81 protein-coding genes, 1 other RNA gene and 1 pseudogene (2 of these 83 running past the window's edge) are annotated in these 115343 nt (G+C 58.1%); 59 read left to right on the top strand and 24 right to left on the bottom strand.

The window, feature by feature from the left end; translation table 11 throughout:
* A protein-coding gene (locus OZX64_RS02940) for an FtsQ-type POTRA domain-containing protein (protein ID WP_277173722.1) crosses the window boundary here: on the top strand, positions 1-64 show its final stretch. The gene continues 1325 nt to the left of window position 1, outside the view; the window shows 64 of its 1389 coding nt (coding positions 1326-1389); its start codon lies beyond the left edge, outside the window; the stop codon is at positions 62-64.
* Positions 65-410: 346 nt separating this feature from the next.
* Here OZX64_RS02940 and dtd read toward each other — a convergent pair whose 3' ends face one another.
* A complete protein-coding gene (gene dtd / locus OZX64_RS02945) occupies positions 411-896 on the bottom strand; it encodes a D-aminoacyl-tRNA deacylase (protein WP_277173724.1) in 486 nt (161 codons plus the stop codon).
* 590 nt (positions 897-1486) lie between these two features.
* Here dtd and OZX64_RS02950 point away from each other — a divergent pair.
* The 5 genes from OZX64_RS02950 to OZX64_RS02970 all read left to right on the top strand — a co-directional run bounded on the left by OZX64_RS02950 (position 1487) and on the right by OZX64_RS02970 (position 5595).
* The gene (locus tag OZX64_RS02950) at positions 1487-2497 is read left to right on the top strand and encodes a dihydroxyacetone kinase subunit DhaK (RefSeq protein WP_277173726.1); all 1011 of its coding nucleotides are present in this window, start codon (positions 1487-1489) and stop codon (positions 2495-2497) included.
* Between the two features lie 16 nt (positions 2498-2513).
* The gene (locus OZX64_RS02955; RefSeq protein ID WP_277173728.1) at positions 2514-3137 is read left to right on the top strand and encodes a dihydroxyacetone kinase subunit L; all 624 of its coding nucleotides are present in this window, start codon (positions 2514-2516) and stop codon (positions 3135-3137) included.
* Positions 3138-3458: 321 nt separating this feature from the next.
* Positions 3459-3938 carry a DUF4365 domain-containing protein gene (locus OZX64_RS02960; protein ID WP_277173730.1) on the top strand — a complete coding sequence of 160 codons (480 nt, stop codon included), beginning with the start codon at positions 3459-3461 and terminating at the stop codon, positions 3936-3938.
* Positions 3935-5116 carry a hypothetical protein gene (locus tag OZX64_RS02965; RefSeq protein WP_277173732.1) on the top strand — a complete coding sequence of 394 codons (1182 nt, stop codon included), beginning with the start codon at positions 3935-3937 and terminating at the stop codon, positions 5114-5116. Before OZX64_RS02960 ends, OZX64_RS02965 begins: the two co-directional genes overlap by 4 nt.
* Before the next feature lie 221 nt (positions 5117-5337).
* On the top strand, positions 5338-5595 hold the full coding sequence (locus OZX64_RS02970) for a hypothetical protein (protein WP_277173734.1): 258 nt from the start codon (positions 5338-5340) through the stop codon (positions 5593-5595).
* A 470-nt stretch (positions 5596-6065) separates the two neighbouring features.
* Here OZX64_RS02970 and ssrA read toward each other — a convergent pair.
* The 4 genes from ssrA to OZX64_RS02990 all read right to left on the bottom strand — a co-directional run bounded on the left by ssrA (position 6066) and on the right by OZX64_RS02990 (position 17221).
* Positions 6066-6460, bottom strand: a transfer-messenger RNA (tmRNA) gene (gene ssrA, locus OZX64_RS02975).
* 306 nt (positions 6461-6766) lie between these two features.
* Entirely contained in the window at positions 6767-10867 is a 4101-nt protein-coding gene (locus OZX64_RS02980) for a LamG-like jellyroll fold domain-containing protein (protein ID WP_277173736.1), read from the bottom strand.
* 200 nt (positions 10868-11067) lie between these two features.
* Positions 11068-16665, bottom strand: coding sequence for an endo-alpha-N-acetylgalactosaminidase family protein (locus OZX64_RS02985; protein ID WP_277173738.1), 5598 nt, complete (start codon positions 16663-16665; stop codon positions 11068-11070).
* Positions 16556-17221: a hypothetical protein gene (locus tag OZX64_RS02990; protein WP_277175045.1), complete on the bottom strand. Its 666-nt coding sequence runs from the start codon at positions 17219-17221 to the stop codon at positions 16556-16558. The genes OZX64_RS02985 and OZX64_RS02990 overlap by 110 nt, the downstream gene beginning before the upstream one ends.
* Between OZX64_RS02990 and OZX64_RS02995 the strand changes: the two genes are divergently transcribed.
* From OZX64_RS02995 to OZX64_RS03045, 11 genes are all read left to right on the top strand, one after another.
* Positions 17153-20335: an alpha-mannosidase gene (locus OZX64_RS02995; protein WP_277174953.1), complete on the top strand. Its 3183-nt coding sequence runs from the start codon at positions 17153-17155 to the stop codon at positions 20333-20335. The genes OZX64_RS02990 and OZX64_RS02995 overlap by 69 nt on opposite strands.
* A 112-nt stretch (positions 20336-20447) precedes the next feature.
* Complete coding sequence (locus tag OZX64_RS03000; protein ID WP_277174954.1) at positions 20448-23717, top strand: glycoside hydrolase family 38 C-terminal domain-containing protein; 3270 nt, start codon at positions 20448-20450, stop codon at positions 23715-23717.
* A 249-nt stretch (positions 23718-23966) separates the two neighbouring features.
* On the top strand, positions 23967-25256 hold the full coding sequence (locus tag OZX64_RS03005) for a sugar ABC transporter substrate-binding protein (protein ID WP_277173740.1): 1290 nt from the start codon (positions 23967-23969) through the stop codon (positions 25254-25256).
* A gap of 1 nt (position 25257) precedes the next feature.
* Positions 25258-26250, top strand: coding sequence for a sugar ABC transporter permease (locus OZX64_RS03010; RefSeq protein WP_277173743.1), 993 nt, complete (start codon positions 25258-25260; stop codon positions 26248-26250).
* Entirely contained in the window at positions 26250-27089 is an 840-nt protein-coding gene (locus OZX64_RS03015; protein ID WP_277173745.1) for a carbohydrate ABC transporter permease, read from the top strand. The genes OZX64_RS03010 and OZX64_RS03015 overlap by 1 nt, the downstream gene beginning before the upstream one ends.
* A gap of 7 nt (positions 27090-27096) precedes the next feature.
* Positions 27097-28392 (top strand): glycosyl hydrolase, encoded by a 1296-nt coding sequence (locus tag OZX64_RS03020; protein WP_277174955.1) that lies wholly within the window; start codon positions 27097-27099, stop codon positions 28390-28392.
* A gap of 131 nt (positions 28393-28523) precedes the next feature.
* Positions 28524-30932: a glycoside hydrolase family 3 N-terminal domain-containing protein gene (locus OZX64_RS03025; protein WP_277173747.1), complete on the top strand. Its 2409-nt coding sequence runs from the start codon at positions 28524-28526 to the stop codon at positions 30930-30932.
* Between the two features lie 153 nt (positions 30933-31085).
* On the top strand, positions 31086-34463 hold the full coding sequence (locus OZX64_RS03030) for an Ig-like domain-containing protein (RefSeq protein WP_277173749.1): 3378 nt from the start codon (positions 31086-31088) through the stop codon (positions 34461-34463).
* 172 nt (positions 34464-34635) lie between these two features.
* The gene (locus OZX64_RS03035) at positions 34636-36312 is read left to right on the top strand and encodes a glycosyl hydrolase (RefSeq protein ID WP_277173751.1); all 1677 of its coding nucleotides are present in this window, start codon (positions 34636-34638) and stop codon (positions 36310-36312) included.
* A 278-nt stretch (positions 36313-36590) separates the two neighbouring features.
* Complete coding sequence (locus tag OZX64_RS03040; protein ID WP_277173753.1) at positions 36591-37694, top strand: LacI family DNA-binding transcriptional regulator; 1104 nt, start codon at positions 36591-36593, stop codon at positions 37692-37694.
* A gap of 49 nt (positions 37695-37743) precedes the next feature.
* The gene (locus OZX64_RS03045; protein ID WP_277173755.1) at positions 37744-38574 is read left to right on the top strand and encodes an acyltransferase domain-containing protein; all 831 of its coding nucleotides are present in this window, start codon (positions 37744-37746) and stop codon (positions 38572-38574) included.
* Between the two features lie 140 nt (positions 38575-38714).
* Here the strand turns inward: OZX64_RS03045 and OZX64_RS03050 are convergent, their stop codons facing one another.
* Positions 38715-39947: an AGE family epimerase/isomerase gene (locus OZX64_RS03050; RefSeq protein WP_277173757.1), complete on the bottom strand. Its 1233-nt coding sequence runs from the start codon at positions 39945-39947 to the stop codon at positions 38715-38717.
* A gap of 195 nt (positions 39948-40142) precedes the next feature.
* A complete protein-coding gene (locus tag OZX64_RS03055) occupies positions 40143-41468 on the bottom strand; it encodes a glycoside hydrolase family 125 protein (RefSeq protein ID WP_277173759.1) in 1326 nt (441 codons plus the stop codon).
* A 200-nt stretch (positions 41469-41668) separates the two neighbouring features.
* Between OZX64_RS03055 and OZX64_RS03060 the strand changes: the two genes are divergently transcribed.
* The 5 genes from OZX64_RS03060 (at position 41669) to nagA (ending at position 48600) form a co-directional block, all read left to right on the top strand.
* On the top strand, positions 41669-43663 hold the full coding sequence (locus tag OZX64_RS03060) for a family 20 glycosylhydrolase (RefSeq protein WP_277173761.1): 1995 nt from the start codon (positions 41669-41671) through the stop codon (positions 43661-43663).
* Between the two features lie 158 nt (positions 43664-43821).
* Complete coding sequence (locus OZX64_RS03065; RefSeq protein WP_277173763.1) at positions 43822-45075, top strand: ROK family transcriptional regulator; 1254 nt, start codon at positions 43822-43824, stop codon at positions 45073-45075.
* 11 nt (positions 45076-45086) lie between these two features.
* Entirely contained in the window at positions 45087-46166 is a 1080-nt protein-coding gene (locus OZX64_RS03070) for an ROK family protein (protein ID WP_277173765.1), read from the top strand.
* A 70-nt stretch (positions 46167-46236) separates the two neighbouring features.
* Complete coding sequence (gene nagB, locus OZX64_RS03075; RefSeq protein WP_277173767.1) at positions 46237-47025, top strand: glucosamine-6-phosphate deaminase; 789 nt, start codon at positions 46237-46239, stop codon at positions 47023-47025.
* A 231-nt stretch (positions 47026-47256) separates the two neighbouring features.
* Complete coding sequence (gene nagA / locus OZX64_RS03080) at positions 47257-48600, top strand: N-acetylglucosamine-6-phosphate deacetylase (RefSeq protein WP_277173769.1); 1344 nt, start codon at positions 47257-47259, stop codon at positions 48598-48600.
* 208 nt (positions 48601-48808) lie between these two features.
* Here nagA and OZX64_RS03085 read toward each other — a convergent pair whose 3' ends face one another.
* The 4 genes from OZX64_RS03085 to OZX64_RS03100 form a co-directional block, all read right to left on the bottom strand.
* Complete coding sequence (locus OZX64_RS03085) at positions 48809-49705, bottom strand: carbohydrate kinase (protein ID WP_277173771.1); 897 nt, start codon at positions 49703-49705, stop codon at positions 48809-48811.
* 113 nt (positions 49706-49818) lie between these two features.
* Complete coding sequence (locus OZX64_RS03090) at positions 49819-51102, bottom strand: ROK family transcriptional regulator (protein ID WP_277157440.1); 1284 nt, start codon at positions 51100-51102, stop codon at positions 49819-49821.
* 375 nt (positions 51103-51477) lie between these two features.
* On the bottom strand, positions 51478-51999 hold the full coding sequence (locus OZX64_RS03095) for an NUDIX domain-containing protein (protein WP_277173773.1): 522 nt from the start codon (positions 51997-51999) through the stop codon (positions 51478-51480).
* A gap of 281 nt (positions 52000-52280) precedes the next feature.
* Positions 52281-53879 carry an aminopeptidase P family protein gene (locus OZX64_RS03100; RefSeq protein ID WP_277173775.1) on the bottom strand — a complete coding sequence of 533 codons (1599 nt, stop codon included), beginning with the start codon at positions 53877-53879 and terminating at the stop codon, positions 52281-52283.
* Between the two features lie 313 nt (positions 53880-54192).
* Between OZX64_RS03100 and OZX64_RS03105 the strand changes: the two genes are divergently transcribed.
* From OZX64_RS03105 to OZX64_RS03120, 4 genes are all read left to right on the top strand, one after another.
* Positions 54193-55797, top strand: a complete 1605-nt coding sequence (locus OZX64_RS03105) for a folylpolyglutamate synthase/dihydrofolate synthase family protein (RefSeq protein ID WP_277173777.1) — start codon at positions 54193-54195, stop codon at positions 55795-55797.
* A 296-nt stretch (positions 55798-56093) separates the two neighbouring features.
* Complete coding sequence (locus OZX64_RS03110) at positions 56094-59924, top strand: AAA family ATPase (protein ID WP_277173779.1); 3831 nt, start codon at positions 56094-56096, stop codon at positions 59922-59924.
* Between the two features lie 63 nt (positions 59925-59987).
* On the top strand, positions 59988-62174 hold the full coding sequence (locus tag OZX64_RS03115; protein ID WP_277173781.1) for an AAA family ATPase: 2187 nt from the start codon (positions 59988-59990) through the stop codon (positions 62172-62174).
* 13 nt (positions 62175-62187) lie between these two features.
* Entirely contained in the window at positions 62188-63813 is a 1626-nt protein-coding gene (locus tag OZX64_RS03120; protein ID WP_277173783.1) for an LlaJI family restriction endonuclease, read from the top strand.
* A 131-nt stretch (positions 63814-63944) separates the two neighbouring features.
* Here the strand turns inward: OZX64_RS03120 and OZX64_RS03125 are convergent, their stop codons facing one another.
* The 5 genes from OZX64_RS03125 to OZX64_RS03145 form a co-directional block, all read right to left on the bottom strand.
* Positions 63945-64700: an amino acid racemase gene (locus OZX64_RS03125; protein ID WP_277173785.1), complete on the bottom strand. Its 756-nt coding sequence runs from the start codon at positions 64698-64700 to the stop codon at positions 63945-63947.
* Between the two features lie 208 nt (positions 64701-64908).
* Positions 64909-66210 (bottom strand): ATP-grasp domain-containing protein, encoded by a 1302-nt coding sequence (locus OZX64_RS03130; RefSeq protein WP_277173787.1) that lies wholly within the window; start codon positions 66208-66210, stop codon positions 64909-64911.
* A 152-nt stretch (positions 66211-66362) separates the two neighbouring features.
* Positions 66363-67355 carry a GNAT family N-acetyltransferase gene (locus OZX64_RS03135; protein WP_277173789.1) on the bottom strand — a complete coding sequence of 331 codons (993 nt, stop codon included), beginning with the start codon at positions 67353-67355 and terminating at the stop codon, positions 66363-66365.
* Between the two features lie 113 nt (positions 67356-67468).
* Positions 67469-69040: a UDP-N-acetylmuramoyl-L-alanyl-D-glutamate--2,6-diaminopimelate ligase gene (locus OZX64_RS03140; protein ID WP_277173791.1), complete on the bottom strand. Its 1572-nt coding sequence runs from the start codon at positions 69038-69040 to the stop codon at positions 67469-67471.
* A 165-nt stretch (positions 69041-69205) separates the two neighbouring features.
* Positions 69206-69970 carry an exonuclease domain-containing protein gene (locus OZX64_RS03145; RefSeq protein WP_277173793.1) on the bottom strand — a complete coding sequence of 255 codons (765 nt, stop codon included), beginning with the start codon at positions 69968-69970 and terminating at the stop codon, positions 69206-69208.
* A 314-nt stretch (positions 69971-70284) separates the two neighbouring features.
* On the opposite strand from OZX64_RS03145, the gene OZX64_RS03150 reads away from it, so the two are divergent.
* Positions 70285-70893: a sigma-70 family RNA polymerase sigma factor gene (locus tag OZX64_RS03150; RefSeq protein ID WP_277174956.1), complete on the top strand. Its 609-nt coding sequence runs from the start codon at positions 70285-70287 to the stop codon at positions 70891-70893.
* Positions 70894-70982: 89 nt separating this feature from the next.
* A complete protein-coding gene (locus tag OZX64_RS03155) occupies positions 70983-71276 on the top strand; it encodes a hypothetical protein (RefSeq protein WP_277173796.1) in 294 nt (97 codons plus the stop codon).
* Between the two features lie 802 nt (positions 71277-72078).
* Here the strand turns inward: OZX64_RS03155 and OZX64_RS03160 are convergent.
* The 5 genes from OZX64_RS03160 to OZX64_RS03180 all read right to left on the bottom strand — a co-directional run bounded on the left by OZX64_RS03160 (position 72079) and on the right by OZX64_RS03180 (position 77085).
* Positions 72079-73029, bottom strand: a complete 951-nt coding sequence (locus OZX64_RS03160; RefSeq protein ID WP_277173797.1) for an aldose 1-epimerase family protein — start codon at positions 73027-73029, stop codon at positions 72079-72081.
* 392 nt (positions 73030-73421) lie between these two features.
* Positions 73422-73931, bottom strand: a complete 510-nt coding sequence (ybaK, locus tag OZX64_RS03165; RefSeq protein ID WP_277156110.1) for a Cys-tRNA(Pro) deacylase — start codon at positions 73929-73931, stop codon at positions 73422-73424.
* Positions 73932-74261: 330 nt separating this feature from the next.
* Entirely contained in the window at positions 74262-75317 is a 1056-nt protein-coding gene (gap, locus tag OZX64_RS03170; protein ID WP_277156109.1) for a type I glyceraldehyde-3-phosphate dehydrogenase, read from the bottom strand.
* Positions 75318-75388: 71 nt separating this feature from the next.
* Positions 75389-75760 carry an arsenate reductase family protein gene (locus OZX64_RS03175; RefSeq protein ID WP_348519418.1) on the bottom strand — a complete coding sequence of 124 codons (372 nt, stop codon included), beginning with the start codon at positions 75758-75760 and terminating at the stop codon, positions 75389-75391.
* Between the two features lie 365 nt (positions 75761-76125).
* Positions 76126-77085 (bottom strand): thiamine diphosphokinase, encoded by a 960-nt coding sequence (locus tag OZX64_RS03180; RefSeq protein ID WP_277173801.1) that lies wholly within the window; start codon positions 77083-77085, stop codon positions 76126-76128.
* A 198-nt stretch (positions 77086-77283) separates the two neighbouring features.
* Between OZX64_RS03180 and OZX64_RS03185 the strand changes: the two genes are divergently transcribed.
* Complete coding sequence (locus OZX64_RS03185) at positions 77284-77652, top strand: VOC family protein (RefSeq protein ID WP_277173803.1); 369 nt, start codon at positions 77284-77286, stop codon at positions 77650-77652.
* A gap of 100 nt (positions 77653-77752) precedes the next feature.
* A complete protein-coding gene (locus OZX64_RS03190) occupies positions 77753-78268 on the top strand; it encodes a GNAT family N-acetyltransferase (RefSeq protein ID WP_277173804.1) in 516 nt (171 codons plus the stop codon).
* A 70-nt stretch (positions 78269-78338) separates the two neighbouring features.
* Here OZX64_RS03190 and OZX64_RS03195 read toward each other — a convergent pair whose 3' ends face one another.
* Positions 78339-79403 carry a 2,3-butanediol dehydrogenase gene (locus OZX64_RS03195; protein ID WP_277173805.1) on the bottom strand — a complete coding sequence of 355 codons (1065 nt, stop codon included), beginning with the start codon at positions 79401-79403 and terminating at the stop codon, positions 78339-78341.
* Between the two features lie 330 nt (positions 79404-79733).
* On the opposite strand from OZX64_RS03195, the pseudogene infC reads away from it, so the two are divergent.
* From infC to OZX64_RS03290, 19 genes and pseudogenes are all read left to right on the top strand, one after another.
* Positions 79734-80396 (top strand): annotated as a pseudogene (gene infC / locus OZX64_RS03200) (translation initiation factor IF-3); the annotation flags it as partial.
* Between the two features lie 306 nt (positions 80397-80702).
* Positions 80703-80897: a 50S ribosomal protein L35 gene (rpmI, locus tag OZX64_RS03205; RefSeq protein ID WP_277147283.1), complete on the top strand. Its 195-nt coding sequence runs from the start codon at positions 80703-80705 to the stop codon at positions 80895-80897.
* A 54-nt stretch (positions 80898-80951) separates the two neighbouring features.
* Positions 80952-81335 carry a 50S ribosomal protein L20 gene (gene rplT / locus OZX64_RS03210; protein ID WP_277173808.1) on the top strand — a complete coding sequence of 128 codons (384 nt, stop codon included), beginning with the start codon at positions 80952-80954 and terminating at the stop codon, positions 81333-81335.
* A 106-nt stretch (positions 81336-81441) separates the two neighbouring features.
* Positions 81442-82551 carry a class C sortase gene (locus OZX64_RS03215; RefSeq protein WP_277173810.1) on the top strand — a complete coding sequence of 370 codons (1110 nt, stop codon included), beginning with the start codon at positions 81442-81444 and terminating at the stop codon, positions 82549-82551.
* Between the two features lie 203 nt (positions 82552-82754).
* Positions 82755-85391: a hypothetical protein gene (locus OZX64_RS03220; protein ID WP_277173812.1), complete on the top strand. Its 2637-nt coding sequence runs from the start codon at positions 82755-82757 to the stop codon at positions 85389-85391.
* 163 nt (positions 85392-85554) lie between these two features.
* Positions 85555-87579 (top strand): isopeptide-forming domain-containing fimbrial protein, encoded by a 2025-nt coding sequence (locus OZX64_RS03225; protein WP_277173814.1) that lies wholly within the window; start codon positions 85555-85557, stop codon positions 87577-87579.
* 102 nt (positions 87580-87681) lie between these two features.
* Complete coding sequence (xerD, locus tag OZX64_RS03230) at positions 87682-88602, top strand: site-specific tyrosine recombinase XerD (RefSeq protein ID WP_277173815.1); 921 nt, start codon at positions 87682-87684, stop codon at positions 88600-88602.
* A gap of 663 nt (positions 88603-89265) precedes the next feature.
* Entirely contained in the window at positions 89266-90105 is an 840-nt protein-coding gene (locus tag OZX64_RS03235) for an AAA family ATPase (RefSeq protein ID WP_277157438.1), read from the top strand.
* A 120-nt stretch (positions 90106-90225) separates the two neighbouring features.
* Complete coding sequence (locus OZX64_RS03240; protein ID WP_277174957.1) at positions 90226-91077, top strand: segregation/condensation protein A; 852 nt, start codon at positions 90226-90228, stop codon at positions 91075-91077.
* A 173-nt stretch (positions 91078-91250) separates the two neighbouring features.
* Positions 91251-91919: an SMC-Scp complex subunit ScpB gene (scpB, locus tag OZX64_RS03245; RefSeq protein ID WP_277174959.1), complete on the top strand. Its 669-nt coding sequence runs from the start codon at positions 91251-91253 to the stop codon at positions 91917-91919.
* Between the two features lie 169 nt (positions 91920-92088).
* Positions 92089-93363, top strand: a complete 1275-nt coding sequence (gene nadA, locus OZX64_RS03250) for a quinolinate synthase NadA (RefSeq protein WP_277173818.1) — start codon at positions 92089-92091, stop codon at positions 93361-93363.
* A 182-nt stretch (positions 93364-93545) separates the two neighbouring features.
* Entirely contained in the window at positions 93546-95219 is a 1674-nt protein-coding gene (gene nadB, locus OZX64_RS03255; protein ID WP_277173820.1) for an L-aspartate oxidase, read from the top strand.
* A gap of 73 nt (positions 95220-95292) precedes the next feature.
* Complete coding sequence (gene nadC / locus OZX64_RS03260; protein WP_277174960.1) at positions 95293-96210, top strand: carboxylating nicotinate-nucleotide diphosphorylase; 918 nt, start codon at positions 95293-95295, stop codon at positions 96208-96210.
* Between the two features lie 201 nt (positions 96211-96411).
* Positions 96412-97680: a cysteine desulfurase family protein gene (locus OZX64_RS03265; protein ID WP_277174961.1), complete on the top strand. Its 1269-nt coding sequence runs from the start codon at positions 96412-96414 to the stop codon at positions 97678-97680.
* Positions 97681-97834: 154 nt separating this feature from the next.
* A complete protein-coding gene (locus OZX64_RS03270; protein ID WP_277156101.1) occupies positions 97835-98662 on the top strand; it encodes an NUDIX hydrolase in 828 nt (275 codons plus the stop codon).
* A 220-nt stretch (positions 98663-98882) separates the two neighbouring features.
* Positions 98883-100811, top strand: coding sequence for a translational GTPase TypA (gene typA, locus OZX64_RS03275; RefSeq protein WP_277156100.1), 1929 nt, complete (start codon positions 98883-98885; stop codon positions 100809-100811).
* 259 nt (positions 100812-101070) lie between these two features.
* A complete protein-coding gene (locus tag OZX64_RS03280) occupies positions 101071-101595 on the top strand; it encodes an alcohol dehydrogenase (RefSeq protein WP_277173822.1) in 525 nt (174 codons plus the stop codon).
* Positions 101592-102635: a prephenate dehydratase domain-containing protein gene (locus OZX64_RS03285; RefSeq protein WP_277173824.1), complete on the top strand. Its 1044-nt coding sequence runs from the start codon at positions 101592-101594 to the stop codon at positions 102633-102635. Before OZX64_RS03280 ends, OZX64_RS03285 begins: the two co-directional genes overlap by 4 nt.
* Positions 102629-103654 carry a prephenate dehydrogenase/arogenate dehydrogenase family protein gene (locus OZX64_RS03290; RefSeq protein ID WP_277173826.1) on the top strand — a complete coding sequence of 342 codons (1026 nt, stop codon included), beginning with the start codon at positions 102629-102631 and terminating at the stop codon, positions 103652-103654. Before OZX64_RS03285 ends, OZX64_RS03290 begins: the two co-directional genes overlap by 7 nt.
* A gap of 2 nt (positions 103655-103656) precedes the next feature.
* On the opposite strand, the gene OZX64_RS03295 is transcribed toward OZX64_RS03290, so the two are convergent.
* Positions 103657-103923, bottom strand: a complete 267-nt coding sequence (locus tag OZX64_RS03295) for a DUF6725 family protein (RefSeq protein ID WP_277173828.1) — start codon at positions 103921-103923, stop codon at positions 103657-103659.
* A gap of 155 nt (positions 103924-104078) precedes the next feature.
* On the opposite strand from OZX64_RS03295, the gene OZX64_RS03300 reads away from it, so the two are divergent.
* The 8 genes from OZX64_RS03300 to OZX64_RS03335 all read left to right on the top strand — a co-directional run bounded on the left by OZX64_RS03300 (position 104079) and on the right by OZX64_RS03335 (position 113896).
* Positions 104079-104237: a hypothetical protein gene (locus OZX64_RS03300; RefSeq protein WP_277156095.1), complete on the top strand. Its 159-nt coding sequence runs from the start codon at positions 104079-104081 to the stop codon at positions 104235-104237.
* Positions 104206-104760, top strand: coding sequence for a hypothetical protein (locus tag OZX64_RS03305; protein WP_277173831.1), 555 nt, complete (start codon positions 104206-104208; stop codon positions 104758-104760). Before OZX64_RS03300 ends, OZX64_RS03305 begins: the two co-directional genes overlap by 32 nt.
* A 50-nt stretch (positions 104761-104810) precedes the next feature.
* Positions 104811-105911, top strand: coding sequence for a tyrosine recombinase XerC (locus OZX64_RS03310; RefSeq protein ID WP_277173833.1), 1101 nt, complete (start codon positions 104811-104813; stop codon positions 105909-105911).
* Positions 105912-106105: 194 nt separating this feature from the next.
* Entirely contained in the window at positions 106106-107749 is a 1644-nt protein-coding gene (locus OZX64_RS03315) for an ABC transporter substrate-binding protein (protein ID WP_277173835.1), read from the top strand.
* A 348-nt stretch (positions 107750-108097) separates the two neighbouring features.
* Complete coding sequence (locus OZX64_RS03320) at positions 108098-109729, top strand: ABC transporter substrate-binding protein (RefSeq protein WP_277173837.1); 1632 nt, start codon at positions 108098-108100, stop codon at positions 109727-109729.
* 204 nt (positions 109730-109933) lie between these two features.
* Positions 109934-110860 (top strand): ABC transporter permease, encoded by a 927-nt coding sequence (locus tag OZX64_RS03325; RefSeq protein ID WP_277156090.1) that lies wholly within the window; start codon positions 109934-109936, stop codon positions 110858-110860.
* Positions 110861-110877: 17 nt separating this feature from the next.
* Entirely contained in the window at positions 110878-111855 is a 978-nt protein-coding gene (locus OZX64_RS03330) for an ABC transporter permease (protein WP_277173839.1), read from the top strand.
* Positions 111856-111871: 16 nt separating this feature from the next.
* Positions 111872-113896, top strand: coding sequence for an ABC transporter ATP-binding protein (locus OZX64_RS03335; RefSeq protein WP_277173841.1), 2025 nt, complete (start codon positions 111872-111874; stop codon positions 113894-113896).
* Between the two features lie 29 nt (positions 113897-113925).
* Here OZX64_RS03335 and OZX64_RS03340 read toward each other — a convergent pair whose 3' ends face one another.
* Positions 113926-114054, bottom strand: a complete 129-nt coding sequence (locus OZX64_RS03340) for a hypothetical protein (RefSeq protein WP_277156087.1) — start codon at positions 114052-114054, stop codon at positions 113926-113928.
* On the opposite strand from OZX64_RS03340, the gene OZX64_RS03345 reads away from it, so the two are divergent.
* Together OZX64_RS03345 and OZX64_RS03350 are read left to right on the top strand one after the other, a co-directional pair.
* Positions 114047-114913: an exodeoxyribonuclease III gene (locus OZX64_RS03345; protein ID WP_277173843.1), complete on the top strand. Its 867-nt coding sequence runs from the start codon at positions 114047-114049 to the stop codon at positions 114911-114913. The genes OZX64_RS03340 and OZX64_RS03345 overlap by 8 nt on opposite strands.
* Positions 114914-115136: 223 nt before the next feature.
* Positions 115137-115343, top strand: partial view of a DUF3710 domain-containing protein gene (locus OZX64_RS03350; RefSeq protein WP_277173845.1) — the beginning only. 657 nt of this gene lie beyond the right edge of the window; only the first 207 of its 864 coding nucleotides appear in the window; the start codon lies at positions 115137-115139; its stop codon lies beyond the right edge, outside the window.

Here is a 115343-nt window from a genome sequence, read left to right on the forward strand (position 1 = left end):
GAGCAAAATCGGCGACAAGCATCAGGTCGACGTTTCGGCCCCGTTGCGCCCGATTATCAAATAACCTTGCAAGTGGCACGTCTGGCGTGTGGCGGGCGTCCAACTGAGATGCAAATCAACGAGGCGCCGATATGAGTGCTGCTTCGGTTTTGTGATTAGCTCTGCATATTTGTTGCCGTTGCAGAGAAAATCACAGTTTATAGCCAGTTTTCGTGATTTTCTCTGTATCTTCAGCCGGCGTACAGAGAAAATCACGGTTTGCGAACGGATTGTGGATTCCGCATGTATCGTCGCATGGTGTTTTGTCGGTGTGTCTTGGATATGACATCATCGTTCGGCTGTCATCCATAGCCATGGTGGAGACCTGGTTTATTGCCGTTTCGCACAGGTTTGCCATCGGAAACTCACGTTCAGTGCTTGGCCATGAGCTCGTCGGTGTCGAAGAGGATGGTCACGGGGCCGTCGTTGGTGAGTGCCACGCGCATATGCGAGCCGAAGCGGCCGACCTTTACGCTGATGCCCTCGGCGCGTAACGCATCATTGAAGTCAAGCCAGATGCGCTCGGCGTGTTCCGGTTTGCCGGCCGTGATGAAGCTCGGCCGATTGCCGTGCCGTACGTCGCCGAAGAGCGTGAACTGCGAAACCGACAGGATCTCGCCGCCTACCTGGCCGAGCGAAAGGTTCATCTTCCCGTTTTCGTCTTCGAACACGCGCAATCTGCTGATTTTATGGGCGAGCCAGTCGACCTGTTCCTGCCCGTCGCCGTCGCTGACACCGACCAGCAGCACAAAACCCACGCCGATATGCTGCGGTTCGAACGATTCATCGACTTCGCCGGTCGCTTCGTCGATGACATCGATATTGGCTTTGCTGACTTTCTGCAACACGATTCTCATAGCTACCAAGTGTAGTGTGGCCGGGAACATCATGGAATCAGGCGAAGCAGCGATAGCGTGAGATGGGTGCTGCGAGATGAGGTTGGCGCATCTGTTTTCAGGCATGGCCGGATTGAGGTCTTTGTATTGCTTTCGAGTCGATTTCGGATGAAATCTGACGTGGGTATGCGCCTCAAGCAATGCTTTACGTGCGTTACCATTGCGCATTCGTCTCAAAAAAACATGAGAACGCCTGAAGATTGACATTTCAAGGGGTTCGAACGAAATGAGTGGTGGTTTTCGGCCGCGGAAACCTTTCTCTCCTGAGACCGTCTTTGCGGCGGCAGAATCTTCCGGTTGACCCCGCCTGTCGCGCATCGAATGTTTTATGATGGTTGTAAGAAGGGTTCCGACCATGGTGGTGATTTTATGCGGACAATGGGTGTTCATAAAAACTGGTTTGGTCATCATCAAAGGTCGGCTTTGCGGGGATCTGCATGCAGATTTCGTCTGTCGCCAACAGCGCTGTCGGTTTCATCATCATGTTCCGATCGTGTTGTTTGATGGGCGCTTTGCTGTTTTAGGAATTTGACATAAGGAAGGGTCAAACCATGAAGAAGATTATCAACAAACCTGAGGACTACGTCAAAGAGACGCTCGAGGGACTGTATATCGCCCACCCGGATCTGGTCACCTACACTGGCGACGATGTCCATTGTCTGGTGACGGCGAACAAGAAGGAAGGGAAGGTCGGCCTTGCGACGGGCGGCGGCTCGGGGCACCTGCCGCTGTTCCTCGGCTATGTCGGTAAGGGAATGCTCGACGGCTGCTCGGTCGGCGACGTCTTCCAAAGCCCGAGTCCGGACCAGATGCTGGCCGTGACCAAGTACATCGATTCCGGGGCCGGCGTGCTCTACATATACGGCAACTACAACGGTGACATCTTCAATTTCGACATGGCGGCCGATCAGGCTGATTTCGAAGAGAACATTCATGTCGAATCGCTGGTCGGATGCGATGATGTGGCGTCGCCCGCCCCGACTTCCCCTGACCAGCCGAATACGCGTCGCGGGGTCGCCGGCATCTTCTTCGTGTTCAAATGCGCGGGTGCGGCCGCGGACAAGATGCTGAATCTGGACGAGGTCAAGCGGATCGCCACCAAGGCGGCCGACAACGTTCGCACCATGGGCGTGGCACTGTCCTCGCTGACGGTGCCGCGCGTGGGCAAACCAAGCTTCGAGATCGCCGACGACGAGATGGAGATCGGCATGGGCATCCACGGCGAGCCCGGCATCCGTCGTGGCAAGCTTGAACCCGCCGATGCGATCGTCACCGAGATTCTCGACAAGGTCGTCGCCGATTTGCCGTACCGGTCCGGCGACGAGGTGGCTGTGCTGGTCAATGGCTTGGGGGCGACGCCTCTTGACGAGCAGTACATCGTCACCCGCAAGATCGACGCGTATCTCAAGGACAAGGGCATTTCGCCGTATCGCTACTATGTCGGCAATTATGCGACGGCCATCGACATGGCGGGCGTCTCCATCTCGCTGCTGAAATTGGATGACGAGCTCAAGGGCTACCTTGACGCTCCTGCGCAGACCCCGTTCTTTGTCCAGCTTTGAAATAGGAAGGGAAGCAATGACAAGTAAAAGTATGGTTATCGAATTCCTGCATCAGGCCTCCGAGATCATGGTCGAAAACAAGGACTATCTGATTTCGATTGATTCCATCGTCGGCGATGCCGACTTGGGGCTGACGATGTCCGACGGATTCACGGCTGCGTACGACGCGGTCAAGGATTCCGATCAGGAGGATCTGGGCAAGTTGCTGTATGCCGCCGGCAAGGCCATGAGCATCAAGGTGCCTTCCACCATGGGCACGCTGATGGCCTCGGGACTCATGCAGGCTGCCAGAGCGCTTCGCGGAAAGACCGAATTCAGCGATGACGATTGGGTCTCGTTGTTTGAGGCCTATGAGCAGGGTGTCCAAAAACTGGGCAAGGCGAAAATCGGGGAGAAGACGTTCTTGGATGGTTTCGATCCCGGTGTCAAGGCCTTGAAGGATGCCGTGGCGGCCGGCAAGAGTCTGAAGGAAGCGGCGGCAACGGCTGCCGTCGCCGCAGAGAACGGCTTCAAGTCCACTGTCGGCATGCTTGCCATCCACGGCAGGGCGGCGATCCGTGGTGAGGAGTCGAGAAAGCTCGAGGACCCCGGTGCCAAAGTGGCGTCGCTGATCTTCCAGGCCTTCGACAAGGCCATGTAGGAATCCAAGCAATTGTTTCCGTGATTGACTAAAAAATATGTCGTCAGGGCGAGCCCTGACGACATTGTGTTTGTGGAGATGCCAGAAATTGATTGCAAAGACAGAAACCTCACTGATTGTAATAGTTTTCGTCTATTGCTTTCGCAAGCAACGTATGAAACGCTGTATATGAAGAGCACTTCAAGACACTTCAAACATGCCTAAATCATGAAACTCGTCACTCTTCTATGTATCATTATAACCATGACTAGACTCGAAGACGCGATAAGCCGTACGGGTCTTCCGCTGCACCGGGGATCTTTCAGGCGTAGACCAAATCTTATGGAACAGTATCAGCTCGCCCATGTTCGAGCGATTGTTGCAGCGGCTGGGTGCCATGTTCTCAGCTATGACTTTGATGAGGGTATCGATTTGGTTCTGCGCAGACTTGTAAACGGTGTGAAAGACGCAGAACTTGATGTCCAGCTGAAAGCAGTTTCCCATGGGAAATGCTGGAACGCTGAACATAATTTGATTCATGCTAAACTAAGCAAACTGCGGTATGACAATTCAATCATCGCCGGACCAAATTCGTCTGAGCGGCGCATCGTGGTAATCATGGATGTTCCCGACAACGTTGATGATTGGATAAAACTGGCTGATGAAGGTACTCTGCTGTCCAATAATTATTGGATGACCTGTGAAGGATTGCCGGAGCGCAACGAAGAGACGATAACGATAAGCGCGCCTGTGGAACACGTGTTCGACGACGCGGCGTTGTGCGAGATAATGGAGAAAGTCAAGGGAGGGATGCCGTTATGAACGATAGTCATATTCTGTTTGAGCATGTCCTTACCAAACTCGGATGGACAAGTGAACCGTCATTCAATGGAAAGTCAAGATATTGGAGGCCATCGGGAAGTGACGAATGGAGTGAGAACTCTATCGTCGTACCGATTGACGATCGGGCTCCTGACTACGACTATATGCTGCAACGTGCAGAAAAGAAGTGTCTGGCCCTGTATGGGGATTCCTTTAAGGCGAATCTGGAATACGAGCGTTATATTCAGAGCATGGAACTTGACCCGCTCAATGTACATGCTGAGACGGATTTGCAAAGCGGTTTCATCAATTGGAAGTCGGGACTCAACGCCTTCAACGCATTAAATGATGTGCTGCGCGCAGGAGCGAAAAGCGCGTTCGAATCCAAAAGGATCTTCAATGGTGCCGGACATGTGGTTGCGGACTCGATCATGGACGAGTCGTACATGGGCCAGACAAGGATGGGCAGCTATGAACTTACTGCCCTCATTCCAGCTCACCATGACTACGCCGCCACCACCACAAAGGACCCCAAGAAAAAGGTCGAAACCATCAAAGGACGGACGATAACTAACAAGATCGCTTCCTCCCTTGAAGCAATCAACTATGGAATTGGAGAAACTTTGAAAAGTCATGATTCTGATTCTGAAAAAAGCCTGGAGGTCTTTGACGACCCCGATATGATTAAACATGGGGTCTCCTATGAAATGGTATCAGCGCTTGCCGGTTTCGATGCGCGCCGTACACAGTTATCCATCAACGAGTTCACGGATGATGTCCCGACTCCGTTTACCATTGAGCTCGATTACAAGAAGATTCAAGTACTCAGACGCGCCAGAGAACATCTTGAGTTGCCTCCAAAACCGGAGGTTCAAACGTTGACAGGCGAGGTTACAGAACTCAGAAATTCTGGAAAATTGCTCCAACACGAAGCCAAGCTTTCAGCTCCAGTAGAAGGTGGAAAAGTCCTGACATTTCTTGTGCACATGGATTCTGGTCAGTACGAAACAGCCATAAAGGCCCACGACAGGCACATGATGCTGCGTGTCAGGGGACTTATAGAGTTCAGGCCGAGAGGAAGTCAAATCAATAATCCTGAGCTTGTGGAAATGACTCAGATTAGAGTCCCGAGTTTTGGCCAGGCAAAGATGGTTCAGGGTGAACTGTTGGATGTCTAATGAACTTTCGGGAAAATGAGTTATTGTTGCCTCTATTCTCTGCTCAATCCTAGCTTGCTTGAATCGGATGTGCTCGAAAAGCATTTAAGGTTGAAAACTGGAGATTGTGGGCTAACTAAACGCCTCACCTCTATGGTACAGCGAAAGGCCGAGGGCGGAAAACGTGGAGGAAGGAGCAAAGGCGACATAGAATAGCATTAACTGGAACGAAGGAGGCGTATATGGCCACAGTGACCATTAACTTGCCTGTCGATGATGAGCAATACCATCTTGCCGATCAGAAGGCAAGGGACAACGGCAGCACGCTGGTCAATGACCTCAATAGGTACATTGAAGTTATGGCTGCAGAGAAAAGTATGGGGGCATTGACACCAGAGCAGTCGGACTGGCTGTCTCGGCATCCTCTGCCCGGTGATGTGGTATGCTACACGTCCGAAGAGACCAGAAAGCTGTTCAACTCTATTCTCGCGGAGGAATGACATGTTGGAAATCTATTATTCCGATGTCTTTCTGACGGACCTGCGGAGGTTGAAAAGACATGATAGTGCATGTGTCGTGGAATTGCGCGAGCTTATAGCGAATGATCTGCAAGTAAATGGACAGGTTCCGGAGGATTACCAACCTCATGTCCTCGACAACGCCGGAGGGCTGTACAACGGGTGCGTTGAATTCCATCTGCATGATAACGTACTTGTGCTCTATGCGCCTGTCAATCCAAGACATTCGGTTACCATGCGTCGCATCTGTACCCATAAGGAACTTGCGACTGGCCGCTTCCATAGGGAATGGCCCGTAAAGGAATAAGCTATTTGGTATAGATTTGTCCTGCACGATGTTGAACTGTGCGGGACAAACTTATACCGGTTTATGACCCACGATTTTATAAATCGTTTAAAACCCGAAACCGCAACGAAAAACGCCACCCAAGTTGCCTTGGATGGCGTTGTATCAGTGGAGATGCGGGGAATTGAACCCCGGTCCGATGGCCGAACCCTCAGTCTTCTACGTGCGTAGTCCGCTGGCCTTTTGGCAGTTTTTCTGCCCCCATCCGTGTCGCGGACAATGGATGGCGAGCATATCTACAGTTAAAGTCCCCGAGTCACCCTGTGGTTCAATGGCTCAAGCAAGTCCTCTAATGACGCCCAACATCCTCCCGAAGACGAGAAGGAGTGGACGGAGCAGCAGCTCACTGGTTAATCCTGGCGCTTGGCTCAGGCAGCGAGTGCGAACTCAGTGCGGTTAGATTTAGCACTTGTTGTTTCGTGGAGGTCATCTCGAGTGGACTCCACATTCTCGGCACGCTTCCCTGCGACGAACAGGTCACCGTCGAAACCGATCATCCCCATTCTTGAATTATCAAGCCCCGGTTTGCGCCGGAATATTCTATGATACCGTGCCGCTATGACGATTGGCACGATAGCTACTCAAAGCGTAATCCACCATGGCGGATGCGATGATGTTCGGATTGCAAGACGTCATGCGGTGAAACGCAATAACGGGGATTAACAGGGGATTAACAGGGATTAACGGGGGGATTAACGGAAATCCGGAAGGCGCAGGCGCGAACCGGAAGGCCGCTGTCTTGATGCGTTCCAACGGAGCGTCGCAGGTCACAACCTGAAAGGCGCTCCGTTCGAACACATGGCAGGGTCAGTGCTGCCGCTTCCGCTCCAGCATGGCCAATGCCGTTCCGAGGACGAGCAGGATCATGCCGGTAAGCAGCGGCATGACGATGGGGGCTCCGGTGGATGCCAATCCATGTCTCGTCTTACCCGTCGTTGTGCTGTTTGCCGTGCCATTGGGCCGCGAGCCGTTGACCAGGGGTGTGTTCCCACCCGTGGTCGCGCCCGGCAACGACGGTTTCGCGGGCAACGACGGCTTCTGAATCGGCAGCCTCTCCAGCCTCTGTTGCGCGTCCGAAAGCTTTCGCGCGGCGTTGTCGGCCGCAGCCTGATCGGCGTTTACGTCGTTGAAAACGGCAATGGCGTCCTGCAACGCCTGACGCAACACGGCAAAACTCTGAGGGGTGTAGCGCGAACCATCGAGTTTTCGCGCCTGCTCGATCAAGGCGCTCAGACGGGTCTTATCTCCTTTGACGACCAGACCGGCCACGGCCTTTTGCAGGGAATCCGCAGCCTGTTGTACCTCCTGCTGTGTGGCGCCGGAGTCATCCAGAACCTTCTCGGCGCTGACCAAAGCCGAACGGAAAAGATCGGTGCTGGCCGGAGTGTAGGGGCTCAGATCGATGGCTTGTGCCTGTTGAACAGCATCGCGCAACGCGGCTTTGTCGGTGTTGGGCGAATAGACGAAGATTAATGTCTGGTCATCGTCCGTATACGTGCCGTCAAAGCGCTGTGCGCAGCTGTAGCCGTCGATTGCTGGAGCGGCGAACGAGTATGGTGTGCCCACGTCTCCGGTCTTGTTCTCGTCGGCCTTGAGCTGGTTGCCCTGCTTGTCCTGGTATTTGAGTGTGACGCTACCTTGTGCCATTACGGCAGGATGCATTTCCGCAGCGGCCACATAGCCTTTGGCCGAACGCGTGACCGTCGTTCCGTAGGTCGACAACGGCACCACCCGCACATTGCTGACGGTCTGTGTCGGTATCGGCATCCAGCTTTCCTTCATCCCGGTTTTCAATGTTCCTGTGGCCGCGGTTTGGTAGGTTGTGCCGTTGTCGTGGCTCACTTCGATGCGGTAGCCAAGCATGGTGCCCTCCGAAGTGTCATACCACCCTGTGTGTGGTCCCGTCTCGAAATAACCTCCCAAATAGGGCAGATAGGTGACGCCGCTGATCTTCGTCGGTTTCGAGAAGGCAAAATCGACCCACGCCTGGCTGACATCATCAAGGTCCTGGGACTTCCAATTGCTTTGGCGCTCGCCGTCGTCGATGTATTCCAGCCTCCCGTTGCGGTTGCCCGGGTCATAGGCATCATCGTGGGAGCAGGCGGTCGCGATATATCCGGAAGGGGAGATGGCTTTGACGCGATAGCTCGGATCGGTGTCGCCGAGGTCGAAATCGTATTTGCCTTCGTTGACCCACTGATTGGTGATGTAGTTGCGCATGCGGATGTGGACATGGCTGCCGCTGACCGAAACCTCATAGGCGTTGCCGTCGACCAGTTCACTGCCGTAATCGGTGTTGGCGAAGCTTGGCATGTCGACGATATGGCCGAACGGCGTGTTATAGGTGTCTACGAGGTCCTGCCCGTTATGCACATGGCCGGTGAAGAACACCGCCTGCGGGTATTTCGACAGGATCTGCTTGAGCTTGGCTTCGTTCACCCCGTTTTCGCTACCCCCCAAGTCGTCTTCCAAGAGATGGTCGGCGGTGCCGGAGAAAGTCTGATGGGCGACGAGGAAGATCGGTTTGTTCGCCTTGGCGTCGATGGCCATGGTCTTTTCGACCCAATTCAGCTGCTTCTGCGAGATGTAGGCTTGGTCTTTCAAGTCCTTCTCCGTGTTGATGACCAGGAAATGATAACCCTTGACCCATTGGTCGAAATAGAGCTGGTGCTGGCTCGCCGCGTCGAATCCGGTTTGCGAATTGATCATGTACTTGCCGTTGTTCTTGAGATATCGGTCGAACACGGGGGTGGTGCCGCCGGGTGCGGTCGTCGGGTCCTGCAGCCCGTGCAATGGGTTGCTGACGCTGCCTTGCCAACGTACGTCATGATTGCCCAATGCGAGGATGGGCACCTTGCTGCCGTGTTCGTCGTCCACCGCCTTGTAGAAATCCTTTTCCTGTTGCTCGCTGCCGCTGTCACCGTTGTCCCCGGCGGAGACCAGAGCCTGGGAATCGGGATTGAGCACGTTCATATCGCCAAGCGCCGTCCGCAGATTGGCAAGACTGGCAGCATCGGAAATATGGGGATCGGAGATGACATCGAAGGTGAAATCTGCGGGAGGCGTCGGGTCGAGATAGTTTTCTTCGGCCAACTGAAGGTCGCGCAGCCGGCGTTGCAGCACCGCGTTGTCGTGTTGCGGGGATTGTGCGGCGGCGATGAGTTTCTGCATCTGTTCGCGCTTTGCGTCGCTCGCTTCGGGGTGGGCGGCCATCAGGGCTTGCGCCTGTGCCGTCTCGTTGAGCAGTTTCCCGGGAAGGTATTGCTGGCTGATCTCGTCGGCGGTGAGCGTATGGTGCGTCAGGCGGACCTCGTCGATGTCGGCATCGTTGACGCTGTTGGCGTTGTTCGAATCGGCGCCGATGACGAGGTTTCCGGCATCGGCGGACACGTCTTTGAGCGCTTGAAGGCTTTTGCTTGAACGCAGCGTGCCGTCGACATAGACGTCCAGAGAGCCGGCACGGGCGAAGTTCGCGGCGATATGATGCCATTGCCCGTCAATGACCCCGCCTATCCTGCTGCTTTCCACGCGCGTTGAGCCATCGGCCAGGTTCACGCGGATGTCTTTGGCGAAGGCTCCGATGACAAAGCCCTTGTTCGTGCCGGAATTGTAGTTCTTGTTGCCGATGATCGCCGCTCCGTTGTTGCCGCCGTTCGATGAACGGTACCAAAGGGAAACGGAAAAGTCGTTTTTGCCCAGACGTGTGCTGTTGCACGACGGCAATGCCACGGACTGGTCGGCCTGGGAGCTGGTGCTGCCCTTGGTGTTGTGCAGGTGGATGGCCTTGGCGTTGATTCCCGGCACGAATTGCGGTGATCCGGTAGGCGAGCCTGTGCAGTGGTTCGTTCCCGAGTCGGAGTAATCGCCGTCGAAGGGCATGTAGAGTTCCGTGCTTGAGATTTTGGAGAAGAGGTCGTTGACGGCTTGTCTGGCGGTGTTGACGGCGTCGACATCCGAGGAGGCGGCCAGCGCGTTTTCGTCGTCGATGGCCTGTTGGATTTCATCGGCCTGAGTCTGGCTGATGATGCCGGAGGCCTTCGCATCGGCCAGACGAGCGGTGTTCGCTGTCCGGTCGTAGGCGACGATTGCGGATATATATTGCCGGGCGGCACCGTCGGGTGAGACGAGACCTTTGTACAAGGTGAGGTTGTCGATGGCGGAATCGGCAAGTCCGTAGGCCCCGTTGCTGTCGGCGCCGAGGGTGAGTGCTCCGGCGTCTGCGGATTTTCCGTTGAGCGGCGAAAGGTCGGAGGAGGTCTTCAGCTTTCCGTCCATATAGACGCTCAGCTTGCCGTTCCTCTGGTAGTCGGCCACATAGTGATGCCATTGCCCGTCGATGGCTCCCGAGATTCGCCCTGGTTCCACGCGGGTCCCGTCGGCGGCCATGTTGACACGCACGGTATCGGCGAAACTTCCTAATACGAATCCGTCATTGCTGCCGGAGCCATAGTCCTTGTTGCCGAAAATCGAGGCTCCGTTGTTGTCGCCCTTTGCGGTCTTGTACCACAGCGAGACCGCGAAATCATCGGTGCCCAGATGGATGTCGTCGCCATCGGTGAAACGCAGATATTGCGTTGCGGGGGAGGAGCTGCTGTCATTGCTGTTGTGTATGCGCAGCGCCTTGCCGGAGATGCCGTCTACATATTCCGCATTCTGCTTGGCGATGCCGTTATGGCCGTTGCCGCTTTGGTCTTCCAATGTATTGTCGAAATTGAATTGCATCAGGGGCTGGGGCTCGGTTTCGCCGGCGTAGGCGTGTCCGGTGGCGACGTTCGTGGATAGGCATAATCCGCAACAGGCGATCAATGCGGTCAGCGTGCCGGCGAGGCGTTGTGGTCTGTTTCTTTTTCCTGGCGAGTCTGCGTATGCCTTTGGGGTGGGGAAAGTGAATGATGTTGTAGGTTTCATAGTGCTTCTTTGCTGGGTTGTTCTTCACTGAACATTGTTTGATAACGATGAGAATCATCGTATTTTATTACTTCGGGAGACGGGAAACCAAAGCGCCGCAGCGATCGATGAGGATTGGCTGCGGCGCTTGGATGGAGCCCTCGGTAATTATTCGTGGCCTCGTTATGGTAGGCGGCGGCTAATTGCCGAGGGGACCGGAATCACCGTTGGCGCAGCCGGCGACGACTTGTCCACGACAGGCAGATGCCTGCGGCCAGCACTGACAGAGCGGTCAACACCATCGTGGTGACGATGCTGCCGGTATCGGCGAGTGGTGCCGACACGGGACGTTTGCCGTGGTGCTTGCCATTGCCGTTTGGCGTCGGACGAAGCACCGGATTCGGGTTGGGCAGCGGTGTCGGTGCAGGGCTCGGTGTCGGAGTCGGGCTTGGCGTTGGCGTTGGTGTCGGTGTCGGAGTCGGGCTTGGCGTTGGCGTTGGCGTTGGCGTCGGTGTCGGTTCCGGGCTCGGCTCGGTGCGTACCAGACCGTCGATGGCTGTGTCGAGGTTCGCCTTGGCAAGCCCCACCTCATAATCGGTGGCCGATGCCTTGGCTTCCACTTCGTTGGCCTTGTCCAGCTTGGTCAGGAGGGTCTGCCACGAGTCCTCGGTGTAGCGACCATTGGCACGCAGCACAGACGTCGTTCCCTTCAACATCAGGGAATCGGCGCTCGTGTTGCCTTCGTCCACGATCTTCTGCGCGCGGGCGATGGAACGCTGCAATCCGGTCTTGTCGACGATGGCGGGGGTGCGTGCCACATCGCGGTCGGTAGTCAGACGCAGCTCTGCGGCGGAGACATAGCAATTGGTCTCCTCGGCGCTTTGGCCACCGGTCTCAATCGCGATCAGGCGCACCTTCACGGCGTTGGCAACGCTCGGGAAGGAGACTTTCTGCCATACCGTATCCGTGGAGAATGTGCCGCCTACCACCGCGTGCGTGACGTTGCCGTCCTTGTCGGTGACATCGATGTCGAACTTCTTGATCTTGCCGTTGACCGTGGCGCCGCCTTGGCGGGGAAGATAGCGAAGACCGTTGACGGTGGTCGGCTTGGAAAGGTCGAACTCGTACCAGCCGTCTTTGCTGGTGATCGCATTATGGCCGTAGGCCGTGTGCCACCATGTGCCGGGCTTGCCGTCCTGTGCGAGTTCCTTTGGTCCTTCGGTGTCGGATCCCGGTCGCTCGCTGCCGGCGGAGACCGAATACTGGTCTCCAGCCACATCCCAGTCGTCCTTGTCGCTGTTGTCGGAAGGATGCTGCATGTAAGCGTCCAGTGCGACAAGCAGGTCATAGGCTTCGGTGAAGTCGGCAGTAGACGCGCCGTCCTTGTCGATCAGCACGCGGGCCTTGTTCAACGTCGATTCGTAGGTGTTCCAGGCCTCATCGGAGTACTTTGCGTTTTGCGCATCGTACTTGTTCCGGATTTCCTTGAGCTTCGCTTCGGCCTGTGCCTTGGTTCGTGTCTGGGAATCCACATGCTCGACCTTGAGATTGTCGAGCACGAAGTCCTGGTATCCGCCGAAGTTGGCGACGTCGTCGCTTGTGCCTTGCAGGTCGGGGGCCTTGCTGGTCGAGTAGATGCCGAACCAGGAATTGCCGTCCAGTCCGCCGGTCACCGTGTAGGTGGCGTGTGCCGTCTTGCCCAGTGCCTTCGAGATGGGGCTGAGATTGACCGTATTCGAGTTGTACTCGCCGTCTCCGGTGGCGAAGGCGTAGATGCCGTCGCTGCCGCTCTGGTAGTCGAAGGAGACCCTGTAGGTCTGGCCGGGCTCAAGCCGCACGTTCTGCGGGATGGTCTGGTAGGCCAGATCGTCCTTTTGCACCAGGCCGTTGGTCTTGACCGACCAATTGCCGCCGAGCACGTCATCCATCTTCTTGACGTCCCAGTTCGCCTGTGTGTAAGGCGCGTGAAGCTCGGAAAGGTGGGTGCGGTTGTCCTCGACGCCTTCCAGGCCTCCGATGACGAACGGCCAGATGCCCTGGGCGTTGTTCTCGAAGTCGTTGCTCAGCGTTTTCAGCGTGCCGTCCTTCTCGTAGGTGATGCCGTCGTAGCCGTTCTCGAGGATGCGCACGTCATCGAAGTAGGCATGTCCGGTGTCGCCGGTCACGGGCTCGTGCGAGAGGGTCAGTGTGGCCTTGCCGCTCGCAGGGGCCGTGAACCAGACATACATGTTCTGGAAGTAGCTGGAGTTGTCTTGGACATTGGACTTGTCGTTGTGACCATAGGCCTGCACATAGTTTCGGGCTATGCTCTTGCCGGTGGTGTTGCGGGCCAGGGTCTTGTCGCCGTCGCTGACGGTGACGGAAGCCTGTCCGGCGCTGCGGTTGTCGACTCCGAGGTAGACGGCGTAGCGCTTGCCGGCGCTAAGCCCGGTCATCTCCTGGGAGACGTTGGATTCGCCCGTCAGCTTCAGCATGGCGTTGTTGACGCCCACGATCTCGGCCTGTCCGTTGCCGCCGACCTTCCAGTTGGTGCCCAGGGTGTTCGCCCCGCCGTTGAAGCCGGCGTCCACGACGTGCATGCCTTCGCTCCACTGCACTTTGAGCTGCTGCTGCTCGCCTTGGTAGACCACATACGGGGTCTTGGCCTTGGCGTCGAGGGTGACCTTTCCTGCCGAGACCGGGACCGTCTGCATGTTGCTCTTGCCCTGATCGCTCAGCTGGTAGACCTTGACGTTGCTCAGGTTCTCCCAACCTTGCGGGAGCGTCCAGGTCGTCTTGCCGCCCACGGTGTTCCAGTGGTAGAGCTTCTGCTTGCCGGTGTCCAGCATCTTGCCGGTCTGGGAATCCCAGAGCCATGGCAGCAGGTAGGACTCGTCGCCGGCGATCTTGTTGTCACCGGAGGTCACGGAACCGCTGGCGACCGTCTTGCCGTTGAGCGTGATGGTACGGTTGCGGTAATCGGCGCTGGAAATGGTGTTGGAGGCCCTGCTGACGACAACGGTGTTGCCCTTGCCGTCGATCAGTGTGATCTGCTCGTTGCCGTTGTTGACCGAAGCGTCCTTGGGGGCGGTCGGGTCGAGTGGGTTGTTGACCCATCGGTTGACGGTGAAGTGCTGCATGAACTTGGTCGAGACGTCATGGGTGTAGAGGTTGGTGATGTAGGCGGCGTAATCGTTGCGTCCCTGCCATCCCTCGAAGTCCTTCATGTCGTATCCGCCAAGCAGCGGGGCCTTTGCCGCGTTGCCGTAGCTCGGGTAGTCGCCGACCCAGCTGTCCTTCTGGTGGTTGCGCAGGAAGCGCATCACCTGTGAGTTCTCGCCTTTCAGCTCGCTGCCGCCGTAGGTCAGGTCTGCCGCCCAATGCTGGAATGTGGCGTCGTATTCGTTGCCGCTGCCCCATTCGTTGGCCATGCGCCAGCCGTTGTCGTTGATCTCCTTGGAGAGTTTTCTGGTCTCCCAGGAGTCCTCGTTGCCCGAGGTGTTGTTGCCCCAGACATCGACGTAGATGAAGTCGAGGTTGTCACCGACCTTCTTCTTCAAGTCGCCGAAGCGTTGCGCGCGTCCGTGGTTGAGGTCGTAGATGCCGTCGATGCCGACCGCCTGGTCGAGCCAGTTCCAGCCGTAGCGAAGACCGCCGTTGCTGTAGCGACGTGCCATGCCTTCGCTGAAGGCCTTGGCTTCGGGGTACATCTCACTGGCGTTGACGTGCACGCCGAACCGGGCGCCGTACTGCTTGCCCTTGGTCATCAGGGTGTTCATGTCCTTGGCGCCGCCGATGCGTTTGCCGATGTCGCCGTAGTCGGGATGCCCGGAATCGTGTCCCTCGTTCGCATAGCCCTTGAGCAATACGGATTGGCCGAGCTCGTCGGTGTTCAATGCCACTTTCTTGACATTGTCCAACGTGGTGAGGAACGGGTTCTGCGCCTGTCCGCCGAAGTTCATGGCGATGCGGTAGGAGACCAGGTCGGGCACTTCCTCCGATTTGTAGGGGTTGTTCATGATGGAGCGATAGGCGATGGCCCCGTCCTCCCAATTGACGGTGTTGTCGGAGTTCTCGTCGCCGGTGATGACGATTTTCTCCTCCGGCATGGCGGTGGGATCGTCGGTGTAGCTGGTGTTTTTCGAGTCGCTGACGACACGGTTGTAATACCATGGCGCGCTGGTCAGACCGAGCGAGGTCTCGCCTTCCAGATACTGGGTGGAAGCCACGACGCGGGTGTTCTTGGCGCCTCCAGACACGGCCTTCACCGCGGTGCCGTCATGTTCGGAATTGCTCCACAGCCCGGCGCTCAGCCCGCCGCCGGAGACGAAGCCGTAGACGTAGTCGCCGGCATCGTTGATCTGGGTGTTCTTGGTGACGTTGAAGGTGCTGTCGCCGTTTTGGGCGGTGTCGCTCGACATTCTGGCGCCGGTGAACTGCGCGGCGCTCTGGTTGGAACGCACCGAGATCAGGGATTGGCCGGGGAAGGAGATCGTCTGTATGGGATGGTCGTTGCCGGCGTTGTTGCGTACCGTGGAAACCTTCAGATCCAGGCTGTTGGCCTTCAGCGACATGTCGACCACCAGCGTGGCGTCGATGTTCTTCGACGAATCCTTGACAGTGAGGTTGTAGCGCGCCTTGTCCTGGCCGAGGGCGGTGTAGGTGACGTCGGCGTCCTTCAGGGAGATGTTGGTGCCGTTGATCTCAACGGTGCGCACGTCCCTGCTCTGCCCGTACATCACCTTGTCGCCCTGCTTCTTCATGGTGTATTGGACGACGGAGGGGAAGTGCTTGTTGACTTCCGCCTTCATCTCGGCGTTCTGCAGGGTATTGGTGGAGACCTTGGTGGTCGTCGTGAGCACGATGTTCTGCGAATCCAGATTCGCGTGATCGATGTTCGCGTCCTGCGTCAGGTCGTCAAAGCCGTGCTTGAAAGCGAGCAGCGTATGCTTGCCTGTCTTCAGTCCCGTCAACGTGAATGTGCCGTCGGCTGCGGTGGTGGCGGTTGCGCCCTTGTCGGCCCTGCCGGCGCTGGCGCGCAAGCCCGCGCCGGAAATCGGGGCTCCGGCCGGGTCCTTGACGGTTCCGGAAATGCTGTATTCGTTGTAGTCGGGAGCGTAGTCGCCGAAGCCCGCGATGTATTGGTCGGTGGTGGTGCCGTTGAACGTTCCGGCCTTCATGGCCAGTTTGTCGGTGAGGGCGGTCATGTCGCTGTAATCGACATCGAACGCCTTAACGTCATTGACGTACAGGGTGGCCACTGTCCCGTTCCACTCTATTTCGGCCGTCTGGTTGCCCGAGGACGGTGCCGGGAGGCGTGAGCCCTTGTAATATTCCCCGTCGCCGCCAGCGTATTTCTGCCAGAACCATCCGCCCGTGTCGAAGCCGATGAACAGCCCGTTGCCCGGATCTTTGTATCCGAGATAGAAGCCGAATCGGTTCTGCGTGTTGCCTGAGAAGAGCGTGGCCTTGATCGCGTGCGGCTGTGTCAAATCGATGGCCGTCTTGGAAACGGCGATTGCCGGGAGTGTGCCCGTCGGGCTGTTGCCGTTGTCGGTGCTGGATACGAAATGCACCCAACCGCCGTTGTAGTCTTCGAGTTTTTCCCCGTCCTTCGGGTTCTCGAGTGTCCAGTCGCTGGCGCTGCGCGGGGTTACCCCCAAAGTGGACGGGGCGGCCGGGGGAGTCAGCGGCGTCCGGGCAGCGCCCGGCGAGTCGGATGTTTCCTGCCTATTCGGCAACGGCGTTGGCGCAGGAGCCGCCAGCGCGCTCTGTCCCATGAACGCCACTGACAGTATCGCTGCCAGGGTGATCGGGACTATGGAGTGTTTGTGCTTCATTGATGTTCTCCTTACTGCTCTCTACATTGAGTATCACAAAAAAACATGAGTTATCAATCTCTGATAGCCTGACATTAATGATAACAAGATTTACATAAATTGCAAATGAAGATGACTGGTTTTTGATATAAATGGATAAGTTCTCATAGAGTACGCTGAAATACCGTGCTTCTCTATTTAAGGAAACTAAGTAGGCATTAACGTAATAAGGCAAAAGATTGCCGATGACGATTGAGGCATCTTTGGATGCGGACCGCCGAGGAATCCGCAGTCGCGGTCCGGATGTCGCCGGCGACATCCGGAACCGTACGGTGCGTGTCAAATGAAATGACAAGGTGCGGATTTTCCCGAGGCGGTGGATGAAACGTAGGATGACACGCCAGATATAACTAAAGCGTTTTAGTCCTCTCGTTCTTGTAAAACGGAACACAAGTGGGCGGCGTTGCCAGACGCTGCCGAATCGGTCGGCAAGTGGAGGAAAGACGAGATGTTCCTGAAACCGCAGCAGCAATTGGATCGATGCTCTCGAGTGATGCGCCAGAGGGTGCGGCCACATATTCACCCCGTACTTGAGCCTTGCGGCGTACGCGCTTTCGACATTCCAGGCGAACCGATGCCTTCGGGTGAATTTTTCGACCGCCTCGCCGCCGGCAGCATCGATTTCAAACCGTTCAAGATGGGGTCGCCTTGGGGCACGACCTGGGGCACGGTCTGGTTCGAGATCACCGGCCATGTTCCGGTGCGGGGCGGAAGCCTCGACGCAGCTGCTGACAAAGAGGCCGAACGCCCTGTCGAACTGATGCTCGATTTGGGCTGGTACGACCATTCGCCGGGCGGCCATATCGAAGGCATGGTCTATCGCTCCGATGGCACCATCGTCAAAGCGGTGCATCCCAAGAACTTCTGGGTGCGGCTTGTCGAAGCCGATGGCACGGCCGACGTTGATGTGGCTGACGACGGCTCGTTCACGCTGTATCTGGAAGCGGCCTGCAACCCGCTGCTGCTTGGCGTGCCGCCCTTCATCGAAACGAATCTGGGGGAGAAGGCCACCGGCAAACCTGAAGAACAGTATGTGTTCCGCAGTGCCAACGTCTGCGCCTTCGACGCCCAGATGGAGGATTACTGGCTCGATCTCGACGTGGTGAGCATGCTGATGGGCCAGGCTGACAAGGATTCGCCGCGCTATTGGCAGCTGGCCAAGGCGTTGCAGCGTTCGCTCAACGTCTATGATGAGCAGGTGCCGGGTTCCGTGGTGACGGCCCGGGAGGCGTTGCAAGGAGTGCTTTCCAAACGGGCGAACGCCTCGGCGATGGAGGTCAGTGCCGTGGGCCACGCCCATATCGATTCGGCATGGCTCTGGCCGGTACGCGAGACCCGGCGCAAGGTGGCCCGAACCGTCAGCAACACGTTGGCGTTGATGAACCAGGACCCGGACTATATCTATGCGATGAGCTCGGCGCAGCAGTATGCCTGGCTTGAGCAGGACCATCCCGACCTCTTCGAACAGGTCAAAGAACGCGTGGCGCAAGGACGGTTCATCCCCGTTGGCGGCATGTGGGTGGAGGCCGATGGCATGGTGCCCACCGGGGAATCGCTGATCCGTCAGATCTCCTATGGCCAACGCTATTTCAGCTCGCGCTTCGGCGTTCGCCCGGACGGGGTGTGGCTGCCTGACAGCTTCGGCTACAACGGTTCCTGGCCGCAGATCGCGCGACGTGCGGGCTACAAGTGGTTCCTGACCCAGAAGATATCTTGGAGCGACACCACGAAGTTCCCGCATCACAGCTTCATGTGGGAAGGTATCGACGGCACGCGTATCTTCACGCACTTCCCGCCTTCGGATACGTATGCGGCCTGGACCACCGTCGAAGAGCTGACCCACGCCGAAAAGAACTTCCAAGACAAGGATTTCGCCGACAAGTCGATTCTGCTCTACGGCTGGGGCGACGGCGGCGGCGGGCCGACCCGTGAGATGCTCGGTCATCTGCACCGCTACGAGGATCTGGAGGGTGTCTCCCGTGTCAGGCTTGAGGCCCCGGACACCTTCTTCAAGGCTGCCCACGCCCAGTTGGAAGAGAATGCAGGTCCTGAGATGCCGGTCTGGCACGGTGAGCTGTACCTGGAATTGCACCGGGCTACATTGACCAGCCAGCAGGACATGAAACGCGGTTGCCGGCAGGAGGAATCCTTGCTACGTGTCACGGAGTATCTGTGTGCTGCCGCGTCGCTGGAAGCCGCTTCGGCCGGATATGTGTATCCACGCGAAGAGCTTGATTCAATCTGGAAGACGCTGCTGCTGAACCAGTTCCACGACATCCTTCCGGGTTCCGGCATCGCTTGGGTGCACCGCGAGGCGCGTGAGCAATATCAGCGTGACATGTCGCGCCTGAAGGTGCTGATCGCCAAGGCGGCGGAAGCGTTGAAACAGGCTCGGCCGGATCTGCCGGTGGCTCATCAGGCCGCCATAGCGCAGTACAGGGCTGATGGGACTTCATGGCAGGTACTTCCTGCGGCTGGCGGCGACGAGCGATCCGGCGGTAACGATGGCACTCAGTCCGTCAGCCTGCAGCGCAGCGATTCCGGCAGCATCGTTCTCGACAACGGCCTGCTCAAAGCGCGTATCGAATCCGACGGTTCGGTATCGTCGTTGGTCGATCTGCAGGCGCACAGGGAATTGGTGCCGCAGGGCACGCGTCTGGGCCTCTATGAGTTGCTGAAGGACGAGCCTTCCGTCTATGACGCCTGGGAGATCGAACGTGACGCGTTGCTGTGTGCGCACGCCATCGAAGGCGGGCGCATTACAAGCGCCGAGGTGGACGGCCGTAACGCTGCCAACGTCCATGTCAAACTTGTCTTCTCGCATAGCGCTATCGACACTGACATCGTTTTGAAGCCTGGCGCCACGCGTCTCGACTTCCGTGCCAGCGTCGATTGGCATGAACGCGAGCGTTTCCTTAAGGTCGATATGCCGGTGGCGTTGGCCCTGCCTTGCGCCCGATATGACTGCCAATACGGTTGGGTCGAGCGTCCGGTGATCAAGAACGACGCCAGTGACGAGGCCAAATACGAAAGCTGCACCCATCGTTACGTCCGTTTGAACGAGGGCGACTATGGAGTGGCGGTCGTCAATGCGTCCACCTACGGCTGCGATGCCTCCCCGATTCACGGCGACCCTGCGCAAGACCGGGCCAACGGCACCATGCTGCGGCTTTCCCTGTTGGAATCCCCGGTATTTCCCGATCCGCACGAAGACATGGGAAGCCATGAGTTTGCCTGGTCGATCGTAGCGGACGCCACCATGGCTCGCACCATTGAAGCCGCGGCGCAAATCAACGCGTTGCCGCTGGCCGACATTCCTGCGATCGAACCGTTGGTGAGCTTGAAGAACGTCAAGGGCACGCCGGTCATCGATTGGATCAAGCTGGCCGACGACGGTTCCGGCGACCTGATTGCAAGGCTTTATGAAGCATCGGGAGCCACGGCCAGTGCGACACTGAGCGTCGCCGCGCCATTGAGCGATGCCACCGTAAAAGAAACCGACGCTCTTGAAACGGACGATCTGGCCGATGACCTGCCGGTCTGCCTCGCCGGCACGCAGTCGGCGCAGGATGCCGCAATCAGCCTCCGACCCTTTGAGATGGCCACATTGCGTTTTCACAAGGAAAGGTAATCCAGAGTAGTTCAACGGCCAATCCAATCAATCTGTAGTTTCCGTATTTGTTCTTCAAACCGGGCATCTCGTGTCATCGGCGATGCCCCGAATCGAAATGAAAGGCTTTATGATGTTCCTTGTTCCCGACCACGAGCTTTCACGCTGCGACCGTGTGCTGCAGCAACGCCTTGATCCCCATATCCATTCCGTTCTCTGCCACTGCACACTGCGAAGTGCCGCCAACCCGGGCGAGCCCGAGCCGTATCGGCAATTCCTCGACCGCGCCCGTTACGGGCAGGTCGATTTCAAGCCGTTTGCGGTTCCCGGGCTCTGGGGCACGACGTGGGGGACGACGTGGTTCGAAGTGAAGGGGCATATCGACCTTGCCGAGGCAAAGGGACGGAAAGTCGAGCTGGTCGCCGATCTTGGATGGCTCGATAATCGCGGTCCCGGTTTCCAATCCGAAGGTCTTGTCTACACGGCCGACGGCACGGCGATCAAAGCCGTGAACCCGCGCAATAGCTGGGTTCCGTTGATCGATACCGATGGCAGCAAACATGTCGATATCGACGCGAACGGCGATTTCGTCGTCTATCTCGAAGCCGCGGCGAACCCGTTTGTGGAAGGTCCGACGCCGTATTCGCCCACCCCGCTCGGCGAAGGCCCGACCGGCAAACCTGACGAGCCCTACACGCTGCGTCGGATGGACGTCTGTGTGTTCAATCAAGACCTGTACGACTATCACGCCGATCTCGAGGTCGTCTCGTCCCTGATCCGTCAGCTGAAGGACGACGATCCGCGTTACTGGCAGCTTGCCAAGGCGCTGCAGCGTTCGCTCAATATTTACGACGAACGTGACCTGGCAGGCACCGTGGCTCCGGCGCGTGCCGAACTCGCCGATGTCCTTTCGCGTCGTGCCACGCCGTCCAGCGTCAAGCACACCGCTGTCGCCCACGCGCATATCGATTCCGCATGGCTCTGGCCGGTGCGCGAGACCAGGCGCAAGGTGGCCCGGACCGTGGCCAACGTGCTGGCGATGATGGACGAGGACCCCGATTTCAAGTACGCGATGAGTTCGGCCCAGCAATACGCCTGGCTTGAACAGGAACACCCGGATCTCTTCAAACGCATGCAGTCGCGCATCAAAGAAGGCCGGTTCATCCCGGTCGGCGGCATGTGGGTCGAATCCGACGGCATGGTGCCGGCGGGGGAGTCCCTGATTCGCCAGATCACTTTCGGACAGCGTTACTATAAGGAGCATCTGGGAGTGGCCGCCAAAGGCGTATGGCTGCCCGACAGCTTCGGCTACACCGGCTCCTGGCCGCAGATCGCGCGTCGTGCCGGCTTCGAGTGGTTCTTGACGCAGAAGATCTCGTGGAACGACACCACCAAGTTCCCGCATCATTCCTTTATCTGGCAGGGCATCGACGGCACGGGCATCCTTACCCACTTCCCTCCGGCCGACACCTACGATTCACCGGTGGAAGTCAAGGATGTCATCTATTCGCAGAAGAACTATCTCGACAAGGATCTTTCCGACCACGCCATCCTGCTCTACGGATTCGGCGACGGAGGCGGCGGTCCCACCCGCGAGATGAACAGCCGCATCCGACGCATGCGCGATCTCGAAGGCGTGCCGCAGATCGATTTTGGCACCCCCGATGAGCTCTATGGCAAGATTCGCCACGACATCGTCGACGATGCTCGAGGAGAGACGCCGATCTATCGCGGCGAGCTTTACCTCGAGCTGCATCGGGCCACGTTGACCGCGCAACAAGACATGAAACGCGGCTGCCGGCAGGAGGAATCGGTGCTGCGCGTGGTCGAATACCTGTGTGCCGCCGCGAGCATCAAGAATCCGCGCTATGTCTATCCGCGTGAGCAGTTGGACAAGATCTGGCAAACGCTGCTTTTGAATCAGTTCCACGACATCCTGCCCGGCTCGGCGCTCGCATGGGCCGAACGTCAGGCCCGCGAGGAATACCAGCGTGATATCCGGGCGCTGTATGTCATCGCCGATCAGGCCGCGGCCGCGATTCACGAGGCTTGCCCGCAGCTGCCTGTGGTCCGTGACGCCGTCGTGCTGCCCGTAGAAGTCGGGTCCGAGGCACAGGCGAATTGGGCTGTTGTCTCCAGGTGCCGCGCACATGGCGTCGGTAACGTCTGGAAGGACCGTGTTGCGGACCTGCCCGCCGGCGACGTCCAGCTTGCTGCCGTAGCGAACGACGAGGTCGAGGATGTCGGTTCGTCATCGGCCATGACGCTCGAACGTCACGACGATGGCTCGGCCACGCTTTCCAATGGATTGCTCACCGTAACTGTCGAATCCGATGGCACGGTCTCCTCGATGGTTGACGAGCGTACCGGACGTGAGCTCGTTGCCGCCGGCGCCAGGTTGGGCCGCTACGAGCTGCTGCGCGATGAACCATATCAGTGGGACGCCTGGGATATCCATCGTGACGCTTTCCTGATGGCCAATGGCCTGGACGATTCCAAGCTGGTGGACGTCGCCAAGCGGGACTCCGACGGTGCTCTCGTGGCCACACTCAAGGCGCACGGTGCAGGCGTGGATATCGACACGCATGTCATTCTGCATGCCGGTGCCCGTAGCCTTGATTTCGAGGTCGGCGTCGACTGGCACACGCAGGAACGTTTCCTCAAGGTCGACCTGCCGCTTTCGCTCGATGTGCGTCATGCCCAGTACGAGGCACAGTACGGCATGGTCGAACGCCCGGTGCAGAAGAACTCGCGCAGCGACGAGGCCAAGTTCGAAAGCTGCACCCACCGCTTCGTGCGCCTTGCCGAATCCGGTTACGCCGCCGCCGTGGTCAACGCGACCACCTATGGCTCCGATGTCAGCCCGATCGGCAACGTCACCGGCGACAACACGGCTGCTTCGATCGATGCGGTGAGCGTTCCGAGTCGCGGCACCATGGTGCGTCTTTCGCTGCTTTCCGCTCCGCTGTACCCCGATCCGCACACCGACCAGGGCCATCATGAATTCGCATGGAGCGTGGTGGCCGACGCAAGTGTCGAGCGTACGCTGGCCGAGGCCTCGCGCCTTAATGCTCCGAGCTTCGCTGCAATTCCGGCCTTTGATTCGTTGGCGTCGATTGATTGCGGCAAGGGCAGCATCGTGCTCGACTGGATGAAGATGGCCGATGACGGGAGCGGAGACCTGATCCTGCGTCTCTACGAGCCGGCAGGTGGCCAGGCGAGCGGTACGTTGCACGTGTGCGACGAGTTGGCCGAGGGCATGGTTTGCGAGGTCGGCGAGCTGGAGGACGGCGAATCATTGCCCGCCGATCTGCCCAGGGCCGTCGACGGGCAGGTGCCCGCGCAAGGCGCATGCTTGTCGTTCCAGTCTTTCGAGCAGGCGACGTTGCGCATCAGCAGGTGAGCGGTCGCAACGATGCGTTGCCGGTGAATGGGGATATGCCGAAATCATTCGGTATATCCCCATAGCATTCATACCAAAAGCGTTTTAGTCATAGGAAAGCCGATTTACTAGTTCGACACGGTCTAAAATCGTTTGAATTGACAAATATGCGAAATAAAAGATAGAATTAAACTAAAGCGTTTTAGTTAACATACTGAGACGCCGGTGTTCTTTCCAAAGTTGGAGAGAGCGAAAAGAAAGGAAAAGCAGATGTTTTCTCTGAAGAAGACCATCGCCATCACCGCTGCCGCAGCCACGTTGTTCTCTGTCGCGGCCTGCGGAGGACAGTCCGATAGCAAGGATGCGAACGGAAAGACCGAGGTTTCTTTCCAGACATGGAACCTCAAGAACGACAAGTACACGCCGTATTTCAAGTCGTTGATCGCCAGTTATGAGAAGGCCAACCCCGATGTCACCATCAAGTGGATCGATCAGCCTTCCGATAACTATGAACAGAAGCTCTCCGCCGATGCGGCAGCCAACTCGTTGCCCGATATCATCGATGCGGGCCCATCGCTGATGTACGGCCTCGCCAAGGCCGGTGCCCTGCTCAATCTGAGCAAGGAGGATTCGGCGGCCCAGAAGAATTTCTATCCCGGCGCATGGGATGCCGTCACCTTCAAGGGCAATGGCGTTGAGACCGGTGCCTATGGCTATCCTTGGTATGTCAATGACGGCCCTATGTATTACAACACTCAGCTGATGCAGCAGTGCGGACTCGATCCGAACAAGCTGCCCACAACCTGGGACGATTATTTCGGCCAGGCCGACACGATGGTCAAGAGCGGGTGCGGTGCCTATATGTCCACCATGCTCGGCGGTGCGGTCGATGACTATGCCTCCCATGGCGTCAAGATCATGAACAAGGACCACACCAAGTACACGTTCAACACCGACAAGGCCGTTGAGCATCTGCAGAAGTTCGTCGACCTGTACAAGAACAAGGGCATTCCTTCCGAAGCGCTCAGCGCGCAGTGGTCGCAGCAGGGCGAGTTCTTCCAGAAGGGTTCCATCATCGCGATGGGCGGCAGCGCCTATCAGGTGGCCGATTTCAAGCAGAATTCCCCGGACCTGGTCAAGCACCTCGCGGTCGGCCCGAAGATCACCGACGAAGGCCGTTCCGCCACGGTCTCCTATGAGATGCTCGCGGTAAGCTCCCAGACCAAGCACAAGCAGGCCGCCATGAAGTTCGCGCAGTTCGTGACCAACAAGAAGAACCAGCTCGAGTTCGCCAAGAAGTCCAGCACGTTCCCGTCCAGCAAGGGCGGCCTTGAAGATCCGTACTACACCAAGCTCGACACCAGCACTCTGGAAGGCAAGGCCCTCTCGATCACGCTGAAAGAGGTCAAGGACGGCTATTCCTGCCGTCCAGCCGAGTTCACCGACGCCAATGGCAAGGTCTATCTTCAGCAGCAGGCGGCTCTCGCCCTGCAAGGCAAGCAGACCGCCAAGCAGGCGCTGGACAAGTCTGTCAAGTACGCTGACGAGAAGTTGAAGTAACATGACGGACGTCGATATCATCTCTGTTGAGCCGGAGGCTTCAGCCTCCGGCTCGGCCGGGCCCCGGCAGCATGCCAAGGGCGGGCAAGCGGCAAAGAGGAAGCCTCGTTCCGGTCGTTCCTCATTGACCACCAAGCTTGCCCCGTATCTCTTCGTACTTCCGGCCTTTCTTGTTGTTTTCATCTTTGTCGTGCTTGCGGCCCTCAACACGTTCCGGTTGGCGTTTACCGACTCGACGTTGCTCAGGCCGGGCAAGTTCATCGGTTTGCAGAATTTCGTCGCGATATTCCATGACGAGTACTTCCTGACGGCATTGCTCAACTCCTCGCTTTATGTGGTGTGCGTCGTGCCGTTCATGGTCATCCTTCCCCTCATCCTCGCTAATCTCGTTCGCGGCAATTCAAGGATCATGGGATTCTTCCGCACCTCCTTCTACACGCCTGTGGTGATGAGCGCGGTGGTCGTCGGCATGATCTGGACCAATCTTCTGGACTCCAAGGGTCTGATCAACTCGCTGTTGCAGACCTTCCACCTGATCAAGACGCCGATTCCGTTTTTGACCGACCGCTGGCTGATCCTCTTCTCTTCGATGTTCGTCACGATCTGGCTGGGCCTTGGCTATTACATGGTCATCTACATGACGGCCCTTGCCAACATCGATGATTCCCTCTATGAAGCGGCCTCGCTCGACGGAGCCGGACCGGTGCGCCAGTTCATCTCGGTGACCATGCCGGGCGTGCGCTCGACGATCGTGCTGATCATGATGCTTTCCACCATTGCGGCGTTCCGTGTGTTCAACGAAATCTACGTGTTGACCAACGGCACGGCGGGGCCGGGCGGCGAGGACATCACGATGTCGATGCTCATTCAGCAGCAGGGCACCGGGATCCAGGCCCGTACCGGCTATGCCAGCGCGTTGTCGCTGATCGTGCTGGTCGTGGTCGGCGCCATGCTGATCATTCAGCAGATTATCCAGAGCAGGGGGCAGGACTGATGCAGAAGAATCATAAAAGGATTACCGCAGGCAAGGTCGGGCAGTATGTGGTGCTCGTCCTGGTCTTCATCCTGCTGGTCGGCCCGTTCGTCTGGGAGCTCTCGCTTTCGCTGAAGGGCCCCAAGGACAACGTCTACGCCGTGCCTCCCTATGTCATACCCAAGGATTTCACGCTGCAGAATTACGTCCACGTATTCCAGCAGGTGCCGGTGTTCCATTACATGTGGAACACCATCATCGTCGCCATCATCTCCATCGCGGGCAATGTCATCTTCTCCACGATGGCGGGCTACGCGCTGGGCCGATTGAAATGGCATGGCAGGAATGCCGTGTTCACCCTGTTCATGGCTACTATGGTCATCCCGGTCGAAGGCGTGATCATCTCGCAGTTCCTGATCATGCGCAGCATCCATCTGCAGAATACCCTGCTGGCCGTCGCGCTGCCGGGAATGTGCGGTGCCATCAACATCCTGCTGATGACCAACGCGTTCAAGGCCATCCCCAAGGAGCTTGAGGAGGCCGCGCAGGTGGACGGCGCCAATCTGTGGCAGCAGTTCTTCAACATCTGCGTCCCACAGGTCAAGGGCACGATGACGGTGGTCGGCATCTTCGCCTTTGTCGGTGCGTGGAACGACTTCCTTTGGCCGTTGATCGTGATCTCGGACGAGAAGAACTACACGCTGACATTGGGCATGAACAGGCTCAAGGGCATGTTCGTCTCCGACCCGAGGCTCATCGCCGCCGGTGCTCTGGTGTCGTTGATTCCGATTCTTATATTCTTCGCCTGCTTCCAGCGCTACTTCTTCCAAGGTCTGGAACAGGGCGGCATCAAGGAGTGAAGCAGTGATGAGATTTGGCGTCAACTACACGCCCTCCCACGGATGGTTCCATGCATGGCTCCATCCGGATTGGGACAGCGTCAAGTGTGATCTGGACGCGATAGCGGCAATCGGGATGGACCATGTCCGGCTGTTCCCGCTCTGGCCGGTGTTGCAGCCCAACCGCACATGGATCAATCAGGACGGCATCGAGGATGTCAGGCATATGGCGTCTTTGGCCTCCGAACGGGGACTTGATGTCTATTCGGATGTTCTGCAGGGTCATTTGTCGAGTTTCGATTTCGTGCCTTCCTGGCTGGTCTCATGGCACGAGACCAGCATGTTCAGCGACGTGGATGCGATTGAGGCGCAGAGCAGGCTTGTCGAGACCCTCTACGACGCGCTTGCGACCGTACCTCGTTTCAAAGGATTGAACGTAGGCAACGAATGCAACCAATTCGCCGACAGGGTCCATCCTCGTCGCATGGCTTCGACCAGCGAGGAAGCGCAGCGATGGCTGAACGCCTTGCTCACTCCTATCGAGGAGAAGGCGCGCGCCAATCACCATGTGCTGCTGCACAGCGAGAACGATGCTGTCTGGTACCAGGACGGTCATCCGTTCCTGCCTCGCTACGCATCCAACATCGGTGATGTGACGGCCATCCACTCCTGGGTTTTCAACGGTACCGCGCAGAAATACGGTGCCCTAAGCGATACGGGAACCCGGCATGCGGAATATCTGGTGGAGCTTTCCAAGGCCTTTGCCGACCAGCCGCACCATCCTGTCTGGCTGCAGGAGATCGGGGCCCCGCAGAATGTCATCGAAGTCAACGACACGCCGGAATTCTGTGTCAGGACCGTCGAACATGCGATGGATTGCACCGACCTGTATGGGGTCACCTGGTGGTGTTCGCACGATGTGTCGTCGGCGATGTCCGATTTCCCGCCCTTCGAACATGATCTGGGTCTTTTCGATGAGCAGGGCAAGCTCAAACCCATCGGCAGGCAATACTCGCGTCTGGCCCAGCAATACCGTGAGCGTCACGAACCGCCGACGCGATCGACGGCCATCGTGATCGAGTGCGGCGAGGACGGCAATCCTGTCATGCGCTCCGCCTGCGCTCCCGGAGGCTCCGTCTTCGACAAGTGGATGGCGCTGAGCGCGAAGGGTGAGCGTCCGGCGTTGGTGACCTCGCAGGCCGCGTCCGACGCCCATCGCCTCGCTCAACTGGGCATCGATAGGTGCCTGAAGGTGCCGATGGCCGCAGGCGACGCCTACAGCGCGGTGTCGGATCCCTCGTTGGAAGAGGCCATGGCTTCCTGAAAAGGAGTGCCAGGCAGTTGACGGGAACGGTTCGGTTATGCCGTTTCCCGCCAATTGCCTGGTATCGGCGACTTTCGGCTGTCGCGTGAAATAGGATATCGCCGATCTGGATGATCGCAAGGTGGGGAACAATGGACGTAACGTGCGACACGTCGTATGTCGACGAGCTGATATCGTCGATGACTCTGACACAGAAGGTGGGCCAACTCAATCAGCGGCTTTTCGGTTGGAAATGCCTGAAGCGAGTCAATGGAAAACTTATGCCCACGGATTATCTCAAGGCTGAGATAGACCGTTGGGGAGGGCTTGGGGTGCTCTACGGCCTGTTCCGTGCCGACCCTTGGTCGGAAATGAACTGGGACAACGGCATCCGTCCGCAGGAGCGCCTCGAGGCGGCTTCGATTATTCAACAAACGGTGCTCGAACGCGGGGCGCATGGCATAGGTGTGCTATTGAGCGAGGAGGCCCCGCACGGCCATCAGGCGCTTGGGGGCACGATTTTGCCGACCAACCTTGCGCTGGGAGCGACGTTTGATCCTGCGTTGGTGCAGGAGGCGCAGCGCGCTGTGGGGCGGCAGCTCTATGAAAGCGGCGTCCACATAGCGCTGGTATCCGGTCTCGATATCGCCCGTGACCCCAGGTGGGGACGATGCGAGGAATGCTTCGGCGAGGATCCCTGTCTCGCCGCGCGTATGTGCAAGGCGAGCATCGAGGGAATGCAGGGTGTCAACCGCTCGTTGATCGGCCACGGTGGCGTGGCTGTGGTCATGAAGCATCTGGCGGCCCAAGGCGAGGCGATCGCCGGACGCAACGGGCAATCGGCCGTTCTCGGCCCAAACGATTTGCATGAGATCCATCTGCGCCCGGTGGCCGCGTCGGTGAACGCCGGGGCTTGTGGGTTTATGGCGGCGTATAACGACATCGACGGTGTGCCGTGCTGTGCCAACCCATGGTTGCTCAAAACTTATCTGCGTGACGAATTGCATTTCAACGGCATCGTCATGGCCGATGGTCTTGCCGTGGACCGGCTGGCCTCCATGACCGGTTCGCTCGGCGCGGCCGGTCTGGCCGCCCTGCTCAGCGGTGTGAACGTCTCGTTGTGGGACGAAGGCTTTGCCTCGCTTGATGTCAGTGTATCCGACATGCTTTGCGCGGATGGCGAGCGTCGCTTCAATCTGCTGGGCCGGTCTTTCGATGTCGATGCCGTTGAAGACGCCATCGATCAGTCACTGCGCAGGGTATTGCTGCTCAAGCAGCGCTTCTCGTTGTTGCCACCGGAAAAAGGGAAATCGACTTCGTCGACTGGCGAGCGGGAAACCGTTGGGCTGGTGGGCGCAGATGAGCAATCCGGCCGCGTGCCCGGTGTTCCTGACGGCCGTGGCGAACAACTGCGCCGGGCGCTTGACGAAGGGGAGCGTGAGGCTCTTGCCTGCGCGCAGGCCTGTCTCGTGGCCCTCAAGGATGACGGCGCCGCCGATTGGAATGGTCTTGGTGACGGCCCCATCGTGGTCACCGGAGCACTGGCCGACGACGCCATGTGCTTCTACGGGGACTATACCGCGCCTCTGCCTGCGGGCAGGCAGACCACGGTTTACCGGCAGATGCGTCAGATGGCTTCGGGGCGTGACGTGCGCCTGTTGCCGATGGGGGAGAAGAACGATGCGTTGCTGCATGACGCGGCGCTGATCGTCAACGTCGCCGGCGGCACCAGCGAGCGGTCCTATCAAGAGGCGTTCGCCGACAATGGGGCCGCAGGTGACGCGGCCATGAGCCGGGCGACCGGTGGCGAGGGAGTGGACCTGGCCTCGATCGATTTGCCATGGCACCAGGACGAGTGGTTGCGATACGTGCGTGCCGCGTCCTCCTCTCCCGTGGTTTCCGTGGTGGTCTCCGGAAGAGCCCAGGTGCTGACACGGCTGTGCGCGGACTCCGACAAGGTCATCTGGGCGGGCTACGCGGGGCCTTATGGCCCTCAATCCGTGAGCTCGGTGATACTTGGCCATGAGGCATGCACCGGAGCAATGCCCGTGACCCTGCCTTTTTCGGATGGCGTGTCTCCTCTGCATTACAACGACAGGCAGTCGGCATCCGATGTGTATAAGGACGCGAAAGATCCTGTATTGTATCCGTTCGGGTTCTCGCTTGCCCCCGCACGGCGAGTGTCGAGGATCTCGGTCGAAAGCGCACACGCGCTTCGGGTGGTTTCCCATGGCCGCGATACGTTGATAGAGGTATGCCGGCAAGCCGATCTTAAGGGAAAGGTCAGGATCACGATGACGCTGGACGTTCCCGAATCGTTGCGGGGGCGCAGGAACCAGGCCGTCAAGCTCTATATCCGCACCAGCGGGGGAAGCATGATTCCCCGGGTGTGCCAGCTCGCCGCGGTTTTCGATACGTGCCGACCGTCATCCTCACAGCACTTGATCTCGTCTCAAACGTTGTCGTATGAGACGATTTTCGACGGGAAGGAGGGGAACACGGTGGAGTTGCTTGATGACGAGCGAACTCCGTATGGTGTCATCACACCAGTACAACCATAGTCGTTCTCTATGTTGGCGGTACCGGCTGCTTCGATGGCCGGCACCGCGATGTCTTGACGTCCGGCATGCCGCAGAAGACACAAGACGCAACGACATTGACGAAACCCAAGATGAGGACGATTTCCAACCCACAAAGACGAGGGGTCAACAAAGATGAAAGAAGAAAATGGCATCCATTCGCGGCACCGTCGCGGTGTTCGCGCAATGGCCACAACGCTGTTTGGCATGACGCTTTCCGCGGCGATGATGTTCGGCGGCGCCACTGCGGCGTCGGCCACGGACACGCTGCCGTGGGGCATGACGGACGCGAAGTACGCGGTCGGTGAGAACCAGCCTTACAACCACGGCTATACCGGCGAGGACATCCTCAATTGGAGCCCGGGCAGCGACGAATACGCTTCACGACTACGCGCGCGCGTACCGCTGCAACAACGTATCGCACCCGATGCGGCGACGCAGAAAGACGCCAATCTGCCCAGCGATACCCAGATGTTCGACCTGGCCGGCGACTATGGCAACGCGTTCTTCGAATCGTTCCACGACAACAACGTGTTCTCGCAGTATCTGTTCGACTACTGGCAGTACGCGGATTATTACGGAAGCTGGCATGGCCAGCCGAGCCAGGGGGTCGACAAGACGCTGTACGACCCCAATAAGGACTGGACGCAGAAGTGGTTTGAATTCGGCATGATGAACCTGCCGAATCCCGCCTATACGAACGCGGCCCACAAGAACGGCGCGAAATCGATCGGGGCCATTTTCCTGTCGGACAACGACAGGGGCGAGCAGACCTATCGCGACCTGCTCAAGGACAAAGCCAAGGACGGCAGCTACCCGGTGGCCGCCAAGCTGGTGGAGATCGCCAAGTACTTCGGCTTCGACGGCTACTTCATCAACCAGGAGTCCGCTGTCGACGCACAGGATATCGGCGCATACAAGGATTTCATCAAGCAGATCACCGATCAGGGCATCTACGTGCAGTGGTACGACGCCGCCGTCGACGGCACCGGCAACGTGGACTACCAGAACCAGTTCAACGCCGCGAACTCACCATGGGTGAAGGATCCGGCGAAGGGAAAGATCTCCGATTCGATCTTCCTCAACTACTGGTATGACAACAACATGCTGAAGAACTCGGCGGCGCATGCCAGAAGCCTGGGGCTCGATCCCAAGCAGACCGTGTTCGCCGGTCTCGAGGCCGGTGGCCACAAATTCGATTCCATCGATTACAACGCAAAGCACATGCAGAGCAATCTGGACGCCAACGGCAAGCCCCTTCTTTCGTTGGCGGCGCTTGGCTCCGATTTCGTCAGCAGCGAGCTTGGCGACAGCAAGAAAGTGAAGCCGGAATACCAGAACGAGGTGTTCGACAGGGAGCGCAGGCTTTGGACCGGTTCCTCAGACGGCACCGGCGATGACCAGGCCGATGGCTGGAAGGGCTTCTCTTCCCAGATAGCCGAGCGTTCCGTGATCGGCGGGCCGGTCTTCTCCACGACCTTCAACACCGGACACGGTCTGGAATGGCGGGATGCCGGCAAGACCAGCAGCTCGCAGGAATGGGGCAACATCAACTTGCAGGACGTGCCGGTGACCTGGCAGTGGTGGATCGATGCGGCGAACAACCCGTTGCAGGCCGATTTCGACTACGGGCAAGGCTACACGCCGGCTTCCCGTTTCCACTATCAAAAATTGGGGGCCTATGAGGGCGGCGACTCGTTGGTATTGAGCGGCAAGCTCTCGAGCGACAACACGGTGAGGCTGTTCAAGACCGATCTCGACGTCTCGGCCGGCACGAAGGTGAAGCTGACGTACAACAAGCCGTCCGGCGATGATTCGACGCTCAATCTCGGTGTGGTGTTCGCCGACGCGCCGCAGAGCGTGGTTCCGGTCCGCGTGGCCGACGGCGCTGCCACGAACGGATGGAAGACGGCGAGTGTCGACCTCTCGCAATATGCGGGCAGGAAGGTGGCGACGCTGGGACTGGTCATCGACAAGGGTGCCAATCCGATCGACTCCTATCAGGTCAACATCGGCAAGCTCACGTTCGCCGACCAGACGTCGCGCACGCCTGCGGCCCCGCAGGGCCTCTCCCTGCAGCGCCTGTTCTCGAACAGTTCCGAGGCGGATATCGCTTGGAAGATCGGCGACTACAACACGGTCAAGAACTACTTGGTCTATCTCAACGGCAAGTTCCTGGGCGGCCGGTATGACGACAACCTCTACATCAAGAAGCTTCCCGCGGCTTCCGGCGAGCTGGAGCTCGTCGCGGTCGGTGCGGACGGCAGCCGCTCGCCCGCGGCCACGTTGAAGTTCGACGAGTCCCGAGCGGTCGGAGCGATCAAGGTCAAGGCCGGCAAGGACGGCAAGCTCAGCGCTTCCTGGACCAATCCGCAGCAAGATGGCGACAAGACGGTCACCCTTGCCTCGGCCAGCGGCAGCTGGAGGTACGGCAATCATCCGTATCAGGTGACACGACAAGCCGCGAAAGGCGCAACCGGCGTCGATTTCGGCGATGTGCCGGTGGACGGTTCCCGCTATGTGCTGACGGTCAAATCGGCCGATGGCTCCTTCTCCAGCGCCGAAGGCGCGTTCGCGGACGCGACCATCGAGCCCTATCCGATCTGTTCGGCGACATGGAACGCCGCGGGCACCGCAGTGACACTGAGCCGTCCGCAGACCCAGGACTGGCGCTATATCCATGTCACCGAGCGCTGGAAGGAAAACGGTGTGGAGAAGAGCGAGCCGATCGTCGCGCAGTACACCTATTCGCAGCAGACGCCTCCGACCACCGGTATCATTCGCGGACGCACGAAGCCGCAGTCCTATACCATCGCCCCCACGCACGGCGGTGACCTGTACGTCTCCTACGAGGACTATCGGGGCAATGCCACCAAGCCGGTAAAGGTTGCCGCCAAGGACGAGATGGCTTCCTGTTCGGTGCCCGACATGACCAAGCCGGACGCGTCGACCTCCTCGATGGCCGCTTCGTCGACGTCTTCGGCCGCTGACGGCAAAAGCCCGCAAACCGTGAAGGCGGTGGTCAAGGATTCCTTCGGCAATCCCCAGATCGGCGCGAACGTGCGCTTCGAACTGCCGGAGCAGCTGCAGGCGGCCGCCAAGTCCTCCGCGGTGAATGCGGTGACCGACAATTCGGGCACGGCAAGCATCTCCGTCGTTTCCTCGAGTGCCGGAACCTATGTGGTCAAGGCCCTGCTTGACGGAGCCGCGATCGGCGACGGCGTGAGCCTCGTCTTCAAGGCCGCCCCGTCGAATGGCTCCCAGCCGACTCCCGCTCCGGGCGATGGCCAGAAACCGTCACCGGCACCTGGCAATGGTCAGGTGCCCTCGAAGCCCGGTGCCGTCCAGAAGCCGGCGAGCCCGGGCAAGGGAGGTTCCGCCGCGCAAAAACCGACGGCGACCCGCAACGGGCTCCTCTCGTCGACGGGTGCCGACGTGACGGCGGTGTGTCTGGTGGCGGTGGCCATGGTGTTTTGCGGCTGTGTGATCTGCGCTGTCAGAAGGCGTTCCTGAAGGTTCCAGTTTCGCCTTGCCACAAGGGCTTGGCTGTGTTGTTATGCCGTAGGCCAGCCCTGGCGAGGAATAGACGAATGGAGGTGCGAACGAAGCAGTTGATGGTCAGGTAACGAGGTGCCGATCCTATCCATTCGGATGGGGTCGGCTTCTCATCAAAGAAGGAATAATGATGAAATCATATACGGAAGTGGTAAAGAACAATCTTCGTGGTTGGCGCAAGTTGGGGGTTTCGGCGGTGGCAGCGTTGTCGGCGGCCGCCATGCTGTTTGCCTTGCCGGCGACGAGCGCTACGGCGCAACAGGGCGAACGCACGGATTCACCTGCACAAAGCGCGGCAGGAGCACAGAAGCGTCATTTCATGGTCTACTACCGTGCGTGGCGAGACAAGACGATGAAAGGCGTCAACACCTCGCTTCCTGACGAGAACTGGATCACCATGGACGACATTCCCTACGGGGTCGATGTGGTGAACGTGTTCAGTTACGTGCCGGCCGGTCAGGAAGCGCAGGCGCAGCCGTTCTTCGACAAGCTCAAAAGCGATTATGCGCCGAACCTGCATGCCCGCGGCGTCAAACTGGTGCGTGGATTCGGCTACGACAACCTGCTTCAGGTGCCCCATGCCGGTGCCGAGCCGACCGAAGCCGAATACCTGGCCTATGCCAAGCAGCTGAAAAGCGAGCTGATGGACGCATGGGGCCTCGATGGTCTCGACATCGACATGGAACAACATCCCAGTGCCGAGCAGGTCCGGCTTTCCGACGGTGTGATCAAAGCCCTGTCCACGCTCATCGGCCCCAAGGCGCACAACGGCACCATGCTGCTGTATGACACCAATGGCAGTTATCTCGCCCCACTGCGCAATGTCAGCGATTGCTTCGACTATGTGGCCTATCAGCAGTATGGCGACGACGCGACGCGCACGGCTTCCGCGGTGCGCGACTATCAGGGGCTGATCGGCAAGAATCGGTTCGTGCCAGGTCTTACCTTCCCGGAGGAACAGGACCAAAACAACCGCTGGTTGGATGCCGTCGAGCCTTTCGGCAGCAGCCATATCAATTCGGTGGCCAGCTACGTCAGGGACCAGAACCTCGGCGGCATGTTCCTGTACGCCCCGGACCGAGACGGGCGGACCTATGAGGACGCCGACCTGAACCACATACTTCCCTCCACCATGCTGTGGACCAAGACGGCCATAGCGCAGAGCCAGGGGATGAGTCTGGAAGAGGCCAAGGGCGCGGCAAGGCATTACTTGACCCGCATGGGCTTCACGACTCCCGCATCCCAAGACGTCTTTTCGGCCGTCTCCTCGGCAACCAACATATACGAGGTCAACAAGGCCCTGCTCGGCCCCGATTATGCCGCCGCGTACAGCAAGACCTATGATCCGACGCTGGAACGGCAGCTGGAATCCATTGATCTGGGCGAGCTGACCACCTTGATCGACAAGGCCGATTCCATTGTGGACTCCGCCGCGACGAAAACCGCCGATGAAGATCTGGCGGCATTGCGCTCGGCGCGGGATGCCGCGGTGCAGGGTATCGCTGCGAAGAGCTATACCCAAGGCCAGGTCGATGGATGGGTCAGGGGTCTGAACGCGGCCCTGCAGCCGTATGGTAGCAATCCCTCGGACCCCTCTAAGCCAGGTGCTTCCACCACGCCCAAGCCGGTTGTCTCCAAGCCTGCAGGGCACGCCCCGGCGGCGGATAAGGCCGATGGCAGGGATCCCGGCAACGGCTCGCTGGCGAAAACCGGTAGCTCCGTGGCGCAACTGACCGCTGTCGTCTGTGGCCTGCTGTTGGCTGCAGGCGCCGTGGTGCTGGCTGGCAGACGCCGGGTTGCCAAGTGATCTGACGAAGGGCTTCTCGTCTTGTTGCGGACCGTGAAAATCATGGTTCACGGCCCGCAACAAGACAGAAGTCACCGTGAAATTGTATATTAGACACAGCTTACAATAATGACCAAAATGCCATAAGCGCAACAACTAAACCGCTTTTGCCGAGAGAGCCGAGTAACCTGTAGAGTCGGGCAGCAATTGCATGGCGTTTTGTCCCTGATCAGGCTGCCGAAGATTGTCGTCAAAGTTGAGAGGCAGATTATACGTTGAGTTCGAAAAAACCTGGGTCGATGCACGAAAGCGCCGCTAATGTCTCCAAACGCGTAAGCCTTAAGGATGTTGCCGACGAATTGGGCCTTTCGCAGACGGCTGTTTCTTTCGCGGTCAACGATAAGCCCGGTGTCTCCGAGAAGACCAAACGCAAGGTCAAGGCGACCGCCGAACGCATGGGGTGGAGCCCGGTCTACGCGGCCCAGGCGTTGAGCTCGTCGCGCACGATGACGGTTGGATTCGTGCCTTCCCGTTCCGGCGGCAATCTGCAGACCGAATCCTTCATGCTGCATTTCATGGCCGGCTTGCACGACTCGTTGAGCCGCAAAGGCTACGGCATTCTTTATCGTCCCGCACAATCGTTGCAGGAGGAGTTGGGGATCTACCGCGATTGGAGCCGCCGCAAGCGTGTGGATGGAGTGGTGCTGGTGGATCTTCGTACCAAGGATTCGCGCCCGCAACTGCTGAACGAGCTGGGTATTCCCTGCGTCTTGGCGGGAGGTCCGGACCCTGCCGATCAGGTGCCCTCGCTTTCGATTGACGACTCGGGGACGATGGACGCCATCGTGCGGCATCTGCTCGATGTGGGCCGTACCCGCATCGTCTATTTCTCCGGCGACCGGGATCTTGACTACAGCAAGATGCGTGTGGCCGCCTTCAATGAGCTGGCCACCAAATACGCCTTGGAATTCTCGGCGGTCAGCTACACGAATTTCGACGCCGAAACCGCCGCCGCGCAGACCTGCTCGATGATGAACGGCTCGTTCGCCCCGGATGCCTTCATCTACGAGAACGAGACCATGGCGGCCGCGAGCCTGCGTGCGCTGGAACGGCTGAGTTTTTCCGACGAGGTACCTGCCGGTCTGCAAAGCGATGACGGACGTGCGTTTCCCCGCAACCTGCCGGCCATCGTCAGCTTCGAGGACAGCTTCATCTGCACGGCGACCTATCCCTCCATCACCGCGGTCCATCGTGACCCAGGCGAGTACGGCAAACGAGTGGCCAAGTTGTTGATGAAACGATTGGCGGGGGAGTCGGTGAGCGGCAACCGCCGCATCCTGCAGCCGAAGCTGGTGGTGCGGGAAAGCACGCGGAGGATACCGGCGGAAAAGCCTAGATCATAAGGTTTTGCCTGATGGGAATCATATATCGCAGTGTTGAAAGGGAACACGCATGGATGTGCTGGAACTGACCCGTCGCATAGATATGCCAAAGGAAGCGATGACGTCCTTGAAGCAGGTATTGCCGACGCTTCCCGACATCGACAGGGAAGTGATTCGCAGACTGGCTTCGTCGCAGAGTGCCGATGAAATCTCGGCCTGGCACAGCTTGCGGCATCTGCTGAAACCGGATGCCGACGGTTGGCGTATGCTGGCCGCCATGCTGGGTTGCGCGGCCGATGCAACGTTCAGGCGTTACCTCGATGCAGGCATTCCGCAAGACGTCTTTATCGATACCATGGCCTGCTTCTCCAGATTCGTGCGGGAGCATAAGACGAGTTACGCCACGTACGGTTTCGACCGGGATTTCTGGACGTACCGGCAGTTGGGGATGAGGCTGTTCAGGCTCGGCACCTTGGAATTCGAGCTGGTCGAAGGCACCGATGTGCCTGCGGGGATTGAAGGCGACAAGGCTGTCAACGTTCATATTCCCTCGGATGCCGACCTTGGCGCGGATACGTGCGATGCGTCGTTGAAGCGTGAAGAGCGTTTCATGGCCCGTTTCTTCCCGACGTTTTGCGAGGTCCCCGTCATCTGCGAATCATGGCTGTTGAGCCCGGCGCTGAAGCGGCTGCTGCCGCAAGGGTCCCGTATACTGGATTTCCAGCGTCGTTTCCAGCTGGTTTCAACGAACGACGAGGCCGAAGACTGGCGTGAATGGGTGTTTCAGCGCAATCCGGAACCTGTTGACCGCTTGCCCGAGCGAACTTCGCTGCAGCGCTCCATGAAGCGATGGCTGATGGGAGGGCACCGGGTGGGCACTGGGACAGGTGTGCTCATTTGATCACGTATGCCGTTGAGGCATGTTGCCGACATCAACAAATGTTTTTTAATACTGTCGACAAAAGAGTTGTATCCTGACCAGACTTACCGATGGCAAAAGGCTGCCCGATGAGATTTCGGGCAGCCTTTTGCCAATATGTCTTATTGTGCGTTGCTGATGGCGGTGGCGATGGAGACCGCCGGGTCGAGGAACGGCACCAGCGTGGACTGAAAGGCGTGGTAGACGTCCGACTTGCCGGGCCAGACCGTGCCGATGACCTTGTTGTCTTGGTCGAGCTGGTGGAACCAGCTGCCCTTGTCGTGATCGATGAGGTGTTCGTCGACATATTGCGCGAAGGTGGCGTACCAGTCGCGGTACTCGCTCTTGCCGGTCACCTTGAAGAGGGTGGCGGAGGTGTTGAGCGACTCGGCCAGCGTCCAGTGCATGCGGTCGGTGACCACCGGATTGCCGTCCCAATCGACGGTGTAGGCCATGCCCACGGTACCGTTGCGGTTCCAGCCGTCGGCGACCGCCTGATTGAAGAGGTGCTCGGCGGCGTCGATGTACGGTTGCGCGCCTGAGCGGTTGGCGAACGAGCTCAGCGCCCATTGCGTGATCAGGCGGGCCCACTCGATGCCGTGGCCGGGGGTGGCGCCGTAGGGCTTGAACTGGTCGTCCTTCTTGTCGGCGTTGTATTCGAGGTCGATCGACCAATCCGGACCGAAATGCTCCGGAATGCGCCAGCCGTTGTTCTTCGCCCAGCCCACGACGTGGTCGATGATGCGGCCGGCGCGCACGCGGTACCTGTTGTCGCCGGTGGCGTCGGCGACGGCGAGGAAGGCCTCGGTGGTGTGCATGTTGGCGTTGATGCCGCGGTAGTCGTCAAGCGTGGAGAACGTCGAATCCCAGGTGTCGACGGCCAGCCCGTTCTTCTCGTCCCAGAAGTACTGGTCGTAGGTGGCGAGCACCTCGTCCAGCAGTTCTTTGGCGCCGGGGCGCCCGGCCAGCAGGGCCGAGGAGGCGGAAAGCATCACGAAGGCGTGCGGATAGCAGGTCTTGCCGGGCTCTGGAGTGCCGTCGGCCTGAATCGAGGGATACCAGCCGCCGTTCTTGTCGTCGTGCAGGATGCCGGTCAGTCCTTTGAGCCCGGCGTCCACGAGCTTGTCGGCGCCCGGCCATCCCAGCATGGCGGCGATGGCATAGACGTGGGTCATGCGTCCGGTGATCCAGGTCTGCACGCCGTGCGAGGGGTCGATGCGGCCCTCGTCGTCAAGCCAGCCCGACCCGCCTTGCGGCAGCGCGAAACCCTTGCCGAAGTCCAGCAGTTCGTAGGTCTCGTTAGCCATGAAGGTGCGGTTGGCCACCGTGCCCAATTCGTATTTCGGATTCGTCATCGTATTGCCGTTCCTTTCGTTGTTCCGGGCGATCCATGCATCCTCACTGTGATTGCCCAGTAAGTCTTGATGCCGCTTTGCGACCAGTACTTAACCGTTTTAGTTTAGCGCGATGATCGCACTTTGGCATTGGCGTGTCACCGCCAGTGCCGTTGCAGGCCATCGCGTCGGTGGCCTGTGCAGCATCGGGTTGGGTCAGCGCTGCACACGGATGCCGAAGTAGTCCATCACCAGCTCGCAGAACATCATGTTGGCCCAGCTGAACCACGGCCTGGTGTATCGGCTCGGGTCGTTGACGTCGAAGCCTTCGTGCATTAGGTGCGTGCCGTCGGTGGTGGCGACCAGCGTGTTGAGCAGGTGCGCTTTTTCGGCCTTGTCGCCGCTGGTGAGCCCCTGCATCGCCAGAGCGATGGGCCAGACACGCTCCGGGTCGGTGTGCGAGGAGCCGATGCCGGCGGCGTAACGGCCGGTGTAATAGTACGGGTTTTCCTGGCTGAGCAGGGTTCTTCTGGTCGCCTGGTAGGTCGGGTCGTCTTCGGTGCAGAATCCGAGATATGGTGCCGCGAGCAGATTGGGGATGTTGGCGTCGTCCATCAGCGTGGCGTGGCCGAGTCCGTCGGTTTCGTAGGCGTAGACGGTTTCGCCGTCACGGTTTTCGGTGGTGCCGTGGGTGCGTATGCCTTCCCTGATATCGCCTTCCAGCTTCTTCGCGCGCTTGGCGATATCGGGCCGGTTTAGCCCGGCAGGAAGATTCGGGTCGCTGCCGTCGAACAGGCGTGCCAGATATCCGAGAATGACACTCGCGAACATATTGGCCGGTACCAGATAGTGGTAGCTGCAGCTGTCGTCGCTGGGCCGGAAACCGGACCAGGTCATGCCGGTCGCGGCCACGGGCGTACCGCGGCCGTCACAGCTGAGGGTGTTGGTGGGCAGCGTTGTGTCGCGAATGAAGAAATACGGCGATTGCTCGTGGTGTTGCTCGAGCGAAAGGACATCAAGGACCGAGGTGACCGCCTTGATGAAATCGGCATTGAAATGCGCGGTGTAACCGGTGTTGCGGTAGAGCAGCCAGGCCAGCTGCATGGAGTAGCACAGCGAGTCCAGTTCGTATTTGCGCTCCCAGAGCCACGGGCTGGTGCGGTCCGTCTTGTCGTTTTTGTCCCACGACGCGCCGTTCGCTGTTTCGTTGAAGGCGTTGGCGTAAGGGTCGATGGTGATGTAGAAGGACTGACGTCTCGACAGCCCGCCGATGAGCTCGGCCAGGTCCGGGTCGTCTTTGGCGATCGACAGGTACGGTCGCATCTGGGCGGTGGAATCGCGCAGCCACATCGCCGGAATGTCACCGGTCACCAGGAAGGTGCTGCCGTCGCTTTCGCGTCGCACGGTCGTGGTCAGCGTGTTGGCGAACGCCTTGTTGAACGTCAGCGCCCAGTCGGCGTGTTCCTCGCCGCACAGATCGGTGATATGCGTCATAAAGTCTTGAACCGATTCCGGTACCTGTTGGGTTGCAGCCCCGCTCATTTGTTCACTCCAGTCTGAGTTGGTTTTCTTTATGTCATGTTACATTACATAATAGTCAAAGAATTCAATATGATTTCTTAAAAGCTGGATTGATGGATCCTGCGCCGACAGGCTTTCGACCAATCCGGTTTTCGGCTTCCTGCCGAATCGTGGTAATGGGTAATGACATTTTTTTTCAATAAAGACAGTGAGGACTGATCATGTCATATCAAACCGTCTCGGCATCTTGCCTGAGCGTTTCAGGCAAACCGATCGCTTTGGTCCCCTGGCCGCAAAGCGTGGCTGTGGAGCCCGGCAAGTATGTGTCGCTGTTGGAAGGGACGGTGGTCGAAAGTGAGGCTGTAGAGGATCTGCCCGGGGGATTGCTGGCCCGCGAACTCGCCGACGAACTGAACGCCGCGACCGGAGGGGTTTGGCAGACGGCCCGTGGCGGGTGGCCTGGCGAGGTGAGGCTTGACATCGACGATTCTCTGGGTGAACAGGCTTCCCGCATCGACATCACAGACGGCGGCATCGCTGTCACGGGCGGAGACCGGGCGGGGCTGCGTTCTGCAGTGGCGACGGTGCGCCAACTGTTGCGGCAATGCGGCGGCAGGCTTCCCGTCTTGCGTATCGTCGATGCTCCTGTCTTCAAGGTGCGCGGCTATTATCTGGATGTGACCCGTGGCCGTGTGCCGACATTGCAATGGCTCAAGCAGTGGGCCGACAACCTTGAGCTATACAAATACAATCAGCTTCAGCTTTATATCGAGCATTCCTTCGCTTTCCCGGGGCTGAGCGAGGCATGGCGTGGCCTTGACCCGTTGACCCCGAACGAGATCATGGAATTCGACCGGTACTGCGCCGAGCGGGGGATCGAGCTAGTGCCTTCGGTGTCCACTTTCGGCCATCTCTACGTCATCCTGCGTACCCACGAATTCCGCGAACTCGGCGAATTTCCCGAAGACGCCGACAGGCCGTTCAGCTTCATCGAACGTCAGGAGCATCATACCCTCAACGTGGCGCTGGACAAGGCGTTTGCATTCTCCGTATCGCTTATCGACCGCTACATGCCGCTGTTCTCCTCGAAGAAATTCAATATCGGAGCGGACGAGACCTTCGACCTCGGTCGCGGGCGCTCCCGCCTTTCGATGGGCGACTCCACCATCAGCAGCGTCTATGCCGATTATGTCAATCGGCTGAGCGCCCATATCGCGGCGCTCGGGCACGAGCCGATGATGTGGGCGGACATCGTGCTGCAATACCCCGATATGCTGCCGAAACTTGACAGGAAAACGACGCTGCTCAACTGGCAATACAGCCCCCAGGTCACCGAAAAGACCTTCGACGTGCTGGCCGAAGCCGGCGCTCGCCAGTACGTCTGTCCTGCCGTGCATGGCTGGAACCAGCTGCTGCCTTCGCTCGATGACGCATGGGAAAACACCCGCAAGGTCGGCCGTTACGGCCAGCAATCAGGCGCTGCAGGGTATCTGGTCACCGATTGGGGCGATTATGGCCATGTCAATGACCCGCGCTTGAGCATGCCCGGCATGATGTACGGCGCAGAAACAGCCTGGCGAGGCGAAAGCGACGATTTCGAGGAACTCAACTTGCGCGTGGAACGGCTTTCCTTCGGCGATACCGGGTCCACGGTGCTCAAAGCGTGGAGGGATTGCCGATCCTCGTCGAGTTTCACTTGGGCCGATGCCGTTTTCTTCCTTGAACTGGATTCCGGTGATGGCAGCCTCAACAAGGATGTCCAGCACACGTTTGCGGATGTGGCTGATTCCCGGCGGCAAGCGGTCGCCGACGCCGGTGATTTGGTTGAGGCACGGCGCCGCCTGCTGACAATCAAAGAGGCGGGCCTGCGGCAGGTGCCGCAGAAGGCTTCCGCTCTGGAGCAAATGCAGGAGGCTCTGCAGCTCGCGGGCGTCAGAGTGAACGACAACGCGATGGCCGGGGTGCTGCTGCGGATGGCTCAAGGACTGGATCTTTTCGACCGGTGCGGTTGGTGGCTGGCGCGGGATTGCGGCCTGATCGCAGCCGACGCCGACGATGAGGAGGCGTTGCCGAGCCCCGTCGCGCTCGTCGGCCAGATCGAGTGCTGGTTCGAGGGCTACCGTGCCATGTGGCGTCAGGTCAGCAAGGAATCCGAACTTGGCCGTATCGGCCAGGTGGTCTGGCGTCTGGCCGATATCCTTCGTGCCATGGCTTGAAAACGGGCGTTGGAACGAGGGCAAGGGCAGAAGAGGCAGACAGGTCGGCAATCTGATGACTTCGTGCTCTCTCAAGAAAGTAGAGTATCGGCTATATGATAATGTAAGTATAGTTTACATAAGATTGTTATGCGGTGACGATGCTTGAAGGAGGGTCTATGAGTCGCAGGCCATTGAAGTCCGATCCTTCCGACGTGCGCGCCAACAATATTCGCGCCGCTTTTTCTCTGGTAAGCCGCGAGGGAAAGATGACCCGTGCCGAGCTCGGACGTCGCATGGGGCTTTCCAGAATGGCAGTCAGCGACGTGGTCTCGCAAATGGTGGGCAACCGGCTGCTGCGTAAAGTGGGATTGGACCGGCGAACCGGGCGAGGCAAGCGTTCGGTGATGCTCGCTGTCGACACTGATGGATGGCTTGTGGCGTCCGTGGATTTGACCCAACGCTACGTACTTCGGGCAGTGCTCACGGATCTGCTTGGACATATCGTCGAACGCGTTGAGATTCCGTATGAGTGCTCCGGAAGTTTGCGCTTCGAAACCGTGGATGCCTTATGCGCCAAAGTGCTCGGTCAGGCTGACCGACCGGTTTTGGGGCTGGGGGTTGCGGTGCCTGGCGTGGTGAATCCCGAAGGCACGGTCATCCGCTCGGTGGCCCTTGGCTGGAGCGATGTCGCGTTGCGGGCGCATCTCGAGCAGGCACACCATCTGCCGGTTCTGGTCTGCAACGATGTCAACATGGGGCTGTTGGGGGAATGCACCTTCGGCGAGGGTTCCGCGGATTCCCTCTTTGTGCGTATCGGGCAGGGCGTGGGTGCAGCGGTGTGCGTGAGCGGCAAGATCGTTGACGGCAGCGGTTATTCGGCCGGTGAAATCGGGCATGTCGTGGTCGACCCGCAAGGTCCGGAATGCGTTTGCGGCAAACACGGGTGTCTGGAAACGATGGTCAGCGTCCCCAGGCTGCGCGAGCGGCTTGCCGCCCAGACGCAAACCCGTGAAACCGTCTTGAGGCAAGCCGGAACGATGCTGGGTGCGGCACTGGCCATGTCGATCGGATTGTTGGATCTGGCCGACATCTCCGTGGCCGGTCCGGCCGATATCGTCGGTACGGCTTTTCTCGACGGCATGCGCGACGAACTGAAAGCCAAAACCTTTGTCGATTATCATTGCCAGCCGGCGGTGCACCGTTGCGAACAGGGCGATGACCTGGTGTTGCGAGGCCAGGCCGTGGCCGTCGTGTGTCGGCTGGTCGACAGCGTTCGCGATCGTGACGGCAACGATGACAACCACAGGGGAAATGCGGCGGCCGATACTCTCGAGGGCACGTTGGGCGAATCGGAGCGTCCCCATGACAGTACGGACGCCGTGCAGCCGACCAAGCTGATGACGAAGATGGAAGTCGCTGGGTCAAGATGAAGGATGAGGTAATGTACAACGCGGATGACCTCGAAAACGTTGCCGACGGGAGCCGGAAGAAAATCCCGTCTTACGGCGAGAAGGTTCTGCCGTGCTCGGGCCGCTATATCGGCGTGGATATCGGGGGAACCAAAATCGCGGGTGCGCTGATCCGCTTCGACGCCGACGGAGGCTGCCGTGTCTTAGGTCTGCAACGAGTCAAGGCCCGGCGTGGCAACAAGCAGGTCCTTGAGGACGTGAACCGTGTCGTACGCTTGTTGTCCGATTGTGCGTCGCCAAGCGCATTGGCGGAAGCGAACCATGGCGAAGATTGCCGGATCAGGGGCATAGGGCTGGGCATTCCCGGTCGCGTCGATTCGCAAACCGGTGTGGTGGCGAATGTTGCGAATCTGGATATCAGCAATCTTTCGCTAGGCGACGAAATAGCCAAACTGACGGGTTTGCCGGCCCATGTCGTCAACGATGTCAATGCGGCGGCATTCGGAGCTTATGCCATGCTTGGGCAGCAAGATCGGCGGTTTGCGCAAACGCAATCCGAGGAAGACGTGATCGCGTTTCTCAATCTCGGAACCGGATTGGCCGCAGGTGTGCTGCGCAACGGCATGCTGGATCATGGCTTCAGCGGGGTCGTCGGCGAAATAGGCCATATTCCCGTTGAGCGACATGGCTGGGCTTGCGGATGCGGGCAGAAGGGCTGTCTTGAAACGGCCGCCGGAGGCAATGGCATCAAACGAATGTGGCCTCAGGCGGATCCGCCTATGCCGGACATCATCGCGAAATCGCACGATGTGTCGGATCCTGAACATCATGCGGCCATTGAGACGCTGGCCACGGTGATCGGGGCCATCGCGGACACGATCGACATCCTCGCCATGGCGGTGGATCCCAGAATCATCATGATCGGCGGGGGAACGGCAAAGACGGGGAAGCCGTTGCTTGACGAAATCCGTGCGGAACTTCTCAGGCGCGGACGAGACAGCGCATTTATCGCTTCGTTGAAACTGGAAAACAGGCTTGTTCTGGCCGATCCGTCGCAGCCGATCGGATGTATCGGCGCGGGGTATGCGATGGCCAGAACCATCAATGAATAGAAGATATAGAAGACTTGGGCGTGGTGTCCAACACAACATTCAAACACTCATCACAAGAAGGAGCAACAATATGGCAGAGATCATCATCACCAAAGACGAGGACGAGGCCGGCGAAATCTACGCCAAGTGCGTGGCCGATCTGATCGAAAGCAAGCCGAACGCCGTGCTCGGCCTTGCCACGGGTTCAAGCCCCCTGGCCGCCTATCGTCAGCTGGCCAAGCAGGTCAAGGTGCGCAACCTCGATGTCAGCCAGGTCCGCGGCTTCGCGCTCGACGAGTATGCAGGCCTCGATCCGGCCCACCCGCAGTCCTACCGCAGCACCATCACCCGCACGGTCGTCGAGCCTCTGGGCCTCGACCCGGCGAAGGTTCGCGTGCCCAATGGCAATCTGGAGACCATCAAGGACGCCGGGCGCGAATATGATGCGGCGATCGAGGCTGCCGGCGGTGTGGACGTGCAGATTCTCGGCATCGGCACCGACGGCCACATCGGCTTCAACGAGCCGGGCTCCTCGCTCGCCAGCGGTACCCGTATCAAGACGCTCGCGGAACAGACCCGCATCGACAACGCCCGCTTCTTCGACGGCGACATCAACCAGGTGCCCACCCATTGCATCACGCAAGGCATCGGCACGATCATGAAGGCGCGTCACCTGGTGCTGCTCGCGTTCGGCGAGGGCAAGGCCGAGGCCATCAAGGAGACCTGCGAGGGCGGTATCAGTGCTTTCTGCCCGGCCTCCGCGCTGCAGCTGCACCCGCACGCCACCATCATCGTCGACGAGGCCGCCGCCTCCAAGCTCGCCCACAAGGATTACTACCGTTACGCCTACGCCCACAAGCCGGCGTGGCAGGAGATCTGAGAACATCTCCCAGGCTGATTGTCGCCATGCCGGTTGTCAACCGGCGCAGGCCAATCAAGAAATTCGGCAGGTTGCGATGTCGGTATTCCATCGGCGCCGCAACCTGCCAAGGCGTTGAATCGCCGTGGGGTATGGCAGAGCACATCTTTATCGTCAAACGGCACAATGTGCCACGATAGTGATGATGGTAAGAAAACATTCCAAACAAAGCATGAAGGAACGTGAGTGGGAATGTCAGATGAAAACAGGCAGCAGACGGTCGAACAGGTCACGAAAGCCGTTGAAGGCGAGGCGATTGCCTGGCTGGTGGTGCACCGTGCGCGAAAAATCGACGCACGGGGTATTGAAGATGATTTCTGGCTTATCGCGCACGATGGCGTGATAGCGGCGACCGGCAACGGGGAAGCGTCGCTGGTTTCGGCCTGCCGTGGGTTCGGCATTGCCGATGGGGATTGTCGCAATGCCGCCGACGGTGCGGCTCAAAGCGACATGGAAACAGAACAGGCCGGGGCTCGACCATGGTCTCTGAAACCGGGTGTGGTCGAGGTCGACGCTCAAGGCAGCAATCTCACTCCTGGCTATGTCGACATCCACGCGCACGGCTCCTGGGACCGCTCGTTTGATGACGGCCTCGAAGGCATCGACATCGCACGAGCCGGCCACATGGTGCACGGCACCACGCGTCAGGTGCTCTCGCTGATCACCAACCCGATGGACGTGATGTGCGGCAACCTGAAGAACGTCAAGACGGCGATGGGCAAGCGGCCCGATATTCTCGGCTCCCACTTGGAGGGCCCGTTCCTGGCGCTTTCACGCAAGGGCGCACATGACCTGAACTGTCTGAAAGATCCGACCGACGACTTGGTCGACCAATTTCTTGACGCCGCCGACGGTTCGATCCGTCAGATCACCATCGCCCCCGAATTGCCTCACGGGATTTCGGCCATCAAGCGGTTTGCGGCAGCCGGAGTCGTACCTGCAGTAGGCCATTGCGATGCCGATTATGAGACGGCCAGGCGCGGCTTCCAGGCCGGGGCCGGCATCATGACTCATATCTTCAACGCGATGAACGGACTGAAGCATCGCGAGCCGGGCCCGATCCCGGCGGCGGTGGAGGATCCGCGCGTCACCATCGAACTCATCAACGACGGCTTTCACGTCCAGAATCCGGCCCTGAGGATGGCGGTGAAATTCGCGCCGCATCGTGTTGCTTTCGTCACTGACGCGATGAGTGCCACGGATTGCCCGGACGGGGCCTACAAATTGGGTGCGCTGGATGTCACGGTCAAGGACGGCCATGCCCGTCTGGTCTCCAACGGCTCCATCGCCGGTTCCACGCTGTTGCTTGAGCATTCGGTTGCGCGCGCGGTCAACGTGCTCGGCATGGCTCCCAGCGATGCCGTTGAAGCGGCGACGCTCACCCCTGCCCGCGCGTTCGGCTTCGACCGCAGCAACGCTGTCACCGGCGCCCCGCTGGGTCTGCTTTCGCCGGGCTATGCGGCGGACCTTCTGCTGAGCGACCCGAAGACCTGGCAGGTCGAACACGTCTGGTGCGCCGGACGACGGATTCGCTGAGGGCTGTGGCTGTCTTAGATCCGCATTTGCCGCTTCTAGTGTCGTGATATGCCGATGACCGGGTATCCGTCATCGTGTGCATGGTAAATGTTCTCGCTGAATATTCATGCTGAATATGCACGGCATAGAGAAAGGCCGGCATCGTAGGAGACCATTCCTGCGGTGTCGGCCTTTCCTCGTATGCCGGTCCGTCGGCCGGCATCGGGGCTTACTTCTCAGCCTCGCCCAGATAGTCCGGAATGTTCTCCGGATACTGGGGCCAGGCGCCGTTTTGCGTGCAGACGTAGGCTGCGGTGTTGACGGCGGCGCGATGGGCGTCGACCAGCGACGAGCCGGTGAGCACCTTGGCGGTGAACGTGCCGGAGAAGGAATCGCCGGCACCGACGGTATCGACCACGTCGACGCGCGGGGTGTCGAGGGTGGAGGACTCGCCGTCTTTGGCGATGATGGTGCTGAAGGTCGAGCCGCCGGTCAGGATGACGTAGTTGAGGTTGTACTGTTCCATGAACCAGTTGCAGGCCTCTTCATCGGAAGTGCCTCGGATGTCGAACATGTCGCGCAGCAGCAGCAGTTCGGCGTCGTTGATCTTGAAGACCGTGGCGTAACCCAGCAGTTCCTCGATAAGCTCCTTGGAATAGTGGTCGCCGCGGATGTTGATGTCGAAGAACTTCATGGCGGTCGGCTTGGCGTGTTTCAGGAGCTCCACGATGGTGTCGTGCGATTCCTGGCTGCGCAGGGCGAGCGTGCCGTAGCAGATCGCGTCGGCCTTCTCGACCATGGCGATCAGCTCGCGGGTATAGAGAATATGGTCCCAGGCGACGCCTTTGATGATGGTGTATTCCGGGATGCCGTTCTTCAGGGCGACCTCGACGGTGGAGGTCGGCCAGGCGTTGCGTTGCACGATCGATTCGACGCCGGACTTCTTGATCGCTTCGACAAGTTCATCGCCCAGCGGATCCTCGCCCACGGCGCTGATGGCGTGACCTTCCGCGCCGTTCATCGCGGCGTGGTAGGCGAAATTGACCGGGGCGCCTCCTGCGCGCTTGCCGGTGGGAAGCATGTCCCAGAGCAGTTCTCCCAGAGAGACGACGATTGGCTTGATCATGATATGATCCTTTCTTACATCTTTTATCGGTCTTGAATTATGAAAATGCTGATTTGCCGGTTGACTTGCCGGTTGTGTCATCCGTTTCGGCTGGAAACCATGCACGTTCGGCCTCACCCCTGTGATCCGGCTCCGTGCCGACTCCTGTTTCCCGGAGGATGGATGGTGCGGAAATGGGAGGGCCGGTCCAAAAACTGGGTGATGGCCGTGGCGGCGGCACCGAGCACGGCCGCGTCGGTGGGCAGGCCGGAAAAAGTGATTTCGGTCGATTGCGCGATCTCGGCAATGACCCGTTCGTTGACCACCTTTTGAGCCGACTCGAGCAATTGATGGCCGCCAAGCGCACCGATATCGCCGAGAACGATGCGGCGCGGGTTGAAGGCGTTGCAGATGATGACGCATCCGTAGCCGACGTAACGTCCGATTTCAGCGACCAGACGACGTGCTTCGCGGGCTTGTTCGGTGTCCCCGTTGCGTTTGTCGGCGAGTGCGAACAATGCGTGGCATGCTTCGATGTGGGCCATGGACTGCGAGCCGTTGATGATGCCGAGCCTGTCGATCTGCTCGTGGATCGCGCCCGCGGAGCAGTAGCATTCCAGGCATCCCACATTCCCGCATTCGCACTTTTTGCCATCGAGCGCGTCGATCGAGACGTGGCCGAGTTCCGTGGACGCCCCGAGGCTGCCATAGATAAGCCTGCCGTTTTCGATGACACCCAGGCCGACACCCTCGCCGAGCAGGAAATAGGCCAGGCTCCCGGCATCGTCGAATCCGCCGAACAGCCGCTGTGCCAGAGCACCGGCCCGGGCGTCCTGTTCGATGAACACGGGAACGGGGCAGCCTTGCCCGAATTCCTTGTGGAAATTGATGTTGCGCCAGTGCGGCATGCTGGAAACCAGCGCCGCATAACCGGTGCCGTGCAGATACGGGCCGGGCACCGCCATACCGATGGCGACGATATCGGGGTCGGCTTGAAGCAGCGAATCGATGGTTTTGTGCGTGGCGGCGATGGCTGCGTCGATGGTGCCGTCGCTGACCCGCGGCATATCGGTGAGGCTCAGACGTCGGCCTTTGAGGTCGAAAACGCCGATCTGCACCAGGCTGCGCGCGAATTTGACACCGATGAAATGGAACCGTGCGGTATCGATGTTCAGCCCGATGGACCGGCGACGTTTGCTGCCTTTCATATCGCCGGTTTCCGCCACGATGCCGGCGTCGATCAGACGTGCGGTGATTTTGGTGATGGCGGCGGGTGTCAGCCCCAGCGATTTGGCGATCTGCGCCCGCGAGGAGATGCCGTAGCGATACAGATGCCACAGTGTGCGTGAGCGGTTACGTTCGGAAACAACGGATTGAGGCGCTGGCGTGCGGATTGGATCTTCGGGGAAGTCCGGCATCGACGGTGCCAAATGATCGATCGAGAAGGGTTGCGAAGCGCTTCGAGATGTTGGAGATTCGCTGCTTTCACGCATTTGCACCTCCTCGGGCCAATCCTGCATCTTACAACCACCGCCCATGATGATTGCGTATTGATGAACTGACTTTATATATTAACGAGGTTAATCTAAAACTGCAAATCGGTGTTGGAACGTGTCAGGGGTCTGGATCGTGCTGCGTAGGTTGTATGCCCGCCGCTATTGCAGACCTGGTGGATTGACGCTATACCTAGCCTTCACTTGAATCGGGAGTGTCGCTGATGCTGATTGGCGTTCAATGCCCGATGCGACTGATGGTCTACAGCTGGTTCGGTCGAAGGCACGACCTGTTTTGTATCAGTGCAGCTGATTGTCGGTCACAAACAGGGCATGTGCGTCTCCAGCGGCCTTGCCGCGCAGGTATTCGTCAAAGATTTTCAGGCGATCGACGGTGCTTTCGGCCAGCGGCTGGGGCAGCGCGTCGCGCGAGAACCAGCCGACCTTGAGGCTTTCGTCATCGCCGACGAACGGTTCGGCGTTGCCGCCGGGTTTGAGGCGGCACAGGAACGAATGGTCCATATACTGCGTGCGGTCGCCGTTGGCATAGGTGATGATTTCCGATGAAGAGACGACAGCCACCAGATCGGTGACTTCAGCATCGACGCCGGTCTCCTCCTTGATCTCTCGCACCACGGTGTCCCCAGGCTGCTCGCCCGGTTCGTTGATGCCGTAGACCATCGCCCATTGCCCGGTATCGGAGCGCTGCCCGAGCAGGATGCGCCCGTGCCCGTCCTCCACAAGCCCGGTGACCCCATTGAGCCACAGCAACTCGTGCCCGATCTTCTTGCGCAGTTCGATAATGAATGAAGGTGTGGTCATGAATATTCCTTGTTTTTATTCGCTTCCCAAACCTCGCAGCGCGCGGTATGAGTTACTCTCCTGAAACATCGAGATGTAGTGTGCGGGGCGGGGATATGCGATGTTTTGGCATAAAGCTTGGCCTGCAAAATCAATAGATTTTGCTTTCGCGCTCGATGCATCGCGCTCACTTCGCCTACTTGAAGTCCACCGGACTTCAAGCTTAACGGCTCAGCCAAAGGGTGCCTAAACATTGTATATCCCCACCACTCACACGATGAGAACGTTACTTTTATCGAGAACTATCTCCGAGCAGCCGCGCGCTGCGCCATCCACTCTTCTACGTCGTCGATCTGCTTGGGGATGTCCTTGGAGATCCATTCCGGACCGTTTTCGGTCATCAGGACGTCATCCTCGATGCGTACGCCGATGCCGCGCATCTCCGCGGGGATCAGCAGGTCGTTCTTGGCGAAGTAGAGGCCCGGTTCGATGGTGAAGACCATGCCTGGCGTGATCTTCGCGCCCTGATAGGACTCGTAGCGTGCCTGCGCGCAATCGTGCACGTCGAGGCCCAGATGGTGGGCCACGCCGCAGGCGAGCCAACGACGGTGCTGCTGGCCTTGAGGCGAAAGCGATTCCTCCACGTCGACCTTCAAAATGCCCCACTCGTGCAGGCGCTGTGCGATGACGCGCATGCAGGCGTGGTGGATGTCGGAGTAGGTGGCACCCGGCTTGGCGGCCTCGAATCCGGCCTGTTGCGAATCAAGCACCGCCTGATAGATCTTCTTCTGCAGCGGTGTGAACTTGCCGTCCACCGGGAAGGTACGGGTGATGTCGGCGGTGTAGAGGCTGTCGACCTCGATGCCTGCGTCGATTAAGAGCATCTCGCCGTGGCCGACCACGCCGGTGTTGCGCATCCAGTGCAAGATGGGGGCGTGCTCACCGGAGGCGATGATGGTGTCGTAGCCGACGGTGTTGCCTTCCTCGCGGGAAACCGCGTTGAACTCACCTTCCAGCATGCGCTCGCTGCGCGGTTTGCCGACGGCCTGCGGCAGACGGGTGAGGATCCGGTCGAAACCATCCTTCGTGGCGGCGACGGCCTTGCGAATCTCGCCGACCTCGTAGGAATCCTTGACCATACGTGCGGTCGAGGCAAACTCCTGCAGCTCGTTATCGGCCTTTTCATTGGCGTCCGGATCGGGGAAGCCGTTGGCTTCGCGCACGGCTTCGACTTGCGCGGTCATCTGCGGATCGGCAAGCCGCACCACGCGCATGCGCACGGCACCGGCTTCGGCACCGACATCCTTGCCCAGTGCATCGGGCAGCTGGGCGATGTCGTGGGTGGCGATGCCGGTCATCGCATTGAGTTCCTTCAGGCCGGCACGGGGCCCGACCCAATATTCGCCGTAATGGGCGTCGACATAATAAGCTTCGGTGCTGTTGTCGGCTCGTGGAGCGACGAAGAGCTCCGGCGTATGCGTCTTGCCGGCCTTGGCCTCAGGTGACTCAGGGTCGACGGGGTTCAGTACGAGCACGGCTCCGGCCTCGTAGTCCTGGCCGAGCCCGGTGTAATAGGAGAACTCGGTATTGGGGCGGAAGGCGTAGTCGTCATCGTTGTTGCGCACCTTCGGCGTGCCTGCGGGGATGACGATGCGCTCGCCTGGGAAGCGCTTGCCGAGAGCCTCGAGACGTGCGCCGATGAACTTGCTGGACTCCAGCGGCTCGATGTCCGGCTCCTGGTTGTCCCAGCCGGTCTTCATGAATTCAGCGAATTTCTTGGACGTGGTCGGCCGCAGCGTGCGGTTGTTGGTCCTGTCTTCCATCGGTTGGTCCGCTCCCGGTGCCTGTGCCATTTCCTGTGCCTCGTATTTCTTGTCGTTTGCCGTGATGACTTCGCTCATGCGTGTCCTCCTCATTGGCGGGTTCTTCACAGCCATTCTAATAACCTGGGCGGTCCGCAGGGCGGGGAATGTTGAACAATGGAATATGCCGTCATTCTGTGACTGCCGACGATGCAGCAGGACCTTTGCGCCAACCCCCTATCGGGTTCATATTCGCATGATTGGCGCTGTCTGGTATTGCCGTGTTTCCCTTTGTGCGCCGATCGCGCATTGCCGTCAGCGTCCATTCGCCGTTCGGCGTAGCGCTTTCGAGGCCGTTTCATACAATAGTGGTGTCTATTTTTCAAGGGATTCAAGCCAAAAACGAGGTTTTATGTCATTCGAGCATCCGAAAACCAACGGGGTTACCATTCGCGAGGTCGAGCGCGAGATCATGTCCCGGCGCACCACTCACGAAGAACTGGGACACGACCTTGAGGTCATGGACCTGATGCTTGACCTTCTGGGCCATCCGGAAGACACATTCCGCATCATCCACATCACCGGCACCAACGGCAAAGGCTCCACCGCCCGTATGGCCGAGGCTATCTGCCGCGCTTACGGTATGCGCACCGGCCTCTACACCTCGCCGCACCTGCAGAAAATCAACGAGCGCATCGCCGTGGACGGCCAACAGCTGAGCGACGACGATTTCATCGATACGTGGATGCAGATCAAGGATTTCGTCGCCCTGGTCGACGCGAAAATGAAGGCTGACGGCAAGGCGCCGATGAGCTATTTTGAGATCCTGACGGCGATGGCGGTCTGGAAGTTCGCGGATGCGCCCGTCGACGTGGCCATTTTCGAAGTCGGCATGGGCGGACGTTGGGATGCCACCAATGCGTTGAACGGTGACGCCGCGGTCATCGGTCCGGTCGACATGGACCACATGCAGTGGCTGGGCGACACCCCCGCGAAGATCGCCACGGAGAAGGCCGGCATCATCAAGCACGAGTCCACCGCCATCATCGGCGCACAGCCGCATGAAACGGAGGTCATGCCCGTTCTCGAGGCCGCGGCCGTCAAGGAGCATGCCACGCTTATCCGCGACGGCGAGGAGATGGAGGTCGTCTCGCGTCAGCCTGCGGTAGGCGGCCAGCTGGTCACGTTGCGCACGCCGAACGGTACTTACGAGGATATTCCGGTCGCCAAGTTTGGCGAACATCAGGCCCATAACGCCTTGGCGGCGCTCGCGGCGGCCGAAACCGTTATTCCCGTGGCCGGTCAGCTCACCCAGGACGTCGTGGCCGAAGCGTTGGGCGGGGTCAAGATTCCCGGACGCATCGAGCAGGTGCGTACCTCGCCGACCATCATCGTCGACGGCGGGCACAACGTCAACGCCGCCGAATCGCTGCGCGCGGCCCTTGAGGAGAACTACAACTTCGAGCAATTGGTCGGCGTGGTCGCGATGATGAAGGACAAGCAGGTCGAGGAATACCTTGGCACGCTGGAGCCGATCATGAGCCAGATCGTCGTCACCGAGAACTCGTGGCGAGACCGGGTAATGCCTGCCGAGGAACTCGAGAAGATCGCGGTCAGTGTGTTCGGCCGCGACCGTGTCACCCGCATCGACAACCTTCCCGACGCCATCCAGGAGGCCGTCAACATGGTCGACGCCGATGACGAACTGGGCGTCGGCTACGGCCATGGCGTGCTCATCTGCGGCAGCTTCGTCACCGCCGGCGACGCCCGCACGCTGCTGGCTGAGAAGAAGAATCCGGAACTGGCCCTGCCCAAGGCGCAGCGTGTGGCGGGCAAGCTTAAGAACGACAAAGCCGATGCCGGCAATGCCAAAGACGAGGACGAGGACATCGTTTCCGAGGTATTCGGCGATGCGTTCGGTGATTTCGGAGTCAAGCAGGTACCCTTCGAAGGCGAGTTCGAACCCGGCACCACCGCCGAGCAGCTCCGCCGCAAGCAGAACGGCGACGACAAGTAGCAGCAGACGTCTCTCGAGTGGTCCTGCCGAACATTTCCAAATGTGATGCTGCTATTTGCAAGTTTTACGTGCCGACGGGCATAAAGTGGTCGTTACTGGTCTAAAGTGGTCAAAATATGTGTTCCACATGACCACTTTATGCCAGTAACGACCACTCCGTTCCAGTGGTAGCCGACTGATGCCGATAGATGGGGTTGACGTTACAATAGAGGAATCGTATGGCGTCCAAATCTGCCGGTTGGGGGCGAAACGCCAGAAACGGTGGCATGCAGAGAGTAGAAGGGTGAAGTCGAGTCATGTATCTGAAGGAACTGACGCTCAAGGGATTCAAGTCCTTCGCCTCTGCGACCACGCTGCGCTTTGAACCCGGCATCACGGCCGTGGTCGGCCCCAACGGCAGCGGCAAGTCCAACATCGTCGATGCGCTGACATGGGTCATGGGGGAGCAGGGCGCCAAAAATCTGCGCGGCACCTCGATGGAAGACGTCATCTTCGCCGGTACCTCCTCACGTCCGCCGCTGGGACGTGCGCAAGTCAGCCTGACCATCGACAACACCGACGGCACACTCGATATCGACTACACGGAAGTCACCATCAGCCGCACCATCTACCGCAACGGTGGCAGCGAATACGCCATCAACGGCTCGCCCTGCCGCTTGCTTGATATTCAGGAGCTCTTGAGCGACACCGGCTTGGGCCAGCAAATGCATGTCATCGTCGGGCAGGGCAGGCTTGACGAGATCCTTAAAGCCGACCCCGCAGGTCACCGCGCCTTCATCGAAGAGGCCGCCGGCATCCTGAAACATCGCAAGCGCAAGGAACGCGCGATACGCAAGCTCAAGAACACCGAGGCGAACCTTGCCCGCACCGACGATCTGCTGCACGAGATTCGCCGGCAGCTGGGACCGCTCGGACGTCAGGCCAAGATCTCGCGTCGTGCGGCGAGCATACAGATTTCCTTGCGCGATGCACAATCGAGGATTTTCGCCGAGGACGCCCAGAATTCCATGAAAAGCCGTGCCAAGTTGCGCAATGAACTTGGTGACGTACGACGCCAGCTGGAAACTGCGCAACGCGAGCTGGCGAAAGTCAAGGTGCATATCGAGCAGGTCGAGGCGTTGAGTTCCGAGTCCAGCCCGGCCATGGCCAAGGTCAACGAGACCTGGCATGAGCTCTCCGGCATTGAGGAACGGTTCCGCTCGCTGGCTTCGTTGGCCAACGAGCGCGCGCGTTCGCTGGCAGGCCAGATGATCACGAACTTCGGTGAGGACCCGGATATTCTCGAGTCCCGTGCCAAAGAACTGGACGGGCAGGCCGAATCTCAGAAAAAGGCCGTTTCCGACATGCGCATTGCGTATGATAAAGCGACTGAATCTCGTGCCGGCAATGAAAAGCAGCTTGCCGCAGCCCGTCAGACATTGACACAACTGCGCAAAGTCGCGCAGGAGCACACCTCGAAGCTCGCCAATCTACGTGAGCTCAAAACCCGCGAGGAATCCGCCATCGAGTTGGCGCAAAGCCGTGCCAAGGATTTCAATGGGCAGCGCGAGTCCATCGTCAAACAGCGCGACGAGGCCACGGCCCAACGCGATGCCCTTGAGGCAGAAACCCAGAATACCGGTGTTGAGAATAGTGCGGCCGCGCTTGAAGCGGCGAAAACTGTGATGCAGCAGCGTCAGGAAGAGCTCGACGCCCTGCAGGAGCAATTGCGGGCGGTAAACGCTAAGGTGACGGCACTGAAGGCGAAGGCCGATGCCTTGAACGAGACCTTGGAAAGCCGCAATGCCTCTGGTGAGCTGGAACAGGATGATGCCGTGGCCGCCCTGGGTCGACTTGCCGACTTCATCCACGTCGAAGACGGCTGGGAAGAGGCCATCGCCCACGCGCTCGACCAGTTTGCCAGCGCCATCGTGGTGCCCGCTAAATCCAATATGGTCGAGGCGTTGCGCCGGGCGAGCGCCGACAAGCTGGGGCAGGCAGTGGTATTGCATCCACTTGAAGGTGCGGCCGAAGACGGTGCCAGCGAACAAAACAAGGATGAAAATGCGCAAGACGGTCAATATCCGGTTCGTTGCGCTTCCGCTCTGGTAAGCGTCAACGGTTCCGCCAAAGACGCCGATTTCGCTGCCAACGTCGTTCGTGCGGTGCGTGTGCTGCTGGACGATGTCGCCGCCGTGCCCGACATGGGTACCGCGTTTCAGGCCGTGGAAGGGGAGCATGAGCGGTTCAGCCAGGCCGTCACCAAATCCGGCGAAGTGGTCAACGCTGTCGGTGCCATCGGCGGCTCCTCGCGCTCGCAAAGCGACCTTTCGTTGGCTGCCCGGCGTGACAAGGCATTGACACAAGCCAAGAAACTCACGGACGATGCGGCGGCGATCAAGCCGAAGATCGAAGCGGCACAGACGGCTTGCGACAACGCACGTCTTGAAGTCGATCGTCAGTCGCAGCAGCGCATCCAGGCCAAGGTGAAGGCCGATCAGGCTCGCAAGAATCTGCAAAACGTCGAACAGCGGGTCAAACAACTGATGCGGCAGCTCAAGGGGCTTGATGAGAAAATCAAGCAGACCGAAGACGAGCGGCAGACCCATCAGCTCAAACTCGAGGATTTGAGCCAGGCGCTTGACACCGCCGAGCATTCCGACACGGAAAACGAGGATTTTGACGATCTGGACAAACGCGTCCACGAACTCGAAACCATGCTCGACAAGGCGCGTGAGCAGGAAGTCTCGGCCAAGATTACTTGGAATGATGCCAGCCGCAAGGCCGATTCACTGGTTCGTCAGGCAGGACTTTTGCACGATCAGGCGAGTGAAGCCGTGGCGAGACGGGCGAAGATGAAGGCGCTCAACGAGAAGCGTGAACGCCAGCAGACGCATGACTGGCAGATTGCGGCGGATGCGCGGGGTATGGCCGCGTTGGTCGCAACCGTACTGAAAACCGTGGTCGCCAAACGTGATGAACTTTCGAAAGCCGCCTCGAGCCATGACGCTGAGCTGAAGCAACTGCGCGCGCAGCGCGACGAGGCCGAGCCGAAAGTGGCGGAGCTGCAACAGCGCGAACACGAGCTGGACGTGAACCGTGAGCGTCTGGCCGCCCAATATGGACAGATCGAGCAAAAGGTTTCCGACACGCTGGGCATGGGGCTCGAGGCATTGGTCGATGAATACGGCCCCGACAAGCTGGTTCCGGTGCTTGATGACGAAGGCCGTCCGATTCCGCTTGACAACGGTGACGGCGAGAATGGCGCTGCTGCCGAAAATGGCGAATCGACGCCCGTTTCAGCTGATGGCATTGGCACTGCCGACGCAGGAGATCACGCAAAGAATGGTTCCGACGTCGAAGTACGGCGAGATTCGGATGACGATACGTCTGAAAACGATGTTCAGCACGATTCAGACGAGGACGTACCCATCGATGCCAACCATTATCAGATGGTGCCCTACGTCCGCGCCGAGCAGGAGAAACGGCTTCACAAGGCCGAACGCGACCTGAAGGCGCTGGGCAAGGTCAACCCGCTGGCCGCCGAGGAGTTCGACGCGCTTGAGACACGCAACCAGTATTTGAATGACCAGCGCAACGACGTTGCCAAGAGTCGCGATGACCTCTTGAAGCTCATCAAGGATCTTGACCGCACGATGATCGAGGTATTCAAGAACGCCTTCGACGATACGGCCGCAGCATTCGAAAAGGTCTTCGCGACGCTCTTCCCGGGAGGCAAGGGTCGACTGCGTTTGGAGAATCCCGACGATCTGCTCACCACCGGCGTCATCGTCGAGGCCAGCCCCGCCGGCAAGCGTGTCAAGCAGCTGAGCCTACTTTCCGGCGGCGAACGCTCGCTCACCGCTCTGGCGCTGCTTTTCGCCATCTTCACCGCGCGTCCCAGCCCGTTCTATGTGATGGACGAGGTCGAGGCCGCGCTTGACGACATCAACCTGACCCGTCTGATCAACGCGTTCAACGATCTGCGCCGGCACGCTCAGCTCATCGTCATCACCCACCAGCAGCGCACCATGGCCATTGCCGACGCGCTCTACGGGGTGACGATGCGCTCCGATGGCGTCACCGCCGTGGTGAGCCAAAAGCTCGAGCATGATGTGGCAAAAACTATGGGAAATCCTGAAATCTAGATATTACCTTATTGTGTTTATAAATAATAGTATTAAACATAATAGGGATAAGAGAAGCTGGTCATGGATTTAAAAGAAGTTTTACAAATTAGTGATAGGGATATTCCGAGAACGTTTGTTCGTCTTGAACTTACTGATGGTCGAAATCATTGGAAATCCGACTATCGCTTAGACCATTATGCTCCAGGAAATCGATCTTTCGAAAGAATGAACGATTTTGACGAGTACCAATTCTCGCAGATTTTCAAAGAGATGAAAATTGATCGTAGATTGCCAAACAATTATGAGATTCCCAAAGAATCGCTTTTCCTGATATTTGCACGTATCGAAAAAGGTTATGATAAGTATCTTTTTGTTGGTTATCGAAGAGGGAACAAAAGTGAAGATGAATTTGTCAATGAACCGACTTTGGATGCTTTACTTGGTCACGTTTATATAGATTTTCGTAAGCAAGATGCTGCTGACGTATTGAGTTCAGGGAAAGCGGCAAATCGGCTGCAGCTCTTTTCCTTCGAGGCGGTGAATCAGAAGGCTAAGGTCAACAAGGATGAATTTACTTACCCGTATGATAATCCAGATGTCAGAAAAGCTAATTTTGAAAAATGGTTAGGTGAAAATTTAAGTGGGGATAGGGGAACAAATTCGTGGATCGGGTTTGTTTCTCCTACAGAGAAAGCACATGAGGCGGTTGATCTTCTAGAGTTTCCAGAGTATCGCAATCTTCATGCTGACATTGAATCCGTAGTTAATGATTTTAAACCGATTTTCGGTATCTCTGATTCTAGTCGAATGCACGATTTTATTGAAAACCTTGGTATCGTCACAACAGATCCTGATAATCAGGATTCTTTGGGCGGGGACTATTCAGATTTCTATAGTAGTGCACAAAAATATTATGAATATTTGGCTACAGGAAACAAGCAGGAGTTTACTCAGTATGGAGTCTACTCTCCTTCAAAGGAGAAAGAAGAGGGGAAAGATACCCGAGAGCTTGATGCAGCAAAGGAGGGACAGAATAGTAATGGCGGTTCTCGCGAAAAAGACGAAGTTTCTGAAAGACAGAAATCGATTAGTGAGATGAGCAATGTCACTGAGCAGACTGATGACAATGGCGAGGAATTTCAAGAAGATAAGCGCGAAAAAGAAGAGATATTGAAAAAAGCGGAAACAATGGCTAGAATGCCCAATCATCCTATAAAGAATCTATCCTATAACACGGTCTGGTTCGGTGCCCCTGGAACAGGAAAGAGTCACTCGCTTAATAAAATAGTTAAGAGTTGTTTTGGAGACCGTTCTGAGCGCGTTACGTTCTATGCCGATTACCAGCATGCTGATTTTGTGGGTACATATAAGCCTGTGATGCAAGAAACCGGCATTCAATATTGCTTTGTTCCTGGTCCCTTTATCCGAGTTCTGGAACGAGCGTTGAATGACCCCGGAAACAATTATGCGTTGGTCATTGAAGAGCTGAATAGGGCAGAAACTGCATCCGTATTTGGTGAGTTATTCCAGTTGCTTGATCGTGATGGAGATGGTGTGAGCTGGTATCCGGTTTCAGTAAGTGTTGATTGCAGTAAATATTTGTCTGGTTCGGGACTTTCACATAATGCTATCGCCAAAAGGGTGTTGCGTAATCTTGTGAGTAAATGCATGGAATTGGAGGAAAATCAACTTGCAGGTTGGGAAGAGTGCACACGTATTGTATTACCTGGAAACATGTATATTTTGGCGACTATGAACTCGGCCGATCAAGGTGTGTATCTGTTGGATACGGCTTTCAAGAGGCGTTGGAATTTCAAGTATATTGACATCGATGCAGGCGAGAACGATATGAGCAGTAAAGAAAAATCTCAGAATGAGTGGTGGACTTGGAGAAAGAAGATTAATACATTGCTGAGAAACTGTGGTGTGAGTGAGGATAAGCAGCTGGGCCCCTTCTTCTTGGATAACGCGGCTCAGGACGGACTGTTGGAGAATCCGGATAGTCTCTTTAACGAGGCAATGAAAAGCAAGGTCATCATGTATCTGTTCGAAGATGCCGCTCGATATAACCGTGAAGATGTGTTCAATGTTTCCGATATTCTAAAAGAATCTGGGGATACGCTTGCTGAAAATGTTAGGGGTTCGCGAAGCGATAGACTTTCGTTGAGCATGCTGTTTAGATATTGGGATAGTCATCATTATGAAGTTTTCAATAATCCGAAAGATGCTGGTGCAAATGATGAAACGTCTGACAGTTCTCAAGAATGATGAATGACATCTCATGAAGATACCAGTTTTTATAGAAAAACAGGAGTGTAGTCTCAATGCTTTACAATTAGCTTGGGGATTGATGAATGCGTCGTCAGGTCATGCTCAGGTGAATGAGGAGTTTAGGCGACGCTCGGAAACTGAAGAAGCCATAAAAGTGCTGAAGAACATTAATGTTGCTGACAGCGGCAGAACTAATTTATTAGTAGAAGAGAAGGACAAGAAGAAATATAAATTCAATTATGTAGGATTTATTAGCGTATGGAATAGTCTATTTATTGTATTGCCAAAGTATTATTTTAAAAAAATCAACGGGGATGGTATCGCTAAGCTGGATAGCCATGTAGTGAGTCAGTTGCTCGGTGATTTAATTGAATCGGTTCATATTAAGAATAAAAGGCTTGGCAAAACACCTCAAGAAGAAAAATTAGTGTTTCGCGATACGTTTGAGCTGAGAAACGAATATAAGCTTGAGCAGAACAAGCTGTCTCTATATCGCGTGTTGCTTAATGACTATGCAGAAAACGGAATGTACACCAGTTCATGTCGCATTTATGAACATAACGGTTGTGGCAATGTTGAATGGAATCGGACTGTTGAATCTTGTAGCCCAGTCGCTGTTGAAAACATGATAGGGTATTGGGATTTTATTACTACACGGCGAATACCGACAAAAAGTAGAATTGCTGAAATACAACAGGCGATTGTTGATGAAATCAGTGTAACCGTTGAACAGATGGGACTTAACAAGATTTTTAAATTGCCGCTTTGTGGTCTGCGAGCCAAACAGCTTAGTGAATTAGGTACGCCTGCCAGGCTTTTCCATGAAGTGCATAATGAGCTTTATGCCGAATGCGAGACACGGAAAAAACGTTTGCTGCAAGCGATGTGTGAATTTTTGAATGATTATAGTCCTTCTCAAAAAAGAAAAGTGATGGTTGATGGAACAGCGAGGTTTGACAGGGTTTGGGAACAGGTTTGTCAAGATCTCTTTGAAAATCGTGATGAGGAATTACAAACAGATCGGCCACATTGGGAATTTTATGACGATGCTGAAGTTGAAAAGCATTTTTTAAATGCAAAAGATGATTCAGACGAAAAAAAATCTGAGGACACCGCTGCACTCGAACGAGATATCGTGTCATATCATTCGACTCGAAAAAACTGGTATGTTTTAGATGCTAAATACTATATTCCCCAATACGGCAGAGGAAAACGACAAAAAATCAGTGGTCAACCTGATACCTATGACATTATTAAACAATATTTTTATGCTATTGAGTTAGAACGAAAAAAGGGTAAAGATAGCGTCTATGGTAATGCTTTCATTCTTCCGGCAAGAAATAATTTTGGGCATGAATCTAAACGTCCCTTTTTAGTTCAGCGTGGGCAGGTATCTTTGGCTTTTCTGCCGGTTGTGGAATCTGACATTACAGATAATACTGTGAATGAACGCGTAGTTGATGCTGAATGGAAGAAGTGTATTCGGGTATTTGAAATGGATCCTGAACAAGCACTCGGGGCATATGTTGGAGAATATGACCATGACTCAGCAGAAATATATCTGGGTCAAATGTTTCCCGAGAGTAATGACAATATTGTTAGGTATGCTAACGATATAGCTTTAAAAGCTGACTGAGTATGAATGGATACTTGAAATTCATAAGCTATTTGAGTTGGTAAAAGTAATGGAAAATTTCATAGGTTTATTTGTATCTGACAATAGCCGCATAGTGAAGTTTGCTAAGGTTCCTGAAAGTACTCTAGCTTTTAAGACTCTGAATGAGGCTTATTTATTTGTCTCAGCGCCTTTGCCCGCGCCACGGTGTCTTCGGCGAGAATCGTTTGGGCGTCGATGATCGGCAGGTCGGGGAGCGGGAAAGCCTCGTTGAGGACTGAAAGCTCGGTGCAGCCAAGAACCACGATATCGCAACGGTATTTCGCCGCAGGAGACTTGTCGAGGAACGTGTCGATGACGGAACGGTAGCGTTCGAGGCTTAGCGGTCCGCCGCTTTTCACATCGTCGTAGATCAGCGAATCGATGCGCTTCTGCAGCCCGTCATCGGGCTCGATGAACGTGTAACCGGCGGCTTCGATTTCGCGCTGGTAGAGGCCGGAATGGCGGGAGCCTTCGGTGCCCATGAATCCCACGCGCGGGTGCGTCGAAACAGGCAAGGTCGCCTTCATACGTTCGACGGCACCGGTGAGCATATTGAGAATCGGCACGTCGGTAAGCTCTTGGAAGCGCGGCAGCATAAAATGCGCGGTATTGCAGGGAATCGTGATGAAACTGGCCCCGATGGACGTGGCTTTTTCAATGTCGTCGGCGATGACGGGGAAGGGGTCGTCGTTGCTGTCGCCCAGCATGAAGTCGGTGCGATCGGGCACGGAAGCGTCGTTGAAGACCACATAGTCGAGGAAATCCTGGTCGGTGGTGGCGTCGCTCATCTTGTCGATGAGCCGGATATACGATTCGGTCGCCAACGTGCCCATGCCGCCGATAACGGCGAAGAACGGTCGTCTCATAGCTCTCCCAACCAACAAATACGGTATCCGTCCGAAACGGAATATAAGGATGTTCCCGACTTATAGTACCAGCGTCAGAGGTTTTCCGCGTTTGCCTGCCTCTGTGTGTCTGAACGGGCGTATTCCACGTGTCGTTTGCTGTTCGCAGCCTTCGCAGACAGCCCAAATCATTACGTTTCTTCCATGCTGCGGGACCGATGTCGGCGATTCACACCCTGTTTCGTTTTGGCGTGTACTGCTTGAAATCGCGCGAAACATACAGCTGCCAACGCCACAGGCCCAACGTACGTTTGAGATTCCGGTCGGCAGGATTGAAGCAGGAACGGCTCCACTTACCCTCGCTGATGAGTCGCAGTGCGTCGTTCTTCAGCGGACCTGCGGGTGCGTACTTCTTCAGCACTCGCTTAGGAATTCCCATCCACAGATGTTCGCTGAAGCACAATGATGGTTCGCTATGGCGGTGCATCACGAGGTCTTCGGCGATCCAACGTGCCAGATTGAAGCCGGCCTGGGTGACGTAGTCGCTGCTGCCGCCCGGCCTCGGGTTGATCTCGAAGAAGCGGTAGCTGCCGTCGCGCGGGTCGCGTTTGATGTCGAAATTCACGTAGCCGGTGTAGCCGAGTTCGTCGATGAGGCGTTGGCATTGTTCGTAGACGGTCTTGTCGCCTTCGGAGATGATGGCCGCGTAGTTGCCGATGCGGTTGGGCGCGTATTCCTCCATGACCGGCCGTCCCATGCACATCATGGCCACGCTGCCGTCGCTGTTGACGTACGCGTTGAGCGTGCGCATGCCGGTATCGTCGCCGGGGATGAACTCCTGGATGATGAGCTCGCCTCGGTATCCGTTGCTATAGATGTCGTGGGCCACTTGGTTGAGCTCGGCGGCGTCGGCGATGGTGTAGGCCTTCTTACGCCCGGGAAAATCGATGCTCAGGTATGAAACGCTGTCCGCCGCCTTCAATTCCAGCGGGAACACGGCAGGCTGAGGAACTTTCTGGCCCGATTGGAAATCCGCGAACGAATAGACCGCGGTCAAGGGCGTATTGACCTTTGTGGTTTCGCAAAGCTTCCAGAACGAGACCTTGTCGACGGCGCGCTGAAGCGTCGGTCCGTCGATGGTGGAGGTCAGGTAGTCCTTGCGGATTTCATCACGGTGTTCGGCGAGTAGGGCCGCGGAAGTGTCGCCGCAGGCGATGATGAGCAGCTGGCGGTCGGGGCTCTGAGCTTTCAGCTCCGTGGCCAGCTTGTGCAGCTCAGGGACGAAATGCTTTTCTTCGGTGAGGTCATTAATAACACGAATGTCGACGATTGAGGAATGGCGGCATTGGATGAGCGCGGCCGGGCCGACGGCCAGGGACTTGACGCCGTAGGCTTTGTGGAACCCGCAGGCCAGGCCGTAGGCGTTGGCTCCCGTGCCGATCAGAACCGGCAGGAACGAAGCCTGCTGTGCCGAGGTTGGGGCAGTCTCGGCGGTGTTGACGCTGCCGGTGCCGTTTGTATTGTTTGCCATGATACGCAATCCTTTGCAATGACCTGACCGATGGACGGATAAAGCGATCGGACCAACCAATCAACCGATTCGGGAATCAAAAACCGATCGGCTATAAACAAATCAGGTTTCACCTACTTGGCTCAGTGGTTGGTCCTATGATTCTGCAAGTTCTAAAGTTTGGTCTTCAGTTTTTTCGCGGCCTTCAGCGCCTTGTAGAAGGTCTTTTTGATGGGGATGTCACGCGCGGCGGCCACCGGGGTGATATCTTCGGTGAACTTGCATTTGAACTCGTTCAAGCCCATGAGGCTTGGCGCGAAGTCGCTGCCGATGCCCATCAGGTCGTAGGCGGTGATGCCCTGAGAGCCGAGGATGCAGCATTCGCTGTAAAGCAGTTTGTCGGTGACGTGCAGGCGCATCACGTCGTTGCGCATCGCGGCGTAGTAGCGCACGGCGTGCGTGCCGTTGACGGTGACGATGGACCAGGCCACCACGCGTCCGTCGATGCGTGCGGCGAACACGCGGCAGTGGTCGGCTCCCAGCGCTTCGATCATGTCCGAATAATCGGTGATGGGGGCCGGGGCGAAACCGTCGCGTTTGCCCGTCTCCACCATCACATCGTAATATTCGCGGAAATCGGCGATGGCCTCTTTCGTCTCGTCGGCCACATCGGCCGGGCATTCGCGCAGCGCCTTGCGTACGTCGCGCCGGCCGCGCTTTTTCATGCGGCTGAGGATGGCGTCATCTCCGCCGGTGACGTCGATGATGACGGTCTGGTTATAGGGGATGGTGGAGAGCACCGGCGTCGTGCCGGCGGTGTACCACGTATCGATACGCAGGAACACGATTTTCTTATCGACACGATGAACTTCAAGCGCGATGGCATCGATGGACTCACGTTCCAGCGCCTCGCTCGGTTTGGTAATCCAGACCGGCCCGTGAACGGCACGCAGATAGTGGTAGCCGTGCGTCGCCATGTCGGTGAACCCGATGAATGCCACGGTGTTGCCGTCTTTGAGGATTCGATATGTTCCCCACGGCGTACGCCCGGGGATGTCCGCCTGGAACTTCGCCCAGATGCCGGTCTGCTCGATTGGCAGCGTGACGCCGGCCTCGCTCGCGGCCGCCTCAAGCTGGGGATATTCGGTTTTTTCTAAGCTGATCATGCTTTCCTTTATTGTTTCGCTTCCACCATACTAATGTTCAAGTTTACGTTTACGGATGTCGTCGGATTGGGTATATCGGATTTTCGCGCTTGGTTTTCACGGGTTTCATCGCTTTACGAGAACAGCCTGGTGACGATATGAGTATCGCCTTCGTAGGGGGCGTGCTTGCCGTCCACCTTAAGCCATTGTTCCTCGCCTTTGCCGACGATCAGGATGACGTCGAAGCCGTCGTGTGCCTGCGCCTCGTGGATGGCGGTCTCGACGGCTTTCTGCCGGTCCACGATGATGTCGGCGTCCACGTTGGGGTCGGTGACGGCGGCCTGCATCGTCTCGCAGATATCCTGCGCGCGCTCCTTGTCCGGGTCATCGGTGGTGATGATGATGCGGTCGACGCGGTGTTGCGCAGCCTCGATGATCTCCTGCCTGCGGTCCACGGCCTTGCCGCCTGCGGAGCCGCTGACCAATGTGATACGTGGTTGGTTGGCGCCGTAGCGTTCGATGGCAAAATCAATCAGTGCGGAGACGCTGGCGAAATTGTGGGCGTAATCGACGATGGCGACGTTCGGCCCGCGCGAGTCTTTGAACTGTTCCATTCGCCCTGAAATCCGCACGTTTTCGAGGGCGTGCGAGATTTTGGTGTCATTGAGATCCACGCCGGCGAGCCGTGCGATGGTAAGCGCGGCGGCGGCGTTGGCATAGTTGAAGTCGCCGTCCATGCGCAGCTTGTAGGTGTCGGCCGTGTCTGGCGAATCGGTTGCGCTGGCTTGCGCCATGTCGATATGGAATGCCGTGTGGTCCTTATCCGCGGGCCAGGCAACGGTATCCGCCTTGGTGCCGTGGTCTTGATCCTCACTATGCAGCGCAAACGTGGTGACCGGAACGTCGTCTGCGGCGGCGTCCTCAGCAATCAGGTCGGCGTGGTCGCAGTTCGCTCCCAAAACCAGCGCCTTGCTGTTGGCGGTAATCTGGCGTTTGCAATAGAGATAGTCTTCGAATGTGGGATGCTCGATGGGGCTGATGTGGTCGGGGGAGATGTTCAGGAAGGCTCCGACATCGAAGGTCAGTCCATAGACGCGATTGACTTTGTAGGCCTGCGACGAGACCTCCATGACCAAGTATCGCATCCCGTTGTCGACCGCCTGCCGCATCATCTTGAACGCGTCCATCGATTCCGGGGTCGTCAGCGCGGAAGCCTTATAGGTATGGCCGTCAAGGCAGTTGTCGACCGAGGAAAACAGGGCGGTCTTTCCGTCACTGGCGGCGTTCAAGATCGCCTGAACGAAGTAGGCGGTGGTCGTCTTGCCCTTGGTCCCCGTGATGCCGATGAGTGTCAGTTCGTCCTGCGGCCGTCCATAGAAAGCGGCGGAAAGCAGACTCATCGCCTTGCGGATGTCGCCCACGATGATGCCGACGGCGTTGCATTGCGCGCTGAAATCCGTCTCTGAGACGTAGGCCTTGAGCCCTTGTTCGTCGCAGCCGGAAAGATACTCGGCCTTGAAACGGCCCTTGCAGCATAAGAGCGTCCCGGCCTGTACTTGTCGGGTGTCGTAGGTGATCGAGGTGAAGGCGTCGTCGGTGCCGGCAAACCGGGCAGGGTCGCGCGACCATGTCTTGCCTTGGATGATTTCGCGGAGGAGATGATGCTTGTCGAGCAATTCAACCGCAGTCGCCACACTCAGAGCCATATCAAACCTTTCTTGCCGTCCATAAGGTTAGCGCATCGGGCGCGCGAAAACAGGGGATGCCCGGCACAATCGAATGGAACTTACACATCACGGCTGGTTCGTGGTCGCCGTCTTGTTGTCAGGACCTCCTCGGCGCGGGGCTGCCGAGACCATATGGCAACCGGTTCAGAGCCAGCTGTCGGTGATGGGACGACGACCGCGCGACTCCATCCACAAGTTGAACGAGTCCTTCCACTTCTTGTGGGCCTGCCGTTGCCAGTCCATCAGGTCGCCGAGCCTCAAGTTGCCGACCTGCGGGTAGAGCGTGGACATCGGCCTGATGAGGTCCACGGCTGCGGTGGTGTCGGCGGTCGCGTCGTGGAAATCGCCGTGTGGCTCGACTCCGTAGTATTCGGTGGTGTAGGTCAGCGTACGTTTGCCGTGACGGTGCGAGATCTCCCGGTCGATGACCAACGGGTCGACCACCAAAAGCTCGTCCGGCAACGCTTTGAGGTTCCAGCGTTTGAGGTCTCCGGCCAGCATCCGCACGTCGAAAGGCGCGTTGTAGGCCAGCAGCGGGATGTGCTTGGTCTGGGCGGCGGTGACGATGGAGCCGATGGCGGCGATGGCGTCGGCCGGTTGTGCACCGTTGGCCTCGAGGAATTCGTCGGTGAACCCATTGACCCGGCTGGCACCCGCGCTGATGTGACGATGAGGATTGATGACCCATTCCGCCACGACATCGCCTTCATAGCCCCTTGTCGGGTCGCGTAAAACCAGCGAGGCCGAGACGATCGCATCGGTGGAACCGGTGCCGGTGGTCTCCGTATCGAAACCAAGCAGCCACGCCTCTTTCAATGTCGTGTCATCATCCTGCTCAGGGACCTGTGCTATGGCGTCGAGCATGGTTGCCGCAATGTCCGTGTCGGTATTGTTCTTGATTGGTGTCATATCCATATTGTGCGTTGCGATTCCGACATTGTATTACCTTTATATCGAGGGATGTCGATCCCTGGCCGATGGCTCTTTCTTGTCCGGATCGGCAATATATGCCGGCGTTCGGTATCGGCCTTCGGGTCCCATATTGTCGATAAAACCGTATAGGCATGTTGTCGATGTCATAATAAACAGTGGCAAAGGCGCGTGTCGGCCGCGGCACCGGCGATGCGTAGAATGGTAACGTGACACAAACCGACCAGGCACAGCCCAAGCAGCAGAAGCGCGAGACGACCGCCCAGAAGCGTGCGCGTTTCGAAACGCTGGCGATGCCTGCCGTCAACGTGCTGTATCGTCAGGCGATGAAGCTTACGAACAACACCGAGGATGCTCAGGATTTGGTGCAGGACGCCTACGAGCGTGCGTTCAAGGCGTTCGACAGTTTCCGCCCCGGCAGCAACTTCGAGGCGTGGATGACCACCATCGAGCGCAACGCCTACTTCAACCAGTATGCCAAAGCCAAGCGCCGCCCCCAGCGTGCCAACGATTCAACGGGGGAGTACGACGACTGGGACATCTATTCCGCCTCGGACCATTCTTCGGAAGGGCTGAAATCCGCCGAGCAGGAGTATCTGGACGGTTTCGCGCCCGCTGAAATCATGCAGGCGCTGGATTCGCTTTCGCCCGAACGCCGGCAGGTGTTCATCGACACTGCTATTGACGGCAAATCATACAAGCAGGTCGCCGCCGAACAGGGCATCAAGATAGGAACCGTGATGAGCCGGCTCAATCGCGCACGCTCTCAGCTGAAAAAGGAGCTGACCGACTATGCCCGCCAGCGCGGTTACGGCAAGGATGCGTCGGAAAAATCCGCACAAGAGGCCCAAAAGCAGGTTGCCGCGCAGAATTCGGGGGTGGCACAACAGGCGGAGAAATAGAAGAGAACCGTATCTTCACTATCCGCGAACCCCAAAATAGCCAAAATGAGCAATAATAGTCAATTAGAAGTCACGGAAGGGAAATATCGATGGACGGACGAATCAAGCGCACCAGTCGAGTGGTGGTGAGAAGCCAGCATTCCGACGGTGTCATGCGTACCGACATCGAAGTCTCCCGTTATGATTCTGAGAACCGCCTTCCTGATGACGAATGCTTCAATCCGGAATCCTGTTGCGACGCGCGAGAGAAAGTCCTGATCGCCGAATTGCGTGAGCTTTTGCGACCGGCTGTTGCTCCGGAATGTCTGTTTGCCAAGCTCCAGGCGACACTTGATCGTTGCTGCCTCGAGGAGTCCTGCGGCAATGACGTCGCTTCCGAATAGATTAATTGGTGTAAACGATTTGAATGGTTTTCGCGTGCACGTTGTAGTGTATGGTTTTTCGTCGGCGGCGATGCAACGGTTCTGATTCGTTTATAGCTCATTCATCTATTGTCGATTGTAGGGTCATCAACCAGAATATGGTGTTGAAAACCGGGGTCCGGCCTTGCGGGAACTTTTATTTTGGCGAGGGAGAATCGTCTGAGAGCTGTTCTCAATGAGTTCAGTGAGGGGATTGGGCAGGACGCCGAGCGAGATTTGCCGTATACCTGTGAATCTCTTTGCTGAGGATGGTGCCGATCAGATTTATGAGTGGCAACTGCTCGACAATGAGCATGGTACAATCCTAAACACTGCGAAATGGCCGATAGGTTCTGTTTGTGGTTTGTTCGTTTTGGCGCATGCGTTTTCATGGCCGATATATGGGAAACGCCCCGCAATTGCTGCGGAGCGTTTAGTGAATTCACGTATTGTACACGACTCAGGCATTTGGCCTTTTGCCGTGGTTGGCCGCCTTCTTGCGGCGATCCTTACGCTTACGTCCGCGCATTCCCATGATGGACTCCTTTACGTTCAATGAATAAGCCTTAGGTATTATCGCACGTTGTTGCGACTTCATACAATGTCACTTGGTTTCGGTCGATTTATCCGGATTCGTCCTCTCATCGGCCTTTTCATGTAACAAAGTGGTCAATACTATCTTTAAGTGGTCATTTTCATCGTAGGAAGTGACCACTTAAGAGGAGTATTGACCACTTTATCGCAGTATGAGATGGTCTTTCGAAAGCATCAGACTGGCTTGTTCTCAGTGCATTTCGGCCATGAAATAGAGGTTGGTCGTGCTGGTCTCGCCCGGAGCCACGATGATCAGGTCCTTGCCGCTGTTGAACGCGTTGGCATACGCGGTCTGCGGTTCGATGGCGACGCCGGCCGGGTGGCTATCCGGCGCGAAGCCGGTGCCGGTGCACATCTGGAAGGAGGTGATGGTCTTGTCGCCACCGACGTGCACGCTCAGTCCGTCCGGGCGTGTCAGTGTGGCGAAGACGTTGCCGTCGGCGTCGCGCTCCACATCGGTCCACGCGTCGTCGAAGGGCTGTTCGGTCAGGGCAGTGGGCTTGCGCAGGTCGTACTTGCCGCGCACGGGCTCGGTGCCGGTTGGCAGCAGACGTTCATTGACGGTGACATGCGTGCGAGCCGGAATGGTGACTTTACACTGGGCGTTCTGGCCGTCGATCTCGTCGCCGTAGCCATTGAAGCCGTTGGCGATCCACGGATGGATGGCCAAGGCCCATGGCGCGTTGACGTTGTCGTTGTTAGTGGCGGAGAGGGTGAGGGTAAGTCCGTCATCGCTCAAGCTGAAGACGGCGCGAACCAGAAGGTCGAAAGGATAGCCCTTCATGTTGCCGGTGCGCCAGGTCAGCGCCACGCGGTCCTCTTTCAGGCTCTCCAGATTCCAGAAGACGCGGTAGCCGTAGCCGTGGATGGCGTTGTGCTTTTCGTGTTCGTCGATCGGCAGTTCGTAGGTCCTGCCTTCAAAGGTGTACACGCCGTCCTCGATGCGGTTGGGGAAGGGGACGAGCAGTTGCCCGTTGGAGCATGGCACCGTCTTATCCGGGTCCCACGAGGCGATCATATCCTTGCCGCGGTAGGTGAGCTTGCGCAGCGTCGCACCGAGTTCGGTGACTACGGCCGTGTAGTCTCCGTGCGAAATGGTGAATTGTTGGCCCGAGCGGAGGGGCAGTGTCGTTGAAGTCATATCAACTCCTGTTATAGAAACGTAATTGTTACCGTTCACTATTCTAATATGACACTCTGTCTGATTCTGCGGCGCTGCAGACCAAACGAACATGTCGTTATCCAGATTTTGCCTTTTTTAGAGCTCTTGGTGCACCAAGAAGGCCAAAAAACGAAGAATGAGCCTCAATTCCGGGTAAAAACGGCTTCTTGGTGCACCAAGAGGGCCAAAATATGAAGAATGAGCCTCGATTTCGAATAAAAACGGCCTCTTGGTGCACCAAGAAGGCCGAAAAACGAAGATTGCCTGCCCAAAGTGGCTAATACGGGCTTCTTGGTGCACCAAGATGGCTATTTTTACGACATTGAGAATCAGAAGGTTCTTTTTGAGTCCCTGGATTTGGCGAGCCTACTTTACCAAGTACCGATTGCAGCGACGGAGGCGCCGAGCACTTTCACCAGATCGTTCGGGTTAAGGCCGACGCTGAAGCCGCGTTTGCCGCCGGAAATGATGATCTCATCGAATTGCATGGCGCTTTTGTCCAGAACCGTCTTGTGTTTGGTGCGTTGCCCCAACGGCGAGATGCCGCCGACCACATAGCCGCTTTCGCGTTGTGCCACTTTAGGGTCGGCCATGGCTGCCTTTTTGGCTCCGACCGCGGCCGCAAGGTATTTCATATCCAGATGCCCGCTCACGGGTACCACGCCGATGACGCGTTCGGAACCGGTATCGGCCATCAGCGTCTTGAACGAACGATGCGGATCGATGCCGAGTTTTTCAGCGCCTTCAAGCCCGTAGCCTTCGTCCATATGGTCGGAGGAATGCTCATACTCATAGATTTTGAAGGGGATGCCCGCCTCACTCAGTTCCCGTGTCGCCGGGGTGGAGGCCGTTCCTGCCGCTTTCTTATGTTTCTTGCTCATGTTTTCAGTTGTACCATCCCTAGGTCGAAGTGTGCAGGCATTGGCGGGTGCTGGAGTGGCAATGCCTGCATCAGGCGAAGTGTGTGTGTTCTTATCGGTGTGAAAGATTGCGCCATATTCAAGCCGCTGAGTCATCGTCAACGGTCTAAATGTGGCGGAAACTGACGATTGCGCCACAAATGGACCATTGATGATTGCTCGACAGCTTAAATATGGCAGAAATCTGTACGATCGGGCTGCAATATGATGATGGCCTCCATCCCGATAAAGGGAAGGAGGCCATCATCGATATGCTATCTAGCTGATAGGCTGCTGCCTACCGCGATGTGCTCACTTGCTGATCTCAGCGAAGTAGAGCAGGGTGCGGATCATGTTGCAGGTGAAGCCGTACTCGTTGTCGTAGAAGGCGACAGTGCGGGCCAGCGTGGTGCCGTCGATGGTGTTGACATCGGTCTGGGTGGGATCGAAGACGCCGCCGTGGGTGTCGTCGATGATGTCGGAGGTGACGATGTTGTCAGCGTTGTAGCCGAAGGTCTCGTTGTCCTCGAAGGCCTTCTTGGCAGCGGCGTTGATCTCGTCGGCGGAGACTTCCTTGTTGAGCACGGTGAAGAGCTCGGTGAAGGAGCCGTCAGGGATCTGCACGCGCTGAGCGTGGCCCTGCAGCTTGCCGTTGACCGAAGGAACGACCTTGCCGATCGCCTTGGCGGCGCCGGTGGAGTGCTCGATGGTGTTGACGGCGGCGGCGCGGTTGTTGCGCGGCTTGGAGCCACGAGGGCCGTCAAGCAGCATCTGGCTGCCGGTGTAGGCGTGCACGGTGGTCATGAAGCCGACCTTGATGCCGAAGTTGTCGTCAAGGAGCTTGACGAGCGCCGCGAAGGAGTTCGTGGTGCAGGAGCCGGCGGAAACGATGTTGTCGCTGGGCTTGAGGATCTCCTGGTTGACACCGAAGACGACGGTCGGGGTGGTGTCATCCTTGGCCGGAGCGGAGATGAGGACCTTCTTGGCGCCGGCGTCCAGGTGAGCCTGGCTCTTGGCGGCGGAGGTGTAGAAGCCGGTGCACTCGAGCACGAACTCGACGCCGTCGTTCTTCACCCACGGAATGTTGCGGGCGTCCTTCTCGGCATAGACCTTGTATTCCTTGCCGTCGACCACGATCGCGTCATCGGTGGACTCGACCTTGACCGGGGTGCCGTCATCGTGACGGAACGTGCCGTGAACGCTGTCGTACTTGAGCAGGTAAGCGAGCATCGCCGGAGTCGTCAGATCATTGATTGCTGCGACCTCGATGTCACTGGCCTCGCCGCCGCGGGCCTGAAGTTCGAAAATGCGACGGAACGCAAGACGTCCGATACGGCCAAAACCGTTAATACCAATCTTTACTGTCATGTAATTCTCCCTAACGGAAACAACTTGGGAACGCGGGCTCGCGCCCTAAGCTGTATATTTACCAACAGTTGTTATTTTAACGTGTCTCCTCTACCAGAAAAGGTGTTTTCCCATGTTTCCGGGTCAAAACCCACCAAAATTTTGTTAGCGTTCACAACAATCGGACGCTTGACCAACATGCCATTGGTTGCAAGGAGTTTCAGCTGCTCATCCTCGCTCATTTCGGGTAGTTTGGTCTTGAGTTTCATTTCGCGGTAGGGCATGCCTGAAGTATTGAAGAAACGCTTCAGCGGCAGACCGCTCGCCTTCCACCATCGCTTGAGTTCGGCGGCGGTGGGGTTGTCGCCTTTGATGTCGCGTTCGGTGAAGTCGATGTTGTTTTCGCCCAGCCATCGGCGCGCTTTGGCACAGGTGGTGCAGTGGTTGTAGCACACGAAGAGCACCTTGCCGTCCTGCTGGGCAGGGTCAGGTGTCGGGGCAGTTGTTTTGGCGTCGGTCATCATGGGTCCTTTCGAAGCGATGGGGTTGATGCTGATTCGATTCTATGGCCGTGGGTTCGTTTTGCCAATGCCTGTCAGTGCCTACTGGAGGTTTTGCGACGCTAAGAGCGGCGTTTGCGTCGTGGAAGTGCCATTTTGTCTCGATGTTGGAGGTTTTGCGACGTTGTCTGCGGCGTTTGCGTCGTGGAAGCTCCGTTATCGCCGAGTGCTGGAGGTTTCACGACGCTGATAGTCGTGTTTGCGTCGCAAAACCTCCAGTCCGATTGAATGATGCGATCAGAGTTGCGTGTTGTGGACGCTTGTCGTGGTCAATCCCATTTGTCGGCGGATCTTGCCAGAAGCTTCGAGGGCTGGTCTGCCAGAGGGCCAAGATCTTCGACCGGTGTGACGGTAGTGGTGAGTACGTCGATTGTCGTACCGATGGGGAAAGTGATGATCAGTGTGCCGTCGGCCACGCTGATTGAGGCTGGATGCCCGTCGAGCAGTTCGTTGCTCACCCCGATCACGGTGTCGCTGCGCATCGTGCCGTTTTCCAGTTCGTACTTGAGTCCCGTTTCGGTGACCCCTCGCGAGATATCGGCGTGGGAGAAAACCGAAACCATGCGGTTGGTGGGATCGGTATCGGCGCCATCGCCGGGGTTGCCGCACGTTTCGCTGTCGATCTTGGCCATGGTTTCCGAGACGGTTCGAGTATCGGGATAAGATCTGGGACTCGATGGGTTCTTGCATGTCTCGCTGCCGGTTTTGGCTTCGTAGCCCGGGACGTTTCGTATATCGCGATGGGTTTGCCCCATTGCGTCGGCAGCGTTGCTGTCAAGACTCAAGGCGTCGGCGGAAAAGTGAATCGATCCGTTGCAAATGGCCGTGACCACGCTGTGCTCGCCGTAGAGTAGTCCGATACCGCCGTTGTGGGCCAGCAAGGCAAGCATCTGGATGTTGGCGACGCTATGATCGATCCTTCCGCCCAGTCCGCCGTAAATGCGGAAGTCCCTGTATCCGCGCGACCACCCGGCTTTCAGCGCTGAAAGCATGTCCGGATCGTCATGTTCCGGCGGCAGCGCGATGGTTTCGACACCTTGCGGGATTCCTGCTTTTGCCGAATCGAAATCGCCGATGGCCAGATCGGGTCTGATGCCCGAAGCGATGGCGTGGTCAAGTCCGCCGTCGGCGGTGATGACAAAAGCATTCGTCGGCATTTTCTCGGCCGTCGGCTCGTTGCCGTAGTAGGTTCCGGCGGCGAAAACGAAACATGGATGAGAAAGGGTCATAAATAAAATTTTACATGCGTCGGCGGCTCGCATTTTTAGGGCGTTTGGAAAAATGCGAGCAAAATAAACGTTGACGATTTTGGAAATGTCTCAAAATCGTTGCAATGATGCTATTATGCTGTGAACAATGTTTGTTTTCGGCTCGCATTTTTGCAGACCTTAAAAAATGCGAGCCGTCCCGAGCTGAAGGGAATGATTATGATCAACCATATCGGTGTGTACACACTCAATTTTGATACCGAAAAGGCTTTTTATCAGGCGGTGTTGGCGCCTCTCGGCTATGTTCAAGGTGCCGAATTCCCCGGAGCCGTGATGTTCTCGGACGGTAAGGATGGCGACAGCGTCTGGATCGAAGCCGCGAAGGAAGGCACGACCCCGTCGCCGATTCATCTCGCGTTCGCGGCGCAGGATGAGGAAGCGGTGAAGGCGTTTTACGAAGCCGGTCTCAAGGCCGGTGGCAGCGACAACGGCGCGCCCGGCCCGCGTCCGAATTATGGCCCGAACTATTACGCGGCCTTCGTTCACGATCCCGACGGCAACAATATCGAAGCCGTGATCAACAAGTAGGTCCGAGGCCCGTTTCGCAAATTGTGTGGGGCGGGCATATTCGTTCCGTCGTTGCGATGCGTCGATTGACGGGGCGTGGTTTCCAAGGAAGGAAACGATTATGCCGACTACAAGTGAGCTTTCCATCGTCGTGCGCCATATCACGCCGGCCGATTTCGAGGCCAAGGCCCGAGTGCACTCGCAGACCTGGCACGAGACCTATCAGGGCAAATTGCCGCAATGGCTGGTCGACAAGATCACGCCGGAGTTTGCCTTTGAAGTCACCAAGCGCCATGACCCGGCGAGCGTGTTCGTAGCGCTGGTGGACGATGAGGTGGTCGGTTACGCCGAATTCGCTAATCCTGCCCGCGAACCCAGCGACTATCCCAATTGCGCGGAATTGGGCGCAATATATGTCCTTAACCGTTGCCAGGGCCTCGGAATCGGGCGCAAGCTGGCACAGGCTGTTTTCGACGCGTTGCCCACCAAACGTGTGGTGCTCTGGGTGCTGGAATTCAACGATAAGGCGCAGGGCTTTTACCGTCACATTGGTTTCCACCCCACCGGCCAAGTGCAGACGGAAGACGGCGGTGCGTCGAAAGAGCTGGAATACGCCAATTTTGATGTCTCTGAGTAAAGCAATGAAAAGTGACGGGCAGCTTCGACTCGGTTGCCCGTCACTTTTCATTTCAATGGCCTATCGGCAATCACATTTGGACGATGATTTTGACGTGGTGTTCGGCGTCGTTGCGCAGCGCCTTGAATCCCTTCTCCACGATATCGTCGACCTTGATCCGGTCGGTGATGAATTGCGAGAGGTCGATGTGCTTGTCGTGGACCAGCTTGATGACCTCTTCATGGTCATGGGCATAACCGATGGAAGCACCGACGAGCTTTTCGGGCAAGATGAGCTCGGACAGGACGTCAAGTGTGACAGGCTTGGCGTGCAATGCCACGATTTCCAGCCTTCCCTCCGGATGGAGCGCGGAAAGGAGCTGATGGACGACGATTTCGGATCCGGCCGCGTCGAACGCGATATCCGCTCCGTCGCCATTGGTCTCTTTGTATGCTCGTTTTCCGAGGTCCTCTTTGCTTGGATCGACGACGATGTCCGCCGCTCCGGAGCTCAGCGCCTTTTCCTTGCGGACGTTGGAAAGCTCGGACATGATGACCCGGACTCCCTTGGCCTTGAGCACGGTGCCGATCAGCAGGCCGATAGGACCGGCGCCGCCGACCACGGCCGTCTGGCCTGGCTGGGGATCGGTGCGACGGACCGCATGATAGGCCACCGACATGGGTTCGATGAGCGCCGCCTGGTCAAGGGGCAGATCGCCGATGGCATGTACCCAGCGGGATTCGACCACGATGTGTTCGCTCAGACCGCCGCCCTTGCCATTGATGCCGATGAAGCCCATCTTCTCGCATGCGTTGTAGTTGCCGGACTTGCAGGCACTGCATTCGCCGCACACCATAAGCGGCTCGACCACGACGGGGTCGCCGACTTTGACAGGTGTGTCGACATCATCCGCGATTTCCTCTACGACACCAGAGAACTCATGGCCGAAACCCATGGGAAGCTTCTCGCCCGAGAGGGGATGCGCGACGTCGGGGTTGATGCCGCCGCTTTCAGGACCGTCGAAGTAAAGGTGCAGGTCGGATCCGCAGATGCCGGTGTAGGCGGGTTTGATCTTGATTGTTCCCGGTTTCAGGTCCGGTTCAGGAATGTCGTCAAGCTGGATATGTTCTTTACCGTAATAGCGAACTGCTCGCATATCTTCTCCTTGTAATATGTGATGGACATCACATTTATGATAGACGTGGCCTGTACATTTCTGTGAAGTGTTTCGATTGTCCGCAGATGGGGTATACTTAATACTCGGCTTGAGAAATCAAGAAAGTGGGTGCGCCCCACCTGGAAGCTTTTCGTAGCTTCGGGTTCAAGGCATTCCTTGCTTTGGCAGGGAATCGAAAGTGCGGTATTTGCCGTGGCTTTCTACGGTATTGATTGAGTTTGATGCTTGTGTTTTGAATCTTTGTTGCGATTATTGCCGAGTTGATTCGGTATTTGTTTTCGACGGCGGTGCATTCAGCAGTAGCAAGGATTGGAGTTCATCATCAGCGCAGAACCACGCATTAACGACGAGATACGCGTTTCCAAGGTACGCCTGATCGGCCCGAACAGCGAGCAGGTCGGTGTCATCGCGACCTCAGTCGCATTGAATCTGGCCAAGGAAGCCAATCTCGATTTGGTTGAAGTGGCGCCGAACGCAGATCCTCCGGTGGCCAAGCTCATCGACTATGGCAAGTACAAGTACAACGAGAAGATCAAGCAGCGTGAGGCACGTCGTAATCAGAGTGCGGCCGAGATCAAGGAAATTCGTTTCCGCTTGAAGATAGACGAACATGATTTTGAGACCAAGAAGGGCCATGTCATCCGCTTCCTTTCTGGCGGCGACAAGGTCAAGGTCACCATCATGCTGCGCGGTCGCGAGCAGTCCCGTCCGATTGGCGGGGTGGAGCTTTTGCAGCGTCTGGCCGATGAGGTCTCCGAATACGGCACCATCGAGTTCTACCCGAAGCACGAAGGGCGCAACATCTTCATGACGTTGGCTCCCAAGGGCAAGAAAGTGCACGCCCAGTCCGAGCAGCGTCGTCGTGGCGCCGATACCCGTGCCGATCGCCAGGCCCGCCAGAAAGCTCGTCTTGCCGCCAAAGAGAAGGAAAAGGCGCAGGAGGCCGGTAAGGCGAAGGCTGCGGTCAACGAGATCAAAGGGGCGCAGACGGATGCTGGAGAAAAGCCCGCCAAAGCTTCTGCTGCAAAGCCGACAGTCAAGGCCGGCAAGAGCGAAATGCCTGCTAAATCGACTGCGTCTGCGAAAGCCGTCAAATCGGTTGCGCCGAAAAGCGGCAAGGCAAAGTCCGCAACTTCAGCCAAGCCCGCAAAACCGGCCAAGCCGATGCCCAGGGCAAAAAAGTAACAACAAGATTTTTGTGTCTGTCGATTCACACGTCAGCAGGCACAGGACATCGAAGAATGAATTCGATTTCCGAAGGAAAATAGGAGGGCAGCAATGCCGAAGATGAAAACCAATTCCGCCGCGAAAAAGCGCGTCCGCGTCACCGGTACGGGCAAGCTCATGCAGGCTGGCACCTCGATGCGCCACAACCTTGAGCACAAGTCCGCGCGCAAGCGCCGCAACCTCTCCCGCGACCAGGTGCTGGCCACGGCTCAGAGCAAGAACATGCGAAAGCTGCTCGGTCGCTGAATCGGCTCGGTTTATAGGGTATACAAGGTTTAATAGAAAGCTAGAGGAAACAATATGGCACGTGTCAAGCGCGCAGTGAACGCTCATAAGAAGCGTCGCGTCGTCTTAAAGAGGGCTTCGGGCTATCGTGGTCAGCGCTCCCGTTCGTATCGTCGCGCGAAAGAGCAGCTGCTCCATTCATTTAACTACAACTTCCGCGACCGCAAGGCGCGTAAGGGTGATTTCCGCAAGCTGTGGATCCAGCGTATCAACGCTGCCGTCCGCGCCCAGGGCATCACCTACAACCGCTTCATGCAGGGTCTGAAGCTCGCGGGCATCGAACTTGACCGTCGCGCTCTGGCCGAGCTGGCCGTTTCCGATCCGGACACGTTCAAGACCATCGTCGACCAGGCCAAGGGTGCACTGCCCAAGGACGTTAACGCTCCTGTGAACGCCTGAGCATCTGCGTTCGAAACTGTCAAGCCTCCGCTTTTGCGGGGGCTTTTCGCGTATGTAAAGCGGTGTGGGTCGACGCGGTGTCTCTGAAACGTGTAGCGTAAGAGATATGGATACTGACGAAGCGCACGGAAGCGGACAAGGTCACCGACCCATTGCACGGGCGCAACGCTCTCATGGCCACTATGGCGTCACGGAGTCTGTTTCATCTCCTTCCGGCAGTGAACCGCATGGTAATGGCGGATATGTCGGAAAGACTCCTCGGCCGTTCCTCGAAATCGTTCATGAAGGATTGGACCATGCTGCCTTCATCCGTCGAAAGCGCATGATCATCAACGCCATGAAGGCTTTGGCGGCTTTTTTCGTGGTGGCCGCCGTTGCTCTTGCGCTTTGGCTGCCGGCCAATCAATACGTCAATGCGCGCCGGCAGGAGGCCGCGGCCGTCGCCGCCATGAATCGTGTCCGCAAGTGGCCGCAGGGCAAAGTCGTGGAGGAATACCATGCAGCGCAACGATACAACGCATCCATAGCGTCATCCGGGCAGCATTCGCTGGGAGAATACAGCGATCCGTTCGCGCAATCCACCAAGAACTCCGCAGGCGGCAAGAAAGTCTTGACGAGCTCGCAAAAAGACACGACCTATCAGATGTTGCTGAACTCCGGTGGCGGGGTGATGGCGGTCATCCATATTCCGAAGATCTCCTTGAAACTGCCGATTTACCATGGCACCTCCGACGAGGTGCTTGACAAAGGTGTGGGCCATCTTTACGGGACGAGTCTGCCGGTGGGCGGCAAATCGACCAATGCCGTATTGACCGGGCATCGCGGCAGGCCCTATGAAACGTTGTTCACCAGGCTGGATCAGCTCAGAAAAGGCGATGTCATCTATATCGATTCCTTGGGACGTACCATCGGCTATCGGGTCACGGCCATTCACGTGGTGGATCCCGATGATGTCCATCTCTACAAGGTGCGTCAAGGCAAGGATCTGGTGACGTTGATGACCTGTACGCCGTATGGGGTCAACACGCAGAGGCTGGTGTTGACGGCCGAGCGTCGGGCAATTCCCAAAGACATTCCCTATCCGGAGGATTCCGTGGGTGACGGTTTGCTGTGGGGAACGATTACGGCATTGACGATTATCGCTGTTGGGATAATTTTAATGCTCATCCGCCATCGCCGGCATTGGCCGATTCGTCATGCAAGTGGGCGGATATAGAATCGCTGAACCCAAGGGGGAGTAGCCCGACAGGCTTGATTTCCTTGTTGGTACACCGGTTTCCATATGGCGAAAATAACTGTTCGTTTTGCGCTCATAGGCAATTCGGATTGGACTATTGATGTATTACTGCACTAATATGAAAATGTAATTCAAATATGCGCGATGGTTGCGCATGGACATTTCGATTTCAAGGTGGATGCATGGTACAAGGCAGGATACGAAGAACATGGTGGGGTTCGGCATTGTGTGCCTTGGCCGCCATCTGCTTCGCTCTTGTCAGCTTGGTCATCGTGCCGCCCGCGTCATCTGATTCATCCGTTTCGCAGCTCAATGCCGTCGCCAACGCTGGCGAAGTGTCCGCGCAGGCGGGGGAGTCCGTCGACTACACGCCGAAGCTTTTCCAGATGCTGGCCAACAACAACCGCATCGACACCTACGGCGACGAGCTGCGCATGGACTTCGTGCTGCGCGTGGCGCATAACCAGGTCGATCCGGCCAACCCCCAGCAGTGCGCGACGGCGGTGAGCAGCGCAGAGGCCAAGAACCGTAGCTGCGGGTTGCGCCTGTATTTCGATTTCGGGGCGGATGCCACCGGCGGCACCACCCCCATTAACTACATCGACACCCTGAGCCCAGGCAAGGCCGGTATGTTCGGCGCCATCCTGTGGGCCTACAACAACGCCCAGGTCTATACCATCCATTCCATCATCACCTCGGGCGTCTATGACTTTCTGAACATCTCCGTGGAATGTGACATCAACTATCCCAACGATGTGGACCCGAAGGTTCTCGGCGGTGTCAAGATGGACCAATACGTGTACGCCGTGGTCCAGAAGCACAACACCGGCAACGGCAAGTGGGAGTGGCCGGGCACTCCGAACAACGCGGCCAGCCGACAGGAAAGCGATTTCCTGACCAACGTGGCAAAGAATAACCCCGCCTACGTCTACAAGGGCAGCTGCTCGGGCAATGACCCGTCGCAATGCAATGGCCCCATCTCGTTTATCGGCTGGGACGGCAGCCCGGCGTTGTGGAGCGGCAATCAGGCCAACTGGGGACTGGTCACCGACTATGGCCTGAACCTTACTGGTTTGTCCGTGCCGTTATGGCGCGAGGGGCTTGCGCCGCCTAACTCGTTCTTCGTGTTCTGGGCCAATCCTGCGGATAACAACAATCCCTGCTCCCTGAACACTTCGTTCTACTTCCAGTGGCTGGCGCTCAAGGGTGGCAAGGACTGGGTACCGGTCGATGACCTGACGCCCCAGGCTCAACTGGTCACCGGTCAGCAGCAGCAGCGTTCCGGTGCCTCGAGTGCCAACGGGCAGGCCACTGCGAAGGCCGCGGTGAATCTGCCGAAGACGCTGCTGCGTTCCAACCCGGAGCTGATGGGCAAGCAGGGGCCAGGAGGTTCCTTGAGTCCGGCTCAAGAGGCAACAGGTGCCATCGACTTTGCCAAGGCCAAGGACGACCAGGGGCTTGATGGGTATTTCAAGCTGGTAACCTGGCCGGTCACCACCGACAAAGACGGTAACGACGCCCAGTGCGTGGCCCCCGGTGCCATGCGCGACACCTATAACCCGCTGTCCGGTGGCAACGAGGCCGGCGTGACCAAGACCATGTCGCAGGATCAGATCAACGCTTTGGTTGACAAGGGCTGGACCATCGACACCGCCTATTACAAGTACTCGCTACCCAAGCCCGTGGCCCCCGTTATCGATACCCCTGCCGAGAACGCCATCGTCGTCAAGCACCCCACCATCACCGGCACCGGTACGCCGGGCCACAAGGTCTCGTTGTATGCCGAAGACACTCAGAAGCCGATTGATGCGAACGATGTCGACAACGCGGATACCAGAGGGCGACTGGTGGGTACCGCCATCGTCGGTGAGGACGGCACTTGGTCAGTCGTCGACAACGACAACACCATTGTTGAAGGCAGCCAGCGCTATCACGCCTGGCAGACCGAACTCGCTTCCGGCTACGAGCTGACCTCTCCCTTCTCCAACATTCGCACATTGAAATTTGCGCCGTCGACCATCGATTCGGCTGCGATTACGGTGCCGCACACCAAGCGCACCAGCAACGGCGAACTGCCGACAGGCAGCAAGGTGCATATATCCGGCACGGCGGCGCCTGCCACAGCCGGGCAGAATCTGACCCTGTACGCGACACACACCGTTTCAGCGGGCGGGGCGACGACAGGTGTCGAGAAGCCCGTCACTGGTTGCTCGATGACCTTGGCCTCTGCTGGCGAGCAGAACTGGAGCTGCGAGATCGATCCTTCGTTCTTCCTTGACGAGGTCGCTCAGGGCGACACCTATATATTCACCGCGCAGGTCACCAATCCCGAAGACAATTCGAAGGTCAGATCGGCCGGTGTCTATGCCACGCTCGACATGACCTCGACCCAGTTGGCCGTCGATTCCAAACCGGCCAAGGGCACGGTCAGTGGTACGGCCCGTCACTTGAAGACCGGGCTCACGGCCGATACGGGAGCAAAGGTCACCGTCACTTGGCCCAGCAATGCCACGGAAAGCGTGACGGTTGGCGCCGATGGACGATGGTCGTTCAATATTCCCGAAGGTTTGACGCAAGGCGAAGCCAGGATCACCGCCGACGATCATCCAAGTGAGCTGAATGATAACAACGAGGCGGGATGGGTCACTTACAGCCTAGCGGTCTCTCAGCCCGTGCCGGTGTTACCGATGACCGGTGACCGTTCCCATCTGATCGGTCTGATCTTCGCCGTGGTCGGCGCGCTTCTGACGATTGGAATCGGAATGTTTGTCTCGATCGAATGCTTCATACGACGGGGAAAGGCGGTGGACGATTCATAAAGCAACCGGATATCGGCGGCGTATGGGATATCGCCGTAAGCCGCCGGGTGGTTGGACGAATGGTGATGCGTCGTCCGATGACTATTAACGATCCACCAAACCCAGACATCATAAACAAGAACATAAGAATGTTTGCTGTTTTAGACAAAGAAAGAGCACAATCATGAAGAACACACATCTCAAGGCTCTGGTGGGAGGATTGGCCGCAGCGGCCACACTTCTCGCCTTTAGCCCCTTCGGAGTGGCCAACGCCGCCGATACGCCCATCACCATTGATCCCACGGCTTCGGCCTCGCGCATAGCCACCCTGACCATCACCGGCAAAGGCTCGGCCGTCAAGGGACACACGTTCAGCGCCTTGCGCATGGGCGTCTATGTCTCCGCCTCCAAGAACGGCGACAACGAGCTGACCAGTGTGAGCACGAGCTCGCGCACCGCCGATGACGGTGCACCCGCGAACGAAACGATGCTGCCGGCCATGAAGGACGCCTACCTGGCGGTCTCCGGTGCTTCGGCGATGCCCAGCGGCTATGAGGACAACGTCGTCGGTGCAATCTCCAAGTACTGGCTGGGCTACGCCTCCACCACCAACAGCTCCAACGAGGACGAAACATCAAACTCACGCGCCAAGGCCTATGACGGCAGGTTGCGTCAGTTCGTCACCAAGTTCTCCGACAATGCCAACGTCAAGGCACGCATGGCCGACACCACGCGAGACGATGTCGCCACCATCGCGGCACCAACTACCGGCGACGATGACGCCGATATGACGGTGCAGTTCACCGGGCTCAAGGGCGGCATCTATCTGGTGGTCGACACCACCTCCTCGTTGTCCGGCTCCTCTCCGGCCTCCATCCCGATGCTCGTGGGCACCGAAGTGGTCTCCAGCGATGGTCTGAACACCTATGATTCCTTTGCCGACAGCGCGGCGGTCAAGTTGGGGCAGATCAAGATGAAGAGCGCCACACCGACAGTCGAGAAGCGGCTGATCAAACCTGCGGACGGCGCGGCCGGCATCGGCGACGAACTGACCTATCAGATCATCGCCAGCATCCCGCTGACCACAGGCTTCACGCACTACAAGTACGTGATCACCGATCAGCCTTCCGAAGGTCTAACCTATGAGCCTAGCAACACGAGCGTCGAGATCAGCAACTCCGAGCTGTTCGACACCGCCTCCAGCCTGGCTGTAGACGTTCCCGCGCCCACCGGCTACGAGGTCACCCCGGCGGTGGACAGCACGCCCACCTCGGGCCAGAAGATCACCTTCAACCTCTCGCCGGTTATCAAGCTGATTTCGCAGGGTGACAGTACTTCGGCACATCCGCAGTACTTCGGCAGCCACTTCATCAAGATCACCTACAAGATGAGGGTGGATGACAACGCGGTGAGCGGCAACGTGCACAACGGTGTCAAGCTGGCCTACTCCAACGATACCCAGAAGCAGCCCGACAACGACAACGGCGACGATAACACCGCGCCGAACCCGCCGGCCAGCGAGGGCGTCATCGACCACACGACCGATCCCAACGACCCCAGTCAACCCAAGGTCTACTTCTATAGCTTCGGCATTGAGGATCAGGCGCGCAACAACCCGAGCACCAAGCTCGACGATGCGACCTTCCAGATCAAGGACAGCGATGGCCAGGTCATCAAGTTCTACCCGGTCAAGGACAGCAACGGCAAGGTAATCAAGGGCAATTACAAGAAGGCCGCCGACCAGTCCGCCGACAACACCACCGCGATTACTTCGCTCAAGCGTTCGTCTGCTCCGAATGATGCCGTCAACGGCACGCTGACCGATGGTCAGCTGCGTTTCGATGGCCTCGCCGCCGGCGTCTACACCGTCGAGGAGACCGATCCGCCGACCGGCTACTCCGAGATCTCCAAGTCAACGTTCACGGTGACCATTGACACTAATTCGCCGCATTCCGCCGCCGAGCCCCACTTCAAGAACAGTGGCGACGTCTTCGACCTGGTCGAGGCGAACGAGACCGGCTGGGATGTGACGGCCAACGCCACCCACTTCATTGTGGTCAACGAGGTCAACTCCATCTCGCAGCTGCCGATGACCGGCGGCGCGGGTGCCATCCTCGTCGGGCTGGTCGTCGTGGTGCTGCTTGCCGGCGCGGGCTCAATCTACATCTACACCCGTCGTAGCGAGAAAGCGCTCGACAACGAGGGCTGATGAGAAAGTAATGTAAGCATCTCCTTGTGGCATGACGGGCCGGAACCATAACGATAGCGATATCGCGATGGTACCGGCCCGTTTTCGTCTAGAATCGGAACCATGAATGCAATGGACGATTTACTGGGGCAGTTTCTGGCGCATATCGGCGTTGAACGCGGACTGGCCGGTTCGACGGTGAGCGCCTATGCAGCCGATATCAAAAAATATGTGAGTTGGCTTTCCTCCCGCAATCTCAACAAGCTCAATGAGGTGACGTCCCTTGACGTCGAGGAATATGTGGCCGCGCTCGACAAGGCCGGTGAAAGTGCCCGCAGCAAGGCACGCAGGCTTGCCAGCGTCCACGAATTCCACAAGTTCGCGCTGATGCAGGGTGTTGTCGCCGATGATGCATCCGCGCGGGTCAAGGCTCCGAAAGCCGCTGGCCATCTGCCGGATGTGTTGAGTGTCGACGAGGTGTCGCGTCTGCTTGATGCGGCGGCGATGGGCGGTTCGCGCGACCCGGTGGTTTTGCGGGACAAAGCGTTGCTGGAATTCATGTATGCCACCGGTTGCCGTGCTTCCGAGGCGACTGGTACGGATCTCAACGACATCGACTTCGACGAACGTGTGGTGGTGTTGACCGGCAAAGGCTCGAAGCAGCGTCTGGTGCCGCTGGGAGAGTATGCGCTGAAAGCGCTGCGTCGCTATATTTCTGACGGTCGGCCTGAGCTCGAGGCCAGGGCTAAAGGTGCCAAGGAACGGCGTGCCGTCTTTCTCAACAAACGCGGCCGTCGCATCTCACGCCAATCGGTCTGGGAAGCGGTCAAGGCCGCGGGTGAGCGTGCGCATATCGACAGGCCGTTGCATCCGCATACGCTTCGTCATTCCTTCGCCACGCATCTGATTCAAGGCGGCGCCGACGTGCGCACCGTGCAGGAGCTGCTGGGCCACGCCTCGGTGACCACTACGCAGATCTACACGCATGTCAGTCCCGAAACCCTGATCGAAACCTACCTGACTGCTCATCCACGGGCACGGTAATCGGCGGTCGTTGCAGAGATAATCACATTTCTGGGCTGTTTTCGTGATTTTCGTTGCAATGGATAGATAAGTGCAGAGATAATCACGCTTTTAGGCTGTTTTTCGTGATTATCTCTGTATTTGGTGCGTGGTTGCAGAGATAATCACAGCTCGGGATGATTGCTTCGATGATGGATGAAGAATAGATGACATTGGTATACCAGTGGATTATGATGATTATTGGTATGGCGTATGCGATGAGGCGGGAGCGGTGTGATGGTCAAAGGCAAAAGAAAAGCGCATAAGCCCGACACCCCCAACTCGGCCAAAGGCCAGATGTCGAAAGCGAAGAACGCATACCGAGACGGCGGGTTCAGCGAGGCAAGATGGAGCGGGGAGCAACGCCCGGCCGGGCATGTCACGCAAGGCAAACTGAAATTGCCGGGTACCATCCATGTCAAGCCTGTGGACGATACGGTCGACGAAACCAGCCAGATTCGCAATCTGCTGGCATCGGCTCACGGCAGCCTCGAGAGCGCGGCGGAAAACGCCAAGGATGCGATATCGCATGACGCGGTTGCGCAAAATGGGGGAGATGAGAGCGGGATTGTCGCCAGAGGAGGGCGGAATGTCCCTAAACCCGCCGGTGGCAGGGTGAACAGGCCTGTTGGTAGCATGAAAGGCATGCCTACCGATCTTCTTGGACGAAACTATGAGACTTTTCCCGCGCCTCCGACGCTCGACCACCATGGCCCCGCACGTATCATCGCGATGTGCAACCAGAAGGGCGGGGTCGGCAAGACGACCAGCTCCATCAACATCGGCGGTGCGCTGAGCCAATATGGCCGCCGTGTGCTTATCGTCGACTTCGATCCGCAAGGCGCGGCCAGCGTAGGGCTCGGCATCAACGCGAACACGGTGGACGCCACCATCTACAACGCGTTGTTCGACCCCTCGCTGGATGTACACGACGTGGTGCAGCACACCGATTTCGAAAACCTCGACATCATTCCGGCCAACATCGACCTTTCTGCGGCCGAGGTGCAGCTGGTGACCGAAGTGGGGCGCGAGCGCATCCTTGCCAGCGTTTTGGAAGGTGTAAAGAACGAATACGATGTCATCATCGTCGATTGCCAGCCTTCGTTGGGCCTTCTCACCGTCAACGCGCTTGCCGCCGCCGACGGCGTGATCATTCCCGTGGCCGCCGAGTTCTTCGCGCTGCGTGGTGTGGCGCTGTTGATGCAATCCATCGAAAAGGTCCGTTCGCGTATCAATCCTCAGCTTGAGGTCTACGGCGTATTGGTGACCATGTACACCTCGACCCTGCACTGCGAGGAAGTGCTGCAGCGCATCTACGAGGCCTTCCAGGACAAGGTCTTCCACTCCGTCATCTCCCGTTCCATCAAATTGCCGGATTCGAACGTGGCTGCTGCGCCGATCACCATCTACGCGCCGAACCACAAGACGGCCAAAGAATATCGGGAGACTGCGCGCGAGCTTATCGCCCGCGGGATCGTGGACTGAGGGTCGCGGGTTTGCTCTGCGTGGCATGCGGAGGGGATTCTTCAGATGCTGCCGCATATAGTGTGTAAGTGAGGTGTCGTGAACGTAGATGGGCTGAGTGCTCCCGTTGATGATGCCGCATTGAGGTCGACGCGCGCGGATAACACCGATGGTGAGGCGCCGCAAAAAGCCGAAGACAAAGGTTTTTCGGTCAATCTCGCCGTCTATTCGGGGCCGTTCGACGCGCTGCTGACGATGATCGCGAACCGCAAGCTTGAGCTGACCGAAGTCTCGCTTTCGGCCATTACCGAGGAATTCATCGAATACGTACGCGGACTCGACATGGCTCGTGACATGGAGAAGGTCAGCGCTTTCCTTGAAGTCGCTTCTGTTCTGGTGGAGGCCAAGAGCGCGGCGATTCTGCCGGGAGACGAGAACGGCGAACGCGATGAGCAGAGCATGGAGGCCCTGCGTGAGAGGGATCTGCTGTTCGCCAGACTCGTGCAATATCGCGCGTTCAAAAGCGCCGCCAACGATTTTCGTGAGCTTTTCGCCGCCAATTCCGGGCGTTTCGCGCATCCTTCCTTCAGCGACCCGGCCATTGCCGCCATGCTTCCCGAACTGGCATGGACGCTTGGTCCGGAGGATTTGGCCAGGATCGCCGTTGAGGTGTTTCTCAACGCCCCCGCCGACGAGGTGCGGCTCGATCAGCTTCATGTCTCGCAAGTCGATTTGAAGCAGCAGTCGCAGATTGTGCGTAGCCGTCTGCGCGAACTTGGCTCCGGCACCTCGATGACCTTTGGCGAGCTGACGGACGATGCCATGAGCACGTTGGTGATCGTCGCCAGGTTTTTGGCGATCTTGCTGTTTTTCAAGCAAGGCGTATTGCAGTATAAGCAGTCGGGGCCTTTTGAGGATTTGCACTTACGATGGGTGCCAGGTGCCGATGACGGGGACGACGCCGTGGAAGTGAACGAAGGTGATTTCGCATGAGTGAAACCAATGATATGGACGTAAACGACACCGAATCAACACCGCCAAACGGGTTGCCTCAATCGCAGGCGAGGGCCGGCATGGGGGAGGCAAAGGCTGCTGCGGCCGCCGAAGCCTCAGACGACAATGCCCAAAACGAAAACGGGAACGTGCTCGGCGATGCCGATAAGAGTATGCGCAAACACCCTGATGATGTTCGCCGTATCTCGCTAGCAGTGCCCGACTCGCCTTCCACACGTCCCGAGTATGTGGATTTTTGTGTTGACGATTTTCCGGGTGGGTTGCGATCCTGTCTTGAAGCGATTCTGATGGTGGCCGACCAGCCTCAACAGGCGGCCGACCTGGCCCGTGTGTTGGCGGTTGATGAGGATCAGGTCACCGCTGCCCTTCAGGCGATGCAACGCGAATACGACGGCGACGCAACACGGGATCTCGCCCCTCGGGGATTCGAGCTGCGGCATACCGCCCGTGGCTGGCAATACGGCAATCGTGCCGTGTTCGAACCGGTGGTTTCGGCTTTCGTCACCGACGGGCAGATGGCGCGGCTTTCGCAGGCGGCGCTCGAGGCCCTTGCCATTGTGGCTTACAAGCAGCCGGTCACCCGTGCTCAGATCGCGGCCATCCGTGGGGTCAATTCCGACGGTGTGGTGCGTGCGTTGAACGTGCGTGGCCTGATCCGCGAAGAGGGTGCCGATCCCGATTCCCGTGCGGCGTTTCTGGTCACCACCGGACTGTTCCTTGAGAAAATGGGCCTTGAATCGCTCGATCAGCTGCCCGAACTCGCCCCCTTCATGCCTGCTGCCGATGATGTCGTGAACCAGGCTCACGCCGATGAGGTCTAGCCGTAACGTTCGCAGGCTCTGAAAGGCGCTGAATTTCAAGCGTTGAGCAAGGGTGAACGAATCTTGCATTAAATTATAGTCATAATGACTATAAGTGCTATACTGGCATTGCTTATCTCGATGTATTCCAGTTTGCGGCTGCTTGCCGATGACCGGGAAGGAAACGAATATGACAGTAACAGCATTCAAGGCTCCATCGGTCGATGAGATCATCGCCAAGCTTGGGGCGCAAAGCACCTGCGACGCCGGACTCACCGTCGATCCCTGGCAGAGCACCTCCGGTTATGGGCCGGGTGCGTCCATGAAGGACAAACTGCCCGCAGGGGCCCCGGTGCAGCAGCCCCTTCCGGAGGAGTACCGCAACGCCAGCGCCGACGAATTGCAGAGACGCATCGCCGCGGCGAAGAAGACCTTGGGCGACAAGCTGCTGATTCTTGGCCATTATTATCAACGCGATGAGATCGTCAAGCACGCCGATTTCGTGGGGGACTCGTTCCAGCTTTCCGAAAACGCGGCAAGTTGCCCCGATGCGGAGCACATCGTCTTCTGCGGCGTGCATTTCATGGCCGAGACCGCTGATATTCTCTCGACGAGCGAGCAGAGCGTAAGCCTGCCGAACCTCTCCGCCGGCTGCTCGATGGCCGATATGGCCGATATCGATCAGGTCAGCGAATGCTGGAACCAGCTTATGGACATTTTCGGCGATAAGCCGGAAGCGGATGGCAAGCAGCAGATCGTGCCGGTGACCTATATGAACTCGTCGGCCGCGCTGAAGGCGTTCTGCGGGCGTAACGGCGGCATCGTCTGCACGTCTTCGAACGCGCGCACCGTGCTGGACTGGGCGTTTGAACGCGGCAAGCGTGTGCTGTTCTTCCCGGACCAGCATCTGGGCCGCAACACCGGCAAGGCCATGGGTATCCCACTCGAACAGATGCCGATGTGGGACCCGTTCAAGGAGCAAGGCGGCGTCGGCGATCCGTCGATCTATCAGAATGCCAAGATCATCCTCTGGAAGGGATTCTGCTCGGTGCATCAGCGCTTCACGGTCGAGCAGATTGAGCGGGCGCGCAAGGCGTATCCGGACGTGAGGGTCATCGTACATCCCGAATGCCCGATGGACGTGGTCGATGCGGCCGACGGGGTCGGATCCACCGCCTATATCGTCAAGCAGGTCGCCGACGCTCCTGCCGGCTCCACGATTGCCGTGGGTACCGAGATCAACATGGTCAATCGACTCGCCATGCAATATCCGGACAAGACCGTCTTCTGCCTCGACCCGGTGGTCTGCCCCTGCTCGACGATGTATCGTATCCATCCCGCCTACCTGGCTTGGGTGTTGGAGAATCTGGTGGCAGGCAAGGTCGTCAACCGCATCACCGTTGACTCCCAGACCGCGCGTGAGGCGAAGGTGGCGTTGCAGCGCATGCTTGACGCACGTCCCTGACCAATATCAATGGGCGATGGTCGGGAGCGGTGCGCATGGTGTCGGCTCCCGACCATGCCATGACACCAATCGATTGTGGACCGGTGCGCCCGATTCGGCACAAGGTCCGGCCCGATGGTTCGTCGTGGCGCGGAAGAGCATAGGCAATATCAGGCCCGGCAGGGTATAAGAGGTGAGCCATTATGGGACAAGAGAAGAACATAGTCATTGTGGGTGCGGGGGTCGCCGGATTGTCAGCGGCGCTCGCGGTGGCTGGCACCGGCCACGATGTGACGTTGGTGACCAAGGCCGATTTGGTGGAGTCGAACACCTACCATGCCCAAGGGGGCATAGCCGCCGCCATTTTTGATGATGACGATCCGAAATTGCATGCCGCCGACACCATGGCGGCCGGACACGGCCTGTGCGATCCGAAGGCGGTGGAGATCCTGACCCGGGAGGGTGCGCTGCGGGTGCGCGAATTCGCCAAGGCGGGGGTCCGTTTCGACAGGGATGAGGCGGGCCACATGCTGCGTGGGCTGGAAGCCGCCCACTCACGGGCCCGGGTGGTGCATGCCGGCGGCGACGCGACGGGCAAGATACTCGAGCTTGACGTCTCCGCGATGGTGCGCCGTCAGCCGAGAATCCACATCGTCGAACACGCTTTCCTCGAAGACATCGTCGTGCGTGACGGCCATGTAACGGCTGTGAGGCTGTTGGCCGACGACGGCTACGGGTCCACCGCCTCAGTGGCGGAAGACGTCAGTGAAAACAGCTCCGGTCAGGGGCCGCACCGCATGGAGATGCCGGCGGACCGCGTCATCCTGGCCACTGGCGGTGCGGGGCGGATGTACCCCTACACCACCAACCCCCAGGTGGCCACGGCCGACGGTCTTGCCGCGGCTTGGAGGGCGGGAGCCCAGGTGGCCGACCTGGAGTTCTACCAGTTCCATCCCACTGCCTTGGCGGTAGGCGAGCATTTCCTGATTTCCGAGGCCGTGCGTGGCGAGGGCGCCATCCTGCTCGATGAAAACGGACATCGCTATATGCCTGATATCGACCCGCGCGGTGAGTTGGCGCCACGCGACGTGGTGGCACGTGAGAATTTCAAGGTGATGCAACGTCAGGGCGGACGGCCGGTGATGCTGGACGTCTCACCGATGGCCAAGGAAAACCCCGATCTTCAGGCATTCCTCAAACGCCGGTTCCCGACCATCGACGCCTATGTGCGTTCGATGGGCTTCGACTGGAGCAGAGAGCCGATTCCTGTGGCTCCGGCGGCACATTACTATATGGGCGGCGTTCGTACCGATCTCGACGGTCGGGCTAGCCTTCCGGGGCTCTATGCGGCGGGCGAATGCGCTCGAACCGGGGTGATGGGATCGAACCGTCTGGCCTCCAATTCGCTGCTTGAAGGGCTGGTCTATGGCAGGCGGGCCGGGCTGGCCGCAGTGCATGACCAAGCCGATGCGATGTGGAAGCCGGAACCGTTGCTCAATTCCGTGACCGGCGAGAGTCTTGATGAAGCCCCGATCGCATTGCCCGATCCCATCTGCAAGGCCGAAGGGGCTGACGTATGGGGCCGCGAGCGCATTCAACAGCACATGTGGGAAGGCGTCGGTGTGTTGCGTGACCATGACGGGTTGCGTGACGCCGAAGAGGCGCTATCTTCCGGGTTGGCTGCCGCGAACGCGGCCGTATCCCCTGCGTCGCTGTCTAGCGTCGAGGCGCTCGAGAACCGCAACATGCTCACTGTGGGCTATGTGGCCGCGAGCGCGGCGCAAAACCGTACCGAATCGCGTGGGGCGCACGCCCGAAACGATTTTCCTCGCTCCAGCGATCAGTGGGCCCATTCCGTGGCCTATGTCAGGGGCTGAACCGCCGGTAAGCGCGGTGAAAGTCGTTGTGGTCGGCCGTGTAGCGAGGCCGTGGTGAAAGGAACGAGGAATGATGCTGACCAACCATGTCATAGAGACGGCTGTCGCCATGGCTCTGCAGGAAGATGCGCCGTATGGTGACATCACCTGCGAGACGACCATACCGGTACACGCCAAGGGCAACGCGAAACTCGTTGCGCGCGAGGGAGGGGTGATGAGCGGGGCCCGGGTGTTCCGGGCCGCATTCGTCAGCCAGAGCGATGAGGTCGAAGTAAAGACCCTCGTCGGCGACGGGCAGCGTTTCCGAGCCGGCCAGGTGCTGGCGAGCGTCGCCGGACCGGTTCGCGATATACTGACCGCCGAGCGCGTGGCCCTGAATTTCACGCAACGGATGTGTGGCATCGCCACCATGACCTCGTCGTTTGTGGACAGGGTCAACGCGATATATGCCGCTACCGACGATGAAGGGCATGACGTCGGCTCGAAGGCGCCTGCGGCAAGACGGCCGAGGCGTTACCCGCGTACGAGGATCGCGGACACGCGAAAGACCACGCCCGGACTGCGTCCCTTCGAGAAATACGCGGTCACCTGCGGCGGTGGATACAACCACCGTTATGGCCTTTCCGATGCGGTCATGGTCAAGGACAACCATCTGGCGGCGCTTGCACAGCAGGGTATCGACATGGCTGGTGCCATCCGACACATTCGCGAGCAGGTGGGCCATACGATCCATATCGAGGTGGAGGTCGACCGGCTCGAACAGATCGACGCGGCGCTCGCCGGGGGAGCCGATACCATCATGCTCGACAATTTCACGTTGGAAGACACCAGAAGGGGCGTGGACATGATCGATGGCGCCGCCGTCGTGGAAGCCAGCGGCAACATGAGCCTTCAACGGGTGGCGTCGGTGGCCGCCACGGGCGTGGATGTGATTTCCGTGGGTGCGTTGACTCACAGTGTGCGCAGTATCGACCTGGGCCTTGACTACTGAGGATCGACCACTGCACTCACGCGCCAGGTCCATCGACGGCGGCGGGTGGGGCGCCAAGGCGATTATCCCTCGGATGTCGCTGATCGTTGCCGCCGGCCGCGTGACGCATGGAGCCGTGGCAGATAGGCGTCGATGCGTGTTTCGATGAGCAAAGGGATGATGGCGATGAGCGTGATTGTCAACGACGAGCAAGGAGAGACGATGTCCGATGAGATATATCTGGATGCTTCGGCGACCGAACCGGTGAGCTCCGGCGTGATCGAGGCGATGACCCCGTTCCTGGCCGATGCGTTTGGCAATCCTGCCAGCGTGCATCAACCGGGTAGGACCGCAGCGCGTGCGTTGGCTGCGGCCCGTGAGGCGTTCGCTGCGGGTCTGGGTGGTAAAAGCGGCGATGTGGTCTTCACCTCTGGGGGAACGGAATCCGACAACCTGGCCATTAAAGGCATTGCCATGGCGCGTATGAAGCGCATGGGTCTATGCCCGGCTTTCCACGCCGGTGACGAAACCGACGGATACCAGTCCGGCGATGGCGGGTCCCATGGCGTCGGCGAAGACGGTCAGGATGCCGAATCCCGCCGTCCCCGTATCGTGATTTCCGCTGTCGAGCATCCTGCGGTGTCCCAAGCGGCGGATTGGCTGGGCCGGTGGTTCGGCTTCGAGGTCGTGCGCGTGCCGGTCGACCGGCAGGCCCACATCGATCTGGAAGCCCTTGAGGACGAGCTTGCCGGAAGGAAAGGGGAACGCACGACGCTGGTAAGCGTCATGCTGGCCAACAACGAGGTCGGCACCATCGAACCGGTTTCGCAGATCGTCGAAATCGCGCATGCGCATCATGTCCCCGTCCACGTCGACGCGGTACAGGCGGCTGGACGCATTCCGATTCGCTTCCGTGACTGGGACATCGATGCTTTGGCGGTTTCGGGGCATAAATTCGCCACGCCCAAAGGGCTGGGTGCGCTCATGCTGCGCAACCGCGTGCCGATCGAACCTCTGATTTCCGGAGGAGGCCAGGAACACGGCCTGCGCAGCGGCACCCAGAATGTCGCCGGTGCCGTGGCGCTGGCGGTGGCCATCGGCGAGGCCAACGAGCGTATGCGTGATGAATGGGACGCCATGGTCGCCTCACGCAACAAGCTGATCGATGCGGTGCGTCGCGTGGTGCCGGCCGCCGAGCTGACCGGAGACCCGGAAGCGCGTCTGCCCGGACACGCTTCATTCGTCTTTCCCGGCGTCACCGGCGAGGCGCTCTTGGTCGATCTCGATGCGCACGGCATCTCCTGTTCCTCGGGCTCCGCCTGTGCCATGGGGCGCCATGAGGTGCCGCCGACGTTGATGGCGATGGGCTTCGATGAGGATGCTGCGAAATCGGCCCTGCGTATGAGCTTCGCCAGGCCGCTGACTGGTGACCAGATCGACCGGGTGGCTTATGCGCTGGAAGGCTCGTACACCAGACTCACGCAGCGTTGATTGCCTGTGAGATGATAGAGGATTGGCGTGGAACCCGGCGCCGAAGCCGCACAAGGGATCGGCGATGATCGTTACGGGAACCGATGTGGCATTTGTGCGTTATGCTTGTTACCCTCGAATAGGATCATGACGATTGACATGAGGGGATGGTCTGATGTGGCAAGGCAATGTGACGGAACGCAAGGCGGGCCCGCCCGAGGTCGGGGTCTCCGTCATTATCTTCGCGCTTGCCCATGCGCACGACAGTCAGGAAAAGAAAACGGGGAAAGCGACGCATGACGAGTTGTGGATACCGTTGGTGCGGCGCGTGCGCGAACCGTTCAAGGGCATGTGGGCGTTGCCCGGCGGCGGCTTGCTGGTAGGCAGGTCGCTGGAATGGTCGGCGTTCGTGGCTCTGGAATCGACTACGAACCTGCGTCCCCGTTATCTTGAACAGCTCTACACCTTCGGCGACCCGCATCGTTCCGGATCGGCCTTGCCCATGGTCTCGATCGTCTATTGGGCTCTTATCGGCAGCACTCAGGTCGACGATCTGCGTGACGGCGACAATGTGCGATGGTTCGCTGAATCCGCCTTGCCACCTCTCGCTTTCGACCATGCCGAAATCATCAGATACGCGTTGGATCGGCTGCGTTCCAGGATGTCATATCCCGACGTGGCTTCCAAATTGGTGGGTCCGCGCTTCACCTTGCGTCGCCTTCACGATGTCTATGAGGCCATCGCCGGTCGTACGTTCGATCTGGGCAATTTCCGCCGCAAGATGCTTGCTTCCGGACAGCTTGAAGACACGGGGGAGAAGCTGGCGGAAGGCCGGCACCGACCGGCCGCCGTCTATCGTTACGTTCCCGAGGTCGTGGCCAAAGGCAACGAGATATGGAAAGCGTGGGACACAGAGCTCAATCCCAAGCCGGTCGGCTCCGTTTCGGCATATGACCCCTCGGCAACATCCGACGACGCCCTTTCCCCGTTGACCACGGACTGAGACCGACGCGGATGCCGCGGCCCGATGGCCTCACGACCCGTCGGGTCGGTGGCGGTGACGATTCCCGCAGCATGTCGAAACCGTGATCTCGCAGGGATTAGCAAATAGCGTATCCGTGTCGGGATACATGGATACCATTGTGAAGGTTTGTGTGTAAGTAGAAGGTTAGAGTAGTTCTATCTGATAAACACCCAAGAAAAGGTAACTAGGAGAGGCTTTTATGGCGGTACGTGGTGATATTCGAAATGTGGCGATCGTGGCTCACGTCGATCACGGCAAGACCACGCTGGTCAATGCGATGCTTCAGCAGTCGCATGTGTTCAGCGAACGTGAGGAAGTGCCGGACCGTGTAATGGATTCCAACGACCTCGAGCGTGAGAAGGGCATCACCATCCTCGCCAAGAACACCGCCGTGCAATACACCGGTCCGCTGGCCGCCAAGTACGGCGAGCCCGACGGCATCACCATCAACGTCATCGACACCCCCGGCCATGCCGATTTCGGCGGCGAGGTGGAACGCGGTATCTCCATGGTCGACGGCGTCGTGCTGCTGGTCGACGCTTCCGAAGGCCCGTTGCCGCAGACGCGTTTCGTGCTGCGCAAGGCGCTCGAGGCCAAGCTGCCCGTGATTCTTTGCATCAACAAGGTCGACCGCCCCGACGCGCGTATTTCCGAGGTCGTCAGCGAATCCACCGATCTGCTGCTCGGCTTGGCCCAGGACGTCAGCGAGGAAGGCGTCGATCTCGATCTCGACTCCCTCTTGGATCTGCCGGTCATCTACTGCGCCGCCAAGGCGGGCTATGCCTCGCGCAACCAGCCGGAAGACGGCGGCCTGCCGGACAACAAGGACCTCGAGCCGCTGTTCGACACCATCATCTCCAACATCCCCGCGCCACAATACACCGAAGGCGCACCCCTGCAGGCGCATGTCACCAACATCGACGCCTCCGACTATCTCGGCCGTCTGGGCCTGGTCCGCATCTACAACGGCACCCTCAAGAAGGGCAAGCAGTACGGCCTGTCCCGCGTCGACGGCTCCATTGAGAACTTCAAGCTCACCGAGATCCTGCGCACGCAGGGCCTCGACCGCAGCCCGGTCGATGAGGCCGGCCCCGGCGATATCGTCGCCGTCGCTGGTGTCGACGACATCATGATCGGCGAGACCATCGTCGATCCCAACGATCCCAAGCCGCTGCCGTTGATCCACGTCGACGATCCGGCGATTTCCATGACCTTCGGCGTCAACGATTCACCGCTGGCCGGCCGCGAGGGCAAGGACCACAAGCTCACCGCCCGTATGATCAAGGACAGGCTCGACCGCGAGCTCATCGGCAACGTCTCCATCAAGGTCCTGCCGACTGATCGTCCCGATGCCTGGGAGGTTCAGGGCCGTGGCGAACTCGCGCTCGCCATCCTCGCCGAGCAAATGCGCCGCGAAGGCTACGAGCTGACCGTGGGCCGCCCGCAGGTGGTCACCAAGACCATCGACGGCAAGCTCAACGAGCCTATGGAATCCGACACCATCGACGTGCCCGAGGAATACATGGGCGCAGTCACCCAGCTCATGGCCGACCGCAAGGGCCGCATGGACTCCATGGCCAACCACGGTTCCGGCTGGGTGCGCATGCAGTTCACGGTTCCTTCCCGTGGCCTGATCGGTTTCCGTACCGCGCTTTTGACCGCTACCCGCGGCACCGGTATCTCCAGCTCCATCTCCGCCGGATACGCTCCGTGGGCGGGCGAGATCGTGACCCGTCAGAACGGCTCCATGATCTCCGACCGTGCCGGCACCGCCACCCCCTACGCCATGCAGCGTCTGCAGGCCCGCGGCAACTTCTTCGTCGAACCGCAGTCCAACGTCTATGAAGGCCAGGTCGTCGGCATCAACAACAAGCCCGACGAGCTCGACGTCAACGTCACGCTGGCCAAGCACATGACCAACATGCGTTCCTCCACCGCCGACGTGCTCGAAACGCTTACCCCGCCGATCAAGATGAGCCTCGAAGAGGCGCTTGATTTCGCCAACGAGGACGAGTGCGTCGAGGTCACCCCCGAGGCCATCCGCGTGCGCAAGGTCATCCTCGACCGCGACGAGTGGTACAAGTGGCACGCACGCCAGCGTCGCCAGAACGCCAGTAAGAACAAGTAAGTCCGATTATTTGTCTGGTTGAATCAGCACCTTCTGAATCTTTCGGTTCAGGAGGTGCTCGCTTATTCAGATGGAATCCGCCGGTATGCTCCTGCATTGGTGACGCTTGTGGGGCAATTGGCGTCGTATCTGCACGAGCATATTGCATTGGTGATGCAAAAACGTGGAAAGCGTCGCGTTTGCAAGTGGGTTGAGCTCATCGGCGTCGCCTACGCAAACGGATTACCGTTTTGACCGCCCGATGGGGCATACTGGCACTATGACAACTCCAGCAGCATCCTCCGAAACCGTCGAACAGCAGTCGGATCTGCCCTTCTCCTACCGGTGTAGTGCATGGCTTCGTGCGCTGATATGCGTGGCAACGGGGATTGTGGCCGGAATATGCGGCACGCTGGTACATCGGCTTGGAGCCCAATATAATCTGCCGATCGGCTTGGTTCTGGCATTGTTGATTATCGGCATTTCCGCCTGGAGCGCCCGCGCGCGCAGCGGTGTGACAGGGCTGGCGCTGCACTTGATCGCTTCCTCCGGAGTCATTGTCGTGGCTTCGGTCACCGCCACGTCCGGCGATATCTTGGTGCCGATGGGCTTCTACAGCTCGGACATTCCGTTTTTCAGCCAGAACGCACTGTGGTTCTGGTTCTTTGGCATGATTGTCATCCAGTTCGTCATGGTCTTCTTGCCGCGAAGCCTATTCGTCATCCCCTCTTCTGGAGCCTCTTTGGTTGTCCGACGCGATGCTGCCGAGGCCGATGACGATTCCCGCGAGGAGATGCGACCATGAGTCACGACAACGAGAACGCAGCGCGCGCAATATCGGGGGAGTTGCCGGACCCGCGTAAGCTGTTCTTCCTCGGGCCTCTCGGCTCGTTTACGCATCAGGCTGCGGCAAGTGCGGCAGAGACATTGGACAGAAACGGTCGAAGCGCCGGGCTTGTGGCGCGTGACAACGTCCCGGCCATCATCCGCGACGTCGAGGCCGGCTTGGGATGGGGCGTCATCGCTTGGGAGAACAGCGTCGAAGGCTACGTTGTCCCGAATCTTGACGCGGTCATCGACGCCGGCGATCTGGCAGGCCTGGGACGTCTGAGCGTAGACATCGCATTCGATGCGTTTGTACGCCCCGATGACGGCAACGCCTCGAATGCAGACGAAGCTGGTCAGGCGTCGTTGCAAGAGGTAACGGCGCATCCTCACGGGCTGGCGCAATGCACGAAATTCGCCAGGGCGCATCGCCTGACCCCGGTGCCCGCATCCTCCAATGCCGCGGCCTGCCGCGATGTGAAACCGGGGCAGGTGGCGCTCGGCCCCGCTCTTTGCGGCGAATTATATGGTCTCAAGACCTTCGAACACAACGTTCAGGATTTCAGCGGTGCCAATACCGATTTCCTTGTGGTCGCACCCAGAAACGACGTACGTTCCGTTTTGCATGCTTATCGGCAGAGTCAAGCCGTCGATTTCGAGACGATTATCGCCGTGGTCCCTCTGAGCACCGGCCCCGGTGTCATTGCCAAGCTGCTTGATTCGGTACGAGACGAGGGGCTGAATATGACCAGCCTCATGTCGAGGCCCATCAAAGGCCATGCCGGCACCTACAGCTTCATCATCACGTTGGATGCCGCGCCTTGGCAAGTCAATTTCAACCGTCTACTCCATCAGATGGTCGTTAAAGGGGACTGGGTCAAGACCCTGGCCGTCTACCCGCGTGGGGAACACCCGAACCCGCCGGTGGACACGTGGATGCTACCGCAAGGCGGCATATGCCGCAAACGCGCGGATGCCAGTGAAATGAAGGCGAAAGAAGAAAGGGAACTGCTGTGGTGAAAACGGTCGGGATCGTCGGCCTCGGGCTTATCGGAGGTTCGCTGGCAAGGCTGTTGGCCGGGCGCGACGTTGAGGTCGTCGCCTGGAATCGTCATGAAAAACCGTACGCGGCTGCTCGACGCGACGGAATCACCTGTGTCGCTTCGTTGGAGGGGCTCGCTGCGGAAAAGCCCGAGGTGCTGTTCCTCTGTAACCCTTTGAAGGCCATGCCCGAGATGCTGCGCCGGCTTGCCCCGGTGCTTGACAGGGAAACGACCACGCTGAGCGATGTCGGCAGTGTTAAGGCGATGGTGCGCTCGCAGGTCGCCCAAGCCGGCCTCGCCGATTGCTATGTCGGGGCGCACCCGATGGCAGGCACCGAGTTTTCGGGGTTTGCGGCCAGCGACCCGGCCATTTACGACCATGCGCTATGGTCGGTCACCGTCGATGAAACCACCGATTACGAACGTTTTCTCAAAGTGGCCACGTTGATCACCGGAGCGATCGGCAACCGCGTCATCGTCCTTGACGACCAGACGCATGATCGCGCCGCCGCGATGATCTCGCATGCTCCTCATGTCGTGTCGACCGCGCTGATCAACGGGCTCGCCTCCAGTCCCGATCGCAACATCGCCGCGGCCCTCGCAGCCGGTTCCTGGCGGGACATGACCCGCGTGGCCTTGACCGACCCGGACCGCACCCGTGCGATGGTCGAGGAGGACGCCGACAACGTCGAGGCGCTGCTGCGCGATCTGGCCGACAGACTCACATCGTTCGCCGATGACCTGCATGACAGGGATGATGCGGCTTTGACGAAGTTCTTTGCAGCCGGCCAGCCGTTCCGTGACTACAAGTCGCGTGAACGCGAGTCCGGTGAGAACGGTGCATTGGGCGCAGACGGCCATATTGAACGTATCGTTATTGATATTCCCAATTCGGGCTGGCAGCGCACGTTTCTGGATTCCGCACGTCGTGGCGAGCACGTCGTTCGTTTCCTCCAGCCATGGCGGGCCGAAGTCGAGACGCGCTCCAAAATATAACGTCATACGTTATGCGGGTGATTGTGCCGTATCTTCCGTTCCGGAATCGGTTTGAGCACCACGATGCGTTCGCGGGGAATGTCGACATCCTGCGCAGGACGTGACCCGTTGGCGGCTGCATCCCGCGTGAGGCGGAGCGTCTGTCCATCCCACGAATGTACATGGCCGATGAAGTCCCGGAATTGCTGTCGACCGGTTTGTTCATTGCGTCCGTCAAGTATTCGGACCACGAGTCTTGCATCTGCAGGGATTGATTTTGGAAGTGTCATCGTTTCGCTTTCGTAATGTCGGAGTATGGCGTTATCCACTATACGCAAACATTGTTGTAATCAGTCATCACGTTCTAGTAAAGTAGAAATACATTGTTTTCGGCGCCGTGTTCTCGGTGCGCCAGACTTTGCAAGACAAAGGAAAGTGGAACGATATGGCACGAGATAGAGTACTTGAGCGCGCCAAGGCGCCAACTGGCCGGAATCTCAAGCAGGATGAGTATTGGCAGTCTTTGGAACGTTCGTTCAACAAGGATTTCATCGAGGTGGCACGGGAGAAATATGACAAGCGAAAGCGACTACCGCTGGACTGAAGCGTCTCCTGACTACCGTGCCAGACTGCAGAACTTCGCATGTGCCGCCCCTTTGGGCGGCTTTGCTTTAAAGGCTGTCCGAAAGCATAACGAGTATTATGCGGAGTATGAGTATGAGGTTCAGGCCACGATACGTGATATGAGGTCATGGGATCGCAGAAGCCAGTGGGTTGATATTTGTGTGTCCCGAGAAAAGCAGGAACGAATATGGTCTTTTGTATGGTTCGGTATCGTTGGAGGAACTAAAAAAGATTCTATGGGAACCTATATGGTTGGCTACATTGCCAGAGCTTTGGATGCAAAAGGTTGCCATTTTGGGGATTCAACGTTGAAACATGCTCTTTCTGTTATGCAAAGAAATCAGGAAAAGACAGGCAGGGATGCTGTCATCGGCGCAAGGGTAGACCCCGACAACAAAAGCAGTATGGCGCTTTTCAAAAGACATGGATTTGCGGATACTGGGCAGGATCCGGAAGCATTGGAATACCATCGGTTGATGAGGTTCGGATTTGATGAATCATAGGTTGTTCTCGATGTTGCAATGAGAAATATGTCATTTGAAAGAATGCGATTATGCAATATCAACGCCAGATAGACCGGTTCCTCGACTTTCTGAAAGCCAATCGCGGTCTTTCCGCCAACACCGTGAAGGCGTACCGTACCGATCTGCTGGAATGTTTGGACTTTCTAGACAGTAACGGCATCACAAGTTTGAATGAGATCCGGCTGGAAGACCTGCGTGGGTGGATGGCGCACGAATCAGGCAACCACGCCCGCAGTTCCATGGCACGCAAGAGCGTGGCCGTGCGCAACTTTTTCGCCTGGGCCGACGAGCACGATATCATCGCAACGAATCCCGCGGCCACGCTGATGACGCCGAAAATCCCGCAGACACTGCCTACAGTATTGAATGAATCCCAGGCCGAGCGGCTGATGGAGACCGTCGACGCGGATTGCGGGAACGGCGAGGAGCTTCAAGAACAGGCGGATAGTGAACGTTTTTCTGCAGACAACGGGGAAGAATCCAATATCGGCGATTCTTCTGATTGCCGTAAGGTCAGGGGAAACCCTTCGAAGAACAGGCTCAAAGACGAAGCGCTCGCATTGCGTGACGCGGCGATGATCGAACTGCTCTACGCCACCGGCATCCGGGTCGCGGAGCTGACCGGGTTGGATATCGGCGACGTCTCGTTCGACACCCGCACGGTTCGGGTCACCGGCAAAGGCGACAAGCAACGTGTGGTGCCGTTCGGCGCACCTGCGTCCCGGGCGTTGGAGGCTTGGCTGTCGGATTCCGGGCGCCCGATACTGCTCAAAACCAGAAAACAATCCGACAATTCGACGAAACCCACTTCGAAGAAGGGGAGTCCCGTCCACTCGCTCAATTCTTCTGATTGCACGGATGCCCTGTTTCTCGGAGCTCGCGGCGCCCGCATCGACCAACGTGTGGTACGCAAGGTGGTCCACGAGAAGGCCGACGAGGCCGGTGTGCCGGATATCGGTCCGCATGCCCTGCGGCACAGCGCGGCGACCCATCTGCTCGACGGCGGTGCCGATTTGCGTGAGGTTCAGGAGATGCTCGGCCATTCCTCGCTCAAGACCACGCAGCGATATACCCACGTTTCCATCGAACAGCTCAAATCACGCTATCGGCAGGCTTTTCCCCGGGCATAGACCTGAAAAACAGTTTATGCAGATTTTTGTTATTTTCTTGAATTTTGACTGTTCATTTTATGGATAATAACTTGCATAATCCGTAAGCAAGCGTATAAATGAAAGATAACAGCAAAGAGGTTGGCCCTTACAGCCGACCTTTTTTGTTAGATGTGCAGGTTTTCTGCATAATGAAAAAGAAAGGGAGAAATCTTATGAAGAAGAAAGGTCTGGCCCTTGCAGCTGTTGTCTGCTCGGCGGCCATGCTCCTTAGCGCCTGTGGCGGATCCGGCTCTTCGTCGAGCTCATCGTCCAATGGCGGCAAGGACATCATCACGCTCTTCAATTCAGAGCCTCAGAATCCTCTGATTCCCGGCAACACCAATGAAACCGGCGGCGGCATGGTCTTGCGTGGTCTGTTCTCGCAACTGGTTCGTTTCGACGTCAAGGGCAACCCCGTCAACGATCAGGCGCAGTCCATCAAGCCGAACGCCGATGGCACCCAGTACACCATCAAGCTTAAGCCCGGTCTGAAATTCAGCGACGGCAGCCCGATCAAGGCCGAGAACTTCACCAAGGCATGGAGCTATGTCGCCAATGTGAAGAACGCTCAGAAGTGCTCGTCTTTCTTCTCGACGATCAAGGGCTATAAGGATCTTCAAAAGACCAGCGGGCTCAAGGGCGACGAACAGCTGTCCGGCCTCAAGGTCGTCGACGACACCACGTTCACCGTCGATCTGGATTCTCCCGATGCCACGTTCCCGATCAAGGTCGGCTATTCCGGCTTCGCGCCGCTTCCCGAGTCCTTCTACAAGGATCCGAAGGCCTTCGGCAACAAGCCGATCGGCAATGGTCCCTACAAGTTCGACTCCTGGAACCACGGCACCGACATCAAGATCGTCAAGAACTCCTACTACAAGGGTGATGACAAGCCGCAGAACGACGGCGTCGATTTCAAGATCTATACCAAGTCGAGCGCCGCATACGCGGATGTTCAGGCGGGCAACCTTGACGCCATGAACGCCATTCCTCCGGAGGATACGAAGAGCTTCAGGACCGACAGCAGCCTGCAGGCCTATGCAAAGCCGGGTTCCTCGATTCAGCAGTTCACCATTCCTTCCGATCTTCCCCATTTCCAGACCGGCACCGAGGAAGGCACGTTGCGTCGTCAGGCCATCTCCATGTCCATCGACCGCGCCACCATCATCAAGAAGGTGCTCAACGGCCTCGGCGAGACCGCGCACGAGTTCACCGCTCCGGTGATCCCCGGCTATTCCGCAACGCTCAAGGGCAACGAGAACCTCAAGTACAACCCCACCAAGGCCAAGGAACTCTGGCAGAAGGCCGATGCCATCTCGAAGGACAACGACAAGCTGACGCTCGCCTACAACTCCGACGGCACCTCGAAGCCCGTCTTCGACGCGATGGTCAACTCCATCAACAACACCCTGGGCTCCGGCGTCTCCGCCACCAACCCGATGCCTACGTTCCAGGAATTCCGTGACGCCATCTCCAACCGCAAGGTCAAGGGCGGCTTCCGTTCCGGCTGGATGCCTGATTATCCGTCGGCCGAGAACTATCTGGTGCAGAACTTCGCCACTTCCGCCGGCCATGGCAATGGCTCCAACGACGGCGATTACAGCAACCCGAAGTTCGACGACGAACTGAACAAGGCCTATGCGGCCAAGTCCGTCGACGAGGCGAACAAGGATTATCAGCAGGCTCAGGAAGTCTTGCTGAACGATCTGCCTGCCATCCCTCTGTACTACATGGCGAATCAGGGTGTCGCAGCCAAGGGCGTCAAGGGCTTCGCCATCGATTGGCAGTCCTATCCGACCTTCATCCAGATGCACAAGTGATGCATTGAAGGTGCTACGGGATTCTGACATAGTGGTGTCATAATCCTGCAGGATTCAAGCGGGAGGATGCGAAAGCGTCTTCCCGCTTTTGCATACCTGTTTCGCGGTGTGCATGGCGGCAATCGTTGCCGATGCCGTGTCGCTGCGGGTGTAGTGTGGTGCGGGTTGCGTTTTGGCCGGCCATCTTGGGAGTTTTGAGCGAAAGTGTCCGAATAGTGTTCATCGGCACCTGCCCGTTACATTCATGGAGTTCAATGGCATCATGCAGCTGGTTGAGCAAACAGCTGCAAGACTTTCGGCATGATTTGCCGTTCAAGTCGGGGAGACCATCTGCAGGAAAGAAGAACAATGAAGAAACGAATGCTTGCACTCACCGCTGTGGCATGCTCACTGGGCATGCTTCTCGCCGGTTGCGGCGCAACGAACGCAACGGGTGCCAAGGACGGCAATGGAGTGATCACCGTCTTCGACACGGAGCCGCAGAATCTGCTCGTTCCGGGCAACACCAATGAGTCGGGCGGCGCCCGGCCCGGCACGCTGCTGTTCGCAGGACTTGTCTCCTTCGATGCCAAAGGCAAGGCGTCCAATGAGGTGGCCCAGTCGATCGAGGGCAATGCGAACTCCACCCAATACACCGTCAAGCTCAAACCGGGTTGGAAGTTCAGTGACGGCACCCCGGTGACGTCGAAATCCTTCACCAAGGCATGGAGCTATGTCGCCAATGTGAAGAACGCTCAGAAGTGCTCGTCCTTCCTCTCCACCGTTCAGGGCTATGACGACCTGCAGAAGGCCGGCAGTCTCAAAGGCACCGAGCAGCTTTCCGGGTTGAAGGATATCGACGATACCACGTTCACGGTCACCATGTCCAAGCCGGACGCGACTTTCCCGATCAAGGTCGGCTATCTTGCCTTCGCCCCGCTGCCTGAGTCGTTCTACAAGGATCCCAAGGCCTTCGGCAATGCTCCGGTGGGCGACGGACCCTATAAGTTGGAAAGCTGGAACCATAACACGGAGATCCGGCTGGTGCGCAACAAGCTCTACAAGGGCAACGTCAAGCCGAAGAACGGGGGTGTAACGTTCAAGATCTACACCAAGGTGGACGCCGCATACGCCGACGTGCAGGGGAATAATCTTGATGTGCTCGACACGGTGCCCACCGCCGATGCCAAAAGCTTCAGGACCGACCAGAACGTGCAGGCGTACAACCGACCGGGTTCGATCATTCAGATGTTCACGATTCCTTCGAACCTGCCGCATTTCGAGGCAGGCACCCAGGAGGGCACGTTGCGTCGTCAGGCCATATCCAAGGCCATCGACAGGCAGGGGATCATCGACAAGGTGCTCAACGGCACCGGCACGCAGCCGGTCGATTTCACCTCGCCCAAGACCCCTGGATTCTCCAAAGGGCTGAAAGGCAAAGACAACCTCGTCTTTAACGCCGCGAGCGCCAAGGAGCTGTGGGCCAAGGCCGACGCCATTTCCAAGGACAACGACAAATTCACCATCTCCTACAACTCGGACGGCGGCAACAAGGCGATCTACGACGCCATGGTCAACTCCATCAAGAACACGCTGGGCATCGACGTGGCCGCCGACCCGATGCCGACATTCCAGGAATTCCGCAATGCCGTCGACAAACGCAGCATCAAGGGCGGCTTCCGTTCCGGCTGGCAGCCCGACTATCCTTCCGCCGAGAACTATCTGTTCCAGGAATACGATTCCGCTGCGGCCCACGGCAGCGGTTCCAATGACGGGGACTATCAAAACCGCGAATACGACCGGTTGATGGATGAAGCCTACGCGGCTCCGTCCACGGACGCGGCCAACGCCATCTACAGCCAGGCGCAGGAGATTCTGTTGAACGACCTGCCGGCGATTCCCATGTATTATGACAATGCACACGGTGTGGCGGCCAAGGGGGTCAAAGGCCTGGCCGTGGACTGGCAGAACCTACCGGTATACAGCCAGTTGCATAAGTAGTATCTGGCCGTATACGGCTTTGATGTACGGTTGGTGACCGTGTGAAGACGATCTCCTTATGACATCGTCTTCACATTTTTTTTAACATTCTTGACTTGTGCCTGCGCTACACTAACAGACATATGTCTAAAAGCCTAAAAGGATTATCTGTGCTTTCAAGGAGTTTGGCCAATCCCGGGCTTAGGAAAAATAAGGAGTTAACCGATGGGCAAGTATCTTCTGCGCCGTATTCTGCAGATGATCCCCGTGGTTCTCGGCACAACGTTGTTGGTTTACGCCCTTGTCTTCGCGCTTCCCGGTGATCCGGTGAAGGCGATGTTCGGCGACAAACCGGTCAACGCTGCGGTCGCGGCCCAGATTCGCGCGGAATATAACCTCGATAAGCCATTCATCATTCAGTATCTGCTGTTCCTGAAGAACGCATTGACACTCAATTTCGGCAACACGTTCGCCGGGCAGCCGGTTATCGACGAGATAGGCAGGGCCTTCCCGGTGACCATCAGGCTGGCATTGATGGCTTTCGTGTTCGAGGCGGTATTCGGTGTCATATTCGGCATCATCTCCGGTCTGAAAAAAGGCAAGTGGTACGATTCCGTCATCCTGATTGTCTCCCTGCTCCTGATTTCCGTGCCGACGTTCGTCACCGGTTTCCTGGCGCAGTACTTCCTCGGTGTCAAGTGGCGTCTGCTGCCGGTCACCGCAGGCAGCGACCCCGGCTTCCTGGACCTGTTGATGCCGGCCATGGTGCTTGGTTCCGTTTCGATGGCCTATATCATCAGGCTTACGCGTTCCGAGGTCTCCTCGAACATCGCCGAGGACTATGTACGCACCGCCCGGGCCAAAGGCATGTCGAACCGATCGGTGATCGTTCGCCATGTGCTGCGTAATTCCTTGATTCCTGTCGTCACCTATCTCGGCCAGGATCTTGGAGCGCTGATGGGCGGCGCCATGATTTCGGAAACCATCTTCAACGTCCACGGCATCGGCTTCCTGACCTATCAAAGCATCCTCAAGGGTGAAAGCAACATGGTGGTTTCCATCGTCACGCTGCTGACCCTGATATTCGTGGTATGCAACCTGGCTGTTGATATGCTCTACGCGGCTCTCGATCCGCGTATCAGGTATGCGTGAGTAGGGGAGGAGACCAAATGAGCGACAAGACAACCAATATGACCATGGCCGATTCCCATGTGCTTCCCGGGCAGGAACGGTACGTAGCACCGCCGGATGCCGTCAAACTGCAGGAAGTCGATTCGGTCGATGAATCGGCACCTGCCACCAGTATGTGGGCCGACGCGTGGAGGACGCTGCGTAAGAACCCGCTGTTCATCGTTTCGGCGATACTGATTCTCTGCGTCATCTTCGTGGCGCTGTTCCCGGGTGTGTTCACCCATCAGAACCCCAATTTCTGCCAGTTGGACCATTCCCTGGAGAAAGGCAGCGCCGGTCATCCCTTCGGCTACGACACCCAGGGCTGCGACGTCTTCACCCGTACCGTCTACGGCACCCGTACCTCGCTGTCCGTCGGCATTCTCACCACGCTGCTCGTGATGGTCGTCGGTTCCCTGATCGGGGCCCTCGCCGGCTTCTTCGGCGGCTGGATCGATGCGGTGCTGAGCCGTTTCACCGATATCTTCATGGCCATCCCGCTGTTGCTCGGTGCCATCGTGGTGCTGCAGATGTTCCGTACCTCCGGATCGGTCTGGAAGATCGTGCTGGTGCTGACACTGTTCGGCTGGACACAGACCGCGCGAATATCGCGAGGGGCGGTGATGGAGACCAAGAACCTTGAGTTCAACACCGCTTCCACCGCGTTGGGTTCGACGCCGTGGCGCAACCTGATGCGACACATCCTTCCCAATTCCATGGCCTCGATCATCGTGGTGACCACCACGTCACTCGGCACCTACATCGTCTCCGAGGCGACCCTGAGCTTCCTCGGTATCGGCCTGCCGACCACGACCGTGAGCTGGGGCGGCGATATTTCCAACGCGCAGACCATCCTGCGCACCGATCCCTCCGTCCTCTTCTATCCGTCGGCCGCGCTGGCCATCACGGTGCTTGCCTTCATCATGATGGGCGACGCCGTCAAGGACGCGCTTGACCCCAAGAGCCGTACGGCGTGAGTGCGGAGGAAACACGATGAGCGAAATGAATAGCAAGAACGAAAAGAACGAAAAACTTTTTCAGATGCAGCGTGAGCAGGGGCCGATCCTTGAGGTCAAGGACCTGAAGGTCGACTTCACCACCGGCGACAAACGTGCGGTGCATGCCGTGCGCGACGCCTCCTTCAACGTCTATCCGGGCCAATGGGTCGCGATCGTGGGCGAATCGGGCTCCGGCAAGTCCACTTCCGCCATGGCGGTTCTGGGTCTGCTTCCCGGCACCGGTCACGTCGTGGGCGGCTCCATCAAGCTGGAAGGCGAGGAGATTTCCGGCTACACGCGCAAGCAGTATGAGCAGCTTCTCGGCGACAAGATGGGCCTGGTCCCGCAGGACCCGATGAGCAACCTCAACCCTGTCTGGCGCATCGGCACCCAGGTGGAAGAGGCTTTGAAGGCCAACCACATGGACATCTCCCACGAGAAGCGTTCGAAACTGGCCAAGGCGTTGGCCGGCGGCGAAGTGGCGGTCAAAAGCGAGGACGATGAGACCTTCATCGGCTCCAAAGAGCTTCCCGACCTTCTGAAGGCCGCACAGGACGCTCTTGGCGAGGCCGGTGTGAACGGCGACCAAGCCGAGAAAAAGATGGACTATTTCAGGCAGGAATGGGTTCCCGGTTCCGAGACCCGCTGGCGCGTGGCCGATGACCTGATCAAGGCCGGGGTCGGCGATGACAAGGCGTGGGAGATTGCCAAGCAGTATGTGCTCGGCAGCACCATGACCGACCGCATCTCCGGTCTTCTGCAAGAGGCTGGTCTGCCCGACGCGGCCACCCGTGCCCGTCAGTACCCGCACGAGTTCTCCGGCGGTATGCTGCAGCGTGCGCTGATCGCCATCGGCCTGGCCTGCCGCCCCGATCTGCTGATCGCAGACGAGCCCACCAGCGCCCTCGACGTCACCGTGCAGAAGAGGATCCTCGACCACCTGCACACCCTGACCGACGAACTTGGCACCGCAGTGCTGTTCATCACCCATGATCTGGGTCTGGCCGCCGAACGCGCCCAGCACATCGTGGTCATGTACAAGGGTCAGGTCGTCGAATCCGGCCCGTCGCTTGAGGTGCTCCAGCATCCGCAGCATCCCTACACCAAGCGTCTGGTGGCCGCAGCCCCGTCGCTGGCCTCTCAGCGCATCATCTCCGCCAAGGAACACGGTGAGAACGCCGAGTCCTTGATGGAGCATCATGTCAAGGGAGAGGAAACGCTTGAGAAGAGCGAGCACATCATTACGGTGAGCCACCTGACCCGCGAATTCAAGCTTCCGCGCAAGAAGGAAATGTTCAAGGCCGTCGACGATGTGTCATTCTCGGTCAAGCGGGGCACGACGCTGGCGATTGTGGGCGAATCCGGTTCAGGCAAGTCCACCGTGGCCAATATGGTGTTGAAACTCCTGAAGCCCACCAGCGGCACCGTGACCTACGAAGGCAAGGACATCAGCGAGTTTGAGGGCAAATCGCTGCTCGACTTCCGCAGGCACGTCCAGCCGGTCTTCCAGAACCCGTACGGTTCGCTCGATCCGATGTATTCCATCTACCGCTCCATCGAGGAACCGTTGCGCATCCACAAGATCGGCGACAAGAAGAGCCGTGAACAGCGCGTGCGAGAGCTGCTCGATCTGGTGAAGATGCCGCAATCGGTGATGCAGCGCTATCCGAACGAGCTTTCCGGTGGCCAGCGTCAGCGCATCGCCGTCGCCCGCGCCATGGCTTTGAACCCCGACGTTATCGTCTGCGACGAGGCCGTTTCCGCCCTCGACGTGTTGGTGCAGGATCAGGTGCTGCAGCTGTTGAACGATCTGCAGGCCGAACGTGGGCTGAGCTACCTGTTCATCACCCACGATCTGGCCGTGGTCCGTCAGATCGCCGATGAGGTCGTGGTGATGCAGAAGGGCAGGCTTGTCGAGCACGCCACCACCGACGAGGTCTTCGACCATCCGAAGCAGCAGTACACCAAGGATCTGCTCGACGCGATTCCAGGAGGCCATCTGCAGCTCGGTTTGGACTGAGTGTTGTAGGCCCGAATGTTTGAGACCGATCACGAGAATCGGTTGAACGACCAGTCAATCCCGTCACCGTCGGTGGCGGGATTTTCATATTCCGCAATGAATGCATGCTCGTCTTTGCTGCGACCACGCAGGCGTGTATTGTCGGAGGTCATGAGCATAACAGTGACTACTTCGAATCTGAACGGTATCCGCGCGGCCAGACGCAAGGGCGTGCTTGACTGGGCCGAGGCCAATACCCCGGACATCTGGTGCATGCAGGAGGTGCGCGCTCCGCAGGAGGAGATCGACCCTATTTTCGAAGCCATGGCGGATGGCTACGCCAAGGCCGGCAAGGTTTCGGAAGCTGAGAATCTTGGCCGTATGGATGAGGTCTGCCGTATCAAGGGCCGCGCCGGGGTCGGCCTGTTGAGCGACCTCGATATCGAGGAACGGCGTTACGGGCTGATGGACCTGGACGAAGATGTCGATTCAGGCCGTTGGATCGAGGCCGACGTCACCACCCCGTCGGGTATGAAACTTACCGTCGCCAGCGTCTACGTGCACGCGGGCAATACCGACGACCCCAACAAGATGATGCAGAAATACCGCTTCCTCGACCGTATGCTCGAGCGCATGGGCGAGCTGCGTGACGAGGCCGAAAAGGGTGGCCGTCAGGCACTGCTGTGCGGCGACATGAATATCGCCCACACCCCGCTGGATATCAAGAACGCCAAGGCCAATGAGAAGCATTCAGGCTTTCTGCCTGCCGAACGCGCCTACGTCGACCAATGGCTCGACCCCGCGCAATACGGTTTCGTCGATGTCATGAGGAACCTGGCCGGTGACGTGCAGGGCCCGTACACCTGGTGGAGCCAGCGCGGACGTGCCTTCGACAACAACGTCGGCTGGAGGATCGACTATCAGCTGGCGACCCGGGAATTGGCCGAAACGGCCGTGTCCTTCGACATCGATCGAGCTCCCTCCTATGACACCCGCTGGTCCGATCATGCACCGTTGAGTGTGGTGTATGAGATCTAGATTCACATTTTTCGGGCGCCGGGGAAAGGTGAGCCCCAGACGAACATTGCTCTGAGCATGTCCTCGTGAATCGTTGTCGTTACAGGATTCGTGAGGAATATGGAGAATGAGCGAATGTTCGGTTGGCTCACGCTTTTTAAAACGTCAGAAAAGTGTGAGCCACGCTGAGGCGTAACCCGGTGATAGGCTTGAATCATCATTGCAGGTTTTGAAACGAGGAACTATGGGATTGTTCGGATTCGGCAAGAAGAAGCGTCACGAAGATGAGGCCGAGACACAGGACGAAGCTGTTGATGCTGAAAACACCAAGGCCGAAAACGCGGAAGCAGGTTCGGACGCAGACGAGGCAGATGCCAGCGAAGACCACAAGGTGCCCGAAGAGGCGAGCGAAGCCTATCCCGACCGTGGCACGCTTTACGGTCCTTGGGAC

Origin of the sequence: Bifidobacterium sp. ESL0704 (assembly GCF_029392075.1) — a bacterium.
Lineage (GTDB): Bacteria > Actinomycetota > Actinomycetes > Actinomycetales > Bifidobacteriaceae > Bifidobacterium.

Coding starts and splice junctions, on each gene's coding strand:
- OZX64_RS03330 (WP_277173839.1), top strand. CDS start 110,878: ATGAGCGACAAGACAACCAATATGACCATGGCCGATTCCCATGTGCTT.
- OZX64_RS03140 (WP_277173791.1), bottom strand. CDS start 69,040: ATGGCTCTGAGTGTGGCGACTGCGGTTGAATTGCTCGACAAGCATCAT.
- OZX64_RS03085 (WP_277173771.1), bottom strand. CDS start 49,705: ATGATCAAGCCAATCGTCGTCTCTCTGGGAGAACTGCTCTGGGACATG.
- OZX64_RS03335 (WP_277173841.1), top strand. CDS start 111,872: ATGAGCGAAATGAATAGCAAGAACGAAAAGAACGAAAAACTTTTTCAG.
- OZX64_RS03280 (WP_277173822.1), top strand. CDS start 101,071: ATGACAACTCCAGCAGCATCCTCCGAAACCGTCGAACAGCAGTCGGAT.
- OZX64_RS03115 (WP_277173781.1), top strand. CDS start 59,988: ATGGATTTAAAAGAAGTTTTACAAATTAGTGATAGGGATATTCCGAGA.
- dtd (WP_277173724.1), bottom strand. CDS start 896: ATGAGAATCGTGTTGCAGAAAGTCAGCAAAGCCAATATCGATGTCATC.
- OZX64_RS03295 (WP_277173828.1), bottom strand. CDS start 103,923: ATGACACTTCCAAAATCAATCCCTGCAGATGCAAGACTCGTGGTCCGA.
- OZX64_RS03110 (WP_277173779.1), top strand. CDS start 56,094: ATGTATCTGAAGGAACTGACGCTCAAGGGATTCAAGTCCTTCGCCTCT.
- OZX64_RS03000 (WP_277174954.1), top strand. CDS start 20,448: ATGTTCCTTGTTCCCGACCACGAGCTTTCACGCTGCGACCGTGTGCTG.
- OZX64_RS03030 (WP_277173749.1), top strand. CDS start 31,086: ATGAAAGAAGAAAATGGCATCCATTCGCGGCACCGTCGCGGTGTTCGC.
- OZX64_RS03005 (WP_277173740.1), top strand. CDS start 23,967: ATGTTTTCTCTGAAGAAGACCATCGCCATCACCGCTGCCGCAGCCACG.
- OZX64_RS03100 (WP_277173775.1), bottom strand. CDS start 53,879: ATGAGCGAAGTCATCACGGCAAACGACAAGAAATACGAGGCACAGGAA.
- OZX64_RS02955 (WP_277173728.1), top strand. CDS start 2,514: ATGACAAGTAAAAGTATGGTTATCGAATTCCTGCATCAGGCCTCCGAG.
- OZX64_RS03035 (WP_277173751.1), top strand. CDS start 34,636: ATGAAATCATATACGGAAGTGGTAAAGAACAATCTTCGTGGTTGGCGC.
- OZX64_RS03190 (WP_277173804.1), top strand. CDS start 77,753: ATGCCGACTACAAGTGAGCTTTCCATCGTCGTGCGCCATATCACGCCG.
- OZX64_RS02995 (WP_277174953.1), top strand. CDS start 17,153: ATGTTCCTGAAACCGCAGCAGCAATTGGATCGATGCTCTCGAGTGATG.
- OZX64_RS03045 (WP_277173755.1), top strand. CDS start 37,744: ATGGATGTGCTGGAACTGACCCGTCGCATAGATATGCCAAAGGAAGCG.
- OZX64_RS02980 (WP_277173736.1), bottom strand. CDS start 10,867: ATGAAACCTACAACATCATTCACTTTCCCCACCCCAAAGGCATACGCA.
- OZX64_RS03150 (WP_277174956.1), top strand. CDS start 70,285: ATGCCTGCCGTCAACGTGCTGTATCGTCAGGCGATGAAGCTTACGAAC.
- OZX64_RS03010 (WP_277173743.1), top strand. CDS start 25,258: ATGACGGACGTCGATATCATCTCTGTTGAGCCGGAGGCTTCAGCCTCC.
- OZX64_RS03025 (WP_277173747.1), top strand. CDS start 28,524: ATGGACGTAACGTGCGACACGTCGTATGTCGACGAGCTGATATCGTCG.
- nadA (WP_277173818.1), top strand. CDS start 92,089: ATGACAGTAACAGCATTCAAGGCTCCATCGGTCGATGAGATCATCGCC.
- OZX64_RS03185 (WP_277173803.1), top strand. CDS start 77,284: ATGATCAACCATATCGGTGTGTACACACTCAATTTTGATACCGAAAAG.
- OZX64_RS03315 (WP_277173835.1), top strand. CDS start 106,106: ATGAAGAAGAAAGGTCTGGCCCTTGCAGCTGTTGTCTGCTCGGCGGCC.
- xerD (WP_277173815.1), top strand. CDS start 87,682: ATGAATGCAATGGACGATTTACTGGGGCAGTTTCTGGCGCATATCGGC.
- nadB (WP_277173820.1), top strand. CDS start 93,546: ATGGGACAAGAGAAGAACATAGTCATTGTGGGTGCGGGGGTCGCCGGA.
- OZX64_RS03065 (WP_277173763.1), top strand. CDS start 43,822: ATGAGTCGCAGGCCATTGAAGTCCGATCCTTCCGACGTGCGCGCCAAC.
- typA (WP_277156100.1), top strand. CDS start 98,883: ATGGCGGTACGTGGTGATATTCGAAATGTGGCGATCGTGGCTCACGTC.
- gap (WP_277156109.1), bottom strand. CDS start 75,317: ATGACAGTAAAGATTGGTATTAACGGTTTTGGCCGTATCGGACGTCTT.
- OZX64_RS03040 (WP_277173753.1), top strand. CDS start 36,591: ATGCACGAAAGCGCCGCTAATGTCTCCAAACGCGTAAGCCTTAAGGAT.
- OZX64_RS03180 (WP_277173801.1), bottom strand. CDS start 77,085: ATGACCCTTTCTCATCCATGTTTCGTTTTCGCCGCCGGAACCTACTAC.
- OZX64_RS02985 (WP_277173738.1), bottom strand. CDS start 16,665: ATGAAGCACAAACACTCCATAGTCCCGATCACCCTGGCAGCGATACTG.
- OZX64_RS03215 (WP_277173810.1), top strand. CDS start 81,442: ATGGATACTGACGAAGCGCACGGAAGCGGACAAGGTCACCGACCCATT.
- OZX64_RS02990 (WP_277175045.1), bottom strand. CDS start 17,221: ATGTGGCCGCACCCTCTGGCGCATCACTCGAGAGCATCGATCCAATTG.
- rpmI (WP_277147283.1), top strand. CDS start 80,703: ATGCCGAAGATGAAAACCAATTCCGCCGCGAAAAAGCGCGTCCGCGTC.
- nagA (WP_277173769.1), top strand. CDS start 47,257: ATGTCAGATGAAAACAGGCAGCAGACGGTCGAACAGGTCACGAAAGCC.
- OZX64_RS03265 (WP_277174961.1), top strand. CDS start 96,412: ATGTCCGATGAGATATATCTGGATGCTTCGGCGACCGAACCGGTGAGC.
- OZX64_RS03070 (WP_277173765.1), top strand. CDS start 45,087: ATGTACAACGCGGATGACCTCGAAAACGTTGCCGACGGGAGCCGGAAG.
- OZX64_RS03160 (WP_277173797.1), bottom strand. CDS start 73,029: ATGACTTCAACGACACTGCCCCTCCGCTCGGGCCAACAATTCACCATT.
- OZX64_RS03310 (WP_277173833.1), top strand. CDS start 104,811: ATGCAATATCAACGCCAGATAGACCGGTTCCTCGACTTTCTGAAAGCC.
- OZX64_RS03050 (WP_277173757.1), bottom strand. CDS start 39,947: ATGACGAATCCGAAATACGAATTGGGCACGGTGGCCAACCGCACCTTC.
- OZX64_RS03135 (WP_277173789.1), bottom strand. CDS start 67,355: ATGATCAGCTTAGAAAAAACCGAATATCCCCAGCTTGAGGCGGCCGCG.
- OZX64_RS03345 (WP_277173843.1), top strand. CDS start 114,047: ATGAGCATAACAGTGACTACTTCGAATCTGAACGGTATCCGCGCGGCC.
- OZX64_RS02965 (WP_277173732.1), top strand. CDS start 3,935: ATGAACGATAGTCATATTCTGTTTGAGCATGTCCTTACCAAACTCGGA.
- OZX64_RS03270 (WP_277156101.1), top strand. CDS start 97,835: ATGTGGCAAGGCAATGTGACGGAACGCAAGGCGGGCCCGCCCGAGGTC.
- OZX64_RS03285 (WP_277173824.1), top strand. CDS start 101,592: ATGAGTCACGACAACGAGAACGCAGCGCGCGCAATATCGGGGGAGTTG.
- OZX64_RS03300 (WP_277156095.1), top strand. CDS start 104,079: ATGGCACGAGATAGAGTACTTGAGCGCGCCAAGGCGCCAACTGGCCGG.
- OZX64_RS03120 (WP_277173783.1), top strand. CDS start 62,188: ATGAAGATACCAGTTTTTATAGAAAAACAGGAGTGTAGTCTCAATGCT.
- OZX64_RS03195 (WP_277173805.1), bottom strand. CDS start 79,403: ATGCGAGCAGTTCGCTATTACGGTAAAGAACATATCCAGCTTGACGAC.
- scpB (WP_277174959.1), top strand. CDS start 91,251: ATGCGCAAACACCCTGATGATGTTCGCCGTATCTCGCTAGCAGTGCCC.
- OZX64_RS03305 (WP_277173831.1), top strand. CDS start 104,206: ATGACAAGCGAAAGCGACTACCGCTGGACTGAAGCGTCTCCTGACTAC.
- OZX64_RS02970 (WP_277173734.1), top strand. CDS start 5,338: ATGGCCACAGTGACCATTAACTTGCCTGTCGATGATGAGCAATACCAT.
- OZX64_RS03015 (WP_277173745.1), top strand. CDS start 26,250: ATGCAGAAGAATCATAAAAGGATTACCGCAGGCAAGGTCGGGCAGTAT.
- OZX64_RS03020 (WP_277174955.1), top strand. CDS start 27,097: ATGAGATTTGGCGTCAACTACACGCCCTCCCACGGATGGTTCCATGCA.
- OZX64_RS03130 (WP_277173787.1), bottom strand. CDS start 66,210: ATGGCAAACAATACAAACGGCACCGGCAGCGTCAACACCGCCGAGACT.
- OZX64_RS03220 (WP_277173812.1), top strand. CDS start 82,755: ATGGTACAAGGCAGGATACGAAGAACATGGTGGGGTTCGGCATTGTGT.
- OZX64_RS03095 (WP_277173773.1), bottom strand. CDS start 51,999: ATGACCACACCTTCATTCATTATCGAACTGCGCAAGAAGATCGGGCAC.
- OZX64_RS02960 (WP_277173730.1), top strand. CDS start 3,459: ATGGAACAGTATCAGCTCGCCCATGTTCGAGCGATTGTTGCAGCGGCT.
- OZX64_RS02950 (WP_277173726.1), top strand. CDS start 1,487: ATGAAGAAGATTATCAACAAACCTGAGGACTACGTCAAAGAGACGCTC.
- OZX64_RS03125 (WP_277173785.1), bottom strand. CDS start 64,700: ATGAGACGACCGTTCTTCGCCGTTATCGGCGGCATGGGCACGTTGGCG.
- OZX64_RS03320 (WP_277173837.1), top strand. CDS start 108,098: ATGAAGAAACGAATGCTTGCACTCACCGCTGTGGCATGCTCACTGGGC.
- ybaK (WP_277156110.1), bottom strand. CDS start 73,931: ATGAGCAAGAAACATAAGAAAGCGGCAGGAACGGCCTCCACCCCGGCG.
- OZX64_RS03225 (WP_277173814.1), top strand. CDS start 85,555: ATGAAGAACACACATCTCAAGGCTCTGGTGGGAGGATTGGCCGCAGCG.
- OZX64_RS03055 (WP_277173759.1), bottom strand. CDS start 41,468: ATGAGCGGGGCTGCAACCCAACAGGTACCGGAATCGGTTCAAGACTTT.
- OZX64_RS03325 (WP_277156090.1), top strand. CDS start 109,934: ATGGGCAAGTATCTTCTGCGCCGTATTCTGCAGATGATCCCCGTGGTT.
- OZX64_RS03155 (WP_277173796.1), top strand. CDS start 70,983: ATGGACGGACGAATCAAGCGCACCAGTCGAGTGGTGGTGAGAAGCCAG.
- rplT (WP_277173808.1), top strand. CDS start 80,952: ATGGCACGTGTCAAGCGCGCAGTGAACGCTCATAAGAAGCGTCGCGTC.
- nadC (WP_277174960.1), top strand. CDS start 95,293: ATGCTGACCAACCATGTCATAGAGACGGCTGTCGCCATGGCTCTGCAG.
- OZX64_RS03235 (WP_277157438.1), top strand. CDS start 89,266: ATGCCTACCGATCTTCTTGGACGAAACTATGAGACTTTTCCCGCGCCT.
- OZX64_RS03145 (WP_277173793.1), bottom strand. CDS start 69,970: ATGACACCAATCAAGAACAATACCGACACGGACATTGCGGCAACCATG.
- OZX64_RS03090 (WP_277157440.1), bottom strand. CDS start 51,102: ATGCCGGACTTCCCCGAAGATCCAATCCGCACGCCAGCGCCTCAATCC.
- nagB (WP_277173767.1), top strand. CDS start 46,237: ATGGCAGAGATCATCATCACCAAAGACGAGGACGAGGCCGGCGAAATC.
- OZX64_RS03060 (WP_277173761.1), top strand. CDS start 41,669: ATGTCATATCAAACCGTCTCGGCATCTTGCCTGAGCGTTTCAGGCAAA.
- OZX64_RS03340 (WP_277156087.1), bottom strand. CDS start 114,054: ATGCTCATGACCTCCGACAATACACGCCTGCGTGGTCGCAGCAAAGAC.
- OZX64_RS03105 (WP_277173777.1), top strand. CDS start 54,193: ATGTCATTCGAGCATCCGAAAACCAACGGGGTTACCATTCGCGAGGTC.